The sequence below is a fragment of the Campylobacter devanensis genome, from assembly GCF_002139915.1.
GTDB classification, from domain to species: Bacteria; Campylobacterota; Campylobacteria; order Campylobacterales; family Campylobacteraceae; genus Campylobacter; species Campylobacter devanensis.
The window spans coordinates 403701-519043 of sequence record NZ_CP018788.1; the positions used below are offsets into that span (position 1 = coordinate 403701).

Consider the following 115343-nt stretch of genomic DNA (forward strand, 5'->3'; position numbering starts at 1 on the left):
GTTTTGAGATTCTATGAGCTGGGCTAGATTGCTATCATCAGCGATATTAATTAGATTTGAGTTTAGCCAAATTTGCATTACTTCTCATCCATTGCATAGGTTGTACGATACTCTTCGTAGCTACCTTTAAAGTCTATAATTTCACCATTACCTTTTAGGTGTAATATTCTATTGGCAAAGGCATCAATTAACTCCCTATCGTGGCTTACACAGATACAACTACCACTAAAGTTATATAACGCTTCACCTAAAGCAATGATAGCTTCTAGGTCTAGATGGTTATTTGGTTCATCTAAGATAAGCAAATTCGCCCTTTGTAGCATAAGCTTAGATAGCATTAATCTATGCTTTTCTCCACCGCTTAAACTGCCAACTTCTTTTTCTTGCTCAGCTCCACTAAATAGCATTCTACCTAAGCATTTACGGATCTCATCTAGGTCTTTATTTTTGCTATCTTGTAGCCACTCATATAGTTTTAATGTTCCAGTAATTTTATTTGAGCTATCTTGCGCAAAATATCCTAACTCAATTGTTGCTCCAATATGCACTTTACCGCTATCTGCTTCTAACTCGCTCATTAAAATCTTGCATAAAGTAGATTTACCTACGCCATTGGTTCCGATGATTGCGATTTTATCGCCTTTATTCATCTTAAAATTGAAATTATCCAAAATCACATTATCATCGAATTTTTTATTTATTGCAGTTAATTCTATTAACTCATTGCCAATTTCACGATTAGTTCTAAATAAAATACTAGGATCACGGCGGCTAGATATTTTAATCTCATTGATTTGGAGTTTTTCAAGCTGTTTGGCTCTACTTGTGGCTTGCTTTGCTTTACTAGCATTGGCACTAAATCTAGCTATAAATTTCTCAAGCTCTTCACGCTCTTTTAACTTCTTATCACGCTCCATTTCAGCTTGTTTAGCGACTAAATTTGCTGCGATATACCAATCGTCATAGTTACCGCTAAATTCTCTAATTTGTTTAAAATCCACATCCAAAATATGCGTACAAACTCTATTTAAAAAGTGTCTATCGTGGCTGATTACTACTAGAGTTCCTTCGTGATTGATTAGCTCTCTTTCTAGCCATGCAATTGCATCGATATCAAGGTTGTTTGTCGGCTCATCAAGAAATAAAATATCAGGCTTAGGAAATAGCACTTGAGCGAGCAAGACTTTTACCTTATCGCTGCTTTCGATTTGGCTCATTAATTTATCATACTCATGTAAGCCAAGTGAGCTTAGGATTTTTTCTATCCTTGTTTCATACTCATATGTTGGGTCCTCTTCAGCAGTGATGATCTCAAGTTCGCTAAGGCGTTCATTAATCTCATCAGTAAATTCCTCGCTTAAATAGAGCTTTTCTTTCTCCTTGATTGCATCATATAGTCTTTTGTTTCCCCATAAAACAGCATCTTTTAAGGTAAAATTTTCAAATGCAAATTGATCTTGGCCTAAGACGCCGATTTTTTTATTAGATTCTATGATTATATCGCCGCTAGTGTGTTCTATTTGGCCGCTTAAAATCTTTAAAAATGTAGATTTTCCAGCACCATTTGCGCCGATTAGGCCATAGCGATTGTGCGAATTTAGCTTTAAATTTACATCTTCAAATAGTAGCTGAGAGCCAAAACGGTGTGTTAAGCCTTTGATTTCAACCATTACTATTCCTTAATGCAAGTCAGCATTTAGCTTAATAGCTCTTTTACTAATGCTAGCTGTGATTTGACCTGTTTGGCTATTTTGGCGATAGTGAATTCCATTTAGATTGGCTAGTTCAAGTGCTTTATATATCTCTTTATCAAATTTAAACCCTGGATTTACTTTTTCAAGAGCCTCTTTATCGCTTATATATATTTTTGTACCCTCAAGAATTGCTATACCAGCATCTATGATACAATCATCGCCAAGAGGTACGCCAGTTACTGAATTAGCACCTAAAAGGCATCTTTTACCTACGCTAATTGGATTGCCATTTGTGCCACTTAGTACGCCTAAAATACTCGCACCACCGCCTACATCGCTTCCATCTCCTACGCTTACAGAGCTTGAGATTCTACCTTCTACCATTACTGATCCAGTTGTCCCAGAGTTGAAGTTGATATATGAAGCGCCTGGCATTACTGTTGTGCCTGGTGCTAGAACCGCACCCATTCTTACTTTTGCACTATCTAAGATTCTAGTATTATCGCTTGGTATTATGTGATTTAAGTAGCGTGGGAATTTATCTACGCTTACTATATTTGGATACCAGCCTTTCATCTTTAGCCAAATTTCATTCTCTCTTAAATTGTCTAATTCGTGTGGATTGCCATCACTATCCCAAGCTAGATTTGGTAATAAACCAAAAGCGCCATTAAGATTTAGTGATCGAATTTCGGCTTTATTTAGTGATAGTAGATATAGTTTTAGATAGACAGCTTCAACGCTTTTTGGTGCATCATCGCTATATAAAAATGTTACTACAAATTCAACATCATTTTCCATCTCGCCATCATTTAAAATTTCATCTACTACTAATAGATTTTGAACATTTTTGTGTTTATCGCCTTCGCATTCATCTAGTAAAAAATCAAATACATTAAGCGCATCAGCTGTAATAGCTGAGTTAATCGGTGCTACAAATTCACTCCCACTATTATCGATTTTTATACCATTTTTTTCAATTGCCCAGCTTAATACAGCTGCACTTCCATAATTTTCATTCATATTTACTACTGCGTAATTTACGCTGATTGTTTTGGCTGATTTACCTTTTATGCTTCTACCGATTGCAAATGCAATTGGATCTTTATAGCCAGCTTGAGAACGAATCTCATCGGTAAATTTTTTTAAATCATTTAAATTTTTAATATTCATAATCTTTCCTTTTATTTAATTAAATTGACTCTTTATCCATCATATCTTTGTAGCTACTTAGAGCATTTTTACGCTCTTGTAGATAGCTATTTAGTTTTGGCTTGCTTTGTTGTATAATTAGTTCAAAATCATCTTGACTTTTTATTCCATCTTCGCCAAATTTATCCAAAAGTACATTCGAATTGCCTACTAAGGCTAAATATTTTTGGTTTTCGTAGTTTAGTAAAACTACTTTATTTTGGGCATCTAATGACTTTTCATAGAGGACATCTACACTCTCATCGCTCCAATTAAAGTTACTTATAGAAGCTGTAGTATCTTGAAAATTTGAAGCGGTTTTATAGTTTGAGTTTGCTTGCAAATTTAGTGAGGATTGAAAATCTTGAGTTGTTTGATAACTTTGTGCCGATTGTGAATTTGTAGTACTTTGATGATTTTGTTCTATTTGAAAATCAGCGGCTTGATAATTTTGCGATACTTGTGGATTTGGTGTAGCAATATCAAATGGTTTTGGATTTGGCGTAACTTTTGGTGTATTTATAGTAGTTTTAGTAGTTTGTATGCTTTTGGCTTGTTGATTTTTTTTTGTATATTTAGCTTTGATAAACATTAAAAAAACAAAGAGTGTAAATAGAACTAAAATTACTATAATGTAGTTTGTATACATATCATCACCACTATCTTTTTTGGTCGGGATATTAGCTAGTGGATTTTGTTCTTTTGGTTGAGTGTTTGCAACTTGTGTTGGTTTGATATTTTGTGCTGATTGGGCAGTTTTTTCTATAGCTGACTGATTGGTAGATTTAATTGGGATTTGTGGTGTTACACGAATTCTAAGACCAAATTTATCGCTAGTTTTAGAGGCAACTATAGAGATTGGCTTAGATGATTTTAGCTGCAGTGTAGCACTATTATTAGCTGAGGTAATTAAAATATTTTGGATAATATTTGATTTTATCTGCTTGCTTACTTGACCTTTTAAAGATAGATCGCTTAGGATGATATAGGTTAAATCAGCGTTATTTTGTTGTTTTATAGTGCCATCATATGGAGCATCAAAACTAAGCATAATATCGATACGCTCATCACGTTCATATATATTGTGAGTAAGTAGATTTGCTGCCCAAATTGGCAAGGCTATAAATATTAAAAGCCAAATTTTCATATTAGCTCTCTTCTAAAATATTGGATTACAGATTTAGAATCTAATATCTCATTTATACGGATTGCCAAGTTTTTTTCATACACCATTACCTCGCCCTTGCCAAATATTCTATTATTGATGTATAGTTCTACGCTTTCACCAGCTGGTTTATCTAAATCTATAACTGAACCAACATCAAGTCGTAAAAGCTCACGTACGCTAATAGTAGTCATACCAAGATCACTAATAAACTCTACGCCAATATCTAGCAACTCATCGTAGTCACGAAATAATCCATTTTGGCTTGTATTTGTCTCGTTCATACTTTTTTATAACCTATTTTGAAAGTTTTATTTTTTATTTTAAAGATATGAGATTTTTCAAGTCTAACTGGAAATCTCTCAACTTTGCCTAAAAATTCAGGTGTACCAAGCCTATAAATTCCATCATTATTATCACTTAAGAGATTCTTGGCATAACCTACGATTTGATTAGCTACCTCTCTGCTTAAATCGCCTAAATCAGTCTTTTTAGCCTCTTCAGTGTTAAATAGTTTATCTACAAAAAGCTCTAAAGTCTCTTTTTTAAAATATAGATAAAATTGAAACTCTATATCATCTTTATATAAGGGAATACTAGCACCATATAGGTCTTTTCCTAGACTTTTTCCCTCTTTTATCTCGTAACCAAATACATCAGTGCAAAAGTGTCTAGTAGCATAATTGATAGCATTTAGCATTATAATCTCCTTAAGTTTTGGCTAATATTATACAAAATTTAGCTTTAAAAGAGTTTATTTGACTAAATTCTGACTGATTTTAGTTTGAAATTTAGCCAAATTGTGTAACTATTCAAATAACTCTTTTATCTTTTGATGTGCGGTTTGTGGGTCAAATTTGCTTGTAATCTCTACAATTTTTGTGCCTATAATTGCGCCATCTGCATACTCTTTTACCTTTTTGACATCGCTAGCATTCTTGACCCCAAAGCCTATGGCGACAGGTAAATTGGTATTGTCTTTTATAAACTCAATCATATCTTTGAGTCTATCTAGTGAGCTTTGTTCGCCACCTGTTACGCCAAGAGAGCCAACAGCATATATAAATCCACTAGAGCCGCTTAGAATCTCTTTTGAGCGTTTAGTGCTTGTAGGGGCAATAAGGCGAATTAAGCTAATGCCATATTGCTGACATTTAAGAGCAAACTCGCAGCTCTCCTCATAAGGCATATCAGGTACTAAAATTCCACTAATACCACACTCTAAACTTTGGCGTAAAAATTTATCTTCGCCATAAGCTAAAATAATATTGTAATATACTAAAAATACCAATGCTTTAGAGGTTTTAACACCTTTTAGCATATCAAAAACTTTTGTTGTATTTACTCCGTTATGGCATGCTTGAAATGCTGCGTTGGCTATAAGTTTGCCATCTGCTAAAGGATCAGAATAAGGTATTCCAATCTCAATTATATCAAGCACGCTATCATCAAGTAAATTTAAAAACTCTTTGCTGTATTCTAAGCTAGGATATCCAGCTACAATGTAGCCGATATTTGCTTTTTTGCCTTTAAAAGCATTTGCTATCTTATCCATATATTGTTCCTTTTTTATAATCCATTATAGTATGCATATCTTTATCGCCTCTACCACTTACATTTACTACAATATTTGAGCGTTTTTGTAGTGTAGGACATAGCTTATCTAAATAGGCTAGGGCGTGAGAGCTCTCAATAGCTGGTATTATCCCTTCTAATTTTGATAGAAGTCTTAGAGCATTTATGCACTCATCATCACTAACAGCGTAGTAGCTTACTCTACCTATATCTTGTAAATGTGCATGCTCGGGCCCAACACCTGGATAATCAAGCCCCGCACTTATGCTATGAACGGGTAAAATCATTCCAAATTCATCTTGTAAAACGATGGTTTTCATCCCATGGATTATGCCATCAGCGCCCTTAGTTAGAGTCGCTGCGTGGTATTTAGTCTCTATACCAAGCCCAGCGGCTTCTACGCCTATTATATTTACACTTAGATCATCTAAAAAAGCTGAAAATATGCCTATAGCATTACTTCCACCGCCCACGCAAGCGATGATATAATCAGCTTTTACGCCTTTTTCATCTAATTGTGCTTTGGCTTCAGTGCCGATTATGCTTTGGAAATCTCTAACGATTTTTGGGTATGGATGAGGCCCAACAGCTGAACCAATCACATAAAATCTTGTTTCTATCTCATTTACCCACGCTTGAATAGCTGCCGTGGTGGCCTCTTTAAGCGTGCCAAGTCCATCGCTAATAGGCACTACATTAGCCCCTAAAAGCTGCATTTTATAGACATTTAGAGCCTGTCTTTTGGTATCGCATTCACCCATATAAACATCGCACTCCAAACCCAAAAGCGCCGCCGCAGTCGCAGTAGCTACGCCGTGTTGGCCAGCGCCTGTTTCGGCTAAGACCTTCTTTTTACCCATTTTTTTGGCAAGCAAAGCTTGGGCTAGGGCGTTATTGATCTTGTGAGCTCCTGTGTGATTGAGATCTTCTCTTTTTAGATAGATATCATGCCCATAATGCTCACTTAGCCTTTTGGCGTGATACAATGGGCTTGGTCTGCCTACATAATCTCTTAAAAGCTCATTTAACTCAGCCTTAAACTCATCGCTACTAGCTATTTTTTCATAAGCAACTTCTAACTCATTTAATGCGCTCATCACGGTTTCAGGAACAAATTGGCCACCATATTTACCAAAATAGGCTTTTGCATTCATCTTAAATCTCCTAAATTAACTATTTTTAAAATTTCATATATCTTTTTGCTATCTTTAAACCCAAACTCATCTTCTATTTTGCTATTTATATCAATTAAATTTGGTTTAAGCTTTATAGCTTCTTTTAAATTTTCTACACCGATTCCACCGGCTAAACCAAATTTGATATCTAAATTTTTTAGTAAATCCCAATTAAATTTAACCCCATTTCCACCCTTTTTTTCACCTTTTGTATCAAATAATACTCTATCATAACTCCCATTAAGCTCTGGTAATGATTCATCCACGCTAAAAACTTGCCAAACTTCGCAACCAAATTTGGCTTTATCATCTACTTTTTCATAGATTTGAACAGCGTCTAAATTCGTTAAATTCACTATCTTGGCTATCTTATCAAACTCAATCCCAGCAAATACTCCAACAACTTTTATACCAAATTTATGAGCCAAATCAGCAATATTTTTAGCCATTTCTAAGCTAACTTGCCTTTTACTCTGAGCGAAAATCACACCGATAAAATCCACCCTTTGAGCGTCAAATTCGCACTCGCAGACGCTTTTGGCTTCGTTTAAATTTTTGATACCGCAAATTTTGATTAATGGCTTCATCTTAAAACCTAAAAAATGTAATATCTCAAAGAAGTCTCGGCAATTTCTTTCATAATCTCAAACATTTCATCAATACTCCACTCGTCTTTTCTAAAATACATACTCACTGGTGCAAATTTGTTATGTTCGCTATTGCCGTCAAGTTTGAAAATATAAGTTTTATTTAGATAGTAAAATTCGTTCATTGTACTAAGTTTTGAAAAAACATTTTTTGTCGTTATATCATCTTGATTAAAATCATCCCCGTGTCCGAAGCATACAAATGGTGTTATATCTTCATGGTTCATCATCGCTTTTATTCCGATTAAATTTTTTCCAAGCCTTTCTATAGCATTACCACGAGCCTGTTTTGTTAGCCCTTCTGCTAGTCTTTTATCATTTGTGCCTTGTCGTTTAACTTCTGCTGCTAGAAGCAACTTTTGATAATTTTCATCATCTTTCTTTTTTAAAATCAAAAATCCACCGTCTGGCATGATAGTATTTTCTTCCCAATTTGTATCAAATTGTTTTCTAATACCACCATTTCTGATATTATCCATCATTATTTTTAGTGATAAAGATTTTCCAAATTCAAAATAATATCCATCGAAATTTTGTATATTTTTAAAACGATTTATTAAATATTCAATCGTTCTATTCATAGCTATTCCAATATTTTTATCATCAGATTTAGAATTTACATTTTTTGCCTTATGTTGATTTTTATTTTTTCTCAAATCATCGCTACTTGCCATTTTTTATCCTTTTTTTAACGATATAAAGATACTCTGTGACATATAAATCTCTTGAGTTTAAATTTCTACTAGCTCTGTAAGTTGGGTATTTGATCTCGACCTTATCAACCTCGCCAATTTTGTCTAAATTTATCAAAAACTCATCCATACTGATAAAGCCATCTGAGCTAAATGAGATGATTAGATATTTAGCTTTAAATTCGCTTAAAAGGTTAAAAAATTCATCGCTTGCTTTAGCTTTTTTATTATATTTTGAGCGGTTCCAGTCGTTTGGTATGCCACTAACTTTGCTAATTTGCTCTATATTTGGAGCTTTAAAATCGCTAATTAAATTTAACATAAAGTAGTTTGACCCATAAGGATGTTGATTATAAGGTGGGTCAAAATAGGCTATATCAACTTTTGATATGGATTTGGCAAATTCTAAAGCGTCATTTTGGAAAACCTCAAATTCACTTTGAAAATTTGAAAAAATCGGCATTTTTAGCTCTATTTTGCCTAAAATTCGCCTCAATGCATTTTCGCCCTGTCCGCCAAATTTTCCAACACCATCTTTGTCTTTATAAAATCCTTTGAAAACCCCACCGGTATTAGAATGAATGGAGGCTTGGCTAAGCAGTGGAGCGATAAAATATTTTTGAAATTCAGTTGGAATTTTAGATATTTCATCTCTTAAACCGCCTAAAATTAACGCATTTTGCCTAGAGTAAAAAACTCTTTCATGTTTTTGGATATTTTCATCATTTTTTGGGGCGTAAAGTTCGCTTATAAAGCTCTCTTTTGGGGTGAAATTATTTTGAATTTGAGTAAAATATTTAGATAGATTATCTATCAAATTTGGATTGGAATTTGATAGATAACATGAGTTTATAATGTATGAGTATCTCTCTAAATCATTGGCAAAGATTACGCTAGAATAGGATTTTGCAGCTCTTGCGACTATGCCGCTACCACTAAAAACATCAGCAAATGATATCTTGCTTTTGGCAAGATTATTTTTGATATCAGTTATTACTTTGGTGATATTTGATAGGAGTGAGCGTTTATTGCCTAGATAGCTGATTAATTGCTCACTTAGATACTCTTTATTTTCGCTCATTTACTGCCTTTAATATAGCTTTGATAAAACTCCCAAACCTTGCCTGATTTAATCGCATTTAAGATTATATCCTTAGCCTCTAGTGGAGAGCTAGCACCATCTGCTGTATATAGAGCAAACATCGCATTTAAAAGCACTATATCAAATTTTGGCCCACTAAGCTCGCCTTTTAGCGTGGCTTTTAAAATTTCGGCATTATAACTAGCATCGCCACCGGCAATATCAGAGTGGAATGCCCTTTTAAAGCCAAATTGCTCTGGCGTGATCTTGTATTCTAGTATTTTGCCATCTTTGACTTCGTGGATTAGAGTCTCATCGCAAAGTGTTATCTCATCCATAGAGTCCATTCCATGGACTACGATAGCGTGTTTGCGACCCAAATTTAGTAAAGTAGCTGCGATTAACTCATTTACCTCTTCAAGGTAGTTGCCTACTACTTGATTGCTAAGGCTTAAATTTGGATTTAGAAGTGGGCCAAGGATATTAAAGACAGTTCCCACGCCAAGCCTTAATCTCACATCACGCACGCTAGCTGTAATAGGGTGAAAATATGGAGCATGAAAAAAGGCTAAATTTTGGTTATTGAGTTTAAATTTTAAATGCTCTATATCGCTACCAGGATTTATGCCTATTTGGCTTAAAACATCGCTACTACCGCTTTTGGAGGTTATGGCTTTATTGCCGTGTTTGGCTACTTTGATACCCAAAGATGCTAGTATGAAGGCTGTTGTTGTGGAGATATTTATCGTTTTTAAGCCATCGCCACCTGTGCCTACTATATCCATCATTTTGGAGCTGTCACTATATGTAGTTGAGTATTTTAGTATATTTTTCACAAGTGCTGCTAAGCTATCTGGATATAGGGATTTTTCGCTTATTAAAACTAGTAAAGCCCCAAGCTGGACTTCATCATAATTTTTCTTATAAATCTCTTTGCATATTACCTCATAATCCTTGCTATCAAGGGCAAAGCCCTTTTGGAGCTTGGTAAGAAATGGTGCGAAATTGGCTTTTTTAGGCTCTTCATTATCTTTTTTATTTAGTGAGACGAAGTTTGCTATTATCTGTTTGCCATATTGACTAAAGAAGCTTTCAGGGTGAAATTGTATCCCAAAAATTTGATTTTTACTATCTTCTAACGCCATCAAAACCCCATCGCTGCTATAAGCTGTGGCTTGCAAGTTTGGCGGTAGATTATCTACATATAAAGAGTGGTATCTCATCACGCTAAATTCCGTTGGTAAGCCATTAAATATAAGGCTATTTTGTTGGATATGAATTTGGGATATTTTGCCATGTACCGGGGTGTCAAGCACCTTGATATCAGCACCATAAACTAGCCCGATAGCTTGATGCCCAAGGCAAATTCCAAGTATAGGAATGCCTAAATTCGCCCTTAAAATATCTAAGCAAACGCCACTATCTTTAGGGTGTTTTGGACCCGGGCTTAGGATAATTTTAGATGGATTTAAGGCTTTGATCTCATCAATTGTGATCTCATCATTTCTAACGCATTTTATAGACTCATTAGTTGTATCTAAGATATATTGATAGATATTATAGACAAAACTATCATAATTATCAATCATTAAAATCATTATTTATCCCTTTTGGTTGCGTATTGTTCGAAGATTTTTAGACAACTTTTGCGTTTGTTACAGATCTCTTCATACTCATTTTGGGCTATGCTATCCCATACGATTCCAGCACCAGCACCGATAAATACACGATTTGAATCTGAATTTGGCACAAATATAGCTGAACGAATCAAAATCGCCATTTGCATATCGCCATTAAAATGCCAAAATCCAATCCCACCACCATAAATTCCACGGCTATGCTCTTCAAGCTCATTTATAATTTGCATTGCTCTTATCTTTGGACTACCGCTAAGTGTGCCAGCAGGAAATATCGTAGCTATCGCATCCATCGCTGATGATGAGTCTCTAAGCTCTGCGTATATATCGCTTACGATATGCATTACACTTTCATAAAGCTTAATATGTATAGGATTTATCACTTTTACGCTACTTGGAAGTGCGAATTTGCCTATATCATTTCTAGCTAAATCAATTAGCATTCTATGCTCACTAAGCTCTTTTTCATCATTTAAAAGCTCATTTTTTATAATTTCATCTTCATTAGCATCTCTTCCACGCTTTTTGGTTCCGGCAATCGGGCTTGTGTGGATAATGCCCTTTTTGATCTCTACTACTAGCTCTGGGCTACTACCTACGATGGTGCCAAATTCACTTGGGTAGTAAAACATATATGGGCTAGGATTTTGTGATTTTAAAATTTCATAAAATTCAAGCGGATCAAAATCGCTTTGAAGCTCTAAAGTTTTAGATAAGACTACTTGGAAAATATCACCATTTTTTATATAATTTTTAGCCGTTTCAATCATCTTTAAATAGTTGGCTTTTTGGCTATTTAAGTCGCTTTTGATGGTGTAAAAATAGCTTTTATCTGATTTAAGTGGCTTAATATCTTTAAGATTATTAAAGTAGTTACTATCACCATAAAAGCTATAAATTTTACTCTGTTTGTCATAGTGAAGATAGGCTCTAGCGTCGCTATAATGATATAATGGAAACTCATATAATGCGGGCTTAAGCTCGCCGATTTTTTCGAATTTATATACTGCTTCATAGCTTAAAACGCCAAAAAGCCCGGCGAAATTTGAGATTTTTTTGCCGTTTTTTATTCTATCGTTTAATTTGCCAAAGTCATCTCCGCTGATATACTCACAATCAATTCCGATGATTACTTGAGTCTCATCTTCAGCTAGATATGATTTTGGATATTGGCGTAAAATTTCTTTAAAATATATGGTTGGATCATAGAGTAAAAGCATCTTATCTCCAAAAAGTTTTTTTAAAAAAATATTATACAAAAAATTTTCTTTATCAATCTTAAAATTTAGTATTTCAAAGCTAGATTTTATCTTAGGATTAATATAATTCCAAATCAAATTTAAGGTAGAAAAATGGTTGATGGATTTAGTGTGATTTTAGGCGATATGAGCCTGGTGTGGGCGGTTGCTATTTTTGTTGCTATCGGTGTTGGTGTAGGGTGTATTAGTGGGTTTTTTGGCATTGGTGGTGGGACAATTTTGGTGCCGATACTTTTAAATTTGGGTTTTGATATTAAAAGTGCGATTGGTATTAGTGTGCTTCAGATGTTTATGGGGGCGCTATTTGGTAGCTATGTGAATTATAAAAATAAAAAATTGGTTTTAAATGATGGGATTGTGGTTGGTATCGGCGGACTTGTGGGGGCTAGTTTTAGCGGATTTATAGTATCTATTATGCCTAGTATCGCTTTGAAATTTGTGGTGTTATTTATGTTAATGGTGGCGATAATTAAATTTTTTCAAGCAGATGTGAAAAATGATAATCCTAAAGAGATATCTAAATTTATAATGTTTGGTGTGGGGGTTGTAGTAGGTGCTGTGGCGATATCGGCTGGGATTGGCGGGGCGCTATTTTTAACGCCGATATTTGTGGGATTTTTGAAAATGGATATCAAAAAAGCCATATCAATTGGGCTATTTTTTGTTATATTTAGCTCATTTTCTGGGCTTATAAGCTTAGCAAATGCGGGACTTGTGGATTATAAAAGTGGATTTACAATTGGAATTGGGTCTATAATTGGAGTATATTTTGGTGTAAAATTTGGCCATAAAGTTGATAAAAATATTCAAAAAAGATTGGCGCTTGGCCTATATATAATTATGTTTATTTTGATGGTTAAAAATATACTATTTTAATCAACTTTTGTGGCTAAATTCGGGCTAAAATCCATTTAAAATTTCAATAATTTTAGATATTATTTTAAGCTCAAAGCTATCTATAGCTTGAGTTTGAGAGTACTCGAAGTTAGATTTTTGGCTTTGGAGATTTAAATTTGTTTGATAATTATTGCTATCTTTAAGAGCGATTAAAAGCGAGGCTTGAGCATCGTAAAAATACTCATTTTCGTATCCACCACCAAAGCCTCTACCAAAACCAACATGCCTAAATCCACCACTACCAAAGCCAAATTCCATAAAATTATTATTCTTAATATCGCTATTTTGGCGTAGGTAATTTAGCGTAATTTTGATTGCGATATCTGGATTTTTGGTAGCTTTTTTATAGCCATTTTGGATTAGGGCAGAGCTTAGATTATTTTCAAAGTTTTCGCTGAAATTTTGTGAAGATATACTAAAGCTCTTGCCTTTTATATTTTCAGTGATAAAAATCGGATTAGAAGTTGAGAGATAACTAGTAAAAGCAGGGCTACTACAACCTAAAAATATCAAGCTAATTATAAGGCAAAAAAATATATTTTTCATCAAAATCCCCTAAAATAAATTTAGGTATTATACTATTTTTTCTCTATTTTTTGGTTTATGAAATAGACTAAAAACAAAACACTAAAGCTAATTATAAGCATAATCGCTGAATATATATGCGCAAGTTTATAATCCAATATCTCAACAGCCTCATAAATAGCGATACTAGCGACCTTAGTCTTGCCTTCTATGCTTCCGCCTATCATCAAAATCACTCCAAATTCGCCCAAAGTGTGAGCAAAGCTAATGATAATAGCGCTCAAAAGTGATGGCTTGATATTTGGCATAGCGACACGAAATAGAGTAGTAAGCTTACCTTTGCCAAGGCTATAGCTAGCTTCTATAAGCGAATTTGGCAGGGATTTAAACCCTGATAAAATCGGCGAAAACATAAAGGGCAATGAGTAGATACAGCTAGCAATCACAAGGCCACTGAAATTAAAAACAAGCCTAATATCAAAATATTTTTCCATAAATTCACCCAAAAATGAGTATGGCGATAAGAGTATCAAGATATAAAATCCAAGCACCGAAGGCGGCAATACAAGTGGCAAAGATATCACGCTTTCTAAAACAGGCTTAAATCTAAACTCACATCTAGCAACGATATAAGCGAAAAATATAGATATGATAAAGAGTATAATCGTAGATATAATAGCTAATTTAAATGATAATAATAGTGGCGTCCAATCTATCATATATCCACCTTTAAATTTGATATTTGTGTGCTTAGAGTGATGGTATCTCCGATTTTAAATTTATTAATATTTGTAGCTGGAATTTTGTAAATTTGATTTGCGTATTCGCAGGTTATGCTTTGGCTATTTATCTCTAAAATTGTAGCTAATAGATTGATATTTTGATCCAAATTTGAGTTTAAAAATAGCTCTTTTGGGGTGCCACTTTGGATGATTTTGCCATTGTCAATCTCATAAATATGGTTAGCGAGTCTATAAATTTCGTGTTTATCGTGGCTAACTAATATTATACTCATATTATATTTTTTGTGAATTTGGCTTAAGTAGTCTTGGAGTTTAATGCGTAATTTCGCATCTAAAGCAGATAAAGGCTCATCTAAAAGCAAGATTTTAGGTCGCCTCATCAAAGCCCTTGCTAGGGCTGTGCGTTGCTTTTGACCGCCAGAGAGTGTGTGTGGATAGGCGTTTTGAAACTCTAAAAGCTCGGCTAATTCTAGCAACTCGGTAGCAAATTTAATATCATTTTTGGCAAATAGTAGATTTTGTATCACACTCATATTAGGAAATAGAGCATAATCTTGAAAAAGATATCCGATATTTCGCTTTTGTGGGGGCAAAAATATATCTTTGTTATAATATATAGCCCCATCACTGCTAATAGCTCCGCTATCAGGCTTATCAAATCCAGCAAGTAACCTTAATATCGTGCTTTTACCACTGCCACTTTTGCCATATAATGCGACAAATTCGCCATTATTTATCTTAAATTCAAGATCAAGCTTAAATCCATCAAAGGACTTTTGGCAGTGGAAATGGATCATAAATTCGCCTAATTAATCGCTTTATATCCAAATTTAACAAATATATCTTGAGCCGGTTTGCTAAGCAAGTAATCATAAAAATCTTTAGCTAATTTATTTTCTTTACAATGATTTAAGATTACCATTGCTTGATCTATACTAGTATGAAGTGAGCCATCTAAAATAGCATAATTTGTATATTGTAGCATCTGTTTGGCCCTTAAAGCACTAGCTGCGACAAAACCGATATCGCCAGCTTTTATAGTTTGATTTAGAGCATCGCCTATGCTATTTGCTTCAATGATTTTATCTTTAATCTCATCATAAATTCCAGCATTTTTAAACGCTTCTATCGTGGCAGCACCGTATGGGGCGGTTTTTGGGTTGGCTATTATTATTGTTTTTATATCTTTGTTTTTTAATGAGTTTAGGCTTGGTTCATAGCCTCTAACGCTCAAAATAGCCACGCTTCCGCTAGTGTAAATAACAGGTTTATTAAGAGCAAAACCATCTTTATATAATACATCAGCGAAATCTATATTTGCGCTTAAAAATAGATCAAAAGGGGCACCATTTTTGATTTGGGCTACTAATTTACCGCTTGAGCCTAATGTTATGTTGATTTTAGCATCTGGGTGAAGTTTGATAAATTCGCTTTTTATCTCTTCTAAGACATAGGCCGTATTTGCCGCTGCGGCTACATTGAGTGTTGAAGCAAAAGAGCAAACTACAAAGGCTAAAAGTAGAAAAATTGATCTCATATTTATTCCTAATATTATAAATTTATACTTATAATTATATGAAAAAATAGTAAATAAATGGATATTTATAAATATAAATTATATATTTATATTTTAAAAAGTTAGCAATTACTCTTGCTTGGCTAATACCAAGCAAGTAATAAACTAAGCCTGTGTCGCTATGATAATATGGCTAGCTTTGATAAATAACTCAACTTCATCGCCGACATTGATTCTCATATCTTGGGCCGATTCGTTAGTGATGATAGCGTGTATTGTCTGATTATTGCCTATATTTACGGTGATTTTGGCATTTACTGCACCTATTGTAGCTTTAGCTACTTTGCCTTTTAGCTTATTTGATGCAGAAATTTTAAGCTCATTATCATCGCTTTTAGCTAAAATTACGCTTGAAGCTTTAAAGATAAATAAAACCTCTTTGCCAACTTCTAAATTTAACTCTTTTTGGCTATCTATTGTGATTATGGATTTTAGCAATGTTCCATCGCTTAATTTAGCTGTGATTTGCGCATTTACTGCGCCGATATTTATATCTGTGATTGTAGCTTGAAGTTGATTTTTAGCGCTTAACTTCATATTGTTCCTTTTTAGATTATTTATGGCGTGAATATCTGGATTGCTACAGATTTCATCTAATAAATTATTTTGAATTTTTAAAATCGCCTCATACACATCTATAATATCTTTTGCATATGCACTAAGCTCACTACCACTATTTTTTCTCTTGCCATTTACCCTAGCAATTAATGGCTCTTTGGCTTTGGAGTTAAGTAGATCTAGGCAGTCCCAAGCATTTTTATACGAGATATCAACTGCATTTGCTGCTCTAGCGATGCTTTTGGTCTCATCTAGAGCCTTTAAAAGTTTGATATGCTTTGGCAAAAGGGCCACTTCATCATCTAAAAATAGCTCAAGATTTATCCTAGCTTTCATAAAAACCTCTTTTAAATTTATTTTTCTTTGGCGTATTATAATATTTTATTGTTAAAATTGGGTTTATATTTGAAAACAATAAAAATAAAATATACTAAATATAGTAAATTTTATAATTCATACTAACTTAAGTTTGAACTGATATAATATTGCCTTTTTAATTTATGAGGTAATATTATGGCTAGGATTTTTTTGGCTAGTTTTATATTTTTAATTAGCTGTTTTGCTGATGATATTGATTCATTTGAAGATGAGTATGCTACTAGCAGTTTTGATCCGCTTAGTGGATATAATAGGGTTATGACCGAGTTTAATCATGTTGTATATCAAAATATCTTGATACCAACATTTAAAGGCTATGATTATATAATGCCAGATCCTGCTCAAGATGCTATAAGTAATTTTTTTGATAATATTATATATCCAATTCGTTTAGTTAATAATCTTTTGCAGTTTAAATTTACAGCAGCAGGAGAGGAGACGCTAAGATTTATTGCTAATACTATAATTGGTTTTGGCGGGATTAGCGATGTAGCAACTAATGTTTATGGACTTAAAAGACACGATGAGGATTTTGGTCAAACACTTGGATATTGGGGAATTGGTAGCGGTTTTCCTATAGTATTGCCAGTTTTAGGACAGACAAATTTGCGTGATTTAATAGGTATGAGTGGGGACTTTTTCATTAATCCATTGAGTTATACCAATGAGATATTTACTGATGATAGTCATAAATATTTTCATCTAAATTTAGCTGTTAAATCATGGCAGCTAATTAACGATGGTTCTAAAGATCCCGAACTATATAATAAGCTTACTAGTGGTGCAATCGACTTATATACATTTATAAAAGATGGCTATGAACAACGCAGAAATGCACAAATTAAGGAGTAAAATATGAAAAAAATTATATTTTTGTTATTTTTGGTATGCTCAATTGCTTTTGGCATAGAGCTTAAAAATATTGATGATACTCTAAAGAGTGATTTTAAAAAAGCAATAGAGATAATGAATGATAAATCTATAGTAAAAGAGCAAAAGCCTTTAGAGCTTTTTAAGCTTTTTGATGGATATTTTGATTACTCACTGATGGCTAGACTCTCTCTTTCTAAGCAATATAGTATGTTAAATCCTACACAGCAAGATGAGTTTAAAAAACAATTTGTAGCAAATTTAAAGGCATCTTTTACGCAAAAGCTTGGATATTATAGCGATCAAGAGATTGAGTTTGTAAAAGGCGAAATGGGAAACAAAAATCGATACAATGTCTATGCTGTAATAAAAAATAAAAGCGAAAATTATCCATTAATTTTTAAATTTCACCCAGCAAATAAGAGTGATTATCTAATCTATGATATTGATATTTTAGGCGTGAGTTTAGTTCAAAGCTATAGAAGTCAGTTTAATGATTTAAGTAAAAATGCAGGCTTTGATGAGATTATAAAGCGTCTTCAAAATGCAACAGCTGATCATAATGCTACTGTTAAATGAAAAAAATATTTAAGCTAATTGTCGCATTTCCTAAGGCTGTTTTAGCGTTTAGTTTGCTTATTTGCCTTGGAATTGGAGTCTTTTCTTATAAGCTTGAGATTGATGCTTCTACTCAGACTTTATTACTTGAAAATGATAAGGATTTAGCTATTTGGCGTGATATTACTAAACGCTATGATAGTAAGAATTTTTTAGTTATTGCTTATACACCAAATTTAGGACTTTTAAACCAAAATAGTCTAGATAAAATCGCAGCAATCTCAAGAGAGCTTGAGAATTTAAAAAGTGTCGATTCAGTTTTTTCAATCTTAAAAGCCCCACTTTTAACTAATAATCCCAATTTAAGCATTAGTGAATTAATAGAGGATGTGCCAAATTTAAGCAAAACTGGCATCGATATGGCCAGGGCCAAAGATGAGTTAATGAATAGCTTATTATATAAAAACTCATTAGTTAGTAGTGATTTTAAAACCACAGCTATTGTAGTAAATTTAAAAGATGATGAGACTTATGCTAGATTTTTAGAACAAAGAGCAAATCTAAAAGAGTTTGGCCAAAAATTAGCAAATTTAGAAATTGAATTTAAAAAATATAGAGACGCTCAGCGTATTGTTGAACATGAAAATATTACTAAAATTAGAGAGATTATAGAGCACTATAAGGGAGATGAGCGGCTATTTTTAGGCGGCATTAGTATGATTGCTGATGATATGATAAGCTTTGTTAAAAATGACTTAGCAGTTTATGGAAGTAGTGTTTTAGTGCTTCTTGGGTTTTGTTTATGGTTATTTTTTAGACAAGTTAGATTTGTAGTTTTACCAGTGATTGTCTGTTTTTTAAGTGTAATTTTAGCAAGTGGACTATTTGGGCTTTTAGGTTATGAGATTACAGTAATTAGCTCTAATTATATAGCCCTTCAGCTAATCATTACAATTTCAGTGGTAATTCACTTAATCGTAGCATATCGTGAGTTATATTTAAAACATAAAATTTATACGAATGCACAGTTAGTTTATCTTACTTTGCGTTCTAAATTTACACCTTGCTTTTTTGCAATTTTTACTACAGTAATTGGATTTTTATCACTTTGCCTAAGTGATATTAAACCAATTATTATGCTTGGGGCGATGATGAGTGTGAGTATCTCTATATCGCTTTTGGTGGCGTTTTTTATTTTTGGTAGTTTGCTTATGATGCTTAAGAAAAAAGAGCCCAAAATGAGCTTTGAAAATCACTTTAAATTCACACAGTGGTGTGCTAAATTTGCCATAAATCAACCAAAAATAATATATATAATTAGTTTGTTTATAGTAGTTATTGGTATTTATGGTATTAGTCAGCTTAGGGTTGAAAATAGTTTTATAGGGTATTTTAAATCAAATACTGAAATTTACCAAGGTATGAAGGTGATCGATCAAGAGCTAGGCGGAACGATTCCTTTGGATGTGATTATTAAATTTAAACCAATTGAGCAAAATAGTGATGATGAACTAGGCGAATTTGAAGATGAATTTGGCGGTAGTCAAGAGGAGCAATACTGGTTTAATACTTATAGGCTTGATATTATTAAAAGAGTTAATAAATTTATTGCTGAGCGTGAGTTTGTTGGAAATGTTAGCTCGCTTGCTACTTTACTTGAAGTAGGAAAAAGTATAAATAATGGTAAGGAGCTTGATCCGCTTGCACTCTCGCTAATCTATACAAATTTACCTAATGAGTATAAGCAGCTAATCTTAACACCATATATAAATATAGAAAATAATGAGGCAAGATTTAGTATTAGAACTATCGATAGTGATCCAAATTTACGCCGTGATGAGTTTGTCAAATCACTCAAGGCTGATTTGCAAAAACTATTAAAAGATGAACCAGTAGAGATTCAAGTAGCTGGCGTAATGGTATTATATAATAATATGCTTCAAGCTCTCTTTAGTTCACAGGCTGATACATTTATATTTGTAGTTTTGGCACTATTTTTAGTTTTTGTAGTAATTTTTAGAAGTATTAAGCTATCACTAATTGGAATTATTGCAAATCTTGTTCCTTTGTGTGCTGTATTTGGCATAATGGGGATTGCAGGAATCCCGCTTGATATTATGAGTATTACAATTGCTGCTATTAGTCTTGGAATTGGGGTTGATGATATAATTCATTATATTCATAGATTTAAAAATGAAAATCGTACGCATACTATCTCTAGTGCAGTAAAGCGTTCACACGCAAGTATTGGTTATGCTATGTATTATACCTCTTTTGCAATATTTTTAGGCTTTAGCGTGATGAGTCTTAGTAATTTTTGGCCGACTATTTACTTTGGAATTTTGACAGATTTGGTTATGTTTATGATGCTTCTTGGGGCGTTAATTTTGCTTCCTGCGATGATCTCTTCATTTTATAAAAAGCAATTATAGAGCCTAAGATGGCTCTATAATTTAGCGATTTAAAAGAGTATTTATAAATTCAACTTCATTTAAATTATTTTTAGAGATAAACTCTTTAATGCTGGTATCTTCAAATTCAATATTTTTACTATTTAAGTATTTTTTAACCGCAGTTTTATCACTATTTAAAGCCATCATCGCACTACTTAAATTTGCACTCATAAAGCTAGAGTATAGCTCTTTTTGTGGTAGTTTTGACTTGTTTGAATTTGGAGCAAAAACCACAAATATTATAGCAGCTATTATGGTAGCACTTATAAAGCCAAGTTTTTTGCCAGTAAAATATTTCTTAAATGGCGCAAGATTAGCAAATATATGAAGCACACATGCAAGTACCATTACTATGCCGATATATTCGTGGGCTATCTTGATACCATAGTTTTTAAGATCAAAAAACATAAAAACACCAGTAACACCAACAATGGCAAATGTAGCGATAGTCGCTGTAGTAGCTATTGGTTTGGAGACTTTCATTATCTATCCTTTGAGTTAAATTTGGCAAAATTATTTCAAGAATATGTTAAAAATATGTGAATTAACAAAATTAAGTTATTTTACAAAAGATATATTTGTTATAGCAATTTTATTAGATAAATTTAGAGTTATTATTGTCGTATTTTATAATAACAAAGGAGTGAATTTATCTTAAAACATGTAAAAATGAGTACGCTTTACTAACTCCGTCAGTATGCAAGGCGTACCACAAGGCTCGTTTTTCTTGCTCAATGCTATTGACCGCACCGCTAAAAACTACATCACACTGTACGATATGAATGTTGATATTTGTGCTATCAATGAGTGGATCAACTATTAGATCAGTTTTAATTTTAGTTAGCAATGCTAATTCATCAAAGAAATGACATGCGTTTGGCGTTTTGAAATTTATATATGTTTTAATATGATTTATACCAATTGTATCACGAGCTAAATTGATCAGTTCTATTTTATCATCCATTGTAGCAACCTCTCCAATTAGCAATACTTCGCCCCATTGAGAGACTATATCTAGATGAAAATTGCTTAAATTTGCACTAGCTAGGATTTTGGCTTGAAGTTTTTTTTGTATTACATTATCTTTTATTATTGTGTAGATTCCTCGTTCATCTTTATTGATAGTATAAGCATCATATATTGAAGTTAAATTAAATAGTGGCGATTTAAAAGTGCAGCCACTTAGAATAATACTAGCAAAAATCATATAAAATATAAATTTCATTGGATAATTTTATCTAAATTTCAACAAAATATCTCTTAAAAACTTTTAAAAATATATATTTAGCTTGAATTTATTAAAATTTCGATAAAATCTAGTCTTGCATTATGTAAATTTAGTGATGCCAAAGGTTAGGTATATGCGATACGGCAAAGTTTTTCTTGCTTCTGGACTATTGAGAAGAGCTATAATTATTTTAGCGATATTTCTTGCTATGAGTGGTTTTAGCTTGCATTTTATATTTACTAATGATAATATAAGCAATACCGTATATTTAGGCTTTTCAACGCTTGCGATTATGCTTTTAGTGCTACTTTTGGAGATATTTTTATTTATTAAAAATAATCTTATTATACCAATTGCTAATACTAAAATGTTTATTGATAAACTAGCTCGCAAAGAGATTATCGATCCAGTTTCAAATTTTGATTTTTATCATATAAATAAAAATATTTATGATTTATTTACATCGTGGGTATGCTCACAAAATAGCCTAAAATACTATATGGAATATTATAGTTTATTATTTGATAGAAGTGATATAAAGATTTTATTTATCGATGCTAAAGATGGCTCTATAATGGATGCTAGCCGTTGTGCGGTGGAGTTTTATGGCTACTCTAAGGGCGAGCTATTAACAATGAGTATATTTGATATTCGTGTAAATGATGGAGCAAAAACTAACTATCATAAGCATAAATTAGCTAGTGGTGAGATTAAATTTGTTGAGGTGATTAGCACTCCAGTAAGCTTATATTTTAATGATTCATATTTTATGATTATTTTAGATGCTTCAAAAGCACAAGAAAAAATAGAGAGTCTAAATAGTGAGATTGGAATGATTGAGCATAATCCTGCAATTGTTATTAAATTTATCTATGATGAGAGCTGGATGAGCACTCAGCTTAGTTCAAATGCAAATTTATTAATTCCAAATGATGTTAAACAAATTGATATAAAAACTTTATGTCATAGTGATGATATCACTCCATTAAGCTTGGAGTTAGAAAGAAAGATAAAATTAGAAAATAGCATATATGATATGAAAAAAGAGCTTGATAGAGCTTATAGATTTAGGTTAAATAGTGGCGAGTATGGGTGGTTTAGACTTTTTGTTTCAAGTATGAAAAATAAAGATAACAAAACAGAAGTTACTATGTTTTTAGTTGATAGCACTGAACAAGAGATTTTAAAAGAGATTTTATCTAGTAAATTAAAACGCTATGAAAGTAGAATTTTAAGCAGTAACTTGTTAGGTTTTGAGTATTTTGCTCAAAGTGGTATTTTTAAATTTAGTATCGATTTTGTTGAGTTTTTAGGATATAAAAATAGTATTGATATGGGAGTTAGTTCTATTGAGGATATATATAAAATTGTTTATAGAGATGATATTGATATTTTAATTGATGAGTTAGATAGGTATATAGATGGCAGTTCACGGTTAATTGAGTGTGATATAAGGCTAATTAAAAAAGATGGAAATCGAATTTATGTTCGAATTAAAGCCAAAGCTCTAGATACACTAAATGACTCTGATGAGATTATTGGTACTGCTACAGATATTAGTGATCATCATAATTTTGTAGTTCAAAACGCTATATCTAAGGCGATTATGCTTAGTTCTATTAATGGAATATTAATTTGTGATGCAACTGGAAATATATTAGATGTCAATGAAAGCTTTACAAAAATTACTGGATATAGCAAAAAAGAAGTTATTGGTAAAAAACCGCAAATCCTGCACTCAGGTAAACATGATAATGTATTTTATGCTAAAATGTGGTCTGATATTAAGCATTTTGGTAGTTGGAGTGGAAGAATCTATAATAAAAATCGTTCCGGTGAAATTTATCAAGAGCATCTAGTAATCACAGCTATTAAAGATGAACATGAGATAATTCAGCGATATGTGGCACAATTTTATAAAATAATGGAGTAAGGAGAGAATTTGAATTTGGATACACAAAAGATTTATGAACACGATATCCCAGATGGGTCAAAGCTATATTTTGGCGCTAGCGCTAAGCTTAAAAGAGAGATTGAAGCTAAAGCAGCTGAAATTTTAGAAAAGAATGAATTTAGCGAGATTATCACTCCATATTTTAGCCATCATCAGCGTCAAAGCGTAAAGCCTGAGAATTTAATTCGTTTTGGCGATAAGCAAAATTTAGAGATTGCTCTTCGTAGCGATAGCACAATAGATGTAGTTAGGATTACTACAAAAAGATTAAAAGATAGCGATACTAAAAGGTGGTTTTACATTCAGCCGGTATTTAAACATCCAACTAGTGAAATTTATCAAATCGGTGCTGAGATTTTAGGCGATAGCAGTATTATGCCGTGCATAGATATAGTTAGTGAGATTTTTAGAGAATTTGGTATTAGTGCGCATTTGCAAATTAGCAATATTCAAATTCCAAAAATTATTTGCCAGCTACTAAATTTACCAATTAGCGTATTTGAAAATGGTAGATTGGAAGTAATTTTGGGACTAAATTTACCATGGTTAAACCGCCTAGCAAATATAAAAAGCGATGCTGATATAGATGCGGTTATTGCTATTGCGCCAAGTGAGCTAAAAGAGCCGTTAAACTCGATAAAAGGATTAGCTAGTAACTATGATAAACGAATATATGCACCGCTATATTATTCTAAAATGAGATATTATGATAAGCTATTTTTTAGGTTTTTATGCGATAATAGCATTTTAAGTAGTGGCGGAAGCTATGAAATTGATGGAAACATCTCAGCTGGGTTTGCTATATTTAGCGATGCTGTGATAGAGAATTTAAGAAGCAAATAAAGGATTGATATGACAAAAGCGGATTTAATTGTTGGAATTCAGTGGGGTGATGAAGGTAAAGGTAAAATCGTAGATATGCTCTCGCAAAATTATGATTTAGTATGTAGAAGTGGTGGCGGACATAATGCTGGTCATACTATATGGGTAGATGGCGTAAAATATGCGCTTCATTTAGTTCCAAGTGGTATTTTACACCCAAATATTATAAATATAATTGGCAATGGCGTAGTGGTAAATCCTGAGGTTTTAATCAAAGAAATGTCACAATTTAAGAATCTAGAAGGAAGATTTTACATTAGTGATAGAGCTCATCTAAATTTAGCCTACCACTCGCTAATTGACCAGGCTAAAGAGAGATTAAAAGGCGATAAGGCTATAGGTACAACTGGTAAAGGTATTGGCCCAGCATATGCTGATAAGATTAGTCGCACAGGGCATAGGGTTGGCGAGCTTTTAAATCCTGAGCTATTAAGTACAAATTTAATGAATGATTTTGAAACTAACAGGGTTTATTTAGATGCTCTTGGTGTGCAAATTCCTAGCAAAGATGAGATCTATCAAGAACTTAAAGGTTTTAAAGAGGCTTTAGCGCCTTATATTGCTGATACTACTCAAATTTTATGGAGAGCAATGAGTGAGAATAAAAAAATTCTCCTTGAAGGCGCTCAAGGAACGCTTCTAGATATCGATCACGGAACATATCCATATGTAACTAGCTCAAATACTATTGCAGCTGGAGCTTGTACTGGGCTTGGACTTAGTCCAAAAAGTATTGGCGATGTGATTGGTATTTTAAAAGCTTATACAACTAGAGTTGGCAATGGAGCATTCCCAACAGAAGATCACGGCGTAGATGGACAAACTATGTGCGAAGTGGGTAAAGAGTACGGCACAACTACCGGTAGAAGACGCAGATGTGGATGGTTAGATGCTGTAGCTGTTAGATATGCCTCAATGCTAAATGGCGTTGATAGCTATGCACTAATGAAGCTTGATGTGCTAGATGGATTTAAAACCATTAAAATTTGTAAAGCTTATGAATATCAAGGAGAGATAATTGATTATATGCCTGCAAATTTAGATGAGGTTACGCCTATTTATGAAGAGCTTGAGGGTTGGGATAGCATTAGTGGAATTAAGCATTATGATGACTTGCCACTAAATGCTAAGAGATATATTAATCGTATTGAGGAGTTAACTGGAGTTAGAGTCAGTATCGTCTCAACAAGTCCAGAAAGGAGCGATACAATACTAAGATGAGTAATCAATTTACCCAAATAGTCAAAGTCAAAGAAGAGGAGTTAAATAAGCTTGAAATGAGCCTAGCACGAGCCAAGGCTACATTTCGTGAGCTTACTCGCTCTATAGATGCAATCAATGCCGAGCTTAATATGAGCAAATTTCCCAAAAGAGGCTCATCAATGAAAATTCAAGCCACAATTGAGCAGCAAAAGCTTTTAAGAATGCAAAAAGATAAGATTAAAGAGAAGATTTTGCTTACTCAAAAAGAGATTGTGCATTTTGAATTTCAGTATAAAAAGGCCTATATTGAACTTGAAAAATTTAAATATATGGAGAAAGAAGAGACTCAAAAAGAGTTAAAAAATCTTAGAAAAAAAGAGGCTAAAAATCTAGATGATATGGGAACTATGAGGCACTCATTTTTAAATAAGGATAGGTATTGAAATTTATATATTTTATTATATTTTTGGCTAGTTTGTTGTATGCTGCAAGTGAGAATAATGATGAGATTTTAGCCGATAGAGAGGCAAAGATTGCTAAAAATTTAGAATTAATAGATAGCTCGCGCCAAGAGCTAGAGGCTTATAGAGCTGCAACAAATACGCTATTTAATCAACGTGAAGAACAGATTTTAGCTAAAGAAAGAGATCTAAATAAAACCTTAGCGCAGATTTCTCAAAAAGAAGAAAATATTAAAAAAATGCTTGATAAAAATGAGAAAATTTTATCTGAGATCAAGAGCATTACAAATGATAAGATTCTATCCGTTTATGCTAAGATGAAAGACGGAGCTGCAGCCACCATAATTGCTCAGCTTCCACGTGATGAGGCAGCAAAGGTTTTGCATGCGCTAGATCCAAAGAAGATATCGACAATATTTGCTAAGATGGATCCGCAAATAGCAGCTGAACTTACGCAAATTTTGAAAAATGATGAGCTTTTTAAGGATTTAAATTCAACTAAATAAATTTAATTTATCTTGCTATTTTTAGCTGATTTTATATATTTTTTTGATAAAATTAGTCAAAAATTTATAAAGGTCATTTAAATGCGTATTAAACTTCCACATGCTCCATATATAGCAAGAAAGATTACAACTGATCTCTTAGGCTCTGGTTTTGTTAAATTCAAAAGCGGTACAGAGCCTATAACCGCCGTTGCTCGGGAGATTCTTTGTGCTGATATAAATAAGGAAAGAGCCCTAGAAGAGCGTGTAAAAGAGCTTTTGGAACAAAATGAGAATGAGATCGATTTTATGCAAATTGATCGCAAGAATATGTTTTGGTTGATTAAGAAAAAATTAGCCAAAGAGTTTGGAGTAATGCTCTCATATGATGACCGTTATAGTAGTCTATCGCATGAGATTTTACAAAGATTATGGAGAGAAAATTTAATCGATTATAGCGTTTCAGAAAATAGGGTTAAAAATTTGATCTATGGCGCAATAGAGAGCTATTTAAAACAGTATGAAGCTATCGAAGATAGCGTAGCAGATAGATTAGAAAACTATAAGAAAAAGCTAATACCAGGCACTGAGGAGTATGATTTGATATTTGAAAGACTCTATGAAGAAGAGCTTAGCAAAAGAGGAATGATATAATGAAGGCATATATTTATTTAGAAAATGGTGTTTATTTAGAAGCTAAGGCTTTTGGTAAGGGTGGGAGTGCTTTTGGCGAGCTTGTGTTTAATACATCTTTGACTGGCTATGAAGAGATTATTACAGATCCTAGTTATGCTGGACAGTTTATTGTATTTACTATGCCTGAAATTGGGATTGTAGGTATAAATGATGATGATACAGAAAGTAGTAAAATTCACGCAAGTGGCGTATTTATGCGTAATTTTAATGCCAATCCAAGTAATTTTAGATCAACACAAAATATTGAAAAGTTTTTTTACGACCAAGGCAAATTTGGTGTGTATGATATAGATACAAGATATTTAACTAAGATGTTAAGAGATAGTGGAAATTTAAGAGTATATGTCTCAACTGAGATTAGTGATAAAGATGAGCTTAAAAAAGCTTTAGAAAGTAGTGCTAGAATCGATGAGATAAATTACGTAAGTATCGTAAGCACAAAAAAGCCATATATTCACACTGCTTCAAGATGGGAGCATAAAAACCAAGCTTATGGTAGTGTAAATTCAATTGGTAAAAGAGTTGCCGTTATTGATTATGGTGTTAAAAGAAATATATTAAATGAGCTTTGTAGTGTTGGTCTTGAACTTGAAGTATATCCGCACGATGTACAAGGTGAAGTTTTAATTGACAAATTTAATAAAGGTCAAATTCATGGAGTATTTCTAAGTAATGGTCCTGGTGAGCCTAGAATGCTAGTTAATGAGATTGCTCAGATTAAAAAACTAATAGCAGCTAATATTCCGATGTTTGGTATCTGTCTTGGTCATCAGTTGCTTTCAAATGCTTATGGTTATGAGACTTATAAACTTAAATTTGGTCAGCATGGAGCCAATCATCCAGTTCAAAATTTAGAGACAAAAAGTATAGAGATTACAGCGCAAAATCATAACTATAATGTTCCAGAGAATATCTGCGAAGTAGCTACAATTACCCATAGAAATCTTTTTGATAATACTATTGAAGGGGTATGTTATAATAGTGGAAAAGTATTTTCAGTTCAGCATCACCCAGAAGCAAGCAGCGGCCCAAATGAGAGCAAATATATATTTAAGAAATTTATAGAAATTCTATAATGGAGCTTACTACCATCCTTGCTACTATTACACTTGCGGTTGGTTTTAGCCTTTCGCACTGCATTGGTATGTGTGGCGGGTTTGTGGTAGCTTGTGCTGTAAAGCTTAGTCAAAAAGATAGAACAACTAGACTAATTTTATCTTTAGGTTATCACCTTAGTAGGGTTTTAGCTTATGTAATTTTGGGTATTTTTTTTGGACTTTTTGGCTCAGCAGTTATCTTTAGCGGTGTTAGCAAGGGTTTGCTTATATTTTTTGCTGGAGTAGTTTTAATTATTTTGGCTTTTGGTATTTTTAAAAGAGGTAAACTCCTTTCTTGTATTGAAAATCAAAAATTAAGTTCATTGATTATACCGTTACTTGGTAAATTTAGACAAAAAAATAGTACTATCTCATTTTTAATCTTAGGTTTTTTAAATGGACTTTTACCTTGTGGGGTTGTATATTATTTTTTAGCTATGTCTCTTGGAAGTGGGTCTTTGGTAAATGGGGCGATTATTATGGCTATTTTTGGTCTTAGTACAATTCCGGTAATGATGGGATCGGGATGGATTTTATCAACTTTGAGTAATAAATTTAAAAATTATATAAATTTAGCTTCATTTTTGATTATGCTTGGGTATGGAATTTATCTTTTATATTTAGGATTTATGGTTTTAAAATGAAATTACGACAATATCAAAGAGCCATTGATGAGAGCAATATCGTATCAAAAACTGATATAAATGGGATTATAACTTTTGTTAATGATGAGTTTTGTAAAATTAGTGGCTATTTAAGAGATGAGTTAATCGGACAATCGCATAATATCGTTCGTCATCCAGATGTGCCGGCTGAGTATTTTAAACATCTTTGGGAGACGATTTTAAATAAAAAAATTTACAAAGGATTGATTAAAAATAGAACCAAAGATGGCAAAGCTGTTTATCTAAATACTACGATTATCCCGATTTTAGATGATAATAATGAAATTGAGGAATTTGTGGCGATTCGTTATGATATTACTGAGATGATTGAGTTAAATGAAAGGCTTATGAGGGCGCAAAATGATTTGCGTAAGACTAAAAAATTAGTTGAACTAAATAGAGAACTAGAAGAGCGTGTAGCAATTGAGGTGGCTAAAAATGAAGAACAAAGTAAGTTAATGTTTCAGCAAAGCCGCCTAGCTAATATGGGTGAAATGCTGGCTAATATTTCACATCAGTGGCGTCAACCTTTACATGAGTTAAGTATAAATTTATATAAACTCAAACAAAGCACTAAAGAACCAAGCTCACAATTTATTGAGATTTATGAGCATTCAAAGGCTGTGATTAAAGGAATGAGTAGTATTATTGATAACTTTAGAAATTTTTTTACTAATAATGGTGATGATGAAAGATTTTCTCTTAAAGATGCTGCTCAAGATGCGATTTTAATGCTAGAGAATACTTTTAAAAATGCATCTATAAAACTCGAGATAGATATAGATGATAATATCTATATAGTAGGGCGTCAAAATGAGATGGCTCAGATATTTATAAATCTATTTTCAAATTCAAAAGATGCTTTTTTTCAGCATAATATAAAAGATAAGAGAGTAAATGTAAGAGCATATATTCAAAATGATACAAATCAACAGATCAAATATGCTATAATCACGATTTTTGATAATGCTGGTGGGATAGAAGATAGTGTGAGTGATAAGTTATTTGATCCATATTTTACTACCAAGCACCCAAATGTAGGAACAGGTTTGGGGTTATATATTGTTAGGAGAATTGTGAGCAAATTACAAGGTCAAATTAGTGTAAGCAACCTTGAAAATGGCGCTTGCTTTGAAATTAAAATACCATTAAACGGAGATAATGATGAATGATATACTAAAAAACCTAACTATTTTGTTTGTCGAAGATGAGGAGAAAATAAGAACTTCAATAGCTAATGTCATGGAGGATGTTTTTAAAAAGGTAATTGTAGCTGGAAATGGCGATGAAGGGCTAAAAAAATTTAAAAAATATAATCCAGATTTGGTTATTACAGATATTATAATGCCTATAATGGATGGTTTAGAGATGGCTAAAGAGATTAAGTGCATATCTAGATTTACACCTGTTATGGTACTAAGTGCCTTTAGCCAAAAGGAGAGATTGCTAAGTGCGATTGATGTAGGAATTGATAAATATTTAATTAAACCAATTGATATCGAAGAGTTATTTGATGCTATTTGTAAGCTTGCTAAAGAGAAAATTGGCGTAGCATCTGAGATAGAGATTGGAAATGGATTTAAATTTAATAAAACCAAAAGAGTTCTAATAAATAGTGCTGGTGAGGAGATTGGGCTGACTAAAAAAGAGCTAGCATTTGTAGCGATTTTAGCTCAAAGGATTGATACATTAGTCTTACACGAAGAGATTAAACAAAGCGTCTGGACAGGAGAGAAGGTAAGTGATGCAGCTATTAGAACCTTTATAAAAAGAATTCGTGATAAAGTTGGAGCGAATTTAATTAAGAATATCCCAGGTCTTGGCTATAAAATCACTACCAAAGATGAGTAACTTTGTAAAACTATCTAAAATTTTAAAATTATCGGAGTTGCTTTAAAGTATGGTAACTCCATACTTTTATACTCTTTTTAAAATCTTTTAAATTAATTTTTGATATTTTTTCATTATTTTAAGTTAATTTATATTTTATTTACCATATAATTAAAAGTATTTTTTTCAAAAAGATAACAAACTTTACAGGAGGACTTTTAATGCAGCCAAGTAATGCATTGAACTACGACTATACAGTCGCTAAGTACTTCATGTTTACCACTATTATCTTTGGTATAGTTGGTATGGGTATCGGTACTTTGATAGCTTTTCAAATGGCTTACCCAGACCTTAACTATCTAGCTGGTGAATATGGAACATTTAGCCGTCTTAGACCACTTCACACAAACGGTGTGATTTACGGATTTATGTTGTCAGGTATTTTTGCTACCTGGTATTATATTGGACAAAGAGTGCTTAAAGTATCTATGAGCGAATCTAAATTTCTAATGTTCATAGGTAAGCTTCACTTCTGGCTATATGTATTGGTTATAGCTTTAGCTGTTGTAACTCTTTTTGCTGGTGTTTCTACATCTAAAGAGTACGCAGAGCTTGAGTGGCCAATTGATATTATAGTTGTTGTTGTGTGGGTTTTATGGGGTGTTAGTATATTTGGATTAATTGGAATCCGCCGTGAAAAAACTCTATATATCTCTTTATGGTATTACATTGCTACATTCCTTGGCGTAGCTATGCTATATCTATTTAACAATATGGAAGTACCTACACGTCTAGTATCTGGTATGGGTAGTTGGATCCACTCTGTATCTATGTATGCAGGTACAAATGATGCGCTAGTTCAATGGTGGTTTGGACACAATGCGGTTGCGTTTGTATTTACAGTTGCAATTATTGCTCAAATTTATTACTTCCTACCAAAAGAGAGTGGTCAGCCAATCTTTTCATATAAGTTATCTCTATTCTCATTTTGGGGTTTAATGTTTGTATATCTTTGGGCTGGTGGTCACCACCTTATTTATTCTACTGTTCCAGATTGGATGCAGACTATGGGATCAATATTTTCTATAGTTCTTATCTTACCTAGTTGGGGTTCTGCTATCAATATGCTTTTAACAATGAAAGGCGAATGGGGACAATTAAGAGATAATCCACTAATTAAATTTATGGTATTAGCCTCTACATTCTATATGTTCTCTACTTTAGAAGGACCAATTCTTTCAATAAAATCAGTAAATGCTCTAGCGCACTTTACAGATTGGATTCCTGGACACGTTCATGATGGTACTTTAGGCTGGGTTGGATTTATGACTATGGCTGCACTATACCATATGACTCCACGGGTCTTTAAGCGTGAATTATATAGCAAATCTCTAATGGAAGCACAATTTTGGATCCAAACTACAGGTATCGTACTATACTTTGCATCTATGTGGATCGCTGGTATCACACAAGGTATGATGTGGAGAGCTACAGATGAATATGGTAACCTTGCTTATTCATTTATAGATACAGTTACTGTTCTTATCCCATACTATTGGATTAGAGCTATCGGTGGTTTATTATATCTAATCGGTTTCTTTATGTTTGCTTACAATATTATGAAATCTATCTCATCAAGTAAGCCTATAGATCGTGAGCCAGTAAGTGCTTCACCAATGGCTGCGTAAGGAGGGATGTATGTTTAGTTGGTTAGAGAAAAATCCATTCTTTTTTGCGGTATTTGTGTTTATCTTTATAGCATATGCTGGTGTTGTCGAGATTTTGCCAGATTTTGCTGATCGTGCTAGACCTGTAGAACACAAAAAACCATATACAGTATTACAATTAGCTGGTCGCCATGTATATATATCTGATAGCTGTAATGCTTGTCACTCTCAGCTAATTCGACCATTTAAATCTGAAACAGATAGATATGGCATGTATTCAGTAAGTGGTGAATTTGCTTATGATAGACCATTTTTATGGGGATCAAAAAGAACTGGTCCAGATCTAGCTAGAATTGGTAATTATAGAAGTGTTGACTGGCATGAAAATCATATGAAAGATCCAGTAAGCGTAGTTCCAGGATCTATTATGCCTGCTTATGCTCATATGTTTAATAAAAATGCAGACATAGAGACTGCTTATGCTGAAGCTGTTACAGTTAAAAAAGTATTTAATGTTCCTTATGATATGGAAGGAATGCCAAAGCTAGGTAGCTGGGAAGAGGCTCAAGCAGAGGTAAGAGCAGAAGCGGAGGCTATCGTAAGCCAGATGAAAGATCAAGATGTAAAAGATGCATTTGCTAGAGGCGAAATCCGCCAAATAGTTGCATTGATTGCATATTTAAATAGCTTAAAATAAGGTTTGTTATGAGTGTAGAGACTATGAGAGAGATTCAAGCTTATGGCTTTTATATAATGTTAATAGCTATGGTAGTTATACTATATAGCTATTGGTTTCATCTAAAAAAATCAGAAAAAACTGGTAGAAGAGATTATGAAAAATACTCAAATTTAGCCTTGAATGATGATTTGCAAGATGAAATTCTTGAGAGTGTCTCTACTTCTAGCAAAGATACTAATAGGAGCGTTAAAAAATGAAATGGTTTAATCTAGAAGACAGTGTAAATTCGCTTTCTATTCTTGGTGCTATAGCCATCGTATTGTTGACATTAGTTGTCGTAGGTAGGCTATTTAAACTGATGAAAGTGAAAAAAGAGGGCGGTGAGCTAAGTGAGCATAACTGGGATGGAATTGGTGAATATAAAAATCCGCTTCCATTTGGTTGGGCTGTTGTATTTGTTCTTACTATAGTATGGGCAATTTGGTATTTTCTAGCTGGATATCCTTTAAATTCATATTCACAAATTGGTGAGTATAATGAAGAGGTCAAAAAATATAACGCAAGCTTCCAAGCTAAATTCCAAAATGCTACTCAAGATGAGTTAAAAGCAATTGGCGAGCAAGTATTTTTGGTTCAATGTGCCTCATGTCATGGAATCACAGGTGATGGTATTAATGGTAAAGCAGCTAACCTAATAGAGTGGGGTAGCGAAAAAGGAATTTATGATGTTATCATCAAAGGTTCAAAAGGCTTAGGATACCCGCTTGGCGATATGTTAAGTGCAGCTGATAATGGTATTGATGAAGCTACTGCTAAAGCACTAGCAGCATTTACTGCTAAAGAGATATCAGCTATTAAATCTACAGTAAATGAAGACTTAGTAGAAGCTGGTCGTGCAGCGTGGGCTACTTGTGCGGCTTGCCATGGTGAAGATGGCAAAGGTATGGATGGAATGGCTCCAGATCTTACTAAATATGGCTCAAGTGATTTTGTAGTAGAGGTTTTAGCTCGTGGCAAAACAGGGGATATTGGCCATATGCCTAAATTTACTGGCACAGGACTTATTAATCCTACTCAAGAAAAAGCTGTTGGCGAATATATAATTTCGCTTTCAAAAGGAGAATAATATGGAAAACACAAATAGATCTGTATTTTCATTAAGCGGAGTTACTGGTATGCTGATTGCTACTGCTCTTTTGCTATCTATATTAGTTGTACTTACATATCTAGGTATAGCGGCTCAGCAAGATGTAATGCAAAAGCCATATAAACTAGTAAATCCTACATCTGTAGAGATGAAAAGTAGTGTTGAAAAAGCTGCTGAAGTTATGGTAATTAAGGAGTAAATATGTCTAATCTATTAGAATCATTGATTGTAATTGGACTTGTGATTGCTGCGGCTATAACTGCTTGGTCAGTGCTTACACCAAATAGTCTTTTCATCGGATGAGAGTATTTAATATTCTTAAAAGCGGCTTTATTGCCGCTTTGCTTAATATATGTGCGTATGGAGCTGTAATTGATAATGCTAATATTATCAGTGAGGCTGTGGAGATTAAGCTAAATTCAATCGGTAAAGAACTTAAGAGCAAAACTGGAGTTAGTCTAGATCTATTGACTGCAGAGAATATAAAAGGGATAAATTTAAAAGATATAGCTAGTTCCCATATTAAAACACTTCAAGCACCATATGTTGTTTTAGCTATTATTCCTAAGGATTTTTCTAGCAAGGCTGGTCAGCTTGATATATTTGCTTCACATGATGCTTTAATGCTTTTTGATAAAGAGGCAGTATTAAGCCCATTTCCACAAACTGGTTCAATAATTCCACTATTAACACAAAATAAAGGTAAAGATATCTATAATTCCTCTATGCTAAATGGTTATGCTGATATAGCCGATCAAATAGCAGCTAGCAAAAATATTATTTTAGAAAATTCAATAGGCTCACAAAATAGAGATACTATAAATATCTTTAGATATCTAATATATGGTTCAATTATTCTTGTGATTATTGTTTTAATTTTTCGTAAATTTAATAAGGGTTAATAATGCAAAATCGTAAAACATTTTGGCCATACGGGATTGTAATCTCTATATTTGCCATAGTATGTTCATGTGCTTACACTATATATTATTCGCTTGATTATCCTGTGCATATGGATGATTATTACTTTGATAAATATCAAAAAGTTGATAATAATTTTAATGAAATTCAAGCAGCTCAAGCAAATTTTAATCGTGAATTTAGTTTTAATACAACTCCGCAAATTGAGCTAAACACCAAGATATTGCCAAATGAAATTCAAAAACTTCGCAAAGGTAAAACTGCTACAATAGTCCCATTAAATCAAAACTTTAATATCAAATTTGATACAAATGCTACTAAATATAGCTCTAAGATATTGCTAACTCGTCCAGATAGCAGTGAATTTGATAGAGAGCTAAATGGGCAAAATATTAATGGCAAGTTGGCTATAAATGATCTAAATTTAACCAAAGCAGGTAGATGGCAGATTAAAGCCAAGATTATAGTTGATGATAATAAAACTGGATTTTATCAAGTAGAGTTATATGCAAAATAGATCGCTTTTTGTCTTTAGTACTTCTAGGAATGTGCGAGATTTTTATGCTAGTAAGCTAAGTTTAAATTCGCTTCTACCAAAGGCTATTAGTACGGCTGAGTTTTTTGAAGAGGTTACATATGTGCCAAATAAACGCCGTGCTAGCGATATTGAGTGCTTGCTGCATATGCGTAATGCTGTAGCTAGAGTAGAGAATATCTCCAAAATTTTAAATATAAAAAATGAATTTTTAATTTTTCTTAAAAATTCGCACTATTTATTCTCATTTTTTAAGGAGCTTAGCCGAGAAAAGTGTACCGTAGCTAATTTAAGTAGTGCTGATACTTATGCTAGCTATGATGAACATTTAACAATTTTAGATAATTTAGGGAAAATTTATAAAGATAGTCTAAATTCATCAAATATATACGATGATATTACACTTAGTGAATGTTATGAAATAAACTCAAATTTTATTAGCAATTTTGATAGGATTGAGTTTAGGCTTGATGGGATTTTAACCTCATTAGAGTGGGAGATTTTAACCAAAATCGCTAAGCAAACTCAGTTGATTTTAAGTGTAGATTGTAGTAAATTTAACCAAAAAACGATAGAAAAGATAAAAAATTTTACAAATTTAAATTTCAAAACCAGCCATAACTATAAGCTAAATTTAAGCGATAAATCCATAGAAAGCAAGACCAAACTAAACCAAAACCCAAATATAAATATTATGGGATTTTCTCTTCGTAGCTTACAAGCGGCCTTTGTTTTTGATGAGATTTCTAAGATGGTTAGAAGCGGAATTAATCCGCAAAATATCGCTGTAATTTTACCTGATGAGAGCTTTGCAGAGGTGTTGCAAAATCTAGATGAAAATAATATGTTAAATTATGCTATGGGTAAAAGCCTACGCAATGATCCAATTTGTATATTTTTACACTCTTTAAAAGAAGCCATTATTCAAGAGCTTGATTATAAATTTAACCCAAATTATATAAAAGAGACACAAAGTCCAAATCAAATACTTGCTACGCTAAATAGCTTTAATTTATCAACCCAAATTTATAATCATATTAAAGAAATATTTTATTCAAAAGTGAGTTTTGAAAGCTTTGAGAGCGTTATGAAGTTGCTACTAAGTGATATCAAAAAAAGCACTGAAATTGCTGAGTTTATAGAAACTGAGCTTTTTAATATTAAAAATCTTTTAAGAGAGATTGAACTTAAATTTAGTGAACTTCTTGAGCTATTTTTGTTAAATTTTGCCAATAAAAAAGAGAGTATGACTGGTGGTGGATTAGTTACTGTAATGGGTGTTTTAGAGAGTCGTTCTAGAGCTTATGATGGGATTGTAATTGTAGATTTTAATGACTCTTTAGTGCCTAAAAGAAGCCAAAAAGAGATGTTTCTAAGCTCAGTAGTGAGAAAAAATGCTGGTTTAATCAGTCATAGCGATAGGGAGAATTTACAGAGATTTTACTACGAAAGCTTGATAAATAGAGCCAAAAGGGTATCTATCAGCTATGTTGAAAATGATGAGAATATCGTATCTAGATTTATTAAGGATTTTGAGGGCGTTAAGAAGATTGAAATTTCGCAAATTTCATATGAAAACGCCTTGCGTCAAGGCGGAATCACCATTGATTTGACGCCTAGAGATATTGTAGAAACTCACGATTTTTTTGCTTGGCCTCTTTCATTTACTCGCTTAGATACCTATCTTAAATGTAAAAGGCGGTATTATTATAAATATATCAAAAATATTGAAGAGTCTAGATTTGATGATAGAGATGCGCTAGATTTTGGTAATTTGATACATAAAGCTTTAGAAGAGTATTTCACCCAATCGAAATATGAATTTGATAAAAGCGAGTTTTTACAGATATATAACAAATATCAAAAAGAGAGCACGCTAAAAAGCGAGATTTTCAAGCTAAAACTTGATGAGTTCGCATCTAGTCAAAATAGCCATTTCAAAGATGGATTTAGCGTTAGCAAATGCGAGATGGAGATTGAAACCCAGTTTGATGGTATTCCTATCAAAGGCAAGATTGATAGAGTAGATATCAATGGTGATGATATTTGGCTTATTGATTATAAGAGTGGAAAAGCAGATGAAAAGTCCTTGCAGCTAGTATTTTATGAGCTTTTATATCAAGCGAAATTTGATAAAACCGCCAAGGGATATTTCTACTCATTTGATGATAATAAATTTACCAATAGCAAAGCCGACATGGATAAATTAATCGAAGCTTTAGATGAGTTAAAAAATGAAAATAATACCCAAATTAATTTTGATCAAAATACAAATCATTGCGATATATGCCCGTATGAATCTCTGTGTTTAAGGGGATTAAGATGAAATTTGAAAATTATTTGTGCTTAGAAGCGAGTGCGGGAAGTGGCAAGACATTTGCTCTATCAGTTCGCTATATCGCTCTATTATTAAAAGGCAATCACCCAAGAAAAATCCTAGCCCTAACATTCACAAACAAAGCCGCAAACGAGATGAAGCACAGGATCACAGATACATTTTGTAATTTAGATTCAAGCGAGTGCGATGGCGAGAGAAATGCGATTTGTGAGCTTTTAGGTAAATCAAAAGAAGAGATTTTGGCACTTAGAGATAAATTTATGGCTGATTTTTTATCAAGTGAGTTAAAGATATCTACATTTGACTCCTTTTTTGCTACGATTCTTAGGCAGTTTAGCTTAAATTTAGGTCTTATGCCAGATTTTAACTCTCTTAATGATAATAGCATTGAGGTTAAAAATGAGTTTAAAAGGCTCTTAAACTCAAATTCAATGATGAGTAAAGTAGCAAAATATCTATATTATACAAATAGCAAAGAAAATGCCCTTTTTGAAAAGCTCGCTCTACTCTCACAAACTAAATTTGATAAATTCGATGCTCCATGGCCAAACCCTAAAAACGCAATGGATAGATATAATGCCCTATGTGATGTGGCATTAAAATTGAGTAGTGATGGTAATTATGTGAAGAATTTTAATAAAAATTTAAGCTTAAACGAGATAGTTGAAAAAGCGGTTGTAAAAGATAAAGATATGAAAAAAAAATATTTTGATAAAGTGAAAGACAACGCCGAATTTAACGCCGCTAGAGATGAGTTTATAAGTGCTCTAAAAGAGTATTATATAGCTCTTGAGAAATATGAAATATCTCAAATTTCATATTTTGTGGATCTCTATAAAAAGGCAATTGCCAATGTAAATCGCCGTGAAAATAGCCTAAGTTTTGCCGATATCACAAATTGGGTTAATGAGCTTCTAACTAGCAAAAACAAGCAAAATATCGATATGCTATATTTTCGCCTTGATGCTAAGATTAGGCATATTTTGATTGATGAGTTTCAAGATACTGATATCAAGCAGTATGAGATACTAGAACCACTCATAGCTGAAAGTCTCTCTGGCATAGGTCAAAGCGGTCTTGGGAGCTTTTTTTATGTTGGTGATATAAAGCAGAGTATTTATAGATTTCGTGGGGGTCAAAGTGAGCTATTTAATAAGCTCAAAGAGGATTTTTCACAGATAAAAGCTCAAAGCCTAGATAAAAATTATCGCAGTGATAAAGAGATAGTAGAATATGTAAATAATAGATTTAAAGACAAATATCCACACTACATAGACCAAATTCCAAATAGCAAAGAAAATGGCTATGTGAGGGTTATTAAATTTGATAGAGAAAAATATTTAGAGGCGATTTATGATAGCATAAAAAAACTCGAAGATAACCGCATAGAACATAAAGATATGGCGATACTTTGTTGGAAAAATAGTGATATTTATAATATCAAAGACTATTTAGAAGATAAAGGCTTAGAAGTATCTACCCAAACTACAAATAATCTTATCAAAAGTGCCAATGTAGCGGCGGTGGTGGCATTTTTGAAATACTCTATTTTTGGTGATAGGATATATCTAAACGCCCAATATGAGATAACTAAAACCAAAAAAGCCAAACTAGAGTTAAAAAGCGATGCTAGCGTAGCTCAAACTCTTAAATTCATCGCTAAATACCTTGAGCTTGAGCCTTGCGATATTGATTTATTGAAACTATATGAGATTAGTAGCAAATATAGCGATATATATGACTTTGCTTTTAATATCGATAACGACCAGACAACTAGCGCTAAAAATAGCCAAAAAGGCATAACGATAATGACCGTTCATAAGAGCAAAGGGCTGCAATTTGACCATGTCATCGTGCTTGATTATATAGGAAAAGAAAATAGCCAAAAAGATAAATTTTTAATGGAGTATAATCTAGGCACAAATAGCTGGGATATAAGGTTAGCTAATAAGGTGTTTGAGTATTTGGGCGATGCGGATTATACCAAGCTTCAAGATAGACAAAAAGAGCTTGATAGAAAAGAGGTTATAAATAAAATTTATGTAGCATTAACCAGGGCTAAACATAGCTTAATAATCTTAGCCAAAGATAATCCAAATGGCAACAATATCTCATATTTTACTGAGTATGAATCAAATGGCAAAACGGTGGAATATCTAAATTTAGATGAATGCAAATTAGGGATTATCGAACCAAATAGCGACAAAAAGCAAGAGCCCAAGTCGCAAATAACCCATCTTAAACCATTTGAAAAGATTGCGCCACAAGAGATTTTAACCAGCGATAAGCCAAAAGAGAGCTTAAATTTGGATTCTATCTACTTTGGCAAGGCACTGCATTATTACCTTGAGAGCATTGATTTTGCTGATTTTAACTCACTTAAAATCGCTCAAAATTGCTTGTATAATAAATTTGGAGCATTTATCGACCAAGATGGCTTAAAAGATATTAAAGATAGAGTTGATAGGCTTTTAAATAACCCGCAATTTTTAGAAATTATAAAAGATAAAAGATTATATCAAGAGCAAGATATCGGATTTAATGGGGCGTTAAAACGCATCGATTTATTATGCGTAAATAACGATGAAATCGAGATAATAGACTATAAAAGCTCTCTTAAAAATAGCGATGAGCATAAAGAGCAAGTCAGAGAATATCTAGATATTTTATCTCAAATTTACCCACAAAAAAAGCTAAAAGCTAGTATAGTTTATATACTACATGACAAAATTCAAATTTCAAAGCTCTAATATAAAAATTTTCTTAAATTCAGTTATTTTTAAGCTAGTCTCGCTATAATTTCATCTCTTAAATTAATTATATAAAAGGCAAGATTATGACAAAGATAACAAAGCCAAATGAAGTAAAGCGTGATTGGATCGTTCTTGATGCTTCTGGAAAGAGATTTGGTAGATTGCTAACTGAAGCTGCTACACTACTTCGTGGCAAACATAAGCCAGGATTTAGCCCAAATGTTGATTGCGGAGATTATGTAATCATCATCAATGCTAGCAAGGCAGAATTCACAGGTGCGAATAAAGCTGAAGAGAAACTTTATCACAGACATTCAGGCTATTTTGGTAGCGTAAAAAGCGAAAAATTTGGTGATTTACTAGCTAATAAACCTGAAAAGCTTTATAAATTAGCAGTCCGTGGTATGCTACCTAAGACAAAATTAGGCAAAGAGATGCTTAAAAAATTAAAAATCTATGCTGGTAGTGAGCATCCGCACACTGCACAAATAGCTAAAGAAGGAAAATAATAATGGCAACAACATACGCAACAGGTAAGAGAAAAACAGCAGTTGCTAAAGTTTGGGTAAAACCAGGTAGCGGCAAAATCACAGTAAATGGTATGGATCTAAATACTTGGCTTGGCGGACACGAAGCTATAAAGCTTAAAGTAGTTCAACCATTATTAGTAACAAAACAAGAAACTTCTATGGATATCACAGCTACGACTTTAGGCGGTGGGTATTCAGCTCAAGCAGAGGCTTTAAGACACGGAATTTCAAGAGCTTTAGCTTCTATCGACGCAACATTTAGAGCAGCTCTTAAACCACAAGGCCTTCTAACTCGTGATAGCCGTGTTGTAGAGCGTAAAAAATATGGCCGCAGAAAAGCAAGAAGAAGTCCGCAATTCTCAAAAAGATAATATTTCATATTTCCAAAGGCCTTTTGGCTTTTGGAGCTTTTTTAAATTTAATTTTGTTTATTTAGCAAAAATTTATAATAAATTTTTATTAAGTTAAGATTGATTACATATAATTCCGATGTCCAACAGATAAACCTCCTTTTTGTAATAGTTTCGGAGTTGTAATCCAACTCCGATACCACATTTTATTACTTTTCTTAAACTTTCATAAATCACGAAAGCCATAAATCGCATTATAAAATAAATTAAGTTTTTATTTGATAATTTCATTTTGGTTATTTTCACCCAAAAGAGTAACCAAATCTTTATAAATCTCAAACATTCAAAATCACAAAATTTATATTGTTTTAAAGCGATTTAATGTATTATTCCTAAATTAATCATTACATTTAATCACACTTTTAAGGAATTAAAATGAAAAAATTCATTTTAGCATTATGTGCGGCGTCAGCGATATTTGCAAGTGATAGATATGAATTAACCATAGTTGGTGGATATGCTCACCCAGAGGGCACTCAAGGTATTGATGACCAAAAGCTAATTGGTCTAAGATTAGGTAGAAATTTAGATCTATCTTGGCTTAGTCAAATTGAGCTTGGCTTTGATTATACTCCTAAGGCTACATTTGAAGACAAAAATGGCAAAGAAATTGGCTATGATACAAGAATTGCTAGATACTATTTAAATTTAGTAAAAGATTTTGCTTTAACTGATAGATTTTCTGTTTATGCCTTGGCCGGTGCTGGATATCAAGATCTAAGTAAAGAGGCAAATGATGCTAATGATGATGGATTTGGTCAAGCTGGTTTGGGGGTTAAATTTAAAGTAGTGGATAATTTTGCTATCAAATTAGAAGCAAGAGATGCTATTAACTTCAAAGAAGGAGATAGTACATTTTTATATACTTTAGGTTTTGCTAGTAGCTTTGGTGCTACCAAAAAATCCGAGCCTACCATAACTCAAGAAGCCCCTATCGCTCCACAAGTAGTAGATGGCGATGATGATAATGATGGAGTGTTAAATAGCAAAGATAGATGCCCTAATACCCCAGCAGGTGCCGTGGTGGATGAAAATGGCTGTCAAAAATTAATTAGATTAAATTTACATGCTAATTTCGCAAGTGATAGCGCAACTTTAAGCCCAAAATTTGTAGCTAAAATAGAAGAAGTTGCTAAAGTTTTAAATATGAATAGCGAGTATAAAGTTGTATTAGAAGGCCACACAGATTCTACAGGTTCAGAAAAATATAACCAAATTTTATCAGAAAAAAGAGCCAAAGCAGTAGCAGATGTGCTTATAAATATGGGTGTAAGCAAAGATAGAATCCAAACAATAGGCTATGGTGAGTTATCTCCAATCGCTACAAACAAAACCAAAGAGGGTAGAGCACAAAATCGCCGTGTTGATGCTAAATTTAGTAATTAATTATGCAGATAATCACCGATTTTGATTATACGGCTATATTGGCACTTTGTGCTAAATATAGCCTTAGAGTTATATTTTCACTACTTATATTTTTTATTGGCAAGTGGATTGTTTGGCGAATTTGCCTTATTATAGAAAGAGTCATACAAAAAGCCAAAATAGATAAATTAATAGCCAGTTTTATTATAAATTCATCCAAAACAATATTTTTGATAATTGTCATTGTAGCAGCATTAGCAAATCTTGGTATCGATACGACCTCATTTGTAGCGATGCTTGGCGCTATCGGGCTTGGTATCGGTATGGCCTTTAAAGATTCATTTGGCAATATCGGAGCTGGGATTTTGATTCTATTTTTTAGGCCATTTAGGATAGGGGATAATATCGATATTGGTGGATATAACGGCGTAGCGAGTGAGTTAAATTTGTTTAGTATATGTCTAATAACTGGCGATGGCAAAAGCGTCATTATCCCAAATAAACAGGTCATAAATAGCAAAATTATAAATTTCTCACTAACACCAACCAGGCGAGTTGAGCTACTTTTTAGTGTGGATTATAAAGATGATTTAAGATTAGCTAAGGATATAATCTTAAATATCGCAAATCAAAATGAGTTAATCCTAAAAGAGCCCGCACCTAGCGTATTAGTAAGTGCTCTTGGGGCTCACAGCATTGATATATTAGTTAGATTTTGGGTGCTTAATGAAAATTATAGCACCACGCAGTCAGCTATGCTAGAAGGCGTTAAAATGGCATTTGACGAAGCTGGGATTAGTATCCCATATCCGCAACTTGTAACGCATCATATATATGAGAAAGAGAGCGAAGATGATGAATAAGCCTACTATTTTATTTGATCTTGATGGGACGCTTATTGACTCTACTGAAGCTATTGTAAATGGATTTTATAAGGCTTTTAGGAGTTATAATCTCACCGAGCCTACAAAGGCTCAAATTTGCTCATTAGTGGGGCATCCTTTGGAGTATATGTTTGGCTCACTTGGAGTTAAAGAGCATTTGATAGCTGATTTTATCGCTATTTACAAAGATGATTATAGGCAAAACTACCTAGCACAAACCACTCTTTTGCCCAGTGGATTTGAAGCAGTTAGCAAGGCTAGTGAATTTGCGAATTTAGGAGTAGTAACCACAAAAACCTCTTTATATTCTAAAAATTTGCTTGAAAACTTAGGAATTTTAAAATATTTTAGCGTTGTTATAGGGCGAGATGATGTAACCCATCCAAAGCCAAATCCTGAGCCGATTCTAAAGGCTTTAGAAGCGATCGGTAAGAGCTCAAAAAGCTATATGATAGGCGATACCCCAATGGATGCTAAAGCGGCTAAGAGTGCCGGTATTTTCAGTATTGGCGTAACTTGTGGATATGAGAGTAGAGAGAATTTAGAATCAATCTGTGATTATGTCTGCTTAGATACTTTAAGCGCTGTAGAGTATATCAAGATATCTAATTCATAAAATTTATTGATTTTTTGTTTAAACTTATAAATTAGCTAAAAAAATTTGGCTAATTTTTTCTAATTAATTATATATTAATTTTATGGAAAAATCATATTTTGAGCTATGTATTATTTATATAACTGATAATTTATATAAAAATAAATTTATAGTTAACTTATTTTTTAAGTTTTTATAATATAATTGCTAACTTTAAGTTAAAAATAATTAAACTAATATAAGTCTTAAATTTTTATTCCTTGAATATAAAAATTTAGCTTAGAAAGGAATCAAATGAGTAAAATTATGAAAACCATGGATGGCAATGAAGCGGCAGCTTACGCCTCTTATGCTTTTACAGAAGTTGCTGGGATATATCCTATTACGCCTAGTTCACCTATGGCAGACTATGTGGATATATGGGCAAGTGAAGGCAAAAAAAATCTCTTTGGGATGCCTGTTAAAGTAGTCGAGATGCAAAGCGAAGCCGGTGCGGCAGGTACGGTACATGGCAGCCTTCAAGCTGGAGCATTAACTACTACATTTACAGCAGCCCAAGGGCTATTGCTTAAAATTCCAAATATGTATAAAATCTCAGGCCAAATGTTACCAGGCGTGATCCATGTCGCAGCTAGATCTTTGGCGGCTCAAGCCTTATCAATTTTTGGCGATCATCAAGATATATACGCTTGTAGGCAGACTGGATTTGCTATGCTTGCTACTGGATCAGTCCAAGAAGTTATGGATCTAGCGGGGGTAGCTCACCTTAGTGCGATTAAAGGTAGGGTACCATTTTTACACTTTTTTGATGGATTTAGAACTAGCCATGAAATTCAAAAAATCGAAGTGATGGATTATAGTGTATTTGATAAATTGCTTGATAAAGAGGCGGTTGAAGAGTTTAGACGCACATCTATGAATCCCGAAAATCCAAAAATCAGAGGAACGGCTCAAAATGATGATATATATTTTCAAACTAGGGAGCTAACCAACAAATTTTATGATGCTATCCCTGATATTGTGGCTGATTATATGAGTGAGATATCTAAGGTTACAGGTAGAAATTACGCACCATTTGTATATTATGGTGCCAAAGATGCCACTAGAGTGATTGTAGCGATGGGATCAGTTACTCAAACGCTTGAAGAAGTTGTGGATTATCTAAATTCCAAAGGCGAAAAAGTAGGCGTGCTAAAAGTCCATCTATATAGACCATTTAGTATTAAATATATGTTTGATGTGATGCCTAAATCAGTAGAAAAAATAGCCGTTTTAGACCGCACTAAAGAGCCAGGAAGCCTTGGTGAGCCGCTATATTTAGATATTAAATCTGCATATTATGGCAAAGAGAATGCTCCTATTATAGTAGGTGGAAGATATGGCCTAAGCTCAAAAGATGTCGATCCAGCTCAAATGTTAGCAGTATATGAAAATTTAAATTCACCTACGCCTAAAGATGGATTTACAGTTGGTATAGTAGATGATGTCTCATTTACTTCACTAGCAGTAGGAGATAAAATTTCACTAAGTGATGAAGATTGTATAGAGTGCTTATTTTATGGGCTTGGAGCTGATGGCACGGTCGGAGCAAATAAAAACTCAATCAAAATTATCGGCGATAAAACAGATCTATACGCTCAAGCATATTTTGCTTACGATAGCAAAAAATCAGGCGGCTATACTAGAAGCCATCTAAGATTCGGCAAAAATCCTATCCGCTCTACATATCTAGTATCAAATCCGCATTTTATAGCCTGTTCTGTGGCGGCGTATTTGGATATTTATGATGTTGTAGATGGCTTAAGAGATGGGGGGACATTTTTGTTAAATTCCATTTGGGATGCTCAAAAAACAATAGAGAAAATCCCAAATAGAGTTAAACGCATTCTAGCGCAAAAAAATGCGAATTTCTATATACTAAATGCTACAAAATTAGCTTATGAAATAGGCCTAGGAAATCGCACAAATACCATTATGCAATCGGCATTTTTCAAGCTTTCAGGCATAATCGACTATGAAGAAGCACGAAAATATATGAAAGAATATGCCTACAAAACTTATCACAAAAAAGGCGATAAAATTGTAGAGATGAACTACAGAGCCATCGATGAAGGTGCTAGTGAGTTAGTCAAAATAGATATTGATCCAAGCTGGGTAAATTTAAGCGATGATATAAAAGAGGATAAATACAAAGGTAGTGATTTTGTAGAAAATATTGCTAAACCTATGAATGCTGCTCGTGGGGATTATCTGCCTGTTTCAGCCTTTGTAGGGTATGAAGATGGCTCCTTTGAGTCTGGGACTACTGAATTTGAAAAGCGTGGCGTAGGCGTGATGGTGCCAAAATGGATAGAAGAGAATTGTATCCAGTGTAATCAATGTGCTTTTGTATGCCCGCATGCTGTTATTAGGCCGTTTTTGATAGATGAAAATGAGATGGCAAATGCGCCACAAGGTGTCAAAGATAGAGCAATCAACGCCAAAGGCAAAGAGCTAACAGGATTAAAATATAAAATTCAAGTAAGCCCATTAGATTGCACCGGCTGTGAGCTATGCGCTCATGAGTGTCCAAGCAAAGAAAAATCCCTAGTAATGGTGCCACTAAATGGCGAAATAGAAAAAGGCGAACAAGAAAACGCAGATTATCTATTTAAAAAAGTTGTCTATAAAGATGATTTAATGAACAAACAAAGCGTCAAAGGTTCTGGCTTTGCTCAACCTTTATTTGAATTTCACGGCGCATGTCCAGGATGTGGTGAAACACCATATATCACTCTAGTTACAAGGCTATTTGGCGAGCAGTTAATGGTAGCTAATGCCACTGGTTGTAGCTCTATTTATGGCGGATCAGCACCATCATCGCCATATAGAAAATCTAATAAAACAGGTAATGGTGTAGCATGGGCGAATTCGCTATTTGAAGATAATGCCGAGTTTGGTATGGGTATGGAGATAGCTATGCAAACTATCCGCAATAGAGTAGAGAACATAATGCTAAATACCAAAGACAAAGCCCCAAATGCCATCGCAGCGCTATATAATGACTGGTTAGCTAATAAAAATGATAGAATAGCTACCCAAAATATTAGAGATACCTTAGTCCCACTACTTGAAGCAAATTCAAATTTCGAAGGGGCAAAGGAGCTTTTAAGCCTTAAACAATACATAGCCAAAAAATCACAATGGATTATTGGTGGCGATGGCTGGGCTTATGATATCGGATATGGCGGTTTGGATCATGTATTAGCAAGTGGTGAAAATGTCAATGTTTTAGTCCTTGATACAGAGGTTTATTCAAACACAGGTGGCCAAAGTTCAAAATCTAGCCGAAGTGGCTCAGTAGCACAATTTAGCGCTAGTGGCAAAGCAGTCCAAAAGAAAGATCTAGGCCAAATTTCAATGACTTATGGCAATATCTTTGTAGCCCAAATCAATCTAAACGCTAGTCAAGCAAATGTGATAAAAGCTATCACCGCAGCCGAAGAATATGATGGCCCAAGCCTTATAATAGCCTATTCTCCATGTATAGCTCATGGTATCAAAGGCGGCCTTACTATGTCAGGAGAGCAAGCGGAGTTAGCCACAGCTTGTGGATATTGGCCTACATATATCTATGATCCAAGCCTATTAGCTCAAGGCAAAAATCCGCTTAAAATCACATCCAAAGAGCCTAATTGGGATAGATATGAAGAGTTTTTATTAAATGAAGTTCGTTATAACTCGCTTAAAAAGATCAATCCTAGTCACGCAGATGAGCTATTTGCTAAAAACCTAAACGACGCTAAGCGACGATACAGACAATTAAAACGCTTAGCCGCAGCTGATTATAGCGATGAGTTAAATTAATTTTATAATTTAATCACTAAGGCCTACTCATAATTTTTATGAGTAGGCAAATTTATTTTTTAACATTATAAACTAAAAACTATCAAATTCACTCTTATCCCATAGTCAACCCATTAACCTCCCCAAATCTCTAAAACCCACAAATTTAATTACACCCCCATAATATTTAATATTTCATCCAATCCAATCTAAATTCCACTCTAAAAATTATAAAATCACTTAGCCTAAATCTACAATATATAATCTAAATTTTATAAATTTCTCAAATTTATTAAAAAATTTGCAATATTTTCTTCAAATTTATCAAAATCCCCCCCCCCATATATAAACTTTTTAATATTTGGTTCGATATAATAAAAACACACCCTAAATGGATTTAAGTTTTATAGGGAAATATTAACACAAAGGAAAAGTTATGAGCTTTAGAATAAATACTAACATCGCAGCGATGAATGCTCACGCAAACTCACAAATCACAGATAGAGAGCTTACTAGCTCACTTGGTCGCCTAAGCTCAGGTCTTAGAATTCAAACAGCAGCTGATGATGCATCAGGTCTTGTTATTGCTGATTCACTAAAAAGCCAAGCTAGCTCTTTAGGTCAAGCTATATCTAATGGTAATGATGCAATTGGTATTGTTCAAACTGCAGATAAAGCTATGGATGAACAGATTAAAATACTTGATACTATTAAAACTAAAGCTATCCAAGCAGCACAAGATGGTCAAAATGCTGATTCTAGAAGAGCTCTTCAAAATGATATTAGCAGACTTCTTGAAGAACTAGATATGATAGCTACTACTACAAGCTTTAATGGCCAACAACTACTAAATGGAAATTTTTCAAACAAAAACTTCCAAATTGGTGCTTATAGTAATGAAACAGCTAAAGTAAGCATAGGTGCTACAAACTCAAATACAATTGGACATACTAGGTTTGAGACTGTTTTTAATACTGTTGTATCTACTGTCTCTACTTTATCAGCTCAAACCCTAACAGTAAAACTTAGTGGTGTTGATGGATATCCTAACGGTTATGAATTTCAAGCAATTGCTGGTACAGTATTAGCAAAAGATGGCTATAAAGCTGTAGCTGATATGATGAATGGCGTTTCAGATAAAACTGGTGTAAAAGTTAAAGTTAATAATACTCAGATTATGTCAGAAGCTGTTGGTGCTGGTACAATACAAGATTTAACAATTAATGGCGTAACAATCGGAAATATTACTGTAAAAGCTAATGATTCTGACAATGCTCTAATCGCTGCAATTAACGCTAAAAAAGATGAGACTGGAGTAGAAGCAAGTCTAGAAAATGGTCGCTTAGTTTTAGCTGCTAAAGATGGTAGAGCTATCAATGTAGACACACATTCTGTTAATAGTTTTACAATAGCTGGAGGCGTGAAAGGTAATTTTTCAGAAAAAGGTATTACATATTTAGGTCAATTAACTTTCATTCGCCAAGATGCTAGAGATATCAAAATAGGCCTACAAAATATGTCATTAATCGCTTCTCATGTATTTAGTGGCAATGCTGCAATATCTAATGCGGCTAACGCTAGCAAGGCATATAATCAAACATCGGTAAATCTTAAATATATGAACTCTGGTACAATTAGTGCTACAATGGCTAAAGCAATGGGATTTTTTAATGGTAACGCATCTAATGCCGGTCAAGAAGTAGACCAAGCCGGTGGCGTAAATACTTATGGTGGTGCTCAAGCTATGGTTGATGTAGCTGAAGCAGCTAGAAAAACTCTAGACAAGCTAAGAGCTGACCTAGGTTCAGTACAAAACCAATTAGTAGCTACTATAAATAATATTACAGTTACTCAAGTAAATGTAAAATCAGCTGAATCTCAAATAAGAGATGTAGACTTTGCTAGTGAGAGTGCAAACTTCTCTAAATTTAACATACTAGCCCAAAGCGGAAGCTACGCTATGAGCCAGGCAAATGCTGTACAACAAAATATATTAAGACTACTACAGTAGCTTAAATTTAAATCTTTAATAGCTTAAATTTACTCGCAATGCTTAGCCATTGCGAGGGTTTATTTAAACATAAAATCTAAATTTATTTTATTGCTTTATTTTTTCTTTTTGCACTCTAAGCTAACTTGGTTATCTTTTTGACTAAATTTATATGTATATTGGCTAGTTTCTAGCGTGATTACTGGCTCGCATTTTGGACGCTTGTTGGCTGCGATTTTATTTAAAATCCATTCGTAATTATTAGCTACAAGTAGTTTAATGCTCATACCCATTCCGTGAGATAGATTTTTGATAAATTTACCATCAACTCTAGATTTATCGCTTACGATATCAAGAGTAGCATCAAAGCCATTGGCTTGTAATTGCTCATAAAATTTAATCTTTTCATCAATTGGTGCTACGCTATCACCTTTTACATGGTAGCATTTAAAAATCGGTTTTGGATAGTTGCTAAGTACTTTTAGATGATTAGGTTCATTGACATCTCTAATCTCATATCTAGAGCGACTAAAGTAGTTTGGGCTTTGCGAATTTGATGTCCAAAATGTTTTATCTGAGATGCATAGGTGAAAGTTTTCATTATCTCTACTATCTCGCCTATATCTCATAAAATCAATCTCTTTACCAAATCCAATAGTACGGAATGTTCCTGGCTGGTAGTCTTTTTTATCAAATATTTCAGTGCTTAAATTCCAGCCGCAGTTATCCAAAACAGCATCTACAGCCCATGGGGCAAATTTAGCACAGAGATTAGCTATATATCCGCCATGGCTTGAGCCTACATAGATTGTAGCAAGCTGCCCATTTTGACAATTAGGATGAAGCTTAAATGGAGGATTGTTTTTAATATATAAAACTGAATTTACCACATCAAGTGCAGCCATTAGACCAAAGTTTTGATACTCGCCATTTGGTGGAGTTAATGTCATATGCATAGGCATTTTAAAATCTCGTATAAGCTTGCCAGTTAATTTTTGCATTCCAATGAAAGCATATAGATGCTCATTGACAAAGTCCCAAATCTCTTCTGATTCCATTTTGGTTAGTTCTATATTATCTGGAATTGGATTGCCAATATTCTCAGCTACTGTTTTAAGGATTAACTCATCAATCTCATCAATGCTAAATTTAGCCACTGGTGGATTGCTTTTGACACCAAAATAATTAACTGTAATTACAGCAGCATCAAGGTCTCTTGCTATGCTATGAGCTAGATTGTCTCTATAATAGGTGTCACCATCTTCGCCAAGACCTGGAATAACAGCTATAAGCGCTCTAATCTCTTTAGTGCTATCATAGGTGAGCTTAAACTCAAGCTTTGAGTTACGCTTTATATCTAGTTCAGCGTCGTTTATTCCATCTATTTGATAGTCAATTGTCTTTATCATTTATTGCCTTTATTTTTAATTATTCTTAGTGCATCTTGGGCGATGGCTAGCTCTTCGTCAGTTGGGACTATGGCTATGCGGACTTTGGAGTCGATTTGGCTTATGCGTCGTGGTTCATCTTTTGACTCTTTATTTTTAATTTTATCAATTTTGATATCAAAAATCTCTAGACCTTCGCAAACTGCCTCTCTGATTCTAGCGTCATTTTCGCCAATTCCAGCAGTAAATATAATTGAATCGATTTTACCTAAAATTGCAATATACGCACCAATGAATTTTTTCACCTTTAGCACAAACATATCAAACGCAAGCTTAGCATTCTCATCTCCTGCATCCATCTTTTGTTCTATTATACGCATATCGTTGCTACCGCCGATGGCTAATAGGCCAGATTTTTTATTCATTATATTATCAACTTCTTTAGCGCTTAAATTTGCATTTTCCATCAAAAATGGCATAATCGCTGGGTCTATGCTTCCGCAGCGTGTTCCCATCATTAGCCCTTCAAGCGGAGTTAACCCCATTGTAGTATCTATACATTTGCCATTTTTTATCGCTGCAATACTAGCACCATTTCCAAGATGTAGAGTGATACAGCTAAATTTATCATAATCAATATTTAAGATTTTAGCAGCTGCTTTAGAGACAAATTGATGAGATGTACCGTGAAAGCCATATTTGCGAATTTTATATTTCTCATAAAATTCAATCGGCAAAGCATACATATATGAGCTTTTTGGCATAGTTTGGTGAAAGACTGTATCGAATACAGCGACATTTGGGATATCTGGGCGAACTTTTAGCGTCTCTCTCATTCCAGCTAGGTGAGCAGGATTGTGAAGTGGAGCTAATGGTATAAGCTCTTCAATCTTTGCCATTACACTCTCATCTATTAATACTGCATCACTAAAAACATCAGCACCTTGAACGACTCTGTGACCTACACCATCAATTTCATCTAAGCTATTTACTACTCCAGAATTAAATAGCAACTCATTCATAATATCTATACCTTGAGCGTGATTGGCTATGGGCCTAGATATCTCTTTGATACTTCCATGAGCGGTGGAGATTTTAGCAAAGGAGTTATCTGAGCCTATTTGTTCAATTAGTCCTTTGCACATTACGCTCTCATTTTTCATATCATAGAGTTTAAATTTAATAGAACTACTACCAGAGTTAATAACTAAAATTTTCATCTACTCTCCCTGGATTGCGCTAATTAGTGCAGTATTTACGATATCTTCGACCAAGCAACCACGACTTAAATCGTTAATTGGCTTATTTAATCCTTGCAATATTGGCCCAATAGCTAAAGCATTTGCTGTTCTTTGGACTGCTTTGTAGCAGATGTTTCCACAATTTAAATCTGGAAAGATAAATACATTTGCATTTCCAGCAACTTTTGAATTTGGCAATTTCTTAGCTGCTACTACTGGGTCAATGGCTGCATCAAATTGGATTGGACCTTCTACATCTAGGCTTGGGTCTAGCTCTTTTAAGATTTTAGTAGCCTCTATAATAGCATCAACGCTTGGGCCACTTCCACTATCTCCTGTAGAGTAGCTAAGCATAGCAACTTTAGGTTCAAAGCCAAACTCACGAGCTGTAGCAGCTGTAGCAATAGCAGCACCAGCTAGATCTTTTGGTGTAGGATTTGGCATAATAGCACAATCTGCATAGAAGTGAATTTGGCCATTAGCACACATAATAAAGCTACCACTAACGCTAGTAACGCCAGGTTTTGTTTTTATAAATTGCAAGGCTGGACGGATGGTTTGGGCTGTAGTTGTACTAGCGCCACTTACCATTGCGCTTGCTAGCCCTTTATATACAAGCATAGTGCCAAAATATGTTCTATCTTTGATTAGCTCTTTGGCTTTTTCTAGCTCCATACCTTTACTTTTACGAAGATCATAAAGAGTAGTAGCAAATTCTTCTAAAAGTTCGCTATTAGCTGGATTTATAATTTTAGCTTTGCTCAAATTTAGCCCTAATTCATTAGCTCTTTTATTGATATCATTCTCATCGCCAAGAAGAATTAAACTAATAGCACCGCTATTTAGCAGGATATCGCACGCTTTAAGAACTCTATCATCATCGCTTTCTGGTAATACTACAGTTTTTAGCTTTTGGGCAGCTTTTTGATAGAGTAGGGTTTCAAATTTAAGAGGAGTTATATAGTTGCTTTGAGTATTTTTAATCTCATCAATGCTTTTTAATGATTTAAATCCAAGCAGCTTAGCTTTATAAGCAGTTTGATTGCTAAGCAAAAATGGAGCATTTAGATTGCGAGCAAGCAATGAGTCAAGCAGTTCATCGCCAGATCCAATTATTATTATAAACTCAGCCTTAATGCTACTGAATTTATCCATTACAGCTTTGATTAGTTCATTTTCTTTGCCTGAATTTAGTAGAGTGATTGCTTCATTAAGAGTGAAAACTTTAAATTCGCCATCATCGCTAATGGGTAAAATCGTAACACCTTGGCTAAATTTAGAGCTTAAAACATCTCTAAATTTACCATTTTCATAGTCGCTTTTTAAGATATAAATCGATTTTAGCATTGTTTTATCCTATATTTGGTATTATTTTAACGAATTATTAGTATATTGTATCATAAAATTGAGAGTTATTTATGAAAAAAGTTTCTTTTTTTACACTAATTTGCGTTGCAGGTATTGGGCTTGGCGGTTGTACAACTGGGGCTGATCCGCATATTTCAATGGCGCCACCAACATATGTAGAAGAGTTGCCAAGTCGTGTTCAAGGTAATGGAGTAGGAAATCCTGGGAGTTTATTTGGTAAGGGGGATAATCCGCTATTTTCTGATAGAAAAGCGATGAATGTCAATGATATCGTAACGGTTATAATCAGAGAAAATGCCAATCAAAGCTCACAGGCTGATCGCTCAACCTCTAAAGATAGCTTAACATCGCTAAAAGGTGGAACATTTACTACGCCTGAAGGCTCACCATTAAAAGGACCACTAAATGATATTAATAAAATAGCTGGTATAGGATTTAGCGCTGGAAGTGGTAGTAGCTATTCAGGAGGGGGTTCAACTAGTAGGACTGAGGCATTTACTACTACGATTTCAGCCAGGATTATTAAGGTTTTAAGCAATGGTAATTACTTTATCGAAGGTAGTAAGGAAATTTTGCTAAATAATGAAAAACAGATAATGCAAATTAGTGGAGTGATTCGTCCATACGATATTAGCCAGTATAATGAGATTGAATCTAGACATATATCTGATGCTAAAATATTATATAAAACCGAAGGCGACCTTCAGCGTGCGACTGATAAACCATGGGGAACTCGTGTTTTAGAGACGATTTGGCCATTTTGATTTATTAATTTATTAAATTTATAATTGCTAGGGTAACAATTTAGTTACCTTAGCAATTGAATTAACTAAATTTAGTATAAATAGCAGATAGATATCTATTATCTACAAATAGCTTTAAATTTGCTCTTTGCTTTTTTCAAGTACTGAGCAGAGTCTAACTCCATACAAAAATATAATCCACGATATATATATCCAAAGTATAAAAAATAGCAAAATAGAAAATGAGCCATATATGCTAGCGTAAGTTTTATTATAAAATGAGTATTGGATAAAGCCCCATTTTGATAGCGACCAAGCGAGCGAGCTAATAAATGAGCCAATAACTATGCTTTTAAATGATAATTTTTTGTTGATACTAATTAGATATGTAATAGCAAAAATTGCCCAGATTATAATATGAGGAAATATAGCTAGAAAATTTATCGAACTGGTAAATTCACTGCTTTTTAGTGCGGTTTGGATGAAATTTGAAAGCCAAAATGATAAGCCAAGCCCTAAAGGCATAAGGGTAGTAAGTGTCCAGTAATTACTAAGACTTTGCCAAAATCCTCTTTTTGGCACATTAGAAATTCGTGATATAACATGATCATATTCACTAAAAAACATCAAGCTAGTAAAAAATATAGCCACAACTCCCATCACTCCAAGTGAGCTAGAGTTGCTTAAAAATTGATCTAGATATTGGGTGATATTTTGACTTGGGAGCAAGTTTGAGTAGATAAATTCCTTTATTTTAGCATAATAATCAGCAAAATTTGGCATAGTAGTAAAAATACTAAGCGATACAAAAATAATAGGAATTATCGAAAGTAGTGTATGAAAGCTAAGACTAGAAGCAAAATGAAATATTTGCTTATCTCTTAGCTCTTTTATAATAATCTTAGCAATTTTTTTAGCTTCTTGCATTAAAGTCCCATTTTAAATGGATTTAATATATTATTTGGATCAAAGGCTTTTTTGATTGATCTAAATAGTTCCATCTCTCCATCACTAAATGCTAAATGCATAAAAGGAGCTTTTGATATTCCAATGCCATGTTCGCCACTTAGCGTTCCACCAAGCTCGATTGTGGCTTTGAAAATTTCTGTGATTGCTCGATGGCCACGCTCGATGGCCTGTGGGTCTGATTTATCTACCATAACATTTGTATGGACATTGCCATCGCCCGTATGGCCAAAGCAAGGTGTAGTAACATTATATTTAGCTGAAATTTGAGATATTTTATCTAAGAGTTCAGGTAGCTTAGAGCGTGGGACGGTGATATCTTCGTTTAATTTCAAGCTACCATACATTGTGATAGCTTGAGAGCAGTTGCGTCTAGCAAACCATATATCAGCGCTTTCTTGATCATCTTTTGCTACTTTGAAATCTATGGCACCATTTTGTGTAAAGCAGTTTTTGATAATCTCTAAATCTTCATTGATTACATCTAAATTTGGCCCATCCACATCGCTAATCAATATCGCACCCGAATCGACTGGTAAGCCTTTATTAAATTTTTGCTCAACAGCTTTGATGCTTAAAGAGTCTAAAAACTCCATCGCCACAGGGGTTACACCAGCGGCCATTGTCTTATATACGGCATTCATAGCTGAATTCACACTAGGAAATACCCCCATAGCGGTCTTTTTGAATTTAGGTTTGGCGATTAATTTTAGAGTTATTTCAGTAATTACTGCTAAGCTACCTTCACTAGCTATCAAAATCCCAGCTATATTGTATCCGGCGACATCTTTTATCGTTTTTTTACCAGCTCTTATAATCTCCCCATTAGGCAACACAGCACGCAAAGCCATCACATAATCTTTGGTAATTCCATATTTCGCAGCACGCATTCCGCCGGCATTTTCACTTACATTGCCACCTATGCTACTATAATTTTCACTAGCAGGATCAGGTGGATAAAATAGCCCCACTTCTAATGCAGCCTTTTGTAAATCCATATTTATCACACCAGGTTGGACTACGGCTACCATATTTTGCATATCTATCTCTAAAATTTTATTCATATGCTTCTCAAAGCTTAGCACCACTCCGCCACCACTAGCCAATGCGCCACCAGTAAAGCCACTCCCAGCGCCTCTTGGGACGATTATTATCTTATTTTCGTTACAATATTTTAAAATTTCACTTACATCATTTTCATCTCTTGGGAATAAAACACCATCTGGTTCATATCGCTTTTTGGTTGCGTCATAGCAGTAGGCTATCTGATGGGCTTTGTCAAATTTGGCATTATCTTTACCTATTAAATTCTCAAAATATTTTATATGTTTAGAATCCATACTTATCCCCTTATCTAGCTAAAAGTTTATTGTAATATTTGTCATAATTGCCGATTTTAGCACCATCAAGTTTCCAAAATACTGTATCTATATTTTTAATTCTTGTATAAAATGGTACTTCATAATAATCTACACTGCCAGTTTTAAAGCTTTGCAAAATTTCAAAACTACCACAATCAGCAAAAACAGCCTCTTTATCAAGTGCTATAAATATAAGTCCGGCTGCATTTTGTGCGCACATTTTACGAAAATCAGATCGGCTTGGGTTTGGCTTATACTCATAGCTTAAATAAGCAGCTATAATATCAGGATGAATAAAATCAATATTACTAAAAGCTTTAGTAACTTGATCATAAATTTCTTTGTTTGGGACTACGATTAAAGATCTATTATACATAAAATTTAAAATTACTTCATCGCCAGCTTGTGGCAAGATAGTAGGGAGTGGAAGTGCTGTTTGTTTAAGCTGGTCAAATAGCTCAAATCTTAAATTTGCATAGCCATCTTTTTTGCTAGTTACAACTGCCCTGGCTATTATGGTTTTGCTACCATCTTTTAATTTGTGCAACACAACACCACTTGAGCCAACTATAAAGCTATTATTATCTATAATTGTAGCACCACCTTGAGTGGTATTTAAAATTAGATTGTAGCTTGGTTTTAGATCAAATTTAGCTCCAAAACTAAATGAATATATAGCAAAGATTAAAACTATAATTTTTTTCAATTGCATCCCCTTTTTGATACTTTTTATAAATTTGGCCATAATTATATCTTAGTTTGGGTAAATGTTTGCAATGTGTAAATAATTTTGAGTTATAATTACAATATTAATCTGCTTCTATTGAGGTTTTTGATGAAAAAATTTATCTTATCTATTTTAGCTTTTATGAATTTACATGCAGTAACTACAAGTGTTGAAGAGCTGACATGGCCGCAAGGCGATACATTTTTAACCTTTTTAGAGAGACATAATATACCATTATCTATATATTATAATCTCTCAGGCGAGGATAAAGAGTTAGCTAGTGAGTTAAGCGCTGGGACGAAATTTCAAATTTTGCGTGATTCAAATAATAATATTAGTCAAATTTTATTACCTATTAGCAATGAGATTCAAATTCATGTTTTTAAAGATTTTAATAACCATTATAGTCTAGATTTTATCCCAATTGTCTATGAAAATGAAAATTTTGTACTAAATGTAGAGATAAATGACTCTCCATATAGAGAGATAAAAAGAGCAACAAATGATGAAGCACTAGCTAATTCGTTTAATAAAGCTTTTAGTGGAAGCGTAAATTTTAAAACGCTTCAAAAGGGCGATCGACTGGCTATAGTATATGAGCGTAAAAAGCGCTTAGGTAAATATATCGGCGAACCAAATATCAAAGTTGCTATGATAGAGACTAGGGGAAAGCCAAATTATATATATAAATTTAATGATGCGTTTTATGATCCTAATGGAAGAGAGCTTGAAAATTTCTTATTGATTAAGCCTGTGCCAAATGCTAGAATTAGCTCAAGATTTAATCCTAAAAGATTTCATCCAGTATTAAAAAGATATAGAGCGCATTTAGGTACTGATTATGCTGCGCCAAGAGGGACAAAGATATATGCCGCTGGTGATGGTGTGGTGAGCTTTGTAGGCAATAAAGGCGGATATGGCAAGACTGTTACTATCCAGCACTCAAGTGGATATATGACACTTTATGCGCATTTAAATGGTTATGCTAAAGGTATTAAAAAGGGTAAAAAAGTAAAAAAAGGTCAGTTAATAGCCTATGTAGGAAGCACTGGTTTAAGCACTGGACCGCATCTACACTTGGGATTATACAAAAATGGCAACGCTATAAATCCAGAATCTGTAGTCAAAATCACAAAATCCGAGCTAAATAAAAACCAAAAAATTGAATTTAACAAGCTAAAAGATAGCCTAAATAACCAAATTCAAGCTAGTTTCAAAGATCATATAAATAAAGCACCGCTTGAAGATATATCAAATATAACAGAGATATAATCATGCCAAATTCAAATTTAGAAGAGGTAAAAGAACAGCTTCAAAAACATATCGTAGATGAGAATGAGTTAAGTCCAGCTGATGTAGCAAGCCATTTAAAAAGGCTAAAAATCCTTGATGAGGATGAGTATGCTAAATATTTAGAAAAGCTTGATGCGCAAACTCTTGGTGAAGCAGCTATGGAGATGCCTGATCACATGCTGCGAGATGTGATAGAAAATCTTCCAAATGACAAGATAGCTGAAGCAATCGATGAGCTAGAAAGCGATGACGCAACTGACCTTATACAGATTATAGAAGAGATAGATGAAGAAAAGGCTAAGGAGTTATTTAGCTCGCTTGAAATAGATAGTCAAAAAGAGATTAGCAAGCTTATAAATTATGAAGATAACGAAGCTGGCGCATATATGCAAACAGAGCTATTTAGTGCTAGATTAGATGAGAGTTTAAGTAGTGCTATAGCTAGATTTCGCATAATGAAGCAAGAAGATAAGATAGAAAATGTTTTTTCGCTTTTTGTTGTAGATGAAGAGGGCGTATTAAAACATACAATCGCACTTGAGGATCTTATAACATATGATTTTAATCTAAATTTAAGCCAAATAGTGAGCGAAGATGAGGAGAGATTTAAACCACATTTTGCTATTGATAGTGATGATATTAAAGTAGCTGTGGATATTATTATGGATTATGATTTGAGCGCTATTGCTGTGACTAATAGAGCCGGGGTTTTGCTAGGGCGGATCACCACTGATGATATACATGACTTTTTAGAGCAGAGTGCCACGGAGCAGATTTATAATCTTGCTGGGGTTGATGATGATGCTGAAGAAGAGGGATTAGTAAAGACTGGCCGTGCTAGGGCGGCTTGGTTGTTTGTGAATTTAATCACGGCGATTTTGGGCGTTATTGTGATTGGATTTTTTGAAAAGTCTATTGAGAGCTTGGTTGCTTTAGCTGTTTTGATGCCAATAGTAGCTAGTATGGGTGGCAACGCTGGTAATCAAACACTAGCTGTTACGGTAAGGAGATTGGCCCTTGGTGAGATAGGGATTGGGGATTTTTGGGTGGTGCTGAAAAAAGAGATTATAATGGCTATTTTTAACTCTTTTATCTTTGCTCTATTTTTAGGTATTTTGGTGGGGCTTTGGTTTGATAAGCCGATGCTTGGAGTAGTCATAGCAATAGCACTTGTGGCTAATATCATTATGGCGGCATTTTTAGGGACATTTATCCCGCTTAGTTTAAAGAGAATAGGGCTTGATCCCGCTGTTGGTAGCACTGTGTTTTTAACTACAGCGACAGATATTATAGGATTTTTTGTATTTTTAGGATTAGCGACATGGATTTTACTATAAGCGATTTAAGAGTTGTAGCATTAAAAGAGTCAAAATTTGTAAAGCCTTTTAGTATCTTATATACTCAAGATGGCAAGGATAAACGCTGGGATTGCGTAGAGGCGCATGATAGCGTGAGTTGCTTGCTCTATCATAGGGAATTTGAGTCGTTTTTGTTTGTTAGGCAGTTTCGCCCATCTGTATGGTACTATCAAGAAAAAAATCAAACTCCAATCAAAAATGGCCTTACATATGAGCTTTGTGCGGGTATTATGGATAAGGGGCTAGATGCTAAAGCAACTATGATCGAAGAGATTATGGAAGAAACTGGATATAGTATAGATAATATAGAGCGAGTTACTAGCAGCTTTACTGCACTTGGATTTGGAGCGAATGCTCAAACGCTATTTTATGGTGAGATTGATGAGAGTATGAAGGTTTCAAGTGGTGGCGGTGTTGATGATGAGAAGATAGAACTAATCTTTATAAAGCGTGATGAGATTCTAAGCTTTATATATGATGAGAGTAAGGTTAAAGCACCAAATTTACAATTTTCGATTCTTTGGTGGATGATAAATAAAAAGGCTAAATTTGATTAAAGCCATTTTGGGTTTTTAGTGAAGCTCACACTTAGCCAAATTTTATAACTTGGAATCTCAAGCCCTCGTTCTATCTCATCTCTGATTAGATCCATCTCATCTATATTTTGAATTTTAAATGACTCTCCCATTAAGATATTTACCTCAATCATAAAAAATCTTCCGCTTTTTGCTACATGCGTATCATAGTCGCTAAAATTATATTTTTTGGATATATTTTGAAGTAGGGTATCTATCTTCTCATCCATATCTTTTGGTGCGACCATCACCAAATCGGCTAAATTTTTTATAAAAACCTTAAGTGGCATAACACCTAAAATCATTGAAAGTACTACTAAAAGCCCTGGATCAAGGTATTTAGCCCATTCTGTTTGGCTCTCTCTATCAAATAGCCAAACTGTTCCAAAAACTACAAATCCACCTAGATATAGCACACTATCAATTAGCCACTCAAGACTATCAACTGAGATTAGAGGAGATTGTAAAATTTTGGCTTGATATGATGTAAAAAGCCAAATTCCAATAGATAAGATCATAGAGAAAAATGAGTAAAGCATAGCCTTATCAAATTCAACTTCATATCCACCAGATAAAATCGCCTGAATTCCATTAACCATCGCATACATACATAACAAGAGTAAAATTAGGCTTTTAAATAGATTCACCATTGGCTCAAAGCGCATATATCCATACTGAAAGGTATCATCATCTTCTTTGTATATAAATTTAGATGTGATAACGCTAAGCAGTATTAAGATAATTGATAAAAATGCTACTAATCCATCAAAAATAATTGCCTTAGAACCAATATAAATTCCATAAGCAATTCCAAAAACTGCTAGCACTACAGCACAAGCTAGTGAAATCTTTAAAACAAACTGCTCTTTTTTACACTGCATTAAAGGCTGTTCGACATTATTTCTAACTTTTTTATATTTATTATGTGGACGCTTTATCATATTCTATCACGCAGTTATACTTTCATTTAATGATTGATTGTGATGATGTGCAAATATCATCTCAGCAACCTTTAGCATACCTTTAGTTATATTCTTCATCAGTGCCGTATCATTCATAAGAGAAGTTGCCATTTTATTGGTAATTTTTTTATTTATGATTAGCACATCAAAGTTAAACTCACTATCATATGCATTGTAAATTTTGCGTAGATTTTTTATTTGAGCTTCTAATTCATCTATATCTTTAATGCTTGCAATATTATACATAATGCGAAGGCACTCTAACATCTCAACTCTTAATCTATCATACTCTTCTTTGGCATATTGGTTAGAACTAGTGATATATTTAAAGACATTTGGTTGAGTATTTTTCATATCCTTTAGCGTCTCAGCCATAATTAGTGCTGCATGTCTAATATCCATAAATTTACTTAACTGTTCAGGTTTTGCATTGGTTCCAGCTAATATAGCGTAGTCGATGATTTGACTATAAATCTCTTTAAATCTATTGTTATATAGTTCATCATAATCCATTTTAATTGGAGTTTGGCGTAGCTTTATTATATCTTTTGCTGAAATATCACTATTTTGGATATCGCTGTTACTTATACTAATAGCTTTAGCTATAATGGAGTTTGCATTAGAATAAAGATGTAAAAGCTCCTTGCCAAGTACTTCAAGCGCACTATCAGGGAATTGCAAGGATTTCTCATCAAGATATTTAGCGCTATCGATTTTACTTCTTTTGCTTGAGTCTTTCATATATTTATTTAAAAGTTTTTCCATAAATGGAATAAGTGGGTAAAATATAATAACCCCTAATGCGTTAAAATATGATAAGAATACTGCTAGTTTAAGAGTGTAATCATCATCTGCGATTCCAAAATATGCACTAGTTACATCAGTAATATACATAAAAGGTACGATTAGTATAACGCTAATAATTGCACATGTTACATTAAATAACACATGAGCAACAGTGAGCTTTTTACCATCCATATTTGCATTTAAGGAGCCAATAATTGCCATCACAGTTGAGCCGACATTTGAGCCAATGGCAATACCAACAGCATTATCATAGGTTATCTGTCCTACACTTAGTGCTGCTAAAGCTAGAGTAATAGATGCGTGCGAGCTTTGGATTAATACCGTAACTATAATTCCTACAAAGGTATAAACAATCAACCCAGCCATTCCAGACATCGCAAATTGCGATAGATCAATGCTATCTTTGATATGATCAAAGCCGCCTTTCATATAAGATATTCCAAGAAATAAAAGACCGATACTAAATAAAAAATATCCAAAACCTTTAATTTTTTCAGTTTTATTTACCATACATAACATACCTATAACTATTAAAGGCATAGAGTAAGCAGCGATATTTACCTTTAGACCAAAACCAGCCAAAAACCAGCCAGTAGTAATAGTGGCTAAATTTATTCCATAAATGATAGCTAAACCTGAGGCTAATGTGATTAGCCCAGCACTTAAAAATGATATTGCAAGAACGCTAACAAGGCCGCTTGATTGCATTACTGTAGCGCTAACTGCACCAAATAAAAAGCTTTGGAAGTTTCTTTTTGTCATTTTTTTTAAAAATTTATCTAGACTTGCCATCATAGAAAAACTTTTTTCTAATACACTCATAGCATATAAAAATATACAAATTCCAAAAATAATAGTAAGAAAGCTTTGGCTAAGATACATTAATACGCAGGTTAAACCAATAAAACCAAAAAATAGAATATTTTTCATTAAAATCCTCTTGAATTTTTCTCTAACAATATATGACTTAAAAATATTACAAAGAATATTTGTAAAAATAATCCAACAAATGGCACTAATGTTAGAATATAAAATAGTACTGAAGCGCTAAAAAATTTAACCCCACCACCTTTTTGCATATCTATTTCAAAGATTAAGCTATCAGAAGTATTACTAGCTATATCAATGAGCATTAGGCGATAAAATAGATAAAAAAATGGTAAATTTAGAATAAATAAATTTAACACAGGAATAAATAAAAGGGGTATACATATTAAAAATATTAGAATAAATTTAATAATCGTACTACCAATTAGCTTAAAAACATGCATATTACTAGGTAGTGGAGTTGAGTTATAGCCATAATACTTATCGTTTATATATTTAACTACATATGGTGTTAAAAATCCAGTTATAATACCTGCAATTGCTACACTTAATAAAATAGCTAAAAATATACTAATTAGATAAAATGATGAAGTTATCATAAACTGCACAACGCTAAGAGATAAAAGCCACGCTATAAATCCATCTCCATTAGCATATGCTTCAATGCTAGGACGGGCTAAAATGCTAAAAACATCACCGCCAAAATATATCACTAACCCAATCAAGCTTCCAAGTGAAATAAAAAGCGGCAAAAATGAAAGTGCTAAAAATCTAAAAGTTAAAAAGTCGCTCAGCGAGCGTTTGATTATACTATTCATTTGATATTTTGGTAGGCAGTTTTAAGTTTAGCGTAAATTTCATTTACGCTACTAGCGCCATTTTGTAAAATTTCATTCATCACAGCATTATCCTCTACACCATTCCAAATTTTTATATAGCTTCCATCTTTATAGCCGTGATCTTGACGGAATTTATTTAAAACATTTTTGCCAATATAGATATTAAATAGCTTTTGTAAATTTACTCCACATTTTAATGAAACCCTAAAATAATCTCTTAAAAGGTCGAAGAAATTTATATTAAATCCACTGCAGCGATTTATAATTAGCTCAGTATCGTTTATAATTTCATAGATACTATACTCTTTTATATTATATGGCTCTTTACAAAACTCATTAAATCCACTAGTTGATACTATATCATCAGTTAAATTATCAATATCGCCAAGGGAATTTATCTTATACTTCTCTAGTCCAAGACTCATAATAAAGTGCCAAATATCAACAATTTCAATGGCAATATTGTCTACATCTAGTGGAGAATTTATAGCTTTCCAATGTTTCCACGCAAAGCTATCAATTAGCTCAGCACACTCCATATAAATGCAACGTTTCCAGCTAATTAATTTACCATCTTTAGTATGCCCCATCTCCCAGCCAATACCATTAGTATCATCATTTAATTGCTGTTGGAGATTTAACATCTCTTTTATTAAATTTCTATACATCATAATCTACGCCTTAAAATTTGAAATCTAAGATTATACAGTAAATTTGTTTAATTATATATGAAATTTGGTCTAAAAAAGCTTGCTAAAGTAGCAAGCTTATGCATAATAATTTAGATTATTTTGCGGTTTTAGCATATTTTCAAATAGCTTTTGGGTCTGTTCTAGTAGAGATTTATTTAAGTTGTTATTTTTAGTTTTATGTTCTTTTAGCATCTCATCAAACATATCTAAAAGTGAACTTTTTAACTCTATTTTAGCATCATCGCTATTTAAATTTGGTAACTCTTTTTTGAGTGAATTTGCAATATTTGAGATAGTTTCATCGCTAAAAGGTTCATTTTCTTTGATATGTTTCATAAAATCATCGATTTTTGGGCGGAGTTCTTCTAACGCTTTTGCAATCTCTAATTTATCTTGCTCACTTATACCATTTTGACTATTTAGCTCAAATTTATACCCATATGCATGGCGTAGATTTAAGCTTTGTTCGCTTGAATTTTTGGAGTTCTTGCTTGAGTAGGCTAACTCTTTATTATCATACATCGCAAGATTTATGGTATCACCAGAGCTAGTTTTAAACGAGTAGTTAAACGCATTATATGAAGCGTTTGCGTAGCTGTTTGTAATCATTGAAAATCCTTAAAATTTTATAGTATATCGGTTAAAATGCGATATATTTTAAGCCAAATTTGGCTAAAATTAAGCAAAAATAGTGCCAAAATGGATGAAAAATGGATGAAAAAATAGCTAAATTTATAGATAGTCAGCATATTTTAACCCTTGGAGTAAATGGGAAAAGTGGCGCATATCTATGTAGTTGTTTTTACGCTTTTTTAAAGCCAAATTTAATTATTGTTGCTTTTGGCGATGATAGCTATCATGCTAAAGTGATTCAAAACGATAGTAGGGTTTTTATAAATATCGCCTTGCAAACAAAAATAGTTGGCAAAATCCAGGGTCTTCAAGCGAGTGGGTCTATATATCTAGTAGATAATGAAGTGGAGAAAAATGCATATATATCACGCTTTATTTATGCTAAGCTAATGAATTTAAATTTATATAAAATAGAGTTAAAGTGGCTCAAATTTACAGATAATACCTTAGGATTTGGTAAGAAAATTGAGTTAAATTTAGCTTGAATTATTGGCAACTTGCTTGATTAATTTACCTAGCATTTTTTTACTAATTGGCTTTACAAGAAATGCAAGTACTCCAAGCTCCATTGACCGTTGACGAAGAGTTGCATCAGTGCTAATTACGATAATTGGAATATCTTGGAGATATTTGCGACTTTTAAAATTATGTAAAAATTCAAAACCATTTAATCTTGGCATATAGATATCTAAAAGTATTAAATTTATATCAAATCGCCTCTCTAAAATTTCCATAGCCTCAAGCCCATCACTTGCTGTAGTAATACTAGAGATATATAAATTATCAGATAAAATCAGCTCTAAAAGCTTAATGCTTATTATATCATCATCAATTGCTAAAATATTTAGTTTTGTCATTGGATTAGCTCTTTTATCTGATTTTCTAAGTTAGATTTACTAATATTTGTGCTAATTAGCTGAGTAAATTGGGCTTGAATTTGTGTTGGGATTTTGCTGTTTGGTTCGATAAATAATACGACTTTACTCTCAAAATTATGCAGTTGGGAGCTATTTTTGATAATATTTAAAATTCTATTAGCATCAAAAAAGCTTGCTGTATAATCTATCAAAACCAACTTGTATGCTCTATTTTGCGTAGCCTCTTCAAGTTCATCAAATGAATCGACAGTATCTATCGTATGGCAGACTTTTGATAGTACAGCGTGATAAATTCTATTTTCCATTTTGCTCTTTTTAAATAATAAAATATCTCTTGTGCCATCTAATGCATTAAGCGGATCTTTATTGCCAATACTTGCTAAGATTTCGATAATTTGCGATTTTAAAAGCGGCTTTTGTAGATAATAATCAAATAGCAAGTTTGTTTTATTAATTTGCTCTTTAGAACTTGATAACATTGCAATTATCGGTGTTCGTTCGATATCCTTTTCATCTTGAGTACTAATGATATTTGTAGCAGCAATTAGCGCATTTTGTTTATCTAGTGCAATATCTGTAAAAATTGCATCATAATTGTTAATTAAAGTAAGCTCATATAAGCTTTTACCATCATTTACTACATCGACACTGGTACAAATTTCTTCAAACATCTCTTTTGTTTTTTTACTCTTATCATTTGTGCCTATTAGAATTTTTAGGTCATATTTTTGAGTTGATTTTAGGCTATTTAACAAGGCATTTATTAACGAGATTAAGCTAGGACTAAAGCCGTGATTAAGATCGCTAAATTCGATATCTTTTGAATCTTTTTCATTTTTAAATTTACCAATTGCTGGGCTTAAATTTGGCTCAACTATAACTCCAAGATAGTTTAAATATAAATTTATAATTTTTAAATTATCATCGCTTATTCCTTCAGGAATGATTGAAACTTTTGAACCTTTAAAAAGATTTGCATAGCTTTTATCTACATTTGAGTGGAGTTTTAAGGTTAGATCTAGACTAAATTCGCTTCCAATTTTTAGCTGGCTTTTGACATTAATTTTACTATTTAGCATTTTAGCATATTGGCTAATAATACTAAGCCCAAGACCGGTTCCACCATATGTTTTAGTTGCATTTTCATTGGTATAGAAGTTATCAAAAATCTTGCCTAAAGCATTTTGAGCAATACCAATTCCAGTATCTTTAACCATAAAGCTAAAGCTAATATTACCATTTGTGGATTGTAATTTTTTTACATACACGGTAATTTGTCCGCCACTTTGGGTAAATTTAATAGCATTATCGATTAGATTTATAGCGATTTGTTTAATTTTGTCTTCATCGCTAAAGACAGTTACCATCAATTCTGGATCGATGTAGTAGGTTAAGGTTAAATTCTTAGCCAAAAGTCTATTAAAGTAGGAGTTAATAATCTCATCAAATAGAGTATAAAGGCTAAAATCACTCTCATAAAGCTCGACATTTCCACCTTCAATTTTTGCCATATTTATGATGTTATTAATAGCTTTTAGTAGGTTTTGGCTACTTTGTTCGATTATATCAATTAACTCTTTTTCATCTTTGCCTAGTGAGCGGCTCTTTAATAGCTCACTAAAGCCTAAAATACCATTTAATGGCGCTTTAATCTCATGAGATATATTAGCTAGAAATGCTGTTTTAGAGCGGCTATCACTTTGGGCAATATCTTTTTGAGCGATTATTTTATCTAAGGCTTCATTTATAATTTTATGACCATTTTCTAAAGTTGCAGTTTGAGTAGATTCTAGCGGGTTGGTAGCCGATACGGATTTGATTTTATCGATAATTTTTGATAGGTTATCAATATTGGCTTTTATATAGTTTTTAGTATAGTATGATACTAGTGATAAAATTATACTAATAATCCAAACAATAAAAGCCAAAATAGAATCTATCCATAAATCTTTTTCAAATTCATCTAGCTCAGTTTTGATTTGAGAACTGATTACATCTTGTATTTGATATGAAAATTCTAATTCATCACTGATTAAATCATAATATTTTTGTGCTAAATAAATACTTGGTTCACCATTTTTAATCAGCTCTATTGTAAAAGTACTTAAGTTGTCTATAGCTTGCTTATAATTTTCGCTTTTAAATATCGCTTCTATCTGTTTTTTTGCATAACTATCAGGTAAATAGCCGTAATTTAATCCATTATTTCTAATCAAATCTAGCCATAATAAAAGCTCTTGTGTATTAAGTGCTCTGTGATTAATGATATTAGCTACCAAATCACGCTTGGCACTAATTGAAATGCTATTAGAATAAGAGGATATAAATGTAAAAATAAATAGATTTAGCCTATTTGATAAATCATGGTTCCTTAGGTTAAAAATTTCATTTTTAATCAGCAAGTTTAAATCTCTAAAGTAGCTTAAAACTTCGGAGTTATTTAAATTTACATCATCTAGCGTGTAGCGAATTTGAGGTAAGGACTCTAAGCGGTTTAAAATCTCGTTTAAGCCTAGTTCGTTACTATGTAGCTGTTTGATATGTTCTATTGTATGGTCAGTAATTTGCCGATTGACATTTTTGCTATTAGTATCATTGATTATCATCTCTTTATCTAACTCTTTTGAGAGATTGGCAAGATCTAAAGCAATTGAAAATTCATGGCGTAGTTCTTTTAAATTCATACTAAGATTATATTGAAAAATTAGATACCAACTAGATATCAAAAATATTACAAATAGTGGCAATGTCGCAATTAAGCGTAAAATTCCAAGTAAGCTAAAGTATGATCTCATTGCATCTCGCTTTGAATTATATTTTCTATATTTGTTATAAAATTAGTATATTTATAAAATTCATCATTTAGTAGCTGTTCATCGCTAGTTGCTTGAATATTAATTAAGATTTCACAAAATTCGGTTAGTTTTAATTTTGTTGCTAGTTGGGCAAGCTCTCTTATAGTATCATTTGCATCAATTAGTAATAGTTTTGCTTCATATAATTTTTCATAGTTTTGACGGGCAAATTGGGTAAATTCTAGCATTCTACGCTTGAATTCGGTTGCATCTAAACGGCTAATATATAAAATATCCCAAAGCCATCTATTTTTATCATTAACATATGATAGACGATTTCCATCAAATAATAATTTAACACTGTAATAATGTTCATTTACATCCTTTAAATTTACCACCTCTACAGCGATTTTTACACTCATTATATCGCCATTATCAAGCTTAATTTGCATATCTTGGATATTGCTTTGAGATTGAGAGATTATTAGGTCTATGTAGTGATTTTTAGCATTATATAGCGGACTAGTCTCTAAAAAATAGTCACTAATATCATTACAACTCCTAAAAAAATCCTCTGGATTTAAAAAGCCAAAAAGCGAAAGTCCTTCACTACTAATACCAATCATTTCATAGTTTTGATCATAAAGTATCATCTTAAATTCCAAAATAAATTTCTTGATTTTAGCGTAATTTGCTTTAGATTGAATTTAAATAGATATAGCTAAATTAAATTTATAAAAATTCAAAGCAGTTTAAGTAAAATTTAGGTAGAATCCAAAACTTAATTTTTACCTAAAGGAAAAGTTTATGAAAAGAACTTATCAACCACATAAAACACCTAAAAAACGCACTCATGGCTTCCGTGTCAGAATGAAAACCAAAAACGGTCGTAAAGTAATTAGCGCTAGAAGAGCAAAAGGTAGAGCAAGACTAGCCGCCTAAGAGCTAAATTGAAAATTAATAAATTTGACTCTATTAGCGATAGTAAAGAGTTTAGCAGAGTCTATCAAAGTGCCAAAAAATGGCATTGTGATTTAGCAGTTGTCTATTTTTTAGAGTCAGATACGAGTAGATTCGCCGCAGTAGCAAGTAAGAAGATAGGAAAGGCAGTTGTAAGAAATAGGGTCAAAAGGCTTTTTCGTGCTGCATTTTCCACACTTAGTAGTGATCTAAAAGATGGTATATATATCTTTATTGCAAAAAGCGGAGCAGATAAGGTGCCCTTTGATAAAATTTGCAAGAGTTTTAGATGGGCGTTAAAAAGGATGGACTCTATAAGATAATGAGCGCTCTTATCCTTTGAGTAGATAATTTAGCGCTCTTTTTGTTCATTTTGATTGCAAATTTATAGGCGCAAATTAATGAAAATTGCTACTAGTTTGGTTATTTTTTATAAAAAATATATCTCACCATTATTGCCAAGGTCGTGCAGATACTATCCTAGTTGTTCTGAGTATGCTCTTTGGCAGCTTAGCCACAGCGGGATAGTCGCCTCTATTTTTGCCATTAGCCTTAGAATTCTGCGATGCAATCAACTCTTTAGAGGTGGCATAGATTATCCTATTATTAAGCGAAAATTTACGCCCTCTTATCTATTTTTAAAGCAGAGTTATGTAGAGCCAAAATTTTGGCTTATTCGGCATAAAAAAGATAAATTTTATTTAATAAAAGCATTTGACTTATCAAAGGAAAAGAAGTGTTAGATAAACTCTCAACCCAAAAAAGGCTGATAATAGCCACAGTTATATCTGTCTTATTTTTTATAGCTTATGATGCGTTGTTTGTCCCAAAGCCGTTAATTGATACAAATAAAACAGTAGAACAAAATCAAAGCGCACCAGCTACTAATTTAGCTAACTCTACGACAGATAAAGCAGCTATTGCGCCAAAACAAATTAGTAAAAATATCGCCACAATTGAAGGTGCAACTTATAGCGCTACAATTGATGAGCTTGGAAGAATTAGCAACTTTACACTAAAAGATTCTAAATTTAAAAATGAAAATGGTGAACAAATTTCACTTTTAAAACCTAGCTCGCCACTTCCGCTCGAGATTCGTTTCTCAGATACAGCTATAAATGAAAAAGCCTTTAAGGTTGCTTATACTGTAAGTAGTGATAAAATTGATGCTACTAAGTCTCCGGCCAATATTACTCTTACACAAAATTTAGATTCATTTAGCGTAGTGAAAAATTTAACTTTTTACCCAGATGGATCATATGATATTGATGTTAAGGTAAACTCAAATCACGAGTATTTTATCACTGCTGGATTTCGTCCAATTGTAGCAGTAGATGGATATACAGTTCATGGGGTTTTATTACGCAAAGAAGATGATAGTTTAGAGATTATAGAAGATGGTGATGCTAAGGGGAATGAAATATTTAGAAGTGTTGATCTTTTAGCAAATAGTGATAGATACTATACAACTCTATTTTATGATAATAAAAGATCAATGGAGGTCTTTATTCAAAATGATGCCGATGAGAATACCTTAAGCTTTGCTAGAAATATTGGAAATTTTAGCACTAAAGGCTACATTGGGCCAAAAGATTATAAAACTTTAAAAGCTATTGAACCAAGTTTAGTTGATACTATTGAATATGGTTGGTTTACATTCATTGCTAAACCTGCATTTTTATTACTTGATTGGCTATACTCGTTTATAGGTAACTGGGGCTTTGCTATTGTTGCGCTCACTATTATTATTCGTATAGTTTTATTCCCGTTAACATATAAGGGAATGGTATCAATGAATAAACTAAAAGAGTTAGCTCCAAGAATGAAAGAGATCCAAACTAAATATAAAGGAGATCCTCAAAAAATCAACGCCCATGTAATGGAATTATATAGAAAGCATGGAGCAAACCCAATGGGCGGATGTTTGCCGATTTTAATTCAAATTCCAATTTTCTTTGCTATTTATAGGGTTTTATTAAATGCTATTGAGTTAAAAGGAGCTGAATGGATATTATGGATTAACGACCTTGCAGAGCTTGATCCATATTTTATTTTACCTATACTTATGGGTATTACGATGTATATTCAGCAACACATCACTCCAACAAATTTTACCGATCCAATGCAAGAGAAGATTATGAAATTTCTACCGCTGATATTTACATTTTTCTTTATTACATTCCCAGCTGGTTTAACGCTTTATTGGTTTATCAACAATCTGTGTTCTATAGCACAACAAATGGTAGTAAATAAAATATTTGCTCGTCATAAAGCTCAAGAGATAGCGGAGAAACGCCATGAGCATTAGGATAGAAGCTAAGGATTTAGAGGCTGCTTATATAAAAGCAGCCAGCCAACTTGGATGCTCTACTATAAATTTAGAAATTACTCCGATTAAACCATCTAGAAAAGGCTTTTTTGGTTTTTTTCAAAAAGATGGACTTTTTGAAGTTACAGTTAAAAAAGAGGCTGAAAAAAAGGCTAAAAAATCAAAACCAGAGCGCAGTGAAAGAGAGATAAAAGAGCTAAAACATCATACTCCAAAACCATTAAAGGCTGAAACTAGCAATAAAAGTGAAGATAAATCTGAGCTAAAATCTCAATCTGAGCTAAAACTTCAATCTGAGCTAAAAACTGAAAATAGAGCCGAAGTAAGATCGGCTAAAGAACAAATAGCCAAAAAACCAGTACTAAATATCGACAACTCTATATTTGATTCATTTCATAAAATAGATGAAAACAAACCTTCTCAAGATGATATTTTATTAGAAATTAGAGCAGGACTTGATAAATTACTTATAGCAAGTTCATTTGATATTGAAGTAAGTGAACTCTCAATTTATGATGCCGATACTATATATATCAAACTTGATGGAGCTGATGCAGCGCTAATGATAGGCAAGGAGGGCTATAGATATAAGGCGATTTCATATTTATTATTTAATTGGATAAATGCTAGATATAATAAAGGAATTCGCTTAGAGATTGCTGAATTTTTAAAAAATCAAGAGAGTAGTATGGCAACATATTTAAGCGGTGTAATCGAAAGAGTAGAGCTGATTGGAAAGGCTCAAACTAAGCCACTTGATGGTGTTCTTGTTAAGATTGCCTTAGAACAGCTTAGAGATAGATTCCCAGATAAATATGTCGGAATTAAAAATAGCGATGAAGGCAAATTTATCGTTATAAATGACTTTCATAAAAAATGAATATTGTAGCACTTGCGACTCCGTATGGAGTAGGAGCAATCTCGATTATAAGACTTAGCGGCAAAGATGCTCTAAGTATTGCTGATAAAATATGTGGTAGTTTAACGCCTAGAGTTGCGCATTTAAAAGAGTTAAAAGATAGAGATGGCAATGTCTTAGATGAGGCTATTGTTATATATTTTAAGGCTCCATTTAGTTTTACTGGTGAAGATGTTGTGGAGTTTCAAACTCATGGTGGCGTAGTTGTAGCAAATTTAATTATAGATGAAATTTTAGCTTATGGAGCTAGAGTAGCTGACCCTGGAGAATTTAGTAAACGAGCACTACTAAATGGTAAAATCGATTTAGCTAAGGCTGAGAGTATTCAAGGATTGATAAATGCTAGAAGCGAGGGTGCGGCTAAAATTTTAGCTAGAGTTATGAGTGGTGAGCTTGGTTTATTTTGCGATACTTTGCGTGATGGACTAATATCAACTCTAGCTTATACTGAGACTTGTATTGATTATGCTGATGATGACTTGCCAGCTGATATAATGGAGCAAATTAAGCTAAAATTAAAAGAAGTATCATCAAAACTAGATCACATAATCTCAATTTCAAATTCCAAAAAAGGCTTAATTGATGGCTATAAAGTAGCTATTATTGGTTGCCCAAATGTAGGTAAAAGCTCAATTTTAAATTCACTTTTAAATTATGAACGCGCTATAATTAGCGATACTCCTGGTACTACTCGTGATACTATTGAAGAGCAGATAAAAATAGGCACTCACTTAGTACGCATTATCGATACCGCTGGCATTAGGCATAGTGACCATGATATAGAAAATATAGGAATAGAGTATTCCAAAAGAGCTGCTAATAGCGCTGATATAATTATTTGTGTATTTGATAGCTCAAGAGTTAGTAATAGTGAAGATATAGCTATTTTAGATTTTATCAATAGTTTAAATAAAAAGGTGATTTTTGTATTGAATAAATCTGATTTGGAATTTAAATTTGATCTTGATATTGATGGGATTTTGCTTAGTGCAAAAGATGAATGCTCAGCTTTAAAATTTGCACTTGAGAGATATTTAAACTCACAAGATACAAATGAGATAATGCTAAGCTCAAATCGCCAAATAAAAGCATGCCAAGATGCTAAAAATGCAATTGATAGAGCAACTGAGCTTTTAGATGAATCAGTGTTGGAGCTATTTGCTTATGAGATAAATAGAGCCATAAAAGAGATAGGAAGCATTACAAAACCACTCCAAAATTCTGAAATTTTAGATAAAATGTTTAGCAGTTTTTGTCTAGGAAAATAAATTTAAAAGGGGAAACATATGGATAAAGAAACGATACAAGCGCATAAAATTAGCGATGATGAATATAAGAAGATATTAGAAATTTTAGGGCGTGAGCCAAATTTACTTGAGCTTGGTGTATTTTCTGCAATGTGGAGTGAGCATTGTAGCTATAAATCATCTAAAAAATATTTAAATGGCTTTCCTACTAAAGCCCCATGGGTACTTCAAGGTCCAGGCGAGAATGCTGGAGTGATTGATTGCGGTGATGGTATGGCTGCTGTATTTAAGATGGAAAGCCACAATCACCCAAGTTTTATTGAGCCGTTTGCTGGTGCTGCTACAGGAGTTGGCGGTATTTTTAGAGATATCTTTACGATGGGTGCTAGGGTTGAGGCTAGTATGAACTCTTTAAGATTTGGGCAGGTTCGTGGAGATGATAAAACTAATCGCCATCAACGCTATTTAGTAAAAGGTGTAGTATCTGGTATTAGCCATTATGGCAACTGCATGGGTGTGCCAACTGTAGGTGGTGAAACTACATTTGATGAGAGTTTTAATGGTAATATTTTAGTTAATGCTTTTGGTCTTGGAATTTGTAAAAGTGATGAGATATTTTACGCAAAAGCCGAAGGTGTAGGAAATCCAGTAATGTATGTTGGGTCAAAAACAGGTAGAGATGGCCTTGGCGGGGCTGTGATGTCAAGCGATAGCTTTAATGAAGAAAATAAATCTCTACGCCCAACTGTTCAAGTAGGCGACCCATTTGCTGAAAAGCTTCTTATGGAGGCGTGCTTAGAATTATTTAAGTGTGATTATATTGTAGGAATTCAAGATATGGGAGCAGCTGGTCTTACTTCAAGTAGTTTTGAAATGGCAGGCAGAAGCGGTAGCGGTATGAGAATGTATCTAGATAAAGTTCCTATGCGTGAGAGTGGAATGACTCCATATGAGCTAATGCTTAGTGAATCACAAGAAAGAATGCTAATCTGTGCTAAAAAAGGGTGCGAAGATAAGATAAAAGCAATCTTTGCTAAATGGGATTTAGATGCTGAGATTATCGGAGAGGTAACTGATACTGGCGTGATGGAGTTATATTGGCATGGAGAGCTAGCTGGTAGTGTGCCTATTGCTCCACTTAGCGAGGCTGCTCCTATGCTAGATCGCCCAACTAGCAGACCAAAATATCTTGATGAAATTGCAAAAATTAATTTAGATAATATGCCAAATATTAGTAATCAAGAAGCATTTGAGCTATTAATAAGAGATTTAAATGTGGCAAATAAAAGCTTAATATATGATCAATATGATTCAACTGTAGGTACAAATGTAATTAAAAAAGCTGGCAAACTAGGTGCTGCTGTGATGAGAATAAAAGAAAATGGCAAATCAATTGCTATGGGTATGGAGTGTAATACTAGATATAATTATGTAAATCCAAGAATTGGCGCTGCTGCAGCTGTTGCAACAAGTGGTAGAAAAGTGGCTATGAGTGGAGCTACTCCGCTAGCTATTACAGATTGTCTAAACTATGGAAATCCACAAAATCCTGAAGTAATGTGGCAGTTTGCTAATGGCTGCGAAGGGATTAAAGAGGCTTGTGCTGCGCTTAATACTCCAGTAGTTAGTGGTAATGTAAGCTTGTATAATGAAACTGATGGTATTAGCATTCAGCCAACTCCAAGTATTGTAACTGTAGGTGTAGGTGATGATGCTAATAAAAGCTTAGATAGTGAATTTAATAGTGCTGGCGTGAGTGTTTATTTGCTTGGTAAAACTACTGGTGAGTTTGCTGGATCGCTATATATGAAAGCTATAGCAAATCTATGCGCTGGAGAGCTAAAGGAGATTGATTATAAGGCAGAAAGAGCACTTTGGGATTTAGTAATTGAGGCTAATAAAAATAGAGTTTTAGCTTTTGCCAATAGTGTAGGAGTAGGTGGTATTGCTATAACTCTAGCTAAGATGGCAGCAGTTAGCTCTATTGGTTTTAGTGGAGAGATTAAATTTGATGATGGTCGCTTTGTATTTGATGAGAGTTTTTCTAGAGCAGTAGTAGGTGTTAAAGATGCTATTAAATTTGAAGAGCTAGCTAAAAAATATGGAGTTGAGTTTATTAAAATTGGCTTAAGTGGTGGTGATGAGTTTATTCTTAATGATATTAAAATGGACTTAAAAGAGCTGCAAAATATCTATTTTAGCGAGTTTGCTGCTGTTATTAAAAGTGAAGATTGATAGTGAATATATTTTTAATCTTAATTGGGCTTGTTGTTGCATTTTGGTTACTTAGTCGAGGGTTTGCTAATTCAAACTATAAAAAACAAAGCCTTCAAGAGCTTCAATATGATGATGCTAAATATCTTATAATGCTTACTGCAAAAGTCGCCAAAAGCGATGGAGTAGTAAGCAAAGATGAGGCTAATTATATATCACTTTTATTAGATGATATATGCTTAAAGCTTGGAGATGTTAATGTTAGAAATGATTTAAAAGAGCTATATACCTGGCATAAAGATAGCCATAGCTCAGCTTATGCTATTGCTAAAGAGTATAAGCAAAAGATGAGGTTTAGCCAAAAAATCTGGATAAATCGTATAGTATTTTTTATGAATTTAGCCTATATTGATGGTGAATTTAATGGCAATGAAAAGGCAATACTACAAGAGATTTGCGATGGATTTGGCTTGCATAAGAGTATTGTAGAGGATCTTTTTGCTCATTTTGAGGCTGAATTTAAAAATTTATCTAAAGAAAATACTAATATTGATCCATATGAAGTTTTAGGGCTTTCAAAAGATGCTAGTTTTGAGGAGATTAAGGCTAGTTATCGTAGATTATCTAGAGAGTATCATCCTGATTTTACGATGGATAAAAGTGATGAGATAATTACTCAAGCAACTAAAAAAATGCAACAAATAAATGAAGCATATGATATGTTAAAAGCGAAATTTAAATAAGGAGTGTATATGAGGGCATTAATTAGTGTTAGCGATAAAAGCGGTATAGTTGAGTTTGCTTTAGGACTTGAGGCTTTAGGTTTTGAGATTTTAAGTACAGGTGGTACATATAAAACGCTAAAAGATAATGGTATTAAAGTTATAGAAGTTAGCGAATTTACTGCTAGTCCTGAGATGTTTGAAGGTAGAATCAAAACACTTCACCCAAAAATCCATGGAGGAATCTTACATAAAAGAGATAATGCTAGTCATGTAGAACAAGCTAGTAAGCACGATATTAAAGGTATTGATTTAGTATGTGTAAATTTATATCCATTTAAAGAGACTACAATCCGTACAGATGATTTTGAAGAGATTATTGAAAATATTGATATTGGTGGCCCTACTATGGTAAGAAGTGCGGCTAAAAATTTCAAAGATGTCTTAATAGTTACTGATATGAATGACTACGATAAGGTACTTAATGCTATTAGGAATGATAGTGCTAGTTATGAGTTTAGACGTGATTTAATGATTAAAGCATATGAACATACTGCAGCATATGATTCTATGATAGCTAACTATATGAATGAGAGATTTAATGGCGGATTTGGTGCTAAAAGATTTATAACCGGTTCAAAAGTATTTGATACAAGATATGGTGAAAATCCTCATCAAAAAGGTGCTGCATATGAGTTTGATAGCTTTTTAAGTTTAAATTTTACTCAGTTAAAGGGTGAAGCAAGTTTTAATAATATGACAGATATAAACTCAGCTGTAGCTATCGCTTCGGCATTTGGCGATGCTCCAGCAGTTGCTATTTGCAAACATGCTAATCCGTGTGGTTTTGCTATTGGAGAAAATGAGCTTGATAGCTATATAAAAGCTCTTAAATGCGATCCTATTAGTGCATTTGGTGGAGTAGTAGCGATAAATGGTACGCTTACAAAGGAGCTAGCTCTTAAAACTAAAGAGATATTTATAGAGGTTATAATCGCTGCTAATGTAGAAGATGGTGTTTTAGAACTTTATAGTGATAAAAAACGCACTAAAATCTTTACACAAAATAATAAATTCCTAGTAACATCTGGCTATAAATGGGATTTTAAACATATTGATGGTGGTTTTGTATTTCAAGAAAAAGATAGCATAAGCGATGCTGAAGTAGATAATGCTAAACAGGTTACGATAAAAGCCGCCAATCCGAGCGAGATAAAAGATCTAAAAATTGCATGGAAAATTGCAGCTTTAACTAAATCAAATTGTGTGGTTTATGTCAAAGATAGCACTCTTTTAGCTATTGGAATGGGGATGACTAGCAGGGTTGATGCGGCTCGTGCTGCAGTAGCTAAAGCTAATGATATGGGTATAGATCTAAAAGGTTGCGCATTAGCTAGTGAGGCATTTTTCCCATTTGCTGATAGTATAGAGATAGCAGCAAGTGTTGGCGTTGCAAATGTGATTCAACCAGGTGGTTCAATTCGTGATGAAGATGTAATAGAAGCAGCTAATAAAGCCGGAATTAGTATGTATTTTACAGGCATTAGACACTTCTTGCATTAATTTAACTTGGGTCAAATTCGACCCAAGTTTGCCTATTTTAGGCGAAAATTATCTTATTAAACTTCTAGTAAGAGTTAAAGATGTATAATTTCACTATATTTTATTCAAGGTGAGACAAAATGATTAATACCATAGGTAAGAAAATAGTTCTCAGTATTATTGCTGTGCTATTTATTAGCTTTGTAGTTATGCAGTTTATTATCATAGCTCAATTTAACAGTTCATCTACACAAATTACTAAAGATAGTTTAAATATGCTTAGTTCGTCGATTTTTCAAACAGTTCAGACTGCTATGAATACAGGCGACCCACAAATTATAGAAAAATCAGTTCATGATGCAAGTTTAATTAAAGGCGTAGCATCTTTAAAGATTTATCGTTCTGATGTTGTATCTGAAGGGTTTGGATTAGATAAGGTGGTGCCTAAGGATAATATTATCAAAGAGCAATTTATAAATCCAAAAAATTATACAGAGACTATCAAAACCAAAGATAATCATCAATTAAGATTAGTTACTCCGATTATTGCTAAGAGCGAATGTTTGGCTTGTCATGCTTTATCTAAAGAAAATGATGTTTTAGGCGTGATGGATTTATCATACTCATTAAATGCTATGGATAAAGATTTACGAGATAAGAGTGTTATGTTCTTTTTAATCTTTGCTATTTCACTTATTTTAACTGCTATTATTGTTTTGGTTGTACTTCGCAAGGTTGTTATTGCTCCAGTGTTGGAGTTATTAAACCGTGCCAAGGATTTAAGTAGTGGCGATGGCGATTTAAGTGCTAGAATTTCAGTTAAAAGTAGCGATGAGATTGGTCAGACTTGCCAGCATATTAATGTATTTATAGAGAAAATTCAAGACATAGTCAAAAAAGCTCAAAATAGTGCTAAGAGTGTAGAGAATGAGACAATGACGCTAAATGACAACGCCTCAATACTCCTAAATAGCACAGAAGCAGGAAAAACTCAAGCCAAAGAGTCATACGCAATTAGTAAAAGCATATCCGATGAGTTAGAGATATCAACTGACAAATCAAGCAAAGCAGCCGGCGCTAATAAACAATCTTATGATGAGTTAGAAGAGATGATACACTCTCTTAGCGAAGTTGTAACTCATCTAAATGAAGCAAATGCTAAAGAACAAGAGATAGCACAAAAAACAATAAGCGTAGTTAGCCAAACCGAAGATATGAAAAAGGTATTAGATATCATAGGCGATATAGCTGATCAAACAAATTTACTTGCTTTAAATGCAGCTATAGAGGCGGCTCGTGCCGGAGAGATGGGAAGGGGATTTGCCGTAGTGGCAGAAGAGGTTAGAATATTAGCTGAAAAGACCAATGAATCTTTAAGCGGTATAAACTCTAATGCTCAAAATATGATAGAATCTACTAGGGAGTTAGGTGTTTCGCTTAATGAAAACGCTAAAAATATTGCACTTATTAGCACAAGTGCAAATGATTTAATGGATAGAGCTAGATCAACCCAAAAAGCTACAAGCGAATCTATGCAGATAGTTCAAGAGGTATCATCGATGGCTATAGAGATTACTAGAAAGATAAAGACTCTACTAGATCAGTCTGAAAGCTCTGTAGAAGCATTTGATAATAATGCTAAAATTGTACATCAATTCTTAGAAGTATCAACTAGTCTAAAAGATGTATCTACCAGATTAGAAGATGATCTAAATAAATTCAAAACCTAATTCTAGCTACCCAAGCGGTGGCTAGAATTATAGCTTTTTTTTAACTTAAATTTAATTATAATTAATAATTCAAAGTTACAATTTCAATTTCAATTTCAATTTAAAAATATTAAGGATTTGATAATGAAAAATATGGGCGAACCAAGGATAAAAATCGTCGCTATGCCAAGCGATACAAATCCAGCTGGAAATATATTTGGTGGATGGATTCTTTCTCAAATTGACCTTGCTGGGGCTATAGCTGCTAGAGAGTTAGCGCCTATAAGAGTTGTAACAATCTCGATGAAAGAGGTAATTTTTAAAGAGCCAGTATTTATTGGTGATATTGTTAGTTGCTATGCCAAAATAACTCAAGTAGGCCAGACATCTATAACAACAGTGGTAAAAGTAGTCGTGCAAAGATTAAATTCGCAAGGATTTTGTGAGTGTGTTCCAGTTACAACTGCTGAAGTAACTTATGTTAGCGTAGATGAAAAAGGCAATAAAAAACCAATAGATAGCGATTTAAAACGATTACACGGATTTTGATTAATAGGCTAAATTTGAGATTTTAGGTGCTCAAATTTGGCTTTAAATTTATTATTATTTACTCTGCATTTTATTGCAAATAGGTGAAATTTGCCACTATCTTAATTAGATTAAATGAATTGATATTTTGTAAAAAGTATGTTTGTATAAATTTAACTTATTTTAAGAAAAAAGATATTTTTTGGTAGATAAATAGTAATGCAAGTAGCACAAAAGATAAACAATGTCATTTATCAGTGCTACAAAATAAGAGCAAGGCTAGCTTGTTTTTTGTAGAGTGTTAGATTGTAGCTAAACTAGTTTTTGCTATATCTGTAAAAATTTTCATTTGCTTTAAAATAAATTCACCGCTAAATTATCCGGCTAAATTTAAACTTATAAAGATATAATATAGCTATCAAAATACTATATTTATATTCCAAAGGCAGACTAATGGCAATTTTCCGAGTGAGTGATTTTCCTAGTCATATCCGCTCCAACCAAAGCAAACACTAGTAAATAATATAATAGCTAAAATTTTGTTCATATTTTCTCCTTGTTATTAAAATTAAGAATAATTTACCCCACCATCTATACTTAAAAAATACTTAATAGGGATATATAAATTTTACATAATAAGAGAGAATTGCCTATTATAATTAACTCTTAAATTTTTTAATTTAATATTTTTTTGGATATATTTCCACTATTATATGAACTAGCTCTTCGTGCTTTGATAGCTCTTTTTTGATAAGATTTATATCAATTGGATTAATGGAATTTAAAGAGATTATACAAGTGTATTTGTCATTTGCTACTTTTAGAAGGTGTAGATCTTTGATTTCTATATCACTTCTAAATAGGCGTAAAATATCTACCACTTCGCTAACTATTGGCTCATTCATATTAGCATCAAGTAGTATTTTGCCCGATTGTCTTAATAGCCCTATAGCCCACACTAATACCAAAATAGCACCAATAATCCCCATAAGTGGATCTAAAAAATCAGCTCCAAAAAGCAGCCCAAATCCCAAAGCCACAATAGCCAAAATAGAAGTAAGCGCATCAGTAAGGACATGTATATAAGCAGCTTTTAAATTCAGATCATCGTGATGATGATGGTTATGATGATGATCGTGGCTAGACCTTAATAACCAAGCACAGATTAAATTCACCATAAGTCCGATAATAGCTATCAAAATTGCCTCTTTATATGCTATGGATTCTGGATTTATAAACTTTAAAATAGAGTGATAAATCATCAAAAACGCAATCACTAAAAGCGACAAGGCACTAGTGTAACTAGCTAGAATTTCCATCTTATAAGTACCAAAACTAAATCTAGCATCGCTTTTATATCTATTTGACATAATATAAGCAAAATACGCTAGTCCAAGTGCTAATGCGTGAGAGCTCATATGCCAACCATCGGCTAGTAATGCCATAGAGTTAAAGTATATACCGCCTATAATTTCAGCTATCATCATAGATATTGTGATTATCATCGCATATAGCGTGTTTTTCTTGGCGGTAAGATTAGCTGAGTGAAAATTGTGATTATGTGAAAAATTTAAAATATTATTACTCATATTAAACCCTTTTTAAAAAATATTATGATACTATACCCCAGTATAACTTATAAAAAGATAAAGGAAAATTATGGCTCACATAGTAGCAAATAAAGATAAGCTTCTTTTGCGTATTAAAAAGATAAAAGGGCAAATTTCAGCCTTAGAAAAGGCCTTAGAAGATGAGAAAGATTGCTTTAAAGTACTTCAGCAAATTAGTGCCGCAAGAGGTGCTATCACATCTTTGATGGCAGAAGTCTTGGATGGGCATATCAAAGAGCATCTTGGAAATAGCGTTAGCCAAGAGCAAAGAGAACAAGAGATAGCAAATTTAACTTCGCTTTTAAAGAGTTTTTTTAAATAATTTTTAAAGGGTAAAATAGTCTATTTCACCCTTTAAATTCTTTTATATCATTTTAGCTTTGGCTTTTAAAATCTCTTTATATAGCTCTCTAAGCTTAGTTGTATATTCTCCGATTTTGCCGCCATTTATCGCCTTACCATCGGCTTTAATGACTGGCAATAATATTATAGTCGCAGCACTTATGAAGCACTCATCTGCGTTATAAACTTCATCCATGTGTATTTGTAAGCCAATTTACTTAGCCAAAGAGTATTTTTCTATAAGTTTTTTGTTTAATTTTTCTAAGACATCTTTTAATTTTTCCAAATCATTACGGATTTCACTAATAAATTTTTCTTCATTGCTTAAATAATCCAAAATCAAATCATCAGCATTGCTAAATTTTTTATAATACCATGCCCACCAATCGCTGCTCTTCCAACTTTTATCTGTACAATAATCACTTTCTTTTACAATATCTTGAAAACAATCATTATCCAATCTATTCTTTACTTGATTACTGCGTACTAGACCAAAAGATATATTATTATATCCGTTTTGTGATTCTATGCAATAATAAATATAATTGCCATCGTGGTTTTTTCCATTATATTCATTTAATTTTGCAGAAAAAAATGTAGTATTCTTTGCTATTTCTGTTATTTTGTGAGATTCTATTGTCCAATCATTTGTCTTTATTGTTGCTTGTAAAGTGTCAGAAACTTTGCTAAACAATTCATTTAATAAATTTATTTTTGCTTTTTCAAAATTATCGTATATTGCAGCACAAAGCTTATAATTTTTTTTGATTTGTTCTATTATTAAGGTATTTTCCATTTTTTCTCCTTGATTTGTTAATTTTTTTACTGCTTTTTCGTATTGTGATATTAGCACATTTAAATCGGTTAAATTTATAATTTCAGCTTTTATCGCATTTAACCACTTTAAAATTTCATTTTCATATGAAATATGCCTAAAAGCTACTTGATTTTGCCCTAGTTTTAAATAGTCTTTGCCTACTTCATCAATTCCACCTAACTTTTCAATTACATAATCAAAAGGTGTAAGATATAAAACCAAAATTCTTTCATAAATTTCGCTTAATTCATCTTTGTTTTGTTCGTCTATAATAGTTTTTATATATCTTGCGACTTGTTCATTGTGGTCGCCAGTCCAGCGTTTATTTTCTATTATTATGTGTTTATTGCCATCGGTTATATAAATATCTATGTTTTTATACTCTCTATACACTTGCGAGTTTAAGGCATCAAGCCCAAAATCATCTATACCACACACTTCTATAAATTTATTTAAAAACAAATCATCTTGATAATGTAAGCCCTTAGGGTCAAGTAAAGATGCTATAAACTTTGAATGTTTAACTTCTTTTGCTTCAAGCACATCAAAAACATTATAATCATGAATTCCACGAGCCCTACGCTCTTTTACCTTGTTTTCATATTCTTTATAAGCTTTTTCAAACTCATCAAAAAACTTTTGATATTGTTCTTGTGTGAATTCAGTCATTTTAACTCCTAAAAAAATATTTGTAATTTTACCATAATTTTAAAAAATATAACAACCAAAAGCGTTCGTATTTTTGTATTATAATTACAAAACCAAAAAATAAAAAAATGAGTAAATACTCACCAAAAACAAAATATGAGCTAATAGAGCTTGTAAATAATATAAATTTGATTTTAAGCTATATAAATACTAGCAGTGTAACTGATATGAGTAGTATGTTTTATGGTTGCAAAATCAATGATGAGAATAAGCCTAAATTTACTAATGAGATACCATTTTAAAGCTACTTGCTTTAGTTTATTTATTAAAGCTTAGCAAAGGCTATAGTATTAGCTTTGCTAGGCTTGAGTGATTTAAATCTTTATCATATCTTTATAATTAGAAATTGGCAATTGCGCTATTTATCAACTTATATTAGCCTCTAGTTTTAAAGCCCTTTTATATAGCTCTCTAAGTTTAGTTGTATATTCTCCGATTTTGCCGCCATTTATGGCCTTACCATCGGCTTTTATCACAGGCAATAATATTATAGTCGCAGCACTGATAAAGCACTCATCTGCGTTATAGACTTCATCCATGCTAAATTTACGCTCTTGTATTTGTAAGCCAATTTGCTTAGCTAAGTTTAATAGTCTATTGCGTCTAATTCCTGGCAAAATTTCATTAGATAGTGGTTTGGTAATAAGTGTGCCATCTTTTATGATAAAAGCACTGCTACTTCCAGCTTCAGTAACATAGCCATCTTCGACCATAAAGCACTCATCGGCTCCGGCTATAGTAGCTTGATTTTTGGCGTAGCATTGACCTAATAAGGATATGGACTTGATATCTCGTCGCTTCCACCTTATATCAGGTGTTGAGATGATGGTAATACCGCTTTTTGCTGCTGGATGCTCTAGCACACTATCACTAAAAGCAAAGGCCATAATCGTTGGTTTAACCCCTTTTACAAAGCTAAAATCTCTTGGTGCTACACCACGGGTGATTTGGATATATAAGCCGCCTTCTTTAAGTGAGTTTATCTCTATTAGATTGTTTAATATACTCTCAAATTCATCATTTGTATAGGGTAAATTTAAGCTAATCTCATTTAAGCTTCTTTGAAATCTATCCCAAAATCCATCTTTTTCTACTATAATTGAGTTTATCACCGGCACAACCTCATAAATCCCATCCCCAAATATAAATCCACGATCAAATATGCTTATTTTTGCACTATCTTTATCTACAAATTCACCATTTAAAAAGACCTTTTGCATAGATATCAATGCTGCCATTTTGGCTCCTTTTTTAAATTTGAGCTATTTTATCAGATTTTGACTAATTTTTAGATATAATAACCTACCAAAAATTATTTAAAAAGTATGAAAATGATAGAGAAAATTAAGCAATTTATGTTTAAAAATTTATTTGTAGTGTCTAAGCAACCGGTGCTTTTTCGTGATCTTTTAGAGGCGAATTGTCTGTATAATGAGGGCATGCTAATTGATCCTGCTAAGTTAAATTTCCGTTATAGAAATCGCAGATTTTATGCTATTTATGCTCTGCTTTGCTTTATTGTTTTGACGCTTTTTGTCTGGATACTTCATATTTTGTTTAGTAAATTTGAGGCTGATTTACATGTCTCGGTGATTATAACTGTGTTTTTGACTGCTTGTGTGTTTATCGGGTTTGATTATTTTAGAGTTTGGACTAGGAGACTCATTAGCCTTGAGCTGATTCGTGCGGCTTGGAGGGTTCATTTTCCATATTTTCCATATGAGAAATACTCTCAAAAAATTGAGATAATCTACAATGAGGCTATAAAGCTTGAAATTCCACGCAAAGATTTAGAAAAATATGTCTTAGATAGATTAGTTCATGGCATATCATCTGATAAGTAGATCGCTTTGAGCAATTATCCTATCTTGTCTTTTGGCAATCTCTAAGAGTAGAAATTTAATCTTTATATCTTGACTTAAAATTCTATCTTCCATATTATCATAAAAATAGTATGGGAGTTTATTTACTCTTTTTTCTATCATTTCAAATCTAGTTGAGATCATGTTTATATCTGAATTTAGCGCATCTTTGGTAGTAATTAGTTTATTTGATTGTTTGAGTGAATCGGTATAAACTTTAAGATTACTAAGTAGCGAGCTAATATCATGAAGATTTTTATAAATTTATAGATATCTTTTAAAATTGCAAAAATTCCAAGTATAATATATAATAAGAAGTAGTAAATTTTAATTTTTGTGAGTGTGTTCTAGTTACAACTGCTGAAGTAGCTTATGTTAGCGTAGATGAAAAAGATAATAAAAAATTAATAGATAAAGATTTAAAAAGATTACATGGATTTTAAGAGTATTATGCCTCGTTTGAGGCATAATAGCTATTTTTTACAACTTTTTTTGCCTATTAGTGAGTATAATGGGCAATATCCATATACTGCAGTAAGCAAAGGAACAAGTCCGATTAACCACCACCAGCATTGGCATACAAATCCAAATACAAAAAATATTATAGCTGCTATTATTAGTCTTATAGTTTTATCTAAGTTACTCATATTATATCCTTTTTTTATTTTTAAGCTTTAGCATGTATCATGGCTTGCATAACCATAGGCTTCATTAAATATACCTTAACAGCCCAGTTTAGCCAACTTTCTCTTGTAGAACCCATACATTCTAATGTCGGTGCGGCTCCTTTATAATTAAACTCAACCATAACAGCCTTACCATATCTAGTAAGTAGCGGACAAGCTGTATAGCCATCGAATTTAGCCTCTAAAGGTTTATTTTTTAAGTGAGATAATATATTTGCACCTATAACTGGATATTGTTTGCGTATACTTGCTCCTGTTTTGCCTTTTGGTACTCCAGCGCAATCTCCTAGTGCAAATATATTTGGATATTTTTTGTGTTGTAATGTATATTGATCAACATCAACCCAATTGCCAGCTACATCGCCTTTGCTTGTGTTTAAACCAGCTTGAGTTATAAAATCAGCACTTTTCATTCTAGGCACTACAAATAGATAATCATATGGTATTTCTACTCTCTCTTTTGCTATTTTTTGTATTGAGTCTTGAGTATAAGGCATTAGTTTGTCAAATTTAGCTATTTGATTTATGGTATCAACTTCTACTAAAAGGTGGCGTGTTTTATACTCCATATCTCTTTGTATATACATTTGTTCAATCATCTTAGCGTGTAATGGGCTTGAGAGCATATTTGCACTACCTGTACATAGTATAGTTTTTAAAGATTTTTGGTTATTTTTTTGACCTAAATCATTTAATAGCATATTTACCTTTTTATTTGCTCCACCGCATTTTGATGGTGTATTTGGCTCGGCAAATAGAGCATTACCACCATTTTTAACCAATTCTTGAATAAATTTATTTGATTTTGTTGCTCCATTTGGAGTATATATACTAGTAATTTTAGAGTTAGGATCTTCTATAATATCAGCATTTAAACCTTTTACACTTTGAAAATCATAATACACCCCAGTAGAGATTATTAAATAATCATATTTATAGATATTGCCATCATTTGTTGTAAGTGAATTATTGTTTGGATCTACACTTTGTACATTTTGTTTTACCCATTTTACTTTTTCATTTATTAGATCTGCTTTATCATATTTTGTATCTTTGGTAGTATAAACACCAGCAGCAATTAGCGTAAATCCAGGCTCATAATGCATTGTTTGATTTGCATCATATAAGGTAACATTTGCTTTTGGCATTATATCTATTAGATGAGCACTCATTGTGATACCGCCAAGTCCAGCTCCTATGATAGCTATATTTGGAGATAAATCACTTGCAGCTTTGGCTTGTGTAGGTATAGTAACAGAAGTAGCTGCTAAGGCAGAACCTAAGGTAAATATTTTTAGAGCGTCTCTGCGGGATTTTTGAATTTCATTCATAATATATCCTTTATTAGGGAATAGATATTATGATTATATATAGATTTTCTATTTTTATCAGTGATAAAGTCACAAAAGATTATAAATTTAAAATAATTATTTTCCCACGCTCTAATTTTATTAGATTCTCTTTTTCTATATCTTTTAAAATTCTTGATACCACCTCTCTTGCAGTACCTAAATGGCTAGCAAGTATTTCGTGGGTAATTTGAATTTGATTATTTGTAGCATTTTGTTTAAGAAAATCAATAATCCTTTGTGTAATTGGCGTAAATAGAGCTTGTGTCATAACTTTAATAGCGCTAGCTAATCTTATGGATAAAAGCTCTACTACAAAAGATGCTATTGATGGGTATTTATCTTTTAATACTGAAAAGTAACTAGAGTGTAATAATAGTATTTTTGTATCTTTATTGGCTTGTAAATTTAATTCAAGTTGCAAATTATCAGTCATACAATTAGCACAAAGAATGCATTCATCTCCAGAGTTAAGATTAAATACTGTTATTTCTTTTCCTGTTGTAGATATTGCATATGCTCTTAAATTCCCTTTTAATACATATATAAAACCTTGACAGCTATTTTTATCGACTATTACATCATCACCTTTTTTAAATTCCATTATTTTAACATTTGAACTAACGGTATCTAAATCTTCTTTAGACAAATTAAATTTTTTAAATTTATCTATAAATTGCTCTATATCTTTTTTCATTTGGTAACTTTATCACTGAAAATTTGCATTATTATAGCTATAATTCTTTAAAAATATATAAGGATATAAGAAGATGAATAGGCGTAATTTTTTAAAATTTACCCTTATAACTAGTGCTACACCACTTTTAGCTGATCAAGAAATATCAAGGCAGAATTCTCAGATGATGAGTATAATAGATCTTGATTTATGTGATGGGTGCGAAGGTTTTGAAGTACCAAAATGTATAAGTGCTTGCAAAACACATAATAAAGATAAATTCCCAGATCCTAAAAAGCCTATAATGAATTATTGGCCTCAAAAAAAATATGAAGATTATAGTGATAAAAAAGATATTATAGATAGATTAACCCCATATAATTGGACATATGTTCAAAAGATAGAGATAAATGGTAAAAAGATAAATATACCAAGACGCTGTATGCATTGCGATAACCCTCCATGCCAAAAATTATGCCCTTTTGGCGTTATAAGCAAAGATAAATATGGAGCTGTAGATATTGATAAGGATTTTTGTTTTGGCGGTGCTAAATGTAGAGATGCTTGTCCGTGGCAGATACCGCAGCGTCAAGCTGGTGTTGGATTATATTTAAATATAGCGCCAAAATTAGCAGGTGGCGGTGTAATGTATAAATGCGATATGTGTAAAGATCTGCTAAATAAAGGCGATAAGCCAGCATGTCAAAATCAATGTCCAAAAAAAGCTATAAAATTTGCTCCAAAAAATGAGATAATGAGTATAGTAAATAAAGAAAACAGGCATATATATGGATTAAAAGAAAATGGTGGAACATCTACAATATACTTAAGTAGTGTAGATTTTGAATCTATAAATGAAGCAATAACAAAAAAATATGAAAATTTAACAAATAAAATAGGCAGACCTCATATGGCTAGAGTAGATAGTCCATTACAAAAGAGCGAAAATTTAGCTATGGCTGCAATGATTACTCCACTAGCTGCAATAGGTGCTGCAACTATATCTGCTATAAAATGTAATAAAAAGGATAAATAATGAAAATATATAGACAGAGTTTGCAAAATCGTATCATACATTGGGGAGTTGCTATATCTACTTTTGGACTTATTTTAACTGGTATATTTCAAATGCCAGTGGCTAAAAGATATGGCGTAGCAAATATATGGGAATGGAGTGGCGAGTATTTTGAAGGTCTAGTATTGCATTATATCTTTGCTATAGGGCTTATATTTTTTGGAGTTTATCATATAGTTTATCATAGTTTAAAAAAAGAGTTTGATATCATACCTAAAAAAGGCGATATAAAAAATAGTTATTTAGTTATAAAATCTATGATAACAAAAGATCAAGAACCACCAAACCAAAAATATCTACCAGAACAACGCTTAGCATATATAGCAATTGCTTTTACGCTTTTTATACTAGTATTTACAGGATTAATAAAAACATATAAGAATTTATTAGGATTTGATATAGCAAATTGGGCATATTTTTGGGCGGCACAATTGCATAATTTGGGTATGATACTTATCATAATATTAATTATTGCCCATTTAGCAGCCTTTATACCTAAAATTAATCGCTTTTTGCTTATATCAATGTTTAGTGGCAAGGTAGATGCAAAATATACATTAAAGCGTCATCAATTGTGGAAAGAGGGTATAAAAGAGGCTAATAAAATATTAAAAAATGGCAAGGATAAAAAATGAGTAGAATAAGCAATTTTCCTATTATGTTTTTTGCTATTATAATGGGATTTGGTGGGTTTAGTATGGCTATAAGAAAAGTCAGTGTAGTATTTGAAATTAATAGTTTATATTTTGATATATTTAAAATTATTACATCTGTTATTTTTTTATTGGTTGTATTGTTATATGCTATTAAAATATTTATAAATATAGATGAGGTAAAAAGTGAATTTAATCATCAAATAAGATTAAATTTCTTTGGTGCGATACCTATATCTTTTTTAATTTTAGCCAATCTATGGCAAAAAAGTATTGTATATGAGTGGTTATTTTATAGTGGTTTAATATTGCAAACCTATATAACTTTTAGGGTTATTGCATTTTGGATTAATAAGAATTTAGAGATCAAGCACTCCAATCCAGCTTGGTTTATACCAGTAGTAGGTAATTTAATAGTTGTTATATCATCAGATAAAAACTATGAATGGTTATGGTATTATTTTAGCATAGGGGTATTTTTTTGGATTATTTTATTTTCTATAATGTTTTATAGAATATTATTTCATGAGCAGCTAGCGCAAAAATTTATGCCTACACTATTTATTATGATAGCTCCTCCAGCTGTTGGGTTTTTGGGATATTATAAGCTTGTAGGATTTGATGTTGCTGCTAATATTATGCTTAATCTTACTATATTTTTTAGTTTTATGGTGATTTATATGTATAAAAATTTTTTAAAACTTAAATTTTTCTTATCATGGTGGGCGTTTATTTTTCCTAGTGCTGCAGCTTCTATAGCGATTTTAGAGGGTTATAATATTAATAACAACATAGCTTTTCTCTATATAGGAATGACTATTTTTATCTTGCTTTGCGTGATGGTTACATATGTATCTTATCATACTGTAAAAAATATTATAGCAAAAAATATATGCGTAATGGAATGATTAAAGAATTTTAAAGTATAATTAGCACTTTTTAATCAAAATTTCAAAAGGTATATAGTGTTTGAACTTATTGGCGAATCATTAAAATCAGCTGTAAATAAACTTAAATTTGTTGATGATGAAAAGGCTTTAAAAACGCATTAGAAACACTTAAAAAGTCGCTTTTAAAGGCTGATGTCTATCACAAGGTAACAAAAGAGTATGAAGTCTCACGCAAAGATTTAGAAAAATATGTCTTAGATAGATTAGTTCATGGCATATCATCTGATAAGTAGATCGCTTTGAGCAATTATCCTATCTTGTCTTTTGGCAATCTCTAAGAGTAGAAATTTAATCTTTATATCTTGACTTAAAATTCTATCTTCCATATTATCATAAAAATAGTATGGGAGTTTATTTACTCTTTTTTCTATCATTTCAAATCTAGTTGAGATCATGTTTATATCTGAATTTAGAGCATCTTTGGTAGTAATTAGTTTATTTGATTGTTTGAGTGAATCGGTATAAACTTTAAGATTACTAAGTAGCGAGCTAATATCATGAAGATTTTTATAAATTTCAAGATATCGCTTTAACTCTTTGTTTCTATCGCTTTGGGTAATTGTGTTGTGATAATTGGTAAGGCTATTTGATATCGCATTTTGCTCTATTGAAAATTTGCCTTCGATAACGCTATTACTAAGATTTTTAAATTTAGGTAAAAGATTGATATAGCTATTACTAAGCTTGATCTCATTAGTGTGGCGAAATAGTATAAATGCTGCGACAAATGATAGGATAAATCCAATTAAAATATCGATAATTCTAATATATACTACGCTTATTGCATTACCTAAAATAAGAGAATATACCATAGCAAATGCACACATAAAAGCTGCCATAGCATAGGTTGGTGGGAAGTTTTTAAAATAAAAGGCTAGAAAAATACAAACTACACAAAATAGAGCAAATAGATTCTCATTTACTACTATATGAATTAAAACAAATGCTAATGTAATGCCAATTAATGCACCTTTTATATTGGCAATTCCAGTAATTTTAGTCATATATGAGCTATCTTTGCTCATGCTTATTACACCAATTGCGATCCAAACTCCATTATGTACATAACCAAAACTAGCGATGATAATAGCAATGCTTACACCAATAGCTAAGCGTAAGGAGTTTTGTACTATTGGATTATGTAAAGTTATATCTTTTATTGCCTTTTTTAGACTCTTTTTTTCTTTAAATTCAAGAGCAATTTTATCTTCACCGCCATCTTTTATTAGTTCAAATTTGGAGTATAAAACCTCTAAAGATGCCTTAAAAATCTCATAATCACTTTGCCTGGCTAATTTAAGAGCATCTATTTTTAATATGCTATTTTTATCTATAAATATATTTTTTAATTGAATTAAATTGTTTGTAATTTCGCTATTTAGAGCGTTTAATAAATTTGGATTTTTTATAGATTTAAAATACCTTTGCATAGCAACAAGTAGATGATAAATATCTTCTAATTTATATAGATAAAAAATTGCCCGTGAGTGGTGAATGATTAGGCGAGCATCTTTTATAGTGGAGCTTTTATGGGTAAATACTTTTTTAATTTCGTTGATATGCTCATCGCATTGTTTAGCTAAATTTAAAAATTCCTTATCACTAATATTTTGGCTCATATTAATTAAATCATCAAGCACCATTGTGCAAGATTTTTTAGTAAATTTACCATATGTGCCAAAGCGTGTAAGCCTAAAAGCAATAGCAATTATACTCCCAGCTATAAAGCTTTCTAAAGAGTCTGCAAGATTCCAGCTAGATTGGTTTGAAGCAATGATAGTAAGAAGCCCAGTAGCATTTACAATTGTAAGTATTTTATTTAAATTTTGATTAAAAAGAGTGCTAAATCCTACAAATATCATCCAAATTAGCGTAAAAAAGCAAAATAGCCAGCTAAATTTAAAAATAGTACTTACAAATAAAATTGCAAAAATTCCAAGTATAATATATAATAAGAAGTAGTAAATTTTAATTTTTGTGCTACCATCAAGAGAAGCTAAAAAAAATATTATCATAGATGAATTTGCAGCATATACCATTCCTAAAAATCCACCAAAAAAATTCCCCGCAAAGCCACAGATTAAGATTGATATAGTTGCCTTAATTGAGTAATTTAGCGCAAACCACGATGGGTCGTAGTGGTTTAGAAATTTAACCACTTTTTGCATTAGTCGCTCATATTATCTATAATTTGATTTTTATATCTTATAAATTCCAAATCTCTTTTTAGTAGTCTATGTTCTTCTTTTAGTACATTTAGCTTGCTTTTTAGTTCGGCAATATCTTTGCTAGTATAGTAAATTTCATTACTAAAATATACTTTTGGTAGAGTAATTATAAGAATAATAAATAAAATTATATATCCAATAATTAATCTCTTAAAGCTTAAATTCTCTTCATTTTTAACTCTACGAGTGTTGCTTTGGAGTAGGTTTTCTTTATCAGTCATCTTTGCCTCTTGATATCAAAGATTCTCATTTTTGAACATGCTGACCTTGAGTTTGCTTTTATCTCTTGAGCACTTGGCGTGATTGGCTTTTTGGTGATAATTTTGCCAATAGAATGGTTATTGCCACACTCGCAGCGCATAGCCTCAGATGGACATATACAACTTGATTGCCAAGATTTAAATTTATCTTTTATTATTCTATCTTCAAGTGAGTGAAAGCTTATTATTGCTACTCTTGCGTGATTTATGGCTGAGTTTTGGATCGAATTTAATAACTCTTTTAGCACATCTAGTTCTTTATTTACCTCTATTCTAATTGCTTGAAATGCTAAAGTAGCTATACTTACAGATCGGTTTTGTAAATTTGAATTGCCAATGATTTGGACTAGTTCTTTAGCTGAGCTTATTTCTTTATTTTGCCTAGCAATAATAATTTTATTAGCTATACTCTTAGCATTTGGTAGCTCGCCATATTCATAAAATATCTTTTCAAGTTGAGATTGACTATAATTATTTACTATAGTTTTTGCATCAAGCTGATTTGAGCTATCCATTCTCATATCAAGAATATCGCTTTTAAGGGCAAATCCACGTTCATTTAAATCTAATTGAAGTGAGCTAACGCCGATATCAGCTAGAATAGCTCTTATATTTTCTTGTGGAATTTTTTGTAAAATTTGGCTAAAGTTGCTTTTGTAGATTTGAATTCTATCTGTGTAATTTTTAAATTTATTCGTGCAATAAGAGATCGCCATATCATCTTGGTCACAGGCTATTATTTTGATATTTGGCAAGGTATCAAGCAAAGCCTTTGAGTGACCACCATAGCCTAGCGTGCAATCTAATATAACACCATCATTAATATCTCTAAAAGCTTCAACAACTTCGTTAAGTAAAACAGGAATATGGATAGAATTCAAAAGTTTGCCTTTAATAAATTTAGCAAAAATTTTATCATAAATTTAATGAATAGAGCCTTATAATTTGGTATAATGTTGTAATTTTTGTGCAAATTTTAGGAAGAGTTATGAATATAGAGTATTCAATCAGCGAGATTAAAAAAATCTCAGCATCGATGTTTAAAAAGAATTTTCTAGGTATTTTTCACGGCTCAATATCGGCAAGAATTGAGCATAATCAATTTGTTATCAATAAAAAAGATGCGATTTTTGATGGACTAAATGATAATGATTTGACACTTTTATATTCTAAAAAAGATTATAGATGGAATGATGCAAGCATAGATGCTGATATCCATCTAAATATCTACAAAAATATAGCTGAGGCAAAATACGTCTGCTATTCAATGCCACCATTTATTACTGCTTATAGCATAAATCATTCATTTTTGGAGCCAAAAGATTATTTTGGCTATATGAAATTTGGTAATATTTTTATTTATGATCCAAAAAGATTTGATGATTGGTATGAAAGAGCGCCATCAGAAATTTATCGCTATATGATAGAAAAGCGTACAAATATCGTAGTTATCAAAGGTTATGGAGTTTATCTTTATGAAAGAACTGCACATGATTTGGCTAAATCAATAGCGCTTTTAGAAAATAGCTGCAAACTATTAAATTTTTCAAATGGATTTGCAAGTTGATTTTTGGATAAATTAACTTTAAGAAAAATTTGATTTTAATGTTGATTTTAAGGTAATTTAAAAGCAATTTTTGCTAAAATGAAGCCTTTAGAAAAAAGGTGATTTGATGATAACTTGGATGCAAAAACACAAAAAATATTTAGTTGTTACGATTTGGGTTAGCACTATAGCTTTTGTTGGTGCTGGATTTGTAGGTTGGGGTGCCTATGATATGAATACCAATCGTGCTAAATCAGTAGCTAAAGTCGGAAATAGAAATATTTCAATTGGCGAATTTCAACAAAAATATGGTACTATGTATGAGTATTATATCAATGCTTCTAATGGCAAATTTAGCAAAGAACAAGCCGAACAAATGGGACTTGATAAGATTGTATTGCAACGATTAATCCAAGATAATATTATGTTAAGTTATGCTGATGAGCTAGGGTTAAGCATCTCTGAGGAAGAGATAATTTTAGCTTTAATGAGTGATGCTAGTTTTTTGACTGATGGCAAATTTGATAAAACAAAATACGAAAGTGCATTAAAACAGGCTAGAATTTCACCAAAAGATTATGAACAAAATTTAGCTAATAGTTTGTTACTTAAGAAGCTTTTTAGTGCTATTAGAGTTGATGTTAGCGATAAAGATTTAGATATGTTAGCAGCTAGCTACTTTATGCAAGATAAGGTATCTGCACAGATTATTTCCCTAGATAGAAATAGTATAAAAGTTGATGATGTTGAGCTAAAATCAATCTGGGAAAAAAATAAAGATAAATATCTAACCCAGACAAAATACAATCTCAAAGGCAAATTCATCCCAAAAGTTGTAAGCGATGAGAATTTAACCTTATTACAAGAGTATTATGAAGAAAATAGAGCTCAGTATAGAGATGGATTTGATAAAATTTTAAGCTTTGAAGCGGCAAAAGAGCGTGTAAAAGATGATTACGATATGAGACAAACAAGGAAATTAGCTCTAAGCGAATATCTAAAAGCCAAAAAAGGTGAAGTGGAGCTTGAATTTGATCTAATTGCCTTAGATGATGATTATGAATTTGAAGCACAAGAGCTGAAAAATACTCAAATCGGCGAATATATAAAGCCAGTTAAATATAGAATGAACTATCAAGATGGATATCTGATATCAAGATTGGATTCTAAAGATTTGCCAAAGCCTATGAATTATGAAGAGGCTAGAGAGTTAATAATAGATGAGTATATAGATAATAAACTAAAAGATAGCCTAGAGATTAAGGCCAAGAGAGCTTTAGATAATTTTAGTGGTAAAGATATTGGATTTGTATCTAGGGATTCTATGCCGCAGATTGATGGATTAAATGAAAATGAAGTGAGTGAGTTTATAAATTCAATCTTTGCAAGAAATGTAAAAGATGGCTATATAATTGTAGGCAATAAAGCTATAATATATAAGATCACAGATCAAAAATTAGCAAATGCTAATGATATATCGCAATATGAAAATTTATTAAGCAATAGTGCTTATAATATTAAAAATGAACAGCTAATAGATGATTTACTCTCATCACTTCAGCATAGATATAAGATAGAACAATATTACAAAGGTCAGTAGTCGTGGGAACTAAAATTTTAGGTATTGATATCGGTTCTACGCAGATTTGCGCTGTGATGGTAGAACACGAGCCAAGGTCATTAGAAAATACTATAAAAGTTATCGGTATGGGAACTATCAAATCCCAAGGACTAAAAAAGGGCTCAATCACAAATATTGAATTAGCTTCAAATTCTATAAAATCAGTCGTAAGCAGCGTAGTACGGACAGCTGGAATTAAATTTGATAAAGTTATAGTCTCAATATCTGGTAAAGATGCAAAAAATATTAATTGTAAAGATGTGGTAAATATTCCTGAAAAAGAAGTAACAATCAAGCAGATTGAGCGCGCTATTAGTTCAGCTGAATATAAGGTAAAAATTCCACACGATTATGAAATTTTGCATACTTTACCATATAATTTTAAAGTAGATGAACAAGACAATATAGAAGATCCTCTTGGTATGAATGGTACTAGGCTAGAGGTGCAAGCTCATATCATTGCTGTGCAAAAATCCGCTATTATGAATTTACGAAAAGCGATAGAAAAAGCTGGATTAAAAGCTGATAATATTGTATTATCCGGATATGCTTCGGCAATTTCTACATTAAATGAAGATGAAAAAGCTTTAGGTACAGTATTAATTGATCTAGGTGGTTCTAGCTGTAATATGGTGATTCACTCAGGAAATTCAATTAGATATAATGATTTTTTATCAGTTGGAAGTTTAAACATAACCACTGATATATCTACAGTACTTCACACTCCACCAGCAGTAGCTGAAGAAGTAAAAATAAAATATGGCACATTAAAGCCTAGAAGTAACGAGCTAATAGTATTGCCTGATTTAGGAGATGAGAACTCTAGTCACGAAGTAGATATTAGTGTAATAATAAATGTTATATATATGCGTGTTGAAGAGGCTTTAATGATACTTGCTAAGATGCTTAGCGAGAGTGGATATAAAGAGTATGCTTCAGCCGGTATTGTGCTAACTGGTGGTATGGCTAAGATAGAAGGGCTTAGAGAGTTAGCTACTGCAATATTTGATAATATGCCTGTTAGAATTGCTAGACCAAGAGAGTTTAGCGGTTCTATTGATGTCTTTCAAGACCCAGCAAATTCATGTGCAATTGGGCTTTGTCTATATGGTGCTGGATATTTTACTCCATATGAAATAGACTCTGAGCGAAAGCTACGCCACAAAGATGAGATAGTATTAAGACCAAATCCATTTGTGGCAACTAAAGAATTTGATGAGCATATCCCGCAGACTATTCCAAGTAATAATTCAGCTAATCTTGATGATGTTATGCCTAAAGTTCAGCCTAAGCAAAAAATGGAACTAGATCTTAAAATTGATGATAATGGCGACAAAGATGTCCTAAAAGAGAATATTGCCCTAGAAAAGGTCAATTCTGTCTCTAAATTTATGAACTATTTAAAAAATTTATTTTAAAAAGGGGCTTGTGATGAGTGGTTTTACAGTAGAAGAGAAACAAAATGTTTATGGTGCAAAGATTAAGGTTGTAGGTGTCGGCGGCGGCGGCGGTAATATGATTAATCATATCATTAGAGAAGGTATACATAACGAAGATGGTATGAAAACTGTGGATTTAATTGTAGCCAACACAGATGCGCAAGCACTTGATAGTTCAGCAGCCCCAAATAAAATTCAACTAGGTGAGAAAAAAACTAGAGGCTTAGGTGCTGGTATGCAACCAACTGTAGGCAAAGAGGCTGCAATGGAGAGTTATGAAGATATTAAAACAACATTAGAAAATTCTGATATTGTATTTATCGCTTCTGGATTTGGCGGTGGTACCGGTACTGGCGCAGCTCCTATTGTAGCTCAAGCTGCTAAAGAGATTGGTGCGCTAACTATTGCTGTAGTAACTACCCCATTTAAATTTGAAGGTAGCAAGAGAATGCGCTTAGCAGTTGAGGGTATAAACGAGCTTAAAAAAGAGTGCGATAGCGTAGTAGTTGTACCAAATGAGAAATTAAGTAATATAGTAGATAGAAAAGCTGGAATTAAAGATAGCTTTAAAATTGTAGATAGTATTTTAGCGCGTGCAGTAAATGGTATGAGTTCAATCGTTCTTAGTCATGGTGAGAGTGATATTAATCTTGACTTTGCTGATGTAAAAACTGCTATGAGTCATAGAGGTCTATCACTTATGGGGGTAGGAGAAGCTCAAGGTGATGGCGCAGCTCAAGAAGCCTTAAAATCAGCTATGCAATCTCCATTATTAGATGATATGGATATAAAAGGTGCGATGGGTGCTATTGTACATTTTACCATTCATCCAGATTGTCCAATGAGCGATATGACTGAGGCGATGGAGATTATTGAAGCAGCTGCTGATCCTGATGCAGATATATTCTGGGGTACAAAATGTGATATAAATATGCCAGTTGATAAAGTTTTAGTAACTTTAGTAGCTACTGGTTTTTCAGATAGCAATGTAGCTAAACTTCAACCATCTACCGCTACTGCTAATGCAACTACAGTAGCAGCTACTAAAGAGAGTACTCCAGTAAAAGCTGAAGAGCCAAAAGAGAGTATATTTAGTTATCGTAGAGTTTCAGGTTTGGATTTAAATATTAGTAGCGATGATTTAGATATTCCAACAATTAGTCGTCACCAATTAGATTAATAAATTTAGCCCCTTTATTGGTGGTCAAGCTTAAATTTGGCCACCAACTCTTAAATCTATCTTTTATTTATAACTTAAATTTAACTACAAATTCCAAAATCTACCTTTTATTTAAGCTAAACTGAATATAATTATAAATCTAATTTAAATTTAAGGTGGTAACATGGAAATTACACTCAATTTTTACTCCACTAATTATATTTACCAAACTAGCATAGCTATAGTAACCACTCCATTTAAATTTAAAAATAATGAACAAATTCAACTTGCTACTAAAAATATTAATGAGCTTAAAAAAATATGCGATGGCGTTGTAGTTATCTCAAATGAGAAATTAAGTGATATTACAGATAGTAAAGCTGACCCAAAAGATAACATTGAATCATTTGATACTATTTTAGCGAGTGCAGTAAATGGTATAAGCTCTATATTTCTTAGTCATAGTGAGTACGATATCAATATTGATTTTGTTGATATTATAACCATTATGAGTAGTATAGAATGTTTCTTGACGGGTGTTGGTGAGGCTCAAGGCGAGAAGGCAGCTCAAGAAGCCTTAAAATCAGCTATGCAATCTCATCTTTTAGGTGGTATAGATATAAAAGGCACAATGGGCGCTATAGTTAATTTTACTATACATCCTGATTGTCCGATGAGTGATATGGCTGAAGCTATTCAAATTATAGAAGCAGCTGCTGATCCTAATGCTGATATATTCTGGAGTACAAAATGCGATGTAACTATGCCGATTGATAAGGTTTTGGTAACCTTAATGGTTGCTGACTTTTTTGATAATGTATTTAAACTCCAATAAAAAGAGCTCTAGCTAAGGCATGGGAATAGATATTAGTAGTGAGAATTTGGGTATTGGCTATTATCAAAAATTCTCATAAATGCTTTATTGTTTAAATAAATTAAATATAATAGGTATTAATATTAAATTTTAAGGATTTAAATGGAAATTACACTCAATTTTTACTCCACTCTTTGTGCGATGGTTTTTGTTTTGTTATTAGGTACTTTCATCATCAAACATGTTAAATTCCTAAGAGTTTATAATATTCCTGAGCCAGTTGTGGGTGGGATTATTGTGGCTATTTTGTTATTTATAGCTAATAAATATATTGGGATTAGCTTTAGTTTTGATGGTTCGCTTAAAGATCCATTAATGCTTGCCTTTTATGCTACTATCGGCCTTAGTGCGGATTTTACCTCTTTTAAAAAGGGTGGAAAGGTAATTATCGGATTTTTATTTATTGTAACTGGGTTATTGATTTTACAAAATTTAGCCGGTATCGGTGTGGCTTTGGCAATGGGTGAAAATCCTATTATAGGGATGCTATCAGGATCTATCACAATGAGTGGTGGGCATGGTACGGGTGCAGCATGGGCGGCTGAGTTTATCAAAGAGCCTTATAACTACGCTCCAGCTATGGAAGTAGCGATGGCGGCGGCTACATTTGGTTTGATAGCAGGCGGAATCATAGGTGGGCCTGTGGCTAGATATTTGGTTGTGAAAAATAGTCTAAGCGGACATCACTTAGAAGAGAAGGTCGATCCAACTCTTTTTGAAAAGCCTGAAAAACGAAGATTGATAACATCTTCTTCATTTGTGGAGTCTTTGGCGTTGATTGCTATATGTTTGCTAGTGGGGACTGAGCTTAAAAAAATTGTTACATTTGTAACTATGCCTACATTTGTTTGGTGTTTGCTTACTGGTGCTGTGCTTAGAAATATCCTATCAGCAACCAAAATTCACACAGTATTTGATCGTGAAATTTCTGTGATTGGCAATGTGAGTTTATCTCTATTTTTGGCATTTGCTTTGATGACTATCAATATCGCTCAACTTATCTCACTAGCACTTCCAATGCTAACAATTCTTATAGTTCAAATTATCCTTATGATATTATATGTTATATTTATCACTTTTAGATTTTGTGGTAAGAATTATGATGCGGCTGTGCTATCGGCTGGGCATTGCGGATTTGGTCTTGGTGCTACGCCTACGGCACTTGTAAATATGCAAACGGTAACAAAACATTATGGCCCAAGCCATATGGCGTTTATCGTTATTCCATTGGTTGGGGCGTTTTTCATAGATATTATAAATGCCTTTATAATTTCAGCAATGATGGGATTGCCTATATTTAATTAATACCTAAGGCGGCAAATTCGGGGCGATACTCAAAATGCATTGTATCAAAATGCTCCCATCTGCCGCCCCAGATAAATCCATTTTTTTCAAATATCTCTACTATTTTATATGGAATTTTGTTTTGATAGCCATCTTTACTCCATAACCAGTAGTGGCTATTTGCTACATTTATATCTATAGCGATTCCCCAGCTATGCGGTGATAGTCTGTTGGTTTGGGCTATATTTCTATATTTAAATGTTCCGCCGATATCTTGAAGATAGATAATTAAATTTGGCTCATTTTTTACCAATATATCAAGCTCATCGCTGACTTTTTGTAGTGCTTTGGCTGCGCCATTTAAGGAGTTGAATTTGATCTTTTGGTTTAGGCTATTTTTTAGCCAGATTACTTCACTTAGATTAGCCTCTACTGCTTCTTTGCTATCGCCATAAATTGCGTTAAAAAACTGCTCATTTCTTATCCGTCCAGCGTCTATTAACTTAGAGTTTAAAGGCTTTAAAAGTGGGTAGTTTAGAGCAAACATATCTTTTATACTTGGGTTATTTAAAATATCGCTACTACCTATCTCATATGGCATATATGAGTTGTTGGCAAATATTATATTATTGTTTTGAAATTTGATATTGTAGCTATTTTGTAGGGCTAGTTTTGGATTTGGGGTTAAGATATTCATAGACTCTACAAGGCTTAATAAAAGCGCTTTTATATCACTTCTATCCTTGCCAATCTCGATATCAGTTATAGCTGTGCGACCTATGACTGCTCTAGAGTTGTTTTTGGTCTTTAAACCCCATGAAGCGTGAGTAACGCTGATTTTGCCATCTACTACGCCGGTGTAGAGCATTATATGGCCACGCATATACAAAAGCGTAGCATAAGGGACGCCAAATTCAACTATTTTGGCCTTTTTGGCTTCATCTGATAACTCTTTTAAATCTATTATTTGAGCGATTTGGGATTGGGGTTTGGAGTTTCGTGGTAGCCAAATTCCAAAACTAGCAAAATAGTCTTTGGTAAAAGCAGAGCAATCTCTAAGCTCATCGAGTCCGCCCCAGCCGTAATTCATCCCTATCATCTCATTTAATATTAGTTTAGCGTTTTTGGAGTTTAGCTCTAAATTTATAGTGGCGATATCTTGGCTGATTTTATAGCCTTGAGGGGCGATGAAGTTGCCATTTTCAATCTTTGTATATGGGACTAGGCCGCCGATTCTTGAGTAAAATAGAAATTTATTAGATTGATCTTTTATAGCAATTCTATCTTTAATAAATATGCCAAATTTGGATTTTCTAAACTCATTAGCCTCTTTTTTGTTTAGAATCTTGATATCATTACTGGCTACAAAGCCGGTAAATGAGTCACTTTGGATAAAGGCCCACGCACCATCAAGGCTAAAATGTGATACCAAAACTGGATGAAAGGCTTCTAAATTTGAATCTTGTAAGTAATCAAATGGATATCCCTCGCCTGGCCTACTATCTAAAAATAGTCTCTCTTTGGTAGGAAAACTCCTAACGGCAGTATCTCTAAGGATTATTGCAGGTTTTAAAACTCTTTTATAAGCTGCGAAATTCGCATTTTGTCTATGTCTATCAAACCACTCTTGATCACGCAAAATATGGCTCTCTCCATAATATTTTTGCTTCTCATAAGTGTAGGTATTAAACGCCCACATAGCGTCATTTATATCTACATCAAATCCGCTATCCCAAACGCTAAAATATCTATTGATTAGTTCATTATTATTTGATTTGAAGTTTAGAGCGGTATCGGGCAAGATATTTGCACTTTGATTAAAATCCAAATCAAGCCTTAAATTTAGCTCATTTAGTGTATAGCTCTGTTTAGCGCAGCCTAAAAATATAAAAATTATTAGAAATAGTAGCGAATTTTTCATCTTTATCCTTAATATTTTTTGGGTATAATTCTAACAAAAATAGGATAAATAGTTTGTTAAATTGTATTATAGAGCTTCTTGGGGATAATAATCTATTTTTAACAGGTGGTGGCGGAGTAGGCAAGAGCTATACCACCAAAGAGATTATGCGAATTTATAAAGATAATGGTAAGAATATTGTAGCACTTGGTAGCACTGGGATTAGTGCTGTTGGGATCGGTGGGGTGACTATACATAGCTTTTTTAAATTTGGGCTTTGTGCTAATCATATGGAGCTAAAAGCTCTTGATCTCAAGCAAAAATCAAAGCTAAAAGAGTTATTTGATATTATCAAAAATATTGATCTTTTGATAATTGATGAGATATCTATGGTAAGTGCTGAATTGATGGAGATGATATCCTTGCGTCTGATGCAGGGTGAATTTAAAGGGCGGCTTATGGTTGTAGGGGATTTTTATCAGCTCCCACCTGTTAAACGCCAAAAAGATGATATGACATTAATAAAATTTAACTATGCATTTGACTCGACAGCTTGGTATAATTTTAAATTTAAAAATATTGAATTGGTAATATCTAAGCGTACATCAGATACTCAGTTTTATTCTATGCTTTCACGCATTAGACTAGGAAATATTGATGCTGAAATTTACAAAAAACTAAGCTCAAAAATTACAAATGAGATTGCCAAAGATAGCGTAATTTTATATGGTAGAAATGCTGAAGCCGATGCATTAAATGCTAAAAAATTAGCCCAGATTCCAAATCAGCTTGAAACTATAAGTGCAAGTGGTAGAGTTTATGATGAGACACTGCAAAACGATGCTTATACTAAATGGATAAATAATCTAAATGTCTTAAGTGAGCTTAAGATAAAAATCGGTGCTAGAGTTATGTTTTTATGTAATAAATGGGGCGAGTATTATAATGGCGAACAAGGCATTATCAAAAATATTAATAAAGATGATAATGGCGTGGTAGTTAGTATAAGTGTACTAAAAGATAGCGGAAATATAGCCGATGTAGAGCCATTTACATATTCACTTTTTGAGTATGAAAAAGATGATGAAGGCGGTATAAAAGAGAAATTGCGGGCTGAATTTACTCAGTTTCCACTAAAATTAGCCTACGCTATTACAATCCATAAATCACAAGGTATGAGTATAAGGCGTTTGGTATGTGATTTAAATAATATTTTTGCTAATGGACAGCTTTATGTAGCACTATCACGAGCAATTAGCTGGGATGATTTAAGTATAATTTATACACGCAAAAGAGATTTTTACTCATATCTAAAAAGTGTAGTAAATATAGATAAATGCGTAGCTAGGTTTTATGAAAAAGAGAATTTTATAAAGGAAGGAATATGAAAAAAATTTTTATGTTTTGGCTAATTTTATGCGGAATTAGCTTTGGTGATGTGGTGAGTGTAGAGGGGTTTGAGAGTGATTTATACTCCAAATATGATGTAAATAATCTTAAAAAAATATCAATGGATTTAGAGATTATAACTAGAGATGATAATGTGGCAAGAGCGCCTATTTATGATGCTTTAAATATTGTTGTAGGTAGCTTTTATGCTGAAGATATTATGACCTCAAAGGGCAAAGAGAGCTTTAAATCTACTCTAACAAAATATATAGATAAAAAGCACTCTATAACAATCGATGATATATATATCATTAGGCTCAAATTTGTTGATGAAACTAATGTTCAAAAGATTCTTGATGCTATAAGAGATATGCACAACAAGGGTGATTCAACTCAGCCTAATTTGCCAAATTTACCAAAGATTGAAAATCAACTCTTAGATGGTAGATTTTAATAAAAAATTTTAATTGCTAATAATATCGTAATTGCTTGGAATTTGTGGCGTTAAAATATCTTTGCTTATTATTTTATCTTTGCTTATTTGGGTAAATTCAATTATAGCTTTATTGCCTAGTTTATCTTCATAAGCAATGAGTTTTGGTAGTGAGTTTTGCGTTATAATATCATAGACTACATCTTCATAAACTGCTTGAAAATTATCATCGCTAAGCTTTTTGGCGTTTTTTAGTATTTTAGTGATATCTGGAGAACTTTTTAGGTTAGTAATTATGGCTTGTTCTAATTCTGGTTCTATGATAATAACTTGATTATTGCTAAAATATATTAGTTTTTGCATTGGTGTATTATATTGCCAAAATGCACCAAAATCACTATCAATAGCTAACGACCCAGTATATATTATCTTTTGGTCTTGACTGGTGATAGTTTGAGTAAATTCGCCAATTAAACTTTTAAATGTTAACTCATTAGCTCCAAAAAGATTTAAAGATAGGATAAAAACAAGTATAAATTTTCTCATATTTTGCCTTAAATTTGGGTATTTTAAATAGATGATTTTAGCTAAATTTAGCAAATAAAAGCTTAAATTTAAGGGATTTTTAGATAAAATAGCGACTTATTTTAACTACAGGATATAATATGCTTTCATTCATAGCTAGAAAAATATTTGGAACTAAAAATGATAAAGAGATTAAAAAATATTATAAAAGAGTAGCCAAAATTAATGCCTTAGAATCAAAATATGAAGCCTTAAGTGATGATGAATTAAGGGGCGAATTTATTACTTTACAAAGCTCTTTAATAGATGGCAAGGTTACTAAAGATAGCATATTAAATGATGTTTTTGCTATTGTTAGAGAGGTGTCAAAAAGAACGCTAAATATGAGACACTTTGATGTGCAACTAATAGGCGGTATGGTTTTAAATGAAGGCAAGATTGCAGAGATGAAAACGGGTGAGGGTAAAACCTTAGTAGCGACTTTGCCAGTGGTGTTAAATGCTATGGATAAAAAAGGGGTTCATGTAGTTACAGTAAATGACTATTTAGCCAAAAGAGATGCTACTCAAATGAGTGCTATATATAATTTTTTAGGCCTTAGTGTTGGTATTATAGTAGGTGGTGAGTATGATGATACAAAGCGTAAAGCCTCATATGATGCTGATATTACATATGGTACAAATAATGAATTTGGCTTTGATTATCTGCGTGATAATATGAAATTTGAACTATCTAGCAAAGTGCAAAGAGAGCATAATTTTGTAATTGTAGATGAGGTTGATAGTATCTTAATAGATGAGGCTAGAACTCCATTGATTATCTCAGGGCCTACTAATCGCACCTTAGATGGATATATTAAGGCTGATGAGGTAGCAAGAGCTATGAAAAGAGGAGAGCCAGCTGCTACACCACAAGATAAGCCAACTGGGGATTTTATCGTAGATGAAAAGAGTAGAACTATAATAATAACTGAGGCTGGAATCGCTAAAGCTGAACAGCTATTTGGTGTAGAAAATTTATATAATTTAGAAAATGCAATCTTAAGCCACCATCTAGATCAAGCTCTTAAAGCTCATAATCTATTTGAAAAAGATGTACACTATGTAGTTCGTGATGAAGGCGTGGTAATTGTAGATGAGTTTACTGGTAGACTTAGCGAAGGTAGAAGATTTAGTGAAGGCCTTCATCAAGCCTTAGAAGCTAAAGAGGGTGTAAAAATCCAAGAAGAGAGCCAAACTTTAGCTGATATCACTTTTCAAAATTACTTTAGGATGTATGGAACAATTGCTGGAATGACTGGTACAGCACAGACTGAAGCAGCTGAATTTGCTCAAATTTATAACTTAGATGTAATCTCTATCCCAACTAATCTACCAATTAAAAGAGTTGATAAAGATGATTTAATATATAAGAGTGAAAATGAGAAATTTAAAGCTGTAATAGAAGAGATAAAAATAGCAAATGCTAAAGGTCAGCCAGTGCTAGTAGGTACTGCAAGTATCGAAAAGAGTGAAGTATTTCACAAAATGCTAGTTAAAGAGCGTATAGCTCACTCAGTTTTAAATGCTAAAAACCATGAAAAAGAGGCGCAAATCATTGCCGAAGCTGGGGTCAAAGGTGCTGTAACTATTGCAACTAATATGGCTGGTCGTGGCGTGGATATCAGAATCGATGATGAGGTTAGAGCGCTTGGTGGGTTATATATCATAGGCACAGAAAGGCACGAGAGCCGCCGTATAGATAATCAATTAAGGGGCCGTGCTGGTCGTCAGGGCGATCCTGGTATTAGTAGATTCTATCTAAGCTTAGAAGATAATCTCCTTAGGATATTTGGTAGTGATAAGATAAAAGCTATTATGGAAAGATTAGGTATAGAAGAGGGTGAGAGCATAGAGAGTAGGCTAGTTACTCGTGCTGTAGAGAATGCTCAAAAGAAAGTAGAGAGCTTGCATTTTGAGAGTAGAAAGCATGTCTTAGAGTATGATGATGTAGCAAATGAACAAAGAAAAACTATATATAAATATAGAGATGAGCTACTAGACCCAAATAGCGATCTTAAAGAGAAAATAATCTCAAATAGAGAAGATTTAGTATTAATGATGTTAAGTGAGGCTGATGTTATAGAAGGTGGGTTAAGCGAAGATTTTGATACGAATAGATTAGCTCTTGTGGTAAAAGAAAATAGTCTAATTGATATTGATCCAAATGAGCTTAAAGGTCTTGATTTTAATGAGCTTAAAGGATTGATTATAGATAAATTGGCTGCTGATTATGAGCTAAAGATGTCGCAAATAGATATTGAACAAAGAAAAGGGATTGAAAAATTGCTATATCTTCAAATTTTAGATGCTGCTTGGAGAGAGCATCTATATCAAATGGATATCTTAAAAACAGGAATCGGCCTTAGAGGCTATAACCAAAAAGATCCCCTAACAGAGTATAAAAAAGAGAGTTATAATCTATTTATGGAGCTTGTGAGTAAGCTTAAAACAGAGAGTGCAAGAGCCTTACAGGTGGTTAAATTTAAAATAGAAGAGCCATCGCAAGAGTCAAAATCTAAAGATATAGAAACGCCAAAAGAGAGCCTAAAAACCGGTAAAAAACCATCTCGCAACTCGCCTTGCCCTTGCGGTAGTGGGTTAAAATATAAAGAGTGTTGTGGTAAGAGTGGGCCAAAAATCGGAGTCTTTGCCTAGTGGTTAAGTATCTGCTATTTAAATATCTACGATTTGATAAGTCTCAGCCATTTATCACACTATCGGCGATTTTAGCTTTTTTGGGGGTTAGTGTTGGGCTTATGGTGCTTATAATTGCTATGGCTATAATGAATGGTTTTGATAAAGAATTTGAGCGTAAGCTATTTACTATGAACTATCCAATCACGATTATAAGCTATATGAAAGGCTCTATCGATGATAGCGATGTAATCAGGCTTAAAGAGCAGTTTAAAGAGCTTAAATTTAGCCCATATATCTCTACACAAGCTATTGTAAAATATGGCAACAAGCTAGAGGGTGGATTGCTGTTTGGTGTGAATTTTGATGATGAAAAGCAGATAAACTCTGTAATTAATGAAGCCTTAAAAGATACCACGCCAAATGGCTTTGAGATAGTTTTAGGCAAGGGGATTGCTGATGATTTTGCCCTTTCGCTTAATGAGAAGGTTACTATGCTATTTATGCAGCTTAGTGCTGGCGGGTTAGTATCTATGCCAACGATGAAAAGATTTAATTATGTAGCTAATTTTAGCTCCGGATTAATCGCATATGATAAGGCTTATTCTTATACAGATGTTAATGCTTTGGCTAAAATTTTAGGCTATGAAAGTGGTAGATATGATGGAATTCATATCTACTCAGATGATCCAAAGAGTGATATTGTCAAATTAAATCAAAATCTATCCCCAGGTCAAAGAGCCATTGGATGGTGGGAACAAAATGGTAATTTTTTTAGTGCTTTGGAGTTGGAAAAAAGGGCGCTTTTTATTGTTTTAATGCTTATTATTTTGGTAGCTAGTTTAAATATTATTAGCTCACTTCTTATGACCGTGATGAATCGTCGTCAAGAGATTGCTCTTTTGCTTGCACTTGGTGCTAGTAAAAGCGAGATTAAAAAAAGCTTTTTTGTTCAAGGTGTTGTAATTGGAGGAAGCGGGATAATTTTTGGTCTTATTTTGGGGCTTTTTGGAGTATGGTTGCTAGGTAGCTTTGATATAGTAAATTTACCTGCTGATGTTTATGGAAGCTCAAAATTACCAATGGAGTTAGCTTTAAGTGATTTAGCAATGATTTTGATTGGTGCGATAGTAATTGTTTTGCTATCATCATATTATCCAGCCAAAAAAGCTAGTAATGTAGATATTTTAACTACCTTAAGAAATGAATAAATTTACTTAGAGTTTAGTAGTTTTTGGCACAATATTAGGTTTATGTAGAAGGAAATTTATGGATATTACTCTATTTTTACAGCAGATGGTAAATGGTTTTAGCCTTGGATCTATGTATGCCTTGATAGCTATTGGCTATACTATGGTTTATGGTGTTTTAAGGCTTATCAACTTTGCTCATGGCGATATTATGATGGTTGGGGCATATGTGGCTTTGTTTTGTATGACTAGTATGGCACTTCCTTTTGGATTTGCTTTACTTTTTGCAGTTGTTGTATCGGCACTTCTTGGTGTTTGTACTGATAAGATTGCTTATAAACCACTTCGTTCAGCTCCTAGAATTTCACTATTAATTACAGCTATTGGTATTAGTTTTTTACTTGAAAATGTGTTTCAAGTAGTATTTGGTGGCACACCTAGATCATTTAATGTACCTGAGTTTTTTGAACAAGTAGTAAGTATTGGTGCGATTACATTGCCAGTTAGTGCTATTTTTGTACCAGTAATTACAATATTTTTATTAATGATAGTGTTGTATGTGCTTTATAAAACAAAATATGGCATAGCAATTAGAGCGCTTGCTTTTGATATTAGTACAGTTAATTTAATGGGAATTGATGCAAATTTAATCATATCTATTGTTTTTGGACTTGGCTCATCTCTTGCTGCCATTGGCGGTGTATTTTGGGCTATTAATTATCCTAGTATCGATCCATTAATGGGCGTATTAATTGGACTTAAGGCTTTTGCCGCTGCGGTGCTTGGCGGTATTGGTAGCGTTGGCGGAGCTGTGCTTGGCGGATTTATTATTGGATTTACAGAGGTTGTTGCTGTGGCACTATTTCCAGATCTTGCAGGGTTTAAAGATGCTTTTGCATTTATCTTTTTGATTTTGGTTTTACTATTTAAACCAACTGGAATTTTGGGATATAATTTTGAAAAGAGTAGGTTTTAGATGGCAAGTAGATTTAAATTTTGGTTAGCTGTTATTTTAGCAATTGGGTTTTTATTTTTCTGTGATGCGTATCTAGGCGAGTATAGTTTAGGAATTGTAAATAATATTGCTATATTTATTACTCTTGCTATTAGCTATAATCTTATAAATGGAGTTACTGGACAATTTAGTCTTGAGCCAAATGGATTTGTGGCTGTTGGGGCTTATGTGGCGGCTATTTTGCTTCTTAATGCTGATTCTAAGCTATATCAATTTGATGCAGCTGAGCCATCAAATATTATCTTAGCTATTTATACTAGTAATTTTATTTTAGCAATGTTTGTCAGTGGTGTTTGTGCTACACTTTTAGCTTTATTGCTTGCTATGCCTGTATTTAGAGTTAGGGGTGATTATTTGGCTATTGTTACTTTGGGGTTTGGTTTTATAATTCAACTTTTAGCTGTAAATTTTCCTGCCTTTACAAATGGCTCAATTGGCTTAAATGAGGTTATGAGAGTCGATAGTAATGGAGATTTAAGTCGCTTTACAAATATTTTTTATAGTGGTGGACTAGCTATTTTTGCTACTGTTGTAATTTTAAATTTAGTATATTCTAAATTTGGCCGAGCTATGAAGGCCGTAAGAGATGATGAAGACGCAGCTATGGCTATGGGGATTAATACCTTTGCTACTAAGACTACAGCGTTTTGTGTAAGTGCATTTTTTGAAGGTATGGGTGGAGCTTTACTAGTTGGATTATTAGGTAGTGTTAGTCCTGATCAATTTACATTTATGTTTACATTCTTACTGCTTATTATCATAGTGCTTGGTGGACTTGGTAGTACTACTGGAGCTATTATTGGTACAGTGTTAGTAATTGGTGGTAGCGAGTGGCTAAGATTTTTAGATGAGCCTATGAATATCTTTGGCTATCAAACCGAGGCTTACCCAGGGCTTAGAATGGTTGTATTCTCATTAGTATTAATCTTTGTAATGCTGTTTGCTAGAAAGGGTATTATGGGGCAGATGGAGCTAGGGGATCTATTTAGAGGTAGACACAAATGATATTAAAACTAAGTAAAATTTGTAAAAATTTTGGTGGTGTAGAGGCTATCAAAGAGACTAGCTTTGGTGTAAAAAGTGGAGAGATTTTTGGGCTTATTGGGCCTAATGGGGCTGGAAAAACTACTATGTTTAATATAATTACTGGAGCCTATGAGCCAAGCAGTGGTGAGATCAAATTTGATGGCAAAAGATTAAATGGAATTAAGCCAAATAAAATTGTAAATTTAGGTATTGCTAGAACATTTCAAAATATTCGTCTTTTTGGTTCTCTTACTGTCTTAGAAAATGTATTAATCGGCTTAAATAGCTCAACAAAATATAGTTTTTTAGAAGCTTGTTTGCATCTTGGTAGATTTGCTAAATCTGAAAGAATAGCCAAAGAGCGCGCTATGGGAATTTTAGAGCGTTTAGGTATTGCTAGATATGCTAATGAATTTGCTAAAAACTTAAGTTACGGAACGCAGCGCAAAGTAGAGATAGCAAGAGCGTTAGCAACTAATCCAAAACTACTTTTACTAGATGAACCAGCAGCTGGTATGAATCCTAGCGAGACTGATGAGTTAGCAAATTTAATATTTGATCTTAGGGCTACTGATGGATTATCTATTTTATTAATTGAGCATGATATGAAATTTGTAAATCATCTTTGCGATAGGGTTTTAGTGCTTGATTATGGTAGGGTGATTTTTACTGGCTCGCCAGCTGATGCGGTAAAACACGAAGATGTTATAAGTGCTTATTTAGGGGATTTTATACAATGATAGATGTTGGAAATTTGCATGTATATTATGGAATGATTGAGGCTGTAAAGGGGATTAGCTTTTCTGTGCAAACTGGCCAAATAGTAAGCCTTATAGGCTCAAATGGTGCTGGAAAGAGTAGCACCTTAAATGCACTTATAAACTCAGTTAAAAGAAGTGGCCAGATAAATTTCTTAGGATATGATACTAGTAGGCATAAAATTCATACACTTGTAAGGCAAGGAATTGCTTTGGTGCCTGAAGGTAGAAGAGTATTTATAAACTTAACCGTAGAAGAAAATCTTAAAATGGGTGCTTTTAATAATGATGAAAACTATGAGCATTTAAAAGAGACTATGTATGATCTATTTCCAAGGCTTAAGCAAAAGCGTGATCAGCTTGCTGGAACTCTAAGCGGTGGAGAGGCTCAAATGTTAGCTATATCTAGAGCTTTAATGAGTGAGCCAAAGCTTTTAATGCTTGATGAGCCTAGCCTTGGCCTTGCTCCTAAGATTGTAGGCGAGGTTTTTGATATTATTGAGAGGCTTAAAGAAGAGGGTATTACTATATTATTGGTTGAGCAAAATGCATTTTTAGCGCTTAAAACCAGTGATTATACCTATGTATTAGAAAATGGCCATATCGTTATGGAAGGTGTATCAAAAGATATGATAGGCAATGATGAAATTCGCAAAAGATATCTTGGTGCATAATTGTAAATTTAGATAGATTTAGAGTAAATTTAAGTATAAATTAGGGCGAATTTCTTCGCCCATTTTATTAAAATTTGTAGTTATACCCTACATATACACCATAGTTAAGTATGTTATCATAATCTTCTATACCAGTTGTTTGGTAGTCGCCTTTTATACCAAATTCAATCTCATTATTTTC

Annotated in this window: 114 protein-coding genes and 2 pseudogenes (2 of these 116 cut by a window edge); 68 read left to right on the forward strand and 48 right to left on the reverse strand. The window is 32.9% G+C overall.

Features of this window, described 5'->3' with window-relative positions; genetic code table 11:
• The 13 genes from thiS to CIGN_RS02115 all read right to left on the reverse strand — a co-directional run.
• Positions 1–78, reverse strand: partial view of a sulfur carrier protein ThiS gene (gene thiS / locus CIGN_RS02055; protein ID WP_086277262.1) — the start only. It extends 123 nt beyond the left edge of the window; the window shows 78 of its 201 coding nt (coding positions 1–78); it begins with the start codon at positions 76–78; the stop codon falls past the left edge of the window.
• Positions 78–1670 (reverse strand): ABC-F family ATP-binding cassette domain-containing protein, encoded by a 1593-nt coding sequence (locus CIGN_RS02060; RefSeq protein WP_086241733.1) that lies wholly within the window; start codon positions 1668–1670, stop codon positions 78–80. The genes thiS and CIGN_RS02060 overlap by 1 nt, the downstream gene beginning before the upstream one ends.
• A 9-nt stretch (positions 1671–1679) precedes the next feature.
• The gene (locus CIGN_RS02065; RefSeq protein ID WP_086302080.1) at positions 1680–2867 is read right to left on the reverse strand and encodes a tetrahydrodipicolinate N-succinyltransferase N-terminal domain-containing protein; all 1188 of its coding nucleotides are present in this window, start codon (positions 2865–2867) and stop codon (positions 1680–1682) included.
• 19 nt (positions 2868–2886) lie between these two features.
• Complete coding sequence (locus CIGN_RS02070; protein WP_086302081.1) at positions 2887–4032, reverse strand: hypothetical protein; 1146 nt, start codon at positions 4030–4032, stop codon at positions 2887–2889.
• On the reverse strand, positions 4029–4334 hold the full coding sequence (fliN, locus tag CIGN_RS02075) for a flagellar motor switch protein FliN (RefSeq protein WP_086229877.1): 306 nt from the start codon (positions 4332–4334) through the stop codon (positions 4029–4031). The genes CIGN_RS02070 and fliN overlap by 4 nt, the downstream gene beginning before the upstream one ends.
• Entirely contained in the window at positions 4331–4750 is a 420-nt protein-coding gene (locus CIGN_RS02080) for a chemotaxis protein CheX (RefSeq protein WP_086302082.1), read from the reverse strand. The genes fliN and CIGN_RS02080 overlap by 4 nt, the downstream gene beginning before the upstream one ends.
• Before the next feature lie 108 nt (positions 4751–4858).
• Complete coding sequence (gene trpA / locus CIGN_RS02085) at positions 4859–5605, reverse strand: tryptophan synthase subunit alpha (protein WP_086234011.1); 747 nt, start codon at positions 5603–5605, stop codon at positions 4859–4861.
• Positions 5598–6779 (reverse strand): tryptophan synthase subunit beta, encoded by a 1182-nt coding sequence (gene trpB, locus CIGN_RS02090; RefSeq protein ID WP_086302083.1) that lies wholly within the window; start codon positions 6777–6779, stop codon positions 5598–5600. Before trpB ends, trpA begins: the two co-directional genes overlap by 8 nt.
• A complete protein-coding gene (locus CIGN_RS02095; RefSeq protein ID WP_086268852.1) occupies positions 6776–7387 on the reverse strand; it encodes a phosphoribosylanthranilate isomerase in 612 nt (203 codons plus the stop codon). Before CIGN_RS02095 ends, trpB begins: the two co-directional genes overlap by 4 nt.
• Positions 7388–7395: 8 nt before the next feature.
• A complete protein-coding gene (locus CIGN_RS02100; protein WP_086245726.1) occupies positions 7396–8121 on the reverse strand; it encodes an EcoRI family type II restriction endonuclease in 726 nt (241 codons plus the stop codon).
• On the reverse strand, positions 8111–9220 hold the full coding sequence (locus CIGN_RS02105) for a DNA adenine methylase (RefSeq protein ID WP_086302084.1): 1110 nt from the start codon (positions 9218–9220) through the stop codon (positions 8111–8113). Before CIGN_RS02105 ends, CIGN_RS02100 begins: the two co-directional genes overlap by 11 nt.
• Positions 9217–10818 carry an anthranilate phosphoribosyltransferase gene (gene trpD / locus CIGN_RS02110; protein WP_086302085.1) on the reverse strand — a complete coding sequence of 534 codons (1602 nt, stop codon included), beginning with the start codon at positions 10816–10818 and terminating at the stop codon, positions 9217–9219. The genes CIGN_RS02105 and trpD overlap by 4 nt, the downstream gene beginning before the upstream one ends.
• A complete protein-coding gene (locus CIGN_RS02115; protein ID WP_086303199.1) occupies positions 10818–12077 on the reverse strand; it encodes an anthranilate synthase component I family protein in 1260 nt (419 codons plus the stop codon). Before CIGN_RS02115 ends, trpD begins: the two co-directional genes overlap by 1 nt.
• A gap of 132 nt (positions 12078–12209) precedes the next feature.
• Here CIGN_RS02115 and CIGN_RS02120 point away from each other — a divergent pair, with 132 nt between their 5' ends.
• Positions 12210–12992 carry a sulfite exporter TauE/SafE family protein gene (locus tag CIGN_RS02120; RefSeq protein WP_236844775.1) on the forward strand — a complete coding sequence of 261 codons (783 nt, stop codon included), beginning with the start codon at positions 12210–12212 and terminating at the stop codon, positions 12990–12992.
• 24 nt (positions 12993–13016) lie between these two features.
• Here the strand turns inward: CIGN_RS02120 and CIGN_RS02125 are convergent, their stop codons facing one another.
• The 5 genes from CIGN_RS02125 to CIGN_RS02145 all read right to left on the reverse strand — a co-directional run bounded on the left by CIGN_RS02125 (position 13017) and on the right by CIGN_RS02145 (position 16751).
• On the reverse strand, positions 13017–13559 hold the full coding sequence (locus tag CIGN_RS02125; RefSeq protein ID WP_086302086.1) for a putative periplasmic lipoprotein: 543 nt from the start codon (positions 13557–13559) through the stop codon (positions 13017–13019).
• A gap of 32 nt (positions 13560–13591) precedes the next feature.
• Positions 13592–14257, reverse strand: coding sequence for a molybdate ABC transporter permease subunit (gene modB / locus CIGN_RS02130; RefSeq protein ID WP_086302087.1), 666 nt, complete (start codon positions 14255–14257; stop codon positions 13592–13594).
• Positions 14254–15078, reverse strand: a complete 825-nt coding sequence (locus CIGN_RS02135; RefSeq protein ID WP_086302088.1) for an ABC transporter ATP-binding protein — start codon at positions 15076–15078, stop codon at positions 14254–14256. The genes modB and CIGN_RS02135 overlap by 4 nt, the downstream gene beginning before the upstream one ends.
• An 8-nt stretch (positions 15079–15086) precedes the next feature.
• Entirely contained in the window at positions 15087–15818 is a 732-nt protein-coding gene (modA, locus tag CIGN_RS02140) for a molybdate ABC transporter substrate-binding protein (protein ID WP_086302089.1), read from the reverse strand.
• A gap of 144 nt (positions 15819–15962) precedes the next feature.
• Positions 15963–16751: a TOBE domain-containing protein gene (locus tag CIGN_RS02145; protein WP_086302090.1), complete on the reverse strand. Its 789-nt coding sequence runs from the start codon at positions 16749–16751 to the stop codon at positions 15963–15965.
• A gap of 177 nt (positions 16752–16928) precedes the next feature.
• Here CIGN_RS02145 and CIGN_RS02150 point away from each other — a divergent pair, with 177 nt between their 5' ends.
• The 3 genes from CIGN_RS02150 to CIGN_RS02160 are packed head-to-tail and all read left to right on the forward strand — an operon-like array spanning position 16929 to position 20653.
• Entirely contained in the window at positions 16929–17645 is a 717-nt protein-coding gene (locus tag CIGN_RS02150; protein ID WP_086302091.1) for an MlaA family lipoprotein, read from the forward strand.
• A 3-nt stretch (positions 17646–17648) separates the two neighbouring features.
• Complete coding sequence (locus CIGN_RS02155; RefSeq protein WP_086302092.1) at positions 17649–18242, forward strand: MlaC/ttg2D family ABC transporter substrate-binding protein; 594 nt, start codon at positions 17649–17651, stop codon at positions 18240–18242.
• Positions 18239–20653 (forward strand): efflux RND transporter permease subunit, encoded by a 2415-nt coding sequence (locus CIGN_RS02160; RefSeq protein WP_086277238.1) that lies wholly within the window; start codon positions 18239–18241, stop codon positions 20651–20653. The genes CIGN_RS02155 and CIGN_RS02160 overlap by 4 nt, the downstream gene beginning before the upstream one ends.
• A gap of 21 nt (positions 20654–20674) precedes the next feature.
• Here CIGN_RS02160 and CIGN_RS02165 read toward each other — a convergent pair whose 3' ends face one another.
• Both CIGN_RS02165 and CIGN_RS02170 read right to left on the reverse strand, forming a co-directional pair.
• A complete protein-coding gene (locus CIGN_RS02165; RefSeq protein WP_086225486.1) occupies positions 20675–21157 on the reverse strand; it encodes a DUF4405 domain-containing protein in 483 nt (160 codons plus the stop codon).
• A 166-nt stretch (positions 21158–21323) separates the two neighbouring features.
• A complete protein-coding gene (locus tag CIGN_RS02170; RefSeq protein WP_086302093.1) occupies positions 21324–21899 on the reverse strand; it encodes a BON domain-containing protein in 576 nt (191 codons plus the stop codon).
• A gap of 172 nt (positions 21900–22071) precedes the next feature.
• On the opposite strand from CIGN_RS02170, the gene CIGN_RS02175 reads away from it, so the two are divergent.
• The 27 genes from CIGN_RS02175 (at position 22072) to CIGN_RS02305 (ending at position 50835) form a co-directional block, all read left to right on the forward strand.
• Entirely contained in the window at positions 22072–23835 is a 1764-nt protein-coding gene (locus tag CIGN_RS02175) for a PAS domain-containing protein (protein ID WP_187692245.1), read from the forward strand.
• Between the two features lie 15 nt (positions 23836–23850).
• The gene (locus CIGN_RS02180; RefSeq protein ID WP_434780852.1) at positions 23851–24699 is read left to right on the forward strand and encodes an ATP phosphoribosyltransferase regulatory subunit; all 849 of its coding nucleotides are present in this window, start codon (positions 23851–23853) and stop codon (positions 24697–24699) included.
• A 9-nt stretch (positions 24700–24708) separates the two neighbouring features.
• Entirely contained in the window at positions 24709–25959 is a 1251-nt protein-coding gene (locus tag CIGN_RS02185; protein WP_086229863.1) for an adenylosuccinate synthase, read from the forward strand.
• On the forward strand, positions 25956–26384 hold the full coding sequence (locus tag CIGN_RS02190) for a flagellar FliJ family protein (protein ID WP_086225481.1): 429 nt from the start codon (positions 25956–25958) through the stop codon (positions 26382–26384). Before CIGN_RS02185 ends, CIGN_RS02190 begins: the two co-directional genes overlap by 4 nt.
• Complete coding sequence (locus tag CIGN_RS02195; protein ID WP_086229862.1) at positions 26381–26908, forward strand: MotE family protein; 528 nt, start codon at positions 26381–26383, stop codon at positions 26906–26908. The genes CIGN_RS02190 and CIGN_RS02195 overlap by 4 nt, the downstream gene beginning before the upstream one ends.
• 81 nt (positions 26909–26989) lie before the next feature.
• Positions 26990–27541 carry a DUF507 family protein gene (locus tag CIGN_RS02200; protein ID WP_086229861.1) on the forward strand — a complete coding sequence of 184 codons (552 nt, stop codon included), beginning with the start codon at positions 26990–26992 and terminating at the stop codon, positions 27539–27541.
• Complete coding sequence (gene carA, locus CIGN_RS02205; RefSeq protein WP_086302095.1) at positions 27541–28659, forward strand: glutamine-hydrolyzing carbamoyl-phosphate synthase small subunit; 1119 nt, start codon at positions 27541–27543, stop codon at positions 28657–28659. The genes CIGN_RS02200 and carA overlap by 1 nt, the downstream gene beginning before the upstream one ends.
• The gene (locus tag CIGN_RS02210; RefSeq protein ID WP_086227313.1) at positions 28659–29324 is read left to right on the forward strand and encodes a sulfite exporter TauE/SafE family protein; all 666 of its coding nucleotides are present in this window, start codon (positions 28659–28661) and stop codon (positions 29322–29324) included. Before carA ends, CIGN_RS02210 begins: the two co-directional genes overlap by 1 nt.
• Positions 29321–30517 (forward strand): PAS domain-containing sensor histidine kinase, encoded by a 1197-nt coding sequence (locus CIGN_RS02215; RefSeq protein WP_181892517.1) that lies wholly within the window; start codon positions 29321–29323, stop codon positions 30515–30517. Before CIGN_RS02210 ends, CIGN_RS02215 begins: the two co-directional genes overlap by 4 nt.
• On the forward strand, positions 30510–31196 hold the full coding sequence (locus CIGN_RS02220; RefSeq protein WP_086302097.1) for a response regulator transcription factor: 687 nt from the start codon (positions 30510–30512) through the stop codon (positions 31194–31196). Before CIGN_RS02215 ends, CIGN_RS02220 begins: the two co-directional genes overlap by 8 nt.
• A 200-nt stretch (positions 31197–31396) precedes the next feature.
• Complete coding sequence (ccoN, locus tag CIGN_RS02225) at positions 31397–32863, forward strand: cytochrome-c oxidase, cbb3-type subunit I (RefSeq protein WP_086267674.1); 1467 nt, start codon at positions 31397–31399, stop codon at positions 32861–32863.
• A 10-nt stretch (positions 32864–32873) separates the two neighbouring features.
• Positions 32874–33539, forward strand: a complete 666-nt coding sequence (gene ccoO / locus CIGN_RS02230; RefSeq protein WP_086302098.1) for a cytochrome-c oxidase, cbb3-type subunit II — start codon at positions 32874–32876, stop codon at positions 33537–33539.
• 8 nt (positions 33540–33547) lie between these two features.
• Positions 33548–33778: a cytochrome c oxidase, cbb3-type, CcoQ subunit gene (locus CIGN_RS02235; protein WP_086225472.1), complete on the forward strand. Its 231-nt coding sequence runs from the start codon at positions 33548–33550 to the stop codon at positions 33776–33778.
• Positions 33775–34647: a cbb3-type cytochrome c oxidase N-terminal domain-containing protein gene (locus tag CIGN_RS02240; RefSeq protein ID WP_086227308.1), complete on the forward strand. Its 873-nt coding sequence runs from the start codon at positions 33775–33777 to the stop codon at positions 34645–34647. Before CIGN_RS02235 ends, CIGN_RS02240 begins: the two co-directional genes overlap by 4 nt.
• A 1-nt stretch (position 34648) precedes the next feature.
• The gene (locus CIGN_RS02245; protein WP_086225470.1) at positions 34649–34867 is read left to right on the forward strand and encodes a DUF4006 family protein; all 219 of its coding nucleotides are present in this window, start codon (positions 34649–34651) and stop codon (positions 34865–34867) included.
• Between the two features lie 2 nt (positions 34868–34869).
• Positions 34870–34971 (forward strand): hypothetical protein, encoded by a 102-nt coding sequence (locus CIGN_RS02250; protein ID WP_086227307.1) that lies wholly within the window; start codon positions 34870–34872, stop codon positions 34969–34971.
• Entirely contained in the window at positions 34968–35570 is a 603-nt protein-coding gene (locus CIGN_RS02255; RefSeq protein WP_179187330.1) for a hypothetical protein, read from the forward strand. Before CIGN_RS02250 ends, CIGN_RS02255 begins: the two co-directional genes overlap by 4 nt.
• A gap of 2 nt (positions 35571–35572) precedes the next feature.
• Positions 35573–36106, forward strand: a complete 534-nt coding sequence (locus CIGN_RS02260) for a hypothetical protein (RefSeq protein ID WP_086234037.1) — start codon at positions 35573–35575, stop codon at positions 36104–36106.
• A complete protein-coding gene (locus tag CIGN_RS02265; RefSeq protein ID WP_086302099.1) occupies positions 36096–38450 on the forward strand; it encodes a PD-(D/E)XK nuclease family protein in 2355 nt (784 codons plus the stop codon). Before CIGN_RS02260 ends, CIGN_RS02265 begins: the two co-directional genes overlap by 11 nt.
• Complete coding sequence (locus CIGN_RS02270) at positions 38447–41212, forward strand: RecB-like helicase (RefSeq protein WP_086302100.1); 2766 nt, start codon at positions 38447–38449, stop codon at positions 41210–41212. The genes CIGN_RS02265 and CIGN_RS02270 overlap by 4 nt, the downstream gene beginning before the upstream one ends.
• 86 nt (positions 41213–41298) lie before the next feature.
• Entirely contained in the window at positions 41299–41724 is a 426-nt protein-coding gene (gene rplM, locus CIGN_RS02275; RefSeq protein ID WP_063998780.1) for a 50S ribosomal protein L13, read from the forward strand.
• Positions 41725–41726: 2 nt separating this feature from the next.
• Positions 41727–42116 (forward strand): 30S ribosomal protein S9, encoded by a 390-nt coding sequence (gene rpsI, locus CIGN_RS02280; protein ID WP_086225465.1) that lies wholly within the window; start codon positions 41727–41729, stop codon positions 42114–42116.
• A 414-nt stretch (positions 42117–42530) separates the two neighbouring features.
• Positions 42531–43541, forward strand: coding sequence for an OmpA family protein (locus CIGN_RS02285; RefSeq protein ID WP_086298740.1), 1011 nt, complete (start codon positions 42531–42533; stop codon positions 43539–43541).
• 2 nt (positions 43542–43543) lie between these two features.
• Positions 43544–44383, forward strand: a complete 840-nt coding sequence (locus CIGN_RS02290) for a mechanosensitive ion channel family protein (RefSeq protein WP_086235012.1) — start codon at positions 43544–43546, stop codon at positions 44381–44383.
• A complete protein-coding gene (locus tag CIGN_RS02295; RefSeq protein WP_236844776.1) occupies positions 44355–45020 on the forward strand; it encodes an HAD family hydrolase in 666 nt (221 codons plus the stop codon). Before CIGN_RS02290 ends, CIGN_RS02295 begins: the two co-directional genes overlap by 29 nt.
• Before the next feature lie 273 nt (positions 45021–45293).
• Positions 45294–48845 carry a pyruvate:ferredoxin (flavodoxin) oxidoreductase gene (nifJ, locus tag CIGN_RS02300; protein WP_086302101.1) on the forward strand — a complete coding sequence of 1184 codons (3552 nt, stop codon included), beginning with the start codon at positions 45294–45296 and terminating at the stop codon, positions 48843–48845.
• Between the two features lie 415 nt (positions 48846–49260).
• Positions 49261–50835 carry a flagellin B gene (locus CIGN_RS02305; RefSeq protein ID WP_086302102.1) on the forward strand — a complete coding sequence of 525 codons (1575 nt, stop codon included), beginning with the start codon at positions 49261–49263 and terminating at the stop codon, positions 50833–50835.
• A gap of 95 nt (positions 50836–50930) precedes the next feature.
• Here CIGN_RS02305 and CIGN_RS02310 read toward each other — a convergent pair whose 3' ends face one another.
• From CIGN_RS02310 to pta, 3 genes are read right to left on the reverse strand one after another with little or no spacing between them, the layout of a single operon-like run.
• Positions 50931–52223 carry a DUF2920 family protein gene (locus tag CIGN_RS02310; protein ID WP_086302103.1) on the reverse strand — a complete coding sequence of 431 codons (1293 nt, stop codon included), beginning with the start codon at positions 52221–52223 and terminating at the stop codon, positions 50931–50933.
• Positions 52220–53422 (reverse strand): acetate kinase, encoded by a 1203-nt coding sequence (locus CIGN_RS02315; protein ID WP_086224869.1) that lies wholly within the window; start codon positions 53420–53422, stop codon positions 52220–52222. Before CIGN_RS02315 ends, CIGN_RS02310 begins: the two co-directional genes overlap by 4 nt.
• A complete protein-coding gene (gene pta, locus CIGN_RS02320) occupies positions 53423–54790 on the reverse strand; it encodes a phosphate acetyltransferase (RefSeq protein ID WP_086302104.1) in 1368 nt (455 codons plus the stop codon).
• A 71-nt stretch (positions 54791–54861) separates the two neighbouring features.
• Here pta and flgH point away from each other — a divergent pair, with 71 nt between their 5' ends.
• The gene (gene flgH / locus CIGN_RS02325) at positions 54862–55575 is read left to right on the forward strand and encodes a flagellar basal body L-ring protein FlgH (RefSeq protein WP_086228119.1); all 714 of its coding nucleotides are present in this window, start codon (positions 54862–54864) and stop codon (positions 55573–55575) included.
• 114 nt (positions 55576–55689) lie between these two features.
• Here the strand turns inward: flgH and CIGN_RS02330 are convergent, their stop codons facing one another.
• Genes CIGN_RS02330 through CIGN_RS02340 form a run of 3 tightly spaced genes read right to left on the reverse strand, consistent with a single transcriptional unit; the run spans position 55690 to position 58587 of the window.
• Complete coding sequence (locus tag CIGN_RS02330) at positions 55690–56481, reverse strand: YihY family inner membrane protein (protein WP_086302105.1); 792 nt, start codon at positions 56479–56481, stop codon at positions 55690–55692.
• Positions 56481–57860, reverse strand: a complete 1380-nt coding sequence (locus CIGN_RS02335; protein WP_086302106.1) for an FAD-linked oxidase C-terminal domain-containing protein — start codon at positions 57858–57860, stop codon at positions 56481–56483. The genes CIGN_RS02330 and CIGN_RS02335 overlap by 1 nt, the downstream gene beginning before the upstream one ends.
• 10 nt (positions 57861–57870) lie before the next feature.
• Positions 57871–58587, reverse strand: coding sequence for a plasminogen-binding N-terminal domain-containing protein (locus CIGN_RS02340; protein ID WP_236844777.1), 717 nt, complete (start codon positions 58585–58587; stop codon positions 57871–57873).
• Between the two features lie 129 nt (positions 58588–58716).
• Here CIGN_RS02340 and CIGN_RS02345 point away from each other — a divergent pair, with 129 nt between their 5' ends.
• The 3 genes from CIGN_RS02345 to CIGN_RS02355 are packed head-to-tail and all read left to right on the forward strand — an operon-like array spanning position 58717 to position 61816.
• Entirely contained in the window at positions 58717–59880 is a 1164-nt protein-coding gene (locus CIGN_RS02345; protein WP_236844778.1) for a peptidoglycan DD-metalloendopeptidase family protein, read from the forward strand.
• 2 nt (positions 59881–59882) lie between these two features.
• The gene (gene mgtE / locus CIGN_RS02350; RefSeq protein WP_086302108.1) at positions 59883–61238 is read left to right on the forward strand and encodes a magnesium transporter; all 1356 of its coding nucleotides are present in this window, start codon (positions 59883–59885) and stop codon (positions 61236–61238) included.
• Positions 61223–61816 (forward strand): NUDIX hydrolase, encoded by a 594-nt coding sequence (locus tag CIGN_RS02355; RefSeq protein ID WP_086269892.1) that lies wholly within the window; start codon positions 61223–61225, stop codon positions 61814–61816. Before mgtE ends, CIGN_RS02355 begins: the two co-directional genes overlap by 16 nt.
• Here the strand turns inward: CIGN_RS02355 and CIGN_RS02360 are convergent.
• The 5 genes from CIGN_RS02360 to CIGN_RS02380 all read right to left on the reverse strand — a co-directional run bounded on the left by CIGN_RS02360 (position 61813) and on the right by CIGN_RS02380 (position 66571).
• A complete protein-coding gene (locus CIGN_RS02360; RefSeq protein WP_236844779.1) occupies positions 61813–62775 on the reverse strand; it encodes a cation diffusion facilitator family transporter in 963 nt (320 codons plus the stop codon). The genes CIGN_RS02355 and CIGN_RS02360 overlap by 4 nt on opposite strands.
• Positions 62776–62781: 6 nt before the next feature.
• Positions 62782–64533 carry a Na/Pi cotransporter family protein gene (locus CIGN_RS02365; RefSeq protein ID WP_086246000.1) on the reverse strand — a complete coding sequence of 584 codons (1752 nt, stop codon included), beginning with the start codon at positions 64531–64533 and terminating at the stop codon, positions 62782–62784.
• A complete protein-coding gene (locus CIGN_RS02370) occupies positions 64533–65249 on the reverse strand; it encodes an EI24 domain-containing protein (RefSeq protein ID WP_086302109.1) in 717 nt (238 codons plus the stop codon). The genes CIGN_RS02365 and CIGN_RS02370 overlap by 1 nt, the downstream gene beginning before the upstream one ends.
• Positions 65246–65941 carry a dUTPase gene (gene dut, locus CIGN_RS02375; protein WP_086302110.1) on the reverse strand — a complete coding sequence of 232 codons (696 nt, stop codon included), beginning with the start codon at positions 65939–65941 and terminating at the stop codon, positions 65246–65248. The genes CIGN_RS02370 and dut overlap by 4 nt, the downstream gene beginning before the upstream one ends.
• Positions 65942–66037: 96 nt before the next feature.
• A complete protein-coding gene (locus CIGN_RS02380) occupies positions 66038–66571 on the reverse strand; it encodes an ATP/GTP-binding protein (protein WP_086234704.1) in 534 nt (177 codons plus the stop codon).
• Positions 66572–66672: 101 nt separating this feature from the next.
• Here CIGN_RS02380 and CIGN_RS02385 point away from each other — a divergent pair, with 101 nt between their 5' ends.
• Positions 66673–67080 (forward strand): hypothetical protein, encoded by a 408-nt coding sequence (locus CIGN_RS02385; RefSeq protein WP_086224857.1) that lies wholly within the window; start codon positions 66673–66675, stop codon positions 67078–67080.
• Here the strand turns inward: CIGN_RS02385 and CIGN_RS02390 are convergent.
• From CIGN_RS02390 to CIGN_RS02400, 3 genes are read right to left on the reverse strand one after another with little or no spacing between them, the layout of a single operon-like run.
• Positions 67072–67452 carry a response regulator gene (locus CIGN_RS02390; protein WP_086302111.1) on the reverse strand — a complete coding sequence of 127 codons (381 nt, stop codon included), beginning with the start codon at positions 67450–67452 and terminating at the stop codon, positions 67072–67074. The genes CIGN_RS02385 and CIGN_RS02390 overlap by 9 nt on opposite strands.
• The gene (locus CIGN_RS02395; protein WP_086302112.1) at positions 67449–70268 is read right to left on the reverse strand and encodes a hybrid sensor histidine kinase/response regulator; all 2820 of its coding nucleotides are present in this window, start codon (positions 70266–70268) and stop codon (positions 67449–67451) included. The genes CIGN_RS02390 and CIGN_RS02395 overlap by 4 nt, the downstream gene beginning before the upstream one ends.
• Positions 70265–70921 (reverse strand): hypothetical protein, encoded by a 657-nt coding sequence (locus CIGN_RS02400; RefSeq protein WP_086238737.1) that lies wholly within the window; start codon positions 70919–70921, stop codon positions 70265–70267. Before CIGN_RS02400 ends, CIGN_RS02395 begins: the two co-directional genes overlap by 4 nt.
• 154 nt (positions 70922–71075) lie before the next feature.
• On the opposite strand from CIGN_RS02400, the gene rpmH reads away from it, so the two are divergent.
• From rpmH to CIGN_RS02455, 11 genes are all read left to right on the forward strand, one after another.
• On the forward strand, positions 71076–71210 hold the full coding sequence (gene rpmH / locus CIGN_RS02405; protein WP_086224853.1) for a 50S ribosomal protein L34: 135 nt from the start codon (positions 71076–71078) through the stop codon (positions 71208–71210).
• A gap of 8 nt (positions 71211–71218) precedes the next feature.
• Positions 71219–71551, forward strand: a complete 333-nt coding sequence (rnpA, locus tag CIGN_RS02410) for a ribonuclease P protein component (protein WP_179187537.1) — start codon at positions 71219–71221, stop codon at positions 71549–71551.
• A 78-nt stretch (positions 71552–71629) separates the two neighbouring features.
• Entirely contained in the window at positions 71630–71971 is a 342-nt protein-coding gene (gene yidD, locus CIGN_RS02415; RefSeq protein WP_086224852.1) for a membrane protein insertion efficiency factor YidD, read from the forward strand.
• A complete protein-coding gene (gene yidC, locus CIGN_RS02420; protein ID WP_086302113.1) occupies positions 71965–73536 on the forward strand; it encodes a membrane protein insertase YidC in 1572 nt (523 codons plus the stop codon). The genes yidD and yidC overlap by 7 nt, the downstream gene beginning before the upstream one ends.
• On the forward strand, positions 73532–74437 hold the full coding sequence (locus tag CIGN_RS02425) for a Jag N-terminal domain-containing protein (protein WP_086245062.1): 906 nt from the start codon (positions 73532–73534) through the stop codon (positions 74435–74437). Before yidC ends, CIGN_RS02425 begins: the two co-directional genes overlap by 5 nt.
• Complete coding sequence (gene mnmE / locus CIGN_RS02430) at positions 74434–75744, forward strand: tRNA uridine-5-carboxymethylaminomethyl(34) synthesis GTPase MnmE (protein WP_086302114.1); 1311 nt, start codon at positions 74434–74436, stop codon at positions 75742–75744. Before CIGN_RS02425 ends, mnmE begins: the two co-directional genes overlap by 4 nt.
• An 18-nt stretch (positions 75745–75762) precedes the next feature.
• Positions 75763–77958, forward strand: a complete 2196-nt coding sequence (gene purL / locus CIGN_RS02435; protein ID WP_086302115.1) for a phosphoribosylformylglycinamidine synthase subunit PurL — start codon at positions 75763–75765, stop codon at positions 77956–77958.
• A gap of 2 nt (positions 77959–77960) precedes the next feature.
• On the forward strand, positions 77961–78680 hold the full coding sequence (locus CIGN_RS02440) for a DnaJ domain-containing protein (RefSeq protein WP_086228132.1): 720 nt from the start codon (positions 77961–77963) through the stop codon (positions 78678–78680).
• Positions 78681–78689: 9 nt separating this feature from the next.
• A complete protein-coding gene (gene purH / locus CIGN_RS02445; RefSeq protein WP_086302116.1) occupies positions 78690–80222 on the forward strand; it encodes a bifunctional phosphoribosylaminoimidazolecarboxamide formyltransferase/IMP cyclohydrolase in 1533 nt (510 codons plus the stop codon).
• A 644-nt stretch (positions 80223–80866) separates the two neighbouring features.
• Positions 80867–81931, forward strand: a complete 1065-nt coding sequence (locus CIGN_RS02450; protein WP_434780853.1) for a methyl-accepting chemotaxis protein — start codon at positions 80867–80869, stop codon at positions 81929–81931.
• Positions 81932–82054: 123 nt separating this feature from the next.
• Complete coding sequence (locus tag CIGN_RS02455; protein ID WP_086224845.1) at positions 82055–82459, forward strand: acyl-CoA thioesterase; 405 nt, start codon at positions 82055–82057, stop codon at positions 82457–82459.
• A gap of 659 nt (positions 82460–83118) precedes the next feature.
• Here the strand turns inward: CIGN_RS02455 and dmeF are convergent.
• Positions 83119–84027: a CDF family Co(II)/Ni(II) efflux transporter DmeF gene (gene dmeF, locus CIGN_RS02460; protein ID WP_086302118.1), complete on the reverse strand. Its 909-nt coding sequence runs from the start codon at positions 84025–84027 to the stop codon at positions 83119–83121.
• 70 nt (positions 84028–84097) lie between these two features.
• Between dmeF and CIGN_RS02465 the strand changes: the two genes are divergently transcribed.
• Entirely contained in the window at positions 84098–84370 is a 273-nt protein-coding gene (locus tag CIGN_RS02465) for a metal/formaldehyde-sensitive transcriptional repressor (protein WP_086224842.1), read from the forward strand.
• Between the two features lie 42 nt (positions 84371–84412).
• Here the strand turns inward: CIGN_RS02465 and CIGN_RS02470 are convergent.
• Both CIGN_RS02470 and CIGN_RS08505 read right to left on the reverse strand, forming a co-directional pair.
• A pseudogene (locus CIGN_RS02470) lies at positions 84413–84586 on the reverse strand (D-amino acid aminotransferase); the annotation flags it as partial.
• 18 nt (positions 84587–84604) lie between these two features.
• The gene (locus CIGN_RS08505; protein WP_086302119.1) at positions 84605–85876 is read right to left on the reverse strand and encodes a PDDEXK-like family protein; all 1272 of its coding nucleotides are present in this window, start codon (positions 85874–85876) and stop codon (positions 84605–84607) included.
• A gap of 107 nt (positions 85877–85983) precedes the next feature.
• Between CIGN_RS08505 and CIGN_RS08165 the strand changes: the two genes are divergently transcribed.
• Positions 85984–86157: a BspA family leucine-rich repeat surface protein gene (locus CIGN_RS08165; RefSeq protein WP_181892518.1), complete on the forward strand. Its 174-nt coding sequence runs from the start codon at positions 85984–85986 to the stop codon at positions 86155–86157.
• A 123-nt stretch (positions 86158–86280) separates the two neighbouring features.
• Here the strand turns inward: CIGN_RS08165 and CIGN_RS02480 are convergent, their stop codons facing one another.
• Positions 86281–87153, reverse strand: coding sequence for a D-amino acid aminotransferase (locus CIGN_RS02480; RefSeq protein WP_086302120.1), 873 nt, complete (start codon positions 87151–87153; stop codon positions 86281–86283).
• A gap of 93 nt (positions 87154–87246) precedes the next feature.
• On the opposite strand from CIGN_RS02480, the gene CIGN_RS02485 reads away from it, so the two are divergent.
• Positions 87247–87759: a hypothetical protein gene (locus tag CIGN_RS02485; RefSeq protein WP_086302121.1), complete on the forward strand. Its 513-nt coding sequence runs from the start codon at positions 87247–87249 to the stop codon at positions 87757–87759.
• Here the strand turns inward: CIGN_RS02485 and CIGN_RS08170 are convergent.
• From CIGN_RS08170 to CIGN_RS02500, 4 genes are all read right to left on the reverse strand, one after another.
• Positions 87745–87921 (reverse strand): hypothetical protein, encoded by a 177-nt coding sequence (locus CIGN_RS08170; protein WP_181892519.1) that lies wholly within the window; start codon positions 87919–87921, stop codon positions 87745–87747. The genes CIGN_RS02485 and CIGN_RS08170 overlap by 15 nt on opposite strands.
• Before the next feature lie 329 nt (positions 87922–88250).
• Positions 88251–88424, reverse strand: a complete 174-nt coding sequence (locus CIGN_RS02490; protein ID WP_086224838.1) for a YgaP family membrane protein — start codon at positions 88422–88424, stop codon at positions 88251–88253.
• Between the two features lie 20 nt (positions 88425–88444).
• Positions 88445–89794: an NAD(P)/FAD-dependent oxidoreductase gene (locus CIGN_RS02495; RefSeq protein WP_086302122.1), complete on the reverse strand. Its 1350-nt coding sequence runs from the start codon at positions 89792–89794 to the stop codon at positions 88445–88447.
• 79 nt (positions 89795–89873) lie between these two features.
• Complete coding sequence (locus CIGN_RS02500; protein ID WP_086224836.1) at positions 89874–90509, reverse strand: Crp/Fnr family transcriptional regulator; 636 nt, start codon at positions 90507–90509, stop codon at positions 89874–89876.
• A 73-nt stretch (positions 90510–90582) separates the two neighbouring features.
• On the opposite strand from CIGN_RS02500, the gene CIGN_RS02505 reads away from it, so the two are divergent.
• The 4 genes and pseudogenes from CIGN_RS02505 to CIGN_RS08115 form a co-directional block, all read left to right on the forward strand.
• Positions 90583–91524: a 4Fe-4S dicluster domain-containing protein gene (locus CIGN_RS02505; RefSeq protein WP_086302123.1), complete on the forward strand. Its 942-nt coding sequence runs from the start codon at positions 90583–90585 to the stop codon at positions 91522–91524.
• A complete protein-coding gene (locus CIGN_RS02510; RefSeq protein ID WP_086226302.1) occupies positions 91524–92198 on the forward strand; it encodes a cytochrome b/b6 domain-containing protein in 675 nt (224 codons plus the stop codon). Before CIGN_RS02505 ends, CIGN_RS02510 begins: the two co-directional genes overlap by 1 nt.
• A complete protein-coding gene (locus CIGN_RS02515; protein ID WP_086229184.1) occupies positions 92195–93124 on the forward strand; it encodes an SLAC1 anion channel family protein in 930 nt (309 codons plus the stop codon). Before CIGN_RS02510 ends, CIGN_RS02515 begins: the two co-directional genes overlap by 4 nt.
• A 57-nt stretch (positions 93125–93181) precedes the next feature.
• Positions 93182–93324: pseudogene (locus CIGN_RS08115) on the forward strand (signal recognition particle receptor subunit alpha); the annotation flags it as partial.
• Positions 93325–93384: 60 nt separating this feature from the next.
• Here the strand turns inward: CIGN_RS08115 and CIGN_RS02520 are convergent.
• Genes CIGN_RS02520 through rsmH form a run of 3 tightly spaced genes read right to left on the reverse strand, consistent with a single transcriptional unit; the run spans position 93385 to position 96535 of the window.
• Positions 93385–95334, reverse strand: coding sequence for an FUSC family protein (locus CIGN_RS02520; protein WP_086302124.1), 1950 nt, complete (start codon positions 95332–95334; stop codon positions 93385–93387).
• Positions 95334–95615, reverse strand: a complete 282-nt coding sequence (locus CIGN_RS02525) for a hypothetical protein (protein ID WP_086302125.1) — start codon at positions 95613–95615, stop codon at positions 95334–95336. The genes CIGN_RS02520 and CIGN_RS02525 overlap by 1 nt, the downstream gene beginning before the upstream one ends.
• Positions 95612–96535, reverse strand: coding sequence for a 16S rRNA (cytosine(1402)-N(4))-methyltransferase RsmH (rsmH, locus tag CIGN_RS02530; RefSeq protein WP_086226299.1), 924 nt, complete (start codon positions 96533–96535; stop codon positions 95612–95614). The genes CIGN_RS02525 and rsmH overlap by 4 nt, the downstream gene beginning before the upstream one ends.
• Before the next feature lie 107 nt (positions 96536–96642).
• Here rsmH and CIGN_RS02535 point away from each other — a divergent pair, with 107 nt between their 5' ends.
• The 6 genes from CIGN_RS02535 (at position 96643) to gltS (ending at position 103598) form a co-directional block, all read left to right on the forward strand.
• Complete coding sequence (locus CIGN_RS02535) at positions 96643–97221, forward strand: class II aldolase and adducin N-terminal domain-containing protein (protein WP_086226298.1); 579 nt, start codon at positions 96643–96645, stop codon at positions 97219–97221.
• Positions 97222–97327: 106 nt separating this feature from the next.
• A complete protein-coding gene (locus tag CIGN_RS02540) occupies positions 97328–98800 on the forward strand; it encodes a peptidylprolyl isomerase (protein ID WP_086302126.1) in 1473 nt (490 codons plus the stop codon).
• A 2-nt stretch (positions 98801–98802) separates the two neighbouring features.
• Positions 98803–100239, forward strand: coding sequence for a cell division protein FtsA (gene ftsA, locus CIGN_RS02545; protein WP_086302127.1), 1437 nt, complete (start codon positions 98803–98805; stop codon positions 100237–100239).
• A gap of 13 nt (positions 100240–100252) precedes the next feature.
• Complete coding sequence (ftsZ, locus tag CIGN_RS02550; protein ID WP_086224826.1) at positions 100253–101440, forward strand: cell division protein FtsZ; 1188 nt, start codon at positions 100253–100255, stop codon at positions 101438–101440.
• 163 nt (positions 101441–101603) lie between these two features.
• The gene (locus tag CIGN_RS02555; protein WP_086302128.1) at positions 101604–102254 is read left to right on the forward strand and encodes an FtsZ/tubulin family protein; all 651 of its coding nucleotides are present in this window, start codon (positions 101604–101606) and stop codon (positions 102252–102254) included.
• A 141-nt stretch (positions 102255–102395) separates the two neighbouring features.
• The gene (gene gltS / locus CIGN_RS02560) at positions 102396–103598 is read left to right on the forward strand and encodes a sodium/glutamate symporter (RefSeq protein ID WP_086302129.1); all 1203 of its coding nucleotides are present in this window, start codon (positions 102396–102398) and stop codon (positions 103596–103598) included.
• Here the strand turns inward: gltS and CIGN_RS02565 are convergent.
• Positions 103591–105498 carry a bifunctional C40 family peptidase/M15 family metallopeptidase gene (locus tag CIGN_RS02565; protein WP_086302130.1) on the reverse strand — a complete coding sequence of 636 codons (1908 nt, stop codon included), beginning with the start codon at positions 105496–105498 and terminating at the stop codon, positions 103591–103593. The genes gltS and CIGN_RS02565 overlap by 8 nt on opposite strands.
• Before the next feature lie 53 nt (positions 105499–105551).
• On the opposite strand from CIGN_RS02565, the gene CIGN_RS02570 reads away from it, so the two are divergent.
• Together CIGN_RS02570 and CIGN_RS02575 are read left to right on the forward strand one after the other, a co-directional pair.
• On the forward strand, positions 105552–106865 hold the full coding sequence (locus tag CIGN_RS02570) for an ATP-dependent DNA helicase (protein WP_086241026.1): 1314 nt from the start codon (positions 105552–105554) through the stop codon (positions 106863–106865).
• Positions 106862–107320: a hypothetical protein gene (locus tag CIGN_RS02575; protein WP_086235903.1), complete on the forward strand. Its 459-nt coding sequence runs from the start codon at positions 106862–106864 to the stop codon at positions 107318–107320. The genes CIGN_RS02570 and CIGN_RS02575 overlap by 4 nt, the downstream gene beginning before the upstream one ends.
• A gap of 9 nt (positions 107321–107329) precedes the next feature.
• On the opposite strand, the gene lolA is transcribed toward CIGN_RS02575, so the two are convergent.
• Positions 107330–107845: a LolA-like outer membrane lipoprotein chaperone gene (lolA, locus tag CIGN_RS02580; RefSeq protein ID WP_086228147.1), complete on the reverse strand. Its 516-nt coding sequence runs from the start codon at positions 107843–107845 to the stop codon at positions 107330–107332.
• Positions 107846–107964: 119 nt separating this feature from the next.
• On the opposite strand from lolA, the gene secA reads away from it, so the two are divergent.
• From secA to CIGN_RS02610, 6 genes are read left to right on the forward strand one after another with little or no spacing between them, the layout of a single operon-like run.
• On the forward strand, positions 107965–110520 hold the full coding sequence (secA, locus tag CIGN_RS02585; protein ID WP_086302131.1) for a preprotein translocase subunit SecA: 2556 nt from the start codon (positions 107965–107967) through the stop codon (positions 110518–110520).
• The gene (locus CIGN_RS02590; protein ID WP_086302132.1) at positions 110520–111710 is read left to right on the forward strand and encodes an ABC transporter permease; all 1191 of its coding nucleotides are present in this window, start codon (positions 110520–110522) and stop codon (positions 111708–111710) included. The genes secA and CIGN_RS02590 overlap by 1 nt, the downstream gene beginning before the upstream one ends.
• 58 nt (positions 111711–111768) lie before the next feature.
• The gene (locus tag CIGN_RS02595; RefSeq protein ID WP_086224817.1) at positions 111769–112665 is read left to right on the forward strand and encodes a branched-chain amino acid ABC transporter permease; all 897 of its coding nucleotides are present in this window, start codon (positions 111769–111771) and stop codon (positions 112663–112665) included.
• Positions 112666–113709: a branched-chain amino acid ABC transporter permease gene (locus CIGN_RS02600; protein ID WP_086302133.1), complete on the forward strand. Its 1044-nt coding sequence runs from the start codon at positions 112666–112668 to the stop codon at positions 113707–113709. It begins immediately after the preceding gene.
• The gene (locus tag CIGN_RS02605; RefSeq protein ID WP_086302134.1) at positions 113706–114470 is read left to right on the forward strand and encodes an ABC transporter ATP-binding protein; all 765 of its coding nucleotides are present in this window, start codon (positions 113706–113708) and stop codon (positions 114468–114470) included. Before CIGN_RS02600 ends, CIGN_RS02605 begins: the two co-directional genes overlap by 4 nt.
• Positions 114467–115162, forward strand: coding sequence for an ABC transporter ATP-binding protein (locus tag CIGN_RS02610; protein WP_086302135.1), 696 nt, complete (start codon positions 114467–114469; stop codon positions 115160–115162). Before CIGN_RS02605 ends, CIGN_RS02610 begins: the two co-directional genes overlap by 4 nt.
• Before the next feature lie 67 nt (positions 115163–115229).
• Here CIGN_RS02610 and CIGN_RS02615 read toward each other — a convergent pair whose 3' ends face one another.
• Positions 115230–115343, reverse strand: the 3' end of a protein-coding gene (locus CIGN_RS02615; protein WP_086302136.1) for an outer membrane beta-barrel protein. It continues 528 nt past the right edge of the window; only the last 114 of its 642 coding nucleotides appear in the window; the start codon falls outside the window, past its right edge; its stop codon occupies positions 115230–115232.

Bases quoted from the DNA above. Each gene is read 5' to 3' on its own strand.
- CIGN_RS02060 (WP_086241733.1), bottom strand. From the start codon at position 1,670: ATGGTTGAAATCAAAGGCTTAACACACCGTTTTGGCTCTCAGCTACTA.
- CIGN_RS02065 (WP_086302080.1), bottom strand. From the start codon at position 2,867: ATGAATATTAAAAATTTAAATGATTTAAAAAAATTTACCGATGAGATT.
- CIGN_RS02070 (WP_086302081.1), bottom strand. From the start codon at position 4,032: ATGAAAATTTGGCTTTTAATATTTATAGCCTTGCCAATTTGGGCAGCA.
- fliN (WP_086229877.1), bottom strand. From the start codon at position 4,334: ATGAACGAGACAAATACAAGCCAAAATGGATTATTTCGTGACTACGAT.
- CIGN_RS02080 (WP_086302082.1), bottom strand. From the start codon at position 4,750: ATGCTAAATGCTATCAATTATGCTACTAGACACTTTTGCACTGATGTA.
- trpA (WP_086234011.1), bottom strand. From the start codon at position 5,605: ATGGATAAGATAGCAAATGCTTTTAAAGGCAAAAAAGCAAATATCGGC.
- trpB (WP_086302083.1), bottom strand. From the start codon at position 6,779: ATGAATGCAAAAGCCTATTTTGGTAAATATGGTGGCCAATTTGTTCCT.
- CIGN_RS02095 (WP_086268852.1), bottom strand. From the start codon at position 7,387: ATGAAGCCATTAATCAAAATTTGCGGTATCAAAAATTTAAACGAAGCC.
- CIGN_RS02100 (WP_086245726.1), bottom strand. From the start codon at position 8,121: ATGGCAAGTAGCGATGATTTGAGAAAAAATAAAAATCAACATAAGGCA.
- CIGN_RS02105 (WP_086302084.1), bottom strand. From the start codon at position 9,220: ATGAGCGAAAATAAAGAGTATCTAAGTGAGCAATTAATCAGCTATCTA.
- trpD (WP_086302085.1), bottom strand. From the start codon at position 10,818: ATGATTTTAATGATTGATAATTATGATAGTTTTGTCTATAATATCTAT.
- CIGN_RS02115 (WP_086303199.1), bottom strand. From the start codon at position 12,077: ATGCTTTTACTCTATGATCCAACCATATATTTTAAAGAAATTTTACGC.
- CIGN_RS02120 (WP_236844775.1), top strand. From the start codon at position 12,210: ATGGTTGATGGATTTAGTGTGATTTTAGGCGATATGAGCCTGGTGTGG.
- CIGN_RS02125 (WP_086302086.1), bottom strand. From the start codon at position 13,559: ATGAAAAATATATTTTTTTGCCTTATAATTAGCTTGATATTTTTAGGT.
- modB (WP_086302087.1), bottom strand. From the start codon at position 14,257: ATGATAGATTGGACGCCACTATTATTATCATTTAAATTAGCTATTATA.
- CIGN_RS02135 (WP_086302088.1), bottom strand. From the start codon at position 15,078: ATGATCCATTTCCACTGCCAAAAGTCCTTTGATGGATTTAAGCTTGAT.
- modA (WP_086302089.1), bottom strand. From the start codon at position 15,818: ATGAGATCAATTTTTCTACTTTTAGCCTTTGTAGTTTGCTCTTTTGCT.
- CIGN_RS02145 (WP_086302090.1), bottom strand. From the start codon at position 16,751: ATGAAAGCTAGGATAAATCTTGAGCTATTTTTAGATGATGAAGTGGCC.
- CIGN_RS02150 (WP_086302091.1), top strand. From the start codon at position 16,929: ATGGCTAGGATTTTTTTGGCTAGTTTTATATTTTTAATTAGCTGTTTT.
- CIGN_RS02155 (WP_086302092.1), top strand. From the start codon at position 17,649: ATGAAAAAAATTATATTTTTGTTATTTTTGGTATGCTCAATTGCTTTT.
- CIGN_RS02160 (WP_086277238.1), top strand. From the start codon at position 18,239: ATGAAAAAAATATTTAAGCTAATTGTCGCATTTCCTAAGGCTGTTTTA.
- CIGN_RS02165 (WP_086225486.1), bottom strand. From the start codon at position 21,157: ATGAAAGTCTCCAAACCAATAGCTACTACAGCGACTATCGCTACATTT.
- CIGN_RS02170 (WP_086302093.1), bottom strand. From the start codon at position 21,899: ATGAAATTTATATTTTATATGATTTTTGCTAGTATTATTCTAAGTGGC.
- CIGN_RS02185 (WP_086229863.1), top strand. From the start codon at position 24,709: ATGACAAAAGCGGATTTAATTGTTGGAATTCAGTGGGGTGATGAAGGT.
- CIGN_RS02190 (WP_086225481.1), top strand. From the start codon at position 25,956: ATGAGTAATCAATTTACCCAAATAGTCAAAGTCAAAGAAGAGGAGTTA.
- CIGN_RS02200 (WP_086229861.1), top strand. From the start codon at position 26,990: ATGCGTATTAAACTTCCACATGCTCCATATATAGCAAGAAAGATTACA.
- carA (WP_086302095.1), top strand. From the start codon at position 27,541: ATGAAGGCATATATTTATTTAGAAAATGGTGTTTATTTAGAAGCTAAG.
- CIGN_RS02210 (WP_086227313.1), top strand. From the start codon at position 28,659: ATGGAGCTTACTACCATCCTTGCTACTATTACACTTGCGGTTGGTTTT.
- CIGN_RS02215 (WP_181892517.1), top strand. From the start codon at position 29,321: ATGAAATTACGACAATATCAAAGAGCCATTGATGAGAGCAATATCGTA.
- CIGN_RS02220 (WP_086302097.1), top strand. From the start codon at position 30,510: ATGAATGATATACTAAAAAACCTAACTATTTTGTTTGTCGAAGATGAG.
- ccoN (WP_086267674.1), top strand. From the start codon at position 31,397: ATGCAGCCAAGTAATGCATTGAACTACGACTATACAGTCGCTAAGTAC.
- ccoO (WP_086302098.1), top strand. From the start codon at position 32,874: ATGTTTAGTTGGTTAGAGAAAAATCCATTCTTTTTTGCGGTATTTGTG.
- CIGN_RS02235 (WP_086225472.1), top strand. From the start codon at position 33,548: ATGAGTGTAGAGACTATGAGAGAGATTCAAGCTTATGGCTTTTATATA.
- CIGN_RS02240 (WP_086227308.1), top strand. From the start codon at position 33,775: ATGAAATGGTTTAATCTAGAAGACAGTGTAAATTCGCTTTCTATTCTT.
- CIGN_RS02245 (WP_086225470.1), top strand. From the start codon at position 34,649: ATGGAAAACACAAATAGATCTGTATTTTCATTAAGCGGAGTTACTGGT.
- CIGN_RS02250 (WP_086227307.1), top strand. From the start codon at position 34,870: ATGTCTAATCTATTAGAATCATTGATTGTAATTGGACTTGTGATTGCT.
- CIGN_RS02255 (WP_179187330.1), top strand. From the start codon at position 34,968: ATGAGAGTATTTAATATTCTTAAAAGCGGCTTTATTGCCGCTTTGCTT.
- CIGN_RS02260 (WP_086234037.1), top strand. From the start codon at position 35,573: ATGCAAAATCGTAAAACATTTTGGCCATACGGGATTGTAATCTCTATA.
- CIGN_RS02265 (WP_086302099.1), top strand. From the start codon at position 36,096: ATGCAAAATAGATCGCTTTTTGTCTTTAGTACTTCTAGGAATGTGCGA.
- CIGN_RS02270 (WP_086302100.1), top strand. From the start codon at position 38,447: ATGAAATTTGAAAATTATTTGTGCTTAGAAGCGAGTGCGGGAAGTGGC.
- rplM (WP_063998780.1), top strand. From the start codon at position 41,299: ATGACAAAGATAACAAAGCCAAATGAAGTAAAGCGTGATTGGATCGTT.
- rpsI (WP_086225465.1), top strand. From the start codon at position 41,727: ATGGCAACAACATACGCAACAGGTAAGAGAAAAACAGCAGTTGCTAAA.
- CIGN_RS02285 (WP_086298740.1), top strand. From the start codon at position 42,531: ATGAAAAAATTCATTTTAGCATTATGTGCGGCGTCAGCGATATTTGCA.
- CIGN_RS02290 (WP_086235012.1), top strand. From the start codon at position 43,544: ATGCAGATAATCACCGATTTTGATTATACGGCTATATTGGCACTTTGT.
- CIGN_RS02295 (WP_236844776.1), top strand. From the start codon at position 44,355: ATGAGAAAGAGAGCGAAGATGATGAATAAGCCTACTATTTTATTTGAT.
- nifJ (WP_086302101.1), top strand. From the start codon at position 45,294: ATGAGTAAAATTATGAAAACCATGGATGGCAATGAAGCGGCAGCTTAC.
- CIGN_RS02305 (WP_086302102.1), top strand. From the start codon at position 49,261: ATGAGCTTTAGAATAAATACTAACATCGCAGCGATGAATGCTCACGCA.
- CIGN_RS02310 (WP_086302103.1), bottom strand. From the start codon at position 52,223: ATGATAAAGACAATTGACTATCAAATAGATGGAATAAACGACGCTGAA.
- CIGN_RS02315 (WP_086224869.1), bottom strand. From the start codon at position 53,422: ATGAAAATTTTAGTTATTAACTCTGGTAGTAGTTCTATTAAATTTAAA.
- pta (WP_086302104.1), bottom strand. From the start codon at position 54,790: ATGCTAAAATCGATTTATATCTTAAAAAGCGACTATGAAAATGGTAAA.
- flgH (WP_086228119.1), top strand. From the start codon at position 54,862: ATGAAAAAAGTTTCTTTTTTTACACTAATTTGCGTTGCAGGTATTGGG.
- CIGN_RS02330 (WP_086302105.1), bottom strand. From the start codon at position 56,481: ATGCAAGAAGCTAAAAAAATTGCTAAGATTATTATAAAAGAGCTAAGA.
- CIGN_RS02335 (WP_086302106.1), bottom strand. From the start codon at position 57,860: ATGGATTCTAAACATATAAAATATTTTGAGAATTTAATAGGTAAAGAT.
- CIGN_RS02345 (WP_236844778.1), top strand. From the start codon at position 58,717: ATGAAAAAATTTATCTTATCTATTTTAGCTTTTATGAATTTACATGCA.
- mgtE (WP_086302108.1), top strand. From the start codon at position 59,883: ATGCCAAATTCAAATTTAGAAGAGGTAAAAGAACAGCTTCAAAAACAT.
- CIGN_RS02355 (WP_086269892.1), top strand. From the start codon at position 61,223: ATGGATTTTACTATAAGCGATTTAAGAGTTGTAGCATTAAAAGAGTCA.
- CIGN_RS02360 (WP_236844779.1), bottom strand. From the start codon at position 62,775: ATGATAAAGCGTCCACATAATAAATATAAAAAAGTTAGAAATAATGTC.
- CIGN_RS02365 (WP_086246000.1), bottom strand. From the start codon at position 64,533: ATGAAAAATATTCTATTTTTTGGTTTTATTGGTTTAACCTGCGTATTA.
- CIGN_RS02370 (WP_086302109.1), bottom strand. From the start codon at position 65,249: ATGAATAGTATAATCAAACGCTCGCTGAGCGACTTTTTAACTTTTAGA.
- dut (WP_086302110.1), bottom strand. From the start codon at position 65,941: ATGATGTATAGAAATTTAATAAAAGAGATGTTAAATCTCCAACAGCAA.
- CIGN_RS02380 (WP_086234704.1), bottom strand. From the start codon at position 66,571: ATGATTACAAACAGCTACGCAAACGCTTCATATAATGCGTTTAACTAC.
- CIGN_RS02385 (WP_086224857.1), top strand. From the start codon at position 66,673: ATGGATGAAAAAATAGCTAAATTTATAGATAGTCAGCATATTTTAACC.
- CIGN_RS02390 (WP_086302111.1), bottom strand. From the start codon at position 67,452: ATGACAAAACTAAATATTTTAGCAATTGATGATGATATAATAAGCATT.
- CIGN_RS02395 (WP_086302112.1), bottom strand. From the start codon at position 70,268: ATGAGATCATACTTTAGCTTACTTGGAATTTTACGCTTAATTGCGACA.
- CIGN_RS02400 (WP_086238737.1), bottom strand. From the start codon at position 70,921: ATGATACTTTATGATCAAAACTATGAAATGATTGGTATTAGTAGTGAA.
- rpmH (WP_086224853.1), top strand. From the start codon at position 71,076: ATGAAAAGAACTTATCAACCACATAAAACACCTAAAAAACGCACTCAT.
- yidD (WP_086224852.1), top strand. From the start codon at position 71,630: ATGAAAATTGCTACTAGTTTGGTTATTTTTTATAAAAAATATATCTCA.
- mnmE (WP_086302114.1), top strand. From the start codon at position 74,434: ATGAATATTGTAGCACTTGCGACTCCGTATGGAGTAGGAGCAATCTCG.
- purL (WP_086302115.1), top strand. From the start codon at position 75,763: ATGGATAAAGAAACGATACAAGCGCATAAAATTAGCGATGATGAATAT.
- purH (WP_086302116.1), top strand. From the start codon at position 78,690: ATGAGGGCATTAATTAGTGTTAGCGATAAAAGCGGTATAGTTGAGTTT.
- CIGN_RS02450 (WP_434780853.1), top strand. From the start codon at position 80,867: ATGTTCTTTTTAATCTTTGCTATTTCACTTATTTTAACTGCTATTATT.
- CIGN_RS02455 (WP_086224845.1), top strand. From the start codon at position 82,055: ATGAAAAATATGGGCGAACCAAGGATAAAAATCGTCGCTATGCCAAGC.
- dmeF (WP_086302118.1), bottom strand. From the start codon at position 84,027: ATGAGTAATAATATTTTAAATTTTTCACATAATCACAATTTTCACTCA.
- CIGN_RS02465 (WP_086224842.1), top strand. From the start codon at position 84,098: ATGGCTCACATAGTAGCAAATAAAGATAAGCTTCTTTTGCGTATTAAA.
- CIGN_RS08505 (WP_086302119.1), bottom strand. From the start codon at position 85,876: ATGACTGAATTCACACAAGAACAATATCAAAAGTTTTTTGATGAGTTT.
- CIGN_RS08165 (WP_181892518.1), top strand. From the start codon at position 85,984: ATGAGTAAATACTCACCAAAAACAAAATATGAGCTAATAGAGCTTGTA.
- CIGN_RS02480 (WP_086302120.1), bottom strand. From the start codon at position 87,153: ATGGCAGCATTGATATCTATGCAAAAGGTCTTTTTAAATGGTGAATTT.
- CIGN_RS02485 (WP_086302121.1), top strand. From the start codon at position 87,247: ATGATAGAGAAAATTAAGCAATTTATGTTTAAAAATTTATTTGTAGTG.
- CIGN_RS08170 (WP_181892519.1), bottom strand. From the start codon at position 87,921: ATGATCTCAACTAGATTTGAAATGATAGAAAAAAGAGTAAATAAACTC.
- CIGN_RS02490 (WP_086224838.1), bottom strand. From the start codon at position 88,424: ATGAGTAACTTAGATAAAACTATAAGACTAATAATAGCAGCTATAATA.
- CIGN_RS02495 (WP_086302122.1), bottom strand. From the start codon at position 89,794: ATGAATGAAATTCAAAAATCCCGCAGAGACGCTCTAAAAATATTTACC.
- CIGN_RS02500 (WP_086224836.1), bottom strand. From the start codon at position 90,509: ATGAAAAAAGATATAGAGCAATTTATAGATAAATTTAAAAAATTTAAT.
- CIGN_RS02505 (WP_086302123.1), top strand. From the start codon at position 90,583: ATGAATAGGCGTAATTTTTTAAAATTTACCCTTATAACTAGTGCTACA.
- CIGN_RS02510 (WP_086226302.1), top strand. From the start codon at position 91,524: ATGAAAATATATAGACAGAGTTTGCAAAATCGTATCATACATTGGGGA.
- CIGN_RS02515 (WP_086229184.1), top strand. From the start codon at position 92,195: ATGAGTAGAATAAGCAATTTTCCTATTATGTTTTTTGCTATTATAATG.
- CIGN_RS02520 (WP_086302124.1), bottom strand. From the start codon at position 95,334: ATGCAAAAAGTGGTTAAATTTCTAAACCACTACGACCCATCGTGGTTT.
- CIGN_RS02525 (WP_086302125.1), bottom strand. From the start codon at position 95,615: ATGACTGATAAAGAAAACCTACTCCAAAGCAACACTCGTAGAGTTAAA.
- CIGN_RS02535 (WP_086226298.1), top strand. From the start codon at position 96,643: ATGAATATAGAGTATTCAATCAGCGAGATTAAAAAAATCTCAGCATCG.
- CIGN_RS02540 (WP_086302126.1), top strand. From the start codon at position 97,328: ATGATAACTTGGATGCAAAAACACAAAAAATATTTAGTTGTTACGATT.
- ftsZ (WP_086224826.1), top strand. From the start codon at position 100,253: ATGAGTGGTTTTACAGTAGAAGAGAAACAAAATGTTTATGGTGCAAAG.
- CIGN_RS02555 (WP_086302128.1), top strand. From the start codon at position 101,604: ATGGAAATTACACTCAATTTTTACTCCACTAATTATATTTACCAAACT.
- gltS (WP_086302129.1), top strand. From the start codon at position 102,396: ATGGAAATTACACTCAATTTTTACTCCACTCTTTGTGCGATGGTTTTT.
- CIGN_RS02565 (WP_086302130.1), bottom strand. From the start codon at position 105,498: ATGAAAAATTCGCTACTATTTCTAATAATTTTTATATTTTTAGGCTGC.
- CIGN_RS02575 (WP_086235903.1), top strand. From the start codon at position 106,862: ATGAAAAAAATTTTTATGTTTTGGCTAATTTTATGCGGAATTAGCTTT.
- lolA (WP_086228147.1), bottom strand. From the start codon at position 107,845: ATGAGAAAATTTATACTTGTTTTTATCCTATCTTTAAATCTTTTTGGA.
- secA (WP_086302131.1), top strand. From the start codon at position 107,965: ATGCTTTCATTCATAGCTAGAAAAATATTTGGAACTAAAAATGATAAA.
- CIGN_RS02595 (WP_086224817.1), top strand. From the start codon at position 111,769: ATGGATATTACTCTATTTTTACAGCAGATGGTAAATGGTTTTAGCCTT.
- CIGN_RS02600 (WP_086302133.1), top strand. From the start codon at position 112,666: ATGGCAAGTAGATTTAAATTTTGGTTAGCTGTTATTTTAGCAATTGGG.
- CIGN_RS02605 (WP_086302134.1), top strand. From the start codon at position 113,706: ATGATATTAAAACTAAGTAAAATTTGTAAAAATTTTGGTGGTGTAGAG.
- CIGN_RS02610 (WP_086302135.1), top strand. From the start codon at position 114,467: ATGATAGATGTTGGAAATTTGCATGTATATTATGGAATGATTGAGGCT.